This window comes from Caenimonas soli (genome assembly GCF_013155545.1).
GTDB lineage: Bacteria > Pseudomonadota > Gammaproteobacteria > Burkholderiales > Burkholderiaceae_C > Ramlibacter > Ramlibacter soli.
In genome coordinates this window covers 1-113,195 of the sequence record NZ_JABJVV010000007.1, presented here as the reverse complement: position 1 = coordinate 113,195, position 113,195 = coordinate 1, and the positions used below count along the sequence as shown (strand labels likewise).

At 65.2% G+C, this 113,195-nt stretch carries 106 protein-coding genes and 1 tRNA gene (1 of these 107 running past the window's edge); 84 read left to right on the top strand and 23 right to left on the bottom strand.

Annotated features, from left to right (window positions below; genetic code table 11):
• The 6 genes in view from HNE04_RS12490 to HNE04_RS12465 are tightly spaced (at most 23 nt apart) and all read left to right on the top strand, a layout consistent with a single transcriptional unit that may run on beyond the window.
• A protein-coding gene (locus HNE04_RS12490) for an SDR family NAD(P)-dependent oxidoreductase (protein WP_172219350.1) crosses the window boundary here: on the top strand, window positions 1-617 show its 3' portion. It extends 154 nt beyond the left edge of the window; only the last 617 of its 771 coding nucleotides appear in the window; its start codon lies off the left edge, out of view; the stop codon is at window positions 615-617.
• Window positions 614-1,138 carry a MarR family winged helix-turn-helix transcriptional regulator gene (locus HNE04_RS12485; RefSeq protein WP_328700316.1) on the top strand — a complete coding sequence of 175 codons (525 nt, stop codon included), beginning with the start codon at window positions 614-616 and terminating at the stop codon, window positions 1,136-1,138. Before HNE04_RS12490 ends, HNE04_RS12485 begins: the two co-directional genes overlap by 4 nt.
• Window positions 1,139-1,161: 23 nt before the next feature.
• Window positions 1,162-2,022, top strand: coding sequence for an enoyl-CoA hydratase family protein (locus HNE04_RS12480; protein ID WP_172219348.1), 861 nt, complete (start codon window positions 1,162-1,164; stop codon window positions 2,020-2,022).
• A 2-nt stretch (window positions 2,023-2,024) separates the two neighbouring features.
• Window positions 2,025-3,185, top strand: coding sequence for an acyl-CoA dehydrogenase family protein (locus tag HNE04_RS12475; RefSeq protein ID WP_172219346.1), 1,161 nt, complete (start codon window positions 2,025-2,027; stop codon window positions 3,183-3,185).
• 2 nt (window positions 3,186-3,187) lie between these two features.
• Window positions 3,188-3,592: a RidA family protein gene (locus tag HNE04_RS12470; RefSeq protein WP_172219344.1), complete on the top strand. Its 405-nt coding sequence runs from the start codon at window positions 3,188-3,190 to the stop codon at window positions 3,590-3,592.
• A gap of 16 nt (window positions 3,593-3,608) precedes the next feature.
• A complete protein-coding gene (locus HNE04_RS12465) occupies window positions 3,609-4,790 on the top strand; it encodes an acyl-CoA dehydrogenase (RefSeq protein WP_172219324.1) in 1,182 nt (393 codons plus the stop codon).
• A gap of 713 nt (window positions 4,791-5,503) precedes the next feature.
• Here the strand turns inward: HNE04_RS12465 and HNE04_RS12460 are convergent.
• On the bottom strand, window positions 5,504-6,139 hold the full coding sequence (locus HNE04_RS12460) for a GntR family transcriptional regulator (protein ID WP_172219322.1): 636 nt from the start codon (window positions 6,137-6,139) through the stop codon (window positions 5,504-5,506).
• An 81-nt stretch (window positions 6,140-6,220) separates the two neighbouring features.
• Between HNE04_RS12460 and scpA the strand changes: the two genes are divergently transcribed.
• The 12 genes from scpA (at window position 6,221) to HNE04_RS12400 (ending at window position 21,388) form a co-directional block, all read left to right on the top strand.
• Window positions 6,221-8,398 carry a methylmalonyl-CoA mutase gene (gene scpA, locus HNE04_RS12455; RefSeq protein ID WP_172219320.1) on the top strand — a complete coding sequence of 726 codons (2,178 nt, stop codon included), beginning with the start codon at window positions 6,221-6,223 and terminating at the stop codon, window positions 8,396-8,398.
• Complete coding sequence (locus tag HNE04_RS12450; RefSeq protein ID WP_172219318.1) at window positions 8,395-9,126, top strand: SGNH/GDSL hydrolase family protein; 732 nt, start codon at window positions 8,395-8,397, stop codon at window positions 9,124-9,126. Before scpA ends, HNE04_RS12450 begins: the two co-directional genes overlap by 4 nt.
• Window positions 9,126-10,109 (top strand): methylmalonyl Co-A mutase-associated GTPase MeaB, encoded by a 984-nt coding sequence (gene meaB / locus HNE04_RS12445; RefSeq protein ID WP_172219694.1) that lies wholly within the window; start codon window positions 9,126-9,128, stop codon window positions 10,107-10,109. The genes HNE04_RS12450 and meaB overlap by 1 nt, the downstream gene beginning before the upstream one ends.
• A gap of 18 nt (window positions 10,110-10,127) precedes the next feature.
• Window positions 10,128-11,660, top strand: a complete 1,533-nt coding sequence (locus HNE04_RS12440; RefSeq protein ID WP_172219316.1) for an acyl-CoA carboxylase subunit beta — start codon at window positions 10,128-10,130, stop codon at window positions 11,658-11,660.
• Window positions 11,630-12,472, top strand: a complete 843-nt coding sequence (locus HNE04_RS12435; RefSeq protein WP_172219314.1) for a YdcF family protein — start codon at window positions 11,630-11,632, stop codon at window positions 12,470-12,472. The genes HNE04_RS12440 and HNE04_RS12435 overlap by 31 nt, the downstream gene beginning before the upstream one ends.
• Window positions 12,473-12,504: 32 nt before the next feature.
• A complete protein-coding gene (accC, locus tag HNE04_RS12430; protein WP_172219312.1) occupies window positions 12,505-14,553 on the top strand; it encodes an acetyl-CoA carboxylase biotin carboxylase subunit in 2,049 nt (682 codons plus the stop codon).
• A gap of 8 nt (window positions 14,554-14,561) precedes the next feature.
• Entirely contained in the window at window positions 14,562-15,620 is a 1,059-nt protein-coding gene (locus HNE04_RS12425; protein WP_172219310.1) for an alkaline phosphatase D family protein, read from the top strand.
• A complete protein-coding gene (locus HNE04_RS12420) occupies window positions 15,620-16,105 on the top strand; it encodes a VOC family protein (protein WP_172219308.1) in 486 nt (161 codons plus the stop codon). The genes HNE04_RS12425 and HNE04_RS12420 overlap by 1 nt, the downstream gene beginning before the upstream one ends.
• 103 nt (window positions 16,106-16,208) lie before the next feature.
• Window positions 16,209-18,029: an FAD-dependent oxidoreductase gene (locus HNE04_RS12415; RefSeq protein ID WP_172219306.1), complete on the top strand. Its 1,821-nt coding sequence runs from the start codon at window positions 16,209-16,211 to the stop codon at window positions 18,027-18,029.
• Window positions 18,026-19,873, top strand: a complete 1,848-nt coding sequence (locus tag HNE04_RS12410) for a 2-oxoacid:acceptor oxidoreductase subunit alpha (protein WP_172219304.1) — start codon at window positions 18,026-18,028, stop codon at window positions 19,871-19,873. Before HNE04_RS12415 ends, HNE04_RS12410 begins: the two co-directional genes overlap by 4 nt.
• Entirely contained in the window at window positions 19,870-20,925 is a 1,056-nt protein-coding gene (locus HNE04_RS12405; protein WP_172219302.1) for a 2-oxoacid:ferredoxin oxidoreductase subunit beta, read from the top strand. The genes HNE04_RS12410 and HNE04_RS12405 overlap by 4 nt, the downstream gene beginning before the upstream one ends.
• 22 nt (window positions 20,926-20,947) lie before the next feature.
• Entirely contained in the window at window positions 20,948-21,388 is a 441-nt protein-coding gene (locus HNE04_RS12400; RefSeq protein WP_172219300.1) for a CBS domain-containing protein, read from the top strand.
• Here the strand turns inward: HNE04_RS12400 and rsxB are convergent.
• Both rsxB and HNE04_RS12390 read right to left on the bottom strand, forming a co-directional pair.
• Window positions 21,380-22,039: an electron transport complex subunit RsxB gene (gene rsxB / locus HNE04_RS12395; RefSeq protein ID WP_172219289.1), complete on the bottom strand. Its 660-nt coding sequence runs from the start codon at window positions 22,037-22,039 to the stop codon at window positions 21,380-21,382. The two genes, HNE04_RS12400 and rsxB, sit on opposite strands and share 9 nt — an antisense overlap.
• A gap of 1 nt (window position 22,040) precedes the next feature.
• The gene (locus tag HNE04_RS12390; protein ID WP_172219287.1) at window positions 22,041-23,396 is read right to left on the bottom strand and encodes a polyhydroxyalkanoate depolymerase; all 1,356 of its coding nucleotides are present in this window, start codon (window positions 23,394-23,396) and stop codon (window positions 22,041-22,043) included.
• A 195-nt stretch (window positions 23,397-23,591) separates the two neighbouring features.
• On the opposite strand from HNE04_RS12390, the gene ygiD reads away from it, so the two are divergent.
• Window positions 23,592-24,437: a 4,5-DOPA-extradiol-dioxygenase gene (gene ygiD / locus HNE04_RS12385; RefSeq protein ID WP_235964962.1), complete on the top strand. Its 846-nt coding sequence runs from the start codon at window positions 23,592-23,594 to the stop codon at window positions 24,435-24,437.
• Window position 24,438: 1 nt separating this feature from the next.
• Here ygiD and HNE04_RS12380 read toward each other — a convergent pair whose 3' ends face one another.
• Window positions 24,439-25,635 (bottom strand): amino acid aminotransferase, encoded by a 1,197-nt coding sequence (locus tag HNE04_RS12380; protein WP_172219285.1) that lies wholly within the window; start codon window positions 25,633-25,635, stop codon window positions 24,439-24,441.
• A gap of 107 nt (window positions 25,636-25,742) precedes the next feature.
• Here HNE04_RS12380 and uvrB point away from each other — a divergent pair, with 107 nt between their 5' ends.
• The 9 genes from uvrB (at window position 25,743) to HNE04_RS12335 (ending at window position 34,262) form a co-directional block, all read left to right on the top strand.
• Window positions 25,743-27,848, top strand: a complete 2,106-nt coding sequence (gene uvrB / locus HNE04_RS12375; protein ID WP_172219283.1) for an excinuclease ABC subunit UvrB — start codon at window positions 25,743-25,745, stop codon at window positions 27,846-27,848.
• A gap of 224 nt (window positions 27,849-28,072) precedes the next feature.
• On the top strand, window positions 28,073-28,609 hold the full coding sequence (iscR, locus tag HNE04_RS12370; RefSeq protein ID WP_172219281.1) for a Fe-S cluster assembly transcriptional regulator IscR: 537 nt from the start codon (window positions 28,073-28,075) through the stop codon (window positions 28,607-28,609).
• 16 nt (window positions 28,610-28,625) lie between these two features.
• The gene (locus tag HNE04_RS12365; protein WP_172219279.1) at window positions 28,626-29,846 is read left to right on the top strand and encodes an IscS subfamily cysteine desulfurase; all 1,221 of its coding nucleotides are present in this window, start codon (window positions 28,626-28,628) and stop codon (window positions 29,844-29,846) included.
• Window positions 29,847-29,862: 16 nt separating this feature from the next.
• A complete protein-coding gene (gene iscU / locus HNE04_RS12360) occupies window positions 29,863-30,249 on the top strand; it encodes a Fe-S cluster assembly scaffold IscU (protein WP_172219277.1) in 387 nt (128 codons plus the stop codon).
• Between the two features lie 7 nt (window positions 30,250-30,256).
• Window positions 30,257-30,580 (top strand): iron-sulfur cluster assembly protein IscA, encoded by a 324-nt coding sequence (gene iscA / locus HNE04_RS12355; RefSeq protein WP_172219275.1) that lies wholly within the window; start codon window positions 30,257-30,259, stop codon window positions 30,578-30,580.
• Window positions 30,577-31,095 (top strand): Fe-S protein assembly co-chaperone HscB, encoded by a 519-nt coding sequence (gene hscB / locus HNE04_RS12350; protein ID WP_172219273.1) that lies wholly within the window; start codon window positions 30,577-30,579, stop codon window positions 31,093-31,095. Before iscA ends, hscB begins: the two co-directional genes overlap by 4 nt.
• A gap of 4 nt (window positions 31,096-31,099) precedes the next feature.
• On the top strand, window positions 31,100-32,959 hold the full coding sequence (hscA, locus tag HNE04_RS12345; protein WP_172219271.1) for a Fe-S protein assembly chaperone HscA: 1,860 nt from the start codon (window positions 31,100-31,102) through the stop codon (window positions 32,957-32,959).
• Complete coding sequence (gene fdx, locus HNE04_RS12340) at window positions 32,959-33,297, top strand: ISC system 2Fe-2S type ferredoxin (RefSeq protein WP_172219269.1); 339 nt, start codon at window positions 32,959-32,961, stop codon at window positions 33,295-33,297. Before hscA ends, fdx begins: the two co-directional genes overlap by 1 nt.
• Complete coding sequence (locus tag HNE04_RS12335; protein WP_172219690.1) at window positions 33,294-34,262, top strand: Bug family tripartite tricarboxylate transporter substrate binding protein; 969 nt, start codon at window positions 33,294-33,296, stop codon at window positions 34,260-34,262. Before fdx ends, HNE04_RS12335 begins: the two co-directional genes overlap by 4 nt.
• A gap of 2 nt (window positions 34,263-34,264) precedes the next feature.
• On the opposite strand, the gene HNE04_RS12330 is transcribed toward HNE04_RS12335, so the two are convergent.
• Together HNE04_RS12330 and HNE04_RS12325 are read right to left on the bottom strand one after the other, a co-directional pair.
• Window positions 34,265-35,530, bottom strand: coding sequence for an alpha/beta hydrolase (locus HNE04_RS12330; protein ID WP_407926600.1), 1,266 nt, complete (start codon window positions 35,528-35,530; stop codon window positions 34,265-34,267).
• On the bottom strand, window positions 35,527-38,187 hold the full coding sequence (locus HNE04_RS12325; protein ID WP_172219265.1) for a tannase/feruloyl esterase family alpha/beta hydrolase: 2,661 nt from the start codon (window positions 38,185-38,187) through the stop codon (window positions 35,527-35,529). The genes HNE04_RS12330 and HNE04_RS12325 overlap by 4 nt, the downstream gene beginning before the upstream one ends.
• 117 nt (window positions 38,188-38,304) lie before the next feature.
• Between HNE04_RS12325 and HNE04_RS12320 the strand changes: the two genes are divergently transcribed.
• The 3 genes from HNE04_RS12320 to HNE04_RS12310 all read left to right on the top strand — a co-directional run bounded on the left by HNE04_RS12320 (window position 38,305) and on the right by HNE04_RS12310 (window position 40,091).
• On the top strand, window positions 38,305-39,261 hold the full coding sequence (locus tag HNE04_RS12320) for a LysR family transcriptional regulator (RefSeq protein ID WP_172219263.1): 957 nt from the start codon (window positions 38,305-38,307) through the stop codon (window positions 39,259-39,261).
• A gap of 9 nt (window positions 39,262-39,270) precedes the next feature.
• Complete coding sequence (dnaQ, locus tag HNE04_RS12315) at window positions 39,271-39,990, top strand: DNA polymerase III subunit epsilon (RefSeq protein WP_172219261.1); 720 nt, start codon at window positions 39,271-39,273, stop codon at window positions 39,988-39,990.
• A gap of 26 nt (window positions 39,991-40,016) precedes the next feature.
• Window positions 40,017-40,091 (top strand) — tRNA-Val (locus HNE04_RS12310).
• Between the two features lie 86 nt (window positions 40,092-40,177).
• On the opposite strand, the gene HNE04_RS12305 is transcribed toward HNE04_RS12310, so the two are convergent.
• Entirely contained in the window at window positions 40,178-40,843 is a 666-nt protein-coding gene (locus tag HNE04_RS12305) for a TetR/AcrR family transcriptional regulator (protein WP_172219259.1), read from the bottom strand.
• Between the two features lie 31 nt (window positions 40,844-40,874).
• The gene (locus HNE04_RS12300; protein ID WP_172219257.1) at window positions 40,875-41,687 is read right to left on the bottom strand and encodes an enoyl-CoA hydratase/isomerase family protein; all 813 of its coding nucleotides are present in this window, start codon (window positions 41,685-41,687) and stop codon (window positions 40,875-40,877) included.
• Window positions 41,688-41,835: 148 nt separating this feature from the next.
• On the opposite strand from HNE04_RS12300, the gene HNE04_RS12295 reads away from it, so the two are divergent.
• The 14 genes from HNE04_RS12295 (at window position 41,836) to HNE04_RS12230 (ending at window position 56,596) form a co-directional block, all read left to right on the top strand.
• Window positions 41,836-43,056, top strand: coding sequence for a cytochrome P450 (locus HNE04_RS12295; protein ID WP_172219255.1), 1,221 nt, complete (start codon window positions 41,836-41,838; stop codon window positions 43,054-43,056).
• Between the two features lie 2 nt (window positions 43,057-43,058).
• A complete protein-coding gene (locus HNE04_RS12290) occupies window positions 43,059-43,277 on the top strand; it encodes a ferredoxin (protein WP_172219253.1) in 219 nt (72 codons plus the stop codon).
• On the top strand, window positions 43,274-44,065 hold the full coding sequence (locus tag HNE04_RS12285) for a citryl-CoA lyase (protein WP_172219251.1): 792 nt from the start codon (window positions 43,274-43,276) through the stop codon (window positions 44,063-44,065). The genes HNE04_RS12290 and HNE04_RS12285 overlap by 4 nt, the downstream gene beginning before the upstream one ends.
• Window position 44,066: 1 nt before the next feature.
• On the top strand, window positions 44,067-45,149 hold the full coding sequence (locus tag HNE04_RS12280) for a CaiB/BaiF CoA transferase family protein (RefSeq protein ID WP_172219249.1): 1,083 nt from the start codon (window positions 44,067-44,069) through the stop codon (window positions 45,147-45,149).
• 2 nt (window positions 45,150-45,151) lie between these two features.
• Complete coding sequence (locus HNE04_RS12275) at window positions 45,152-46,276, top strand: acyl-CoA dehydrogenase family protein (protein ID WP_172219247.1); 1,125 nt, start codon at window positions 45,152-45,154, stop codon at window positions 46,274-46,276.
• Window positions 46,273-47,529 carry an NAD(P)/FAD-dependent oxidoreductase gene (locus HNE04_RS12270; protein ID WP_172219245.1) on the top strand — a complete coding sequence of 419 codons (1,257 nt, stop codon included), beginning with the start codon at window positions 46,273-46,275 and terminating at the stop codon, window positions 47,527-47,529. The genes HNE04_RS12275 and HNE04_RS12270 overlap by 4 nt, the downstream gene beginning before the upstream one ends.
• A gap of 106 nt (window positions 47,530-47,635) precedes the next feature.
• A complete protein-coding gene (locus HNE04_RS12265; protein ID WP_172219243.1) occupies window positions 47,636-49,186 on the top strand; it encodes a class I adenylate-forming enzyme family protein in 1,551 nt (516 codons plus the stop codon).
• A 15-nt stretch (window positions 49,187-49,201) separates the two neighbouring features.
• Window positions 49,202-50,356 carry an ABC transporter substrate-binding protein gene (locus tag HNE04_RS12260; RefSeq protein WP_172219241.1) on the top strand — a complete coding sequence of 385 codons (1,155 nt, stop codon included), beginning with the start codon at window positions 49,202-49,204 and terminating at the stop codon, window positions 50,354-50,356.
• 19 nt (window positions 50,357-50,375) lie between these two features.
• Complete coding sequence (locus tag HNE04_RS12255; protein ID WP_172219239.1) at window positions 50,376-51,239, top strand: branched-chain amino acid ABC transporter permease; 864 nt, start codon at window positions 50,376-50,378, stop codon at window positions 51,237-51,239.
• A gap of 8 nt (window positions 51,240-51,247) precedes the next feature.
• Complete coding sequence (locus HNE04_RS12250; RefSeq protein ID WP_172219237.1) at window positions 51,248-52,255, top strand: branched-chain amino acid ABC transporter permease; 1,008 nt, start codon at window positions 51,248-51,250, stop codon at window positions 52,253-52,255.
• The gene (locus HNE04_RS12245; RefSeq protein ID WP_172219235.1) at window positions 52,252-52,986 is read left to right on the top strand and encodes an ABC transporter ATP-binding protein; all 735 of its coding nucleotides are present in this window, start codon (window positions 52,252-52,254) and stop codon (window positions 52,984-52,986) included. Before HNE04_RS12250 ends, HNE04_RS12245 begins: the two co-directional genes overlap by 4 nt.
• Entirely contained in the window at window positions 52,973-53,671 is a 699-nt protein-coding gene (locus tag HNE04_RS12240; protein WP_172219233.1) for an ABC transporter ATP-binding protein, read from the top strand. The genes HNE04_RS12245 and HNE04_RS12240 overlap by 14 nt, the downstream gene beginning before the upstream one ends.
• A gap of 1 nt (window position 53,672) precedes the next feature.
• On the top strand, window positions 53,673-55,697 hold the full coding sequence (locus HNE04_RS12235) for a 3-hydroxyacyl-CoA dehydrogenase NAD-binding domain-containing protein (RefSeq protein WP_172219231.1): 2,025 nt from the start codon (window positions 53,673-53,675) through the stop codon (window positions 55,695-55,697).
• Window positions 55,694-56,596 carry a DMT family transporter gene (locus HNE04_RS12230; RefSeq protein WP_172219229.1) on the top strand — a complete coding sequence of 301 codons (903 nt, stop codon included), beginning with the start codon at window positions 55,694-55,696 and terminating at the stop codon, window positions 56,594-56,596. The genes HNE04_RS12235 and HNE04_RS12230 overlap by 4 nt, the downstream gene beginning before the upstream one ends.
• Before the next feature lie 6 nt (window positions 56,597-56,602).
• On the opposite strand, the gene HNE04_RS12225 is transcribed toward HNE04_RS12230, so the two are convergent.
• The gene (locus tag HNE04_RS12225; RefSeq protein ID WP_328700315.1) at window positions 56,603-57,340 is read right to left on the bottom strand and encodes an SDR family NAD(P)-dependent oxidoreductase; all 738 of its coding nucleotides are present in this window, start codon (window positions 57,338-57,340) and stop codon (window positions 56,603-56,605) included.
• A gap of 121 nt (window positions 57,341-57,461) precedes the next feature.
• Here HNE04_RS12225 and HNE04_RS12220 point away from each other — a divergent pair, with 121 nt between their 5' ends.
• The 12 genes from HNE04_RS12220 to HNE04_RS12165 are packed head-to-tail and all read left to right on the top strand — an operon-like array spanning window position 57,462 to window position 68,447.
• Entirely contained in the window at window positions 57,462-58,685 is a 1,224-nt protein-coding gene (locus HNE04_RS12220; RefSeq protein WP_172219227.1) for a cytochrome P450, read from the top strand.
• Window positions 58,686-58,716: 31 nt separating this feature from the next.
• Window positions 58,717-60,273, top strand: a complete 1,557-nt coding sequence (locus HNE04_RS12215) for a class I adenylate-forming enzyme family protein (protein WP_172219225.1) — start codon at window positions 58,717-58,719, stop codon at window positions 60,271-60,273.
• Window positions 60,273-61,229, top strand: a complete 957-nt coding sequence (locus HNE04_RS12210) for an enoyl-CoA hydratase/isomerase family protein (RefSeq protein WP_172219224.1) — start codon at window positions 60,273-60,275, stop codon at window positions 61,227-61,229. Before HNE04_RS12215 ends, HNE04_RS12210 begins: the two co-directional genes overlap by 1 nt.
• Window positions 61,226-61,993 carry an SDR family NAD(P)-dependent oxidoreductase gene (locus HNE04_RS12205; protein WP_172219223.1) on the top strand — a complete coding sequence of 256 codons (768 nt, stop codon included), beginning with the start codon at window positions 61,226-61,228 and terminating at the stop codon, window positions 61,991-61,993. The genes HNE04_RS12210 and HNE04_RS12205 overlap by 4 nt, the downstream gene beginning before the upstream one ends.
• Window positions 61,994-62,026: 33 nt before the next feature.
• Window positions 62,027-63,175: an ABC transporter substrate-binding protein gene (locus HNE04_RS12200; protein ID WP_172219222.1), complete on the top strand. Its 1,149-nt coding sequence runs from the start codon at window positions 62,027-62,029 to the stop codon at window positions 63,173-63,175.
• Between the two features lie 15 nt (window positions 63,176-63,190).
• On the top strand, window positions 63,191-64,033 hold the full coding sequence (locus HNE04_RS12195) for a branched-chain amino acid ABC transporter permease (RefSeq protein WP_172219221.1): 843 nt from the start codon (window positions 63,191-63,193) through the stop codon (window positions 64,031-64,033).
• Window positions 64,030-65,022: a branched-chain amino acid ABC transporter permease gene (locus HNE04_RS12190; protein WP_172219220.1), complete on the top strand. Its 993-nt coding sequence runs from the start codon at window positions 64,030-64,032 to the stop codon at window positions 65,020-65,022. The genes HNE04_RS12195 and HNE04_RS12190 overlap by 4 nt, the downstream gene beginning before the upstream one ends.
• The gene (locus tag HNE04_RS12185; RefSeq protein WP_172219219.1) at window positions 65,019-65,798 is read left to right on the top strand and encodes an ABC transporter ATP-binding protein; all 780 of its coding nucleotides are present in this window, start codon (window positions 65,019-65,021) and stop codon (window positions 65,796-65,798) included. The genes HNE04_RS12190 and HNE04_RS12185 overlap by 4 nt, the downstream gene beginning before the upstream one ends.
• Complete coding sequence (locus HNE04_RS12180; protein WP_172219218.1) at window positions 65,795-66,499, top strand: ATP-binding cassette domain-containing protein; 705 nt, start codon at window positions 65,795-65,797, stop codon at window positions 66,497-66,499. The genes HNE04_RS12185 and HNE04_RS12180 overlap by 4 nt, the downstream gene beginning before the upstream one ends.
• Window positions 66,500-66,523: 24 nt before the next feature.
• A complete protein-coding gene (locus tag HNE04_RS12175; RefSeq protein ID WP_172219216.1) occupies window positions 66,524-66,844 on the top strand; it encodes a 2Fe-2S iron-sulfur cluster-binding protein in 321 nt (106 codons plus the stop codon).
• Between the two features lie 4 nt (window positions 66,845-66,848).
• Window positions 66,849-67,403: a DUF2889 domain-containing protein gene (locus tag HNE04_RS12170; protein ID WP_172219214.1), complete on the top strand. Its 555-nt coding sequence runs from the start codon at window positions 66,849-66,851 to the stop codon at window positions 67,401-67,403.
• An 18-nt stretch (window positions 67,404-67,421) separates the two neighbouring features.
• Window positions 67,422-68,447 (top strand): phosphotransferase family protein, encoded by a 1,026-nt coding sequence (locus HNE04_RS12165; protein WP_172219212.1) that lies wholly within the window; start codon window positions 67,422-67,424, stop codon window positions 68,445-68,447.
• Between the two features lie 74 nt (window positions 68,448-68,521).
• Here HNE04_RS12165 and HNE04_RS12160 read toward each other — a convergent pair whose 3' ends face one another.
• Window positions 68,522-68,707 carry a hypothetical protein gene (locus tag HNE04_RS12160; RefSeq protein ID WP_172219210.1) on the bottom strand — a complete coding sequence of 62 codons (186 nt, stop codon included), beginning with the start codon at window positions 68,705-68,707 and terminating at the stop codon, window positions 68,522-68,524.
• Window positions 68,708-68,796: 89 nt separating this feature from the next.
• Window positions 68,797-69,582, bottom strand: coding sequence for a glycine zipper 2TM domain-containing protein (locus tag HNE04_RS28045; RefSeq protein WP_172219208.1), 786 nt, complete (start codon window positions 69,580-69,582; stop codon window positions 68,797-68,799).
• Window positions 69,583-69,799: 217 nt separating this feature from the next.
• Between HNE04_RS28045 and HNE04_RS12150 the strand changes: the two genes are divergently transcribed.
• The 7 genes from HNE04_RS12150 to HNE04_RS12120 are packed head-to-tail and all read left to right on the top strand — an operon-like array spanning window position 69,800 to window position 75,550.
• Entirely contained in the window at window positions 69,800-70,681 is an 882-nt protein-coding gene (locus tag HNE04_RS12150) for an NAD(P)-dependent oxidoreductase (RefSeq protein ID WP_172219206.1), read from the top strand.
• Window positions 70,678-71,361 (top strand): amino acid ABC transporter permease, encoded by a 684-nt coding sequence (locus HNE04_RS12145; RefSeq protein WP_172219204.1) that lies wholly within the window; start codon window positions 70,678-70,680, stop codon window positions 71,359-71,361. The genes HNE04_RS12150 and HNE04_RS12145 overlap by 4 nt, the downstream gene beginning before the upstream one ends.
• Before the next feature lie 10 nt (window positions 71,362-71,371).
• Window positions 71,372-72,076, top strand: coding sequence for an amino acid ABC transporter permease (locus tag HNE04_RS12140; protein WP_172219203.1), 705 nt, complete (start codon window positions 71,372-71,374; stop codon window positions 72,074-72,076).
• A complete protein-coding gene (locus HNE04_RS12135; RefSeq protein WP_172219202.1) occupies window positions 72,054-72,782 on the top strand; it encodes an amino acid ABC transporter ATP-binding protein in 729 nt (242 codons plus the stop codon). The genes HNE04_RS12140 and HNE04_RS12135 overlap by 23 nt, the downstream gene beginning before the upstream one ends.
• Before the next feature lie 19 nt (window positions 72,783-72,801).
• Window positions 72,802-73,602, top strand: a complete 801-nt coding sequence (locus HNE04_RS12130) for a transporter substrate-binding domain-containing protein (RefSeq protein WP_172219201.1) — start codon at window positions 72,802-72,804, stop codon at window positions 73,600-73,602.
• A gap of 10 nt (window positions 73,603-73,612) precedes the next feature.
• A complete protein-coding gene (gene araD1, locus HNE04_RS12125; RefSeq protein ID WP_235964960.1) occupies window positions 73,613-74,623 on the top strand; it encodes an AraD1 family protein in 1,011 nt (336 codons plus the stop codon).
• Window positions 74,624-74,638: 15 nt separating this feature from the next.
• Window positions 74,639-75,550 (top strand): amidohydrolase family protein, encoded by a 912-nt coding sequence (locus HNE04_RS12120; protein ID WP_172219200.1) that lies wholly within the window; start codon window positions 74,639-74,641, stop codon window positions 75,548-75,550.
• Here the strand turns inward: HNE04_RS12120 and HNE04_RS12115 are convergent.
• Window positions 75,547-76,218, bottom strand: coding sequence for a FadR/GntR family transcriptional regulator (locus HNE04_RS12115; RefSeq protein WP_172219199.1), 672 nt, complete (start codon window positions 76,216-76,218; stop codon window positions 75,547-75,549). The genes HNE04_RS12120 and HNE04_RS12115 overlap by 4 nt on opposite strands.
• 132 nt (window positions 76,219-76,350) lie before the next feature.
• Here HNE04_RS12115 and HNE04_RS12110 point away from each other — a divergent pair, with 132 nt between their 5' ends.
• Complete coding sequence (locus HNE04_RS12110) at window positions 76,351-77,232, top strand: fumarylacetoacetate hydrolase family protein (protein ID WP_172219198.1); 882 nt, start codon at window positions 76,351-76,353, stop codon at window positions 77,230-77,232.
• A 3-nt stretch (window positions 77,233-77,235) separates the two neighbouring features.
• A complete protein-coding gene (locus HNE04_RS12105; RefSeq protein ID WP_407926601.1) occupies window positions 77,236-78,216 on the top strand; it encodes a Bug family tripartite tricarboxylate transporter substrate binding protein in 981 nt (326 codons plus the stop codon).
• A 4-nt stretch (window positions 78,217-78,220) separates the two neighbouring features.
• Here the strand turns inward: HNE04_RS12105 and HNE04_RS12100 are convergent, their stop codons facing one another.
• Window positions 78,221-79,192 (bottom strand): LysR family transcriptional regulator, encoded by a 972-nt coding sequence (locus tag HNE04_RS12100; RefSeq protein WP_172219196.1) that lies wholly within the window; start codon window positions 79,190-79,192, stop codon window positions 78,221-78,223.
• 112 nt (window positions 79,193-79,304) lie between these two features.
• On the opposite strand from HNE04_RS12100, the gene HNE04_RS12095 reads away from it, so the two are divergent.
• From HNE04_RS12095 to HNE04_RS12070, 6 genes are read left to right on the top strand one after another with little or no spacing between them, the layout of a single operon-like run.
• Window positions 79,305-80,600: an L-fuconate dehydratase gene (locus HNE04_RS12095; RefSeq protein ID WP_172219195.1), complete on the top strand. Its 1,296-nt coding sequence runs from the start codon at window positions 79,305-79,307 to the stop codon at window positions 80,598-80,600.
• Window positions 80,601-80,632: 32 nt separating this feature from the next.
• The gene (locus HNE04_RS12090) at window positions 80,633-81,601 is read left to right on the top strand and encodes a Bug family tripartite tricarboxylate transporter substrate binding protein (protein ID WP_172219193.1); all 969 of its coding nucleotides are present in this window, start codon (window positions 80,633-80,635) and stop codon (window positions 81,599-81,601) included.
• A gap of 45 nt (window positions 81,602-81,646) precedes the next feature.
• Window positions 81,647-82,612, top strand: a complete 966-nt coding sequence (locus tag HNE04_RS12085; RefSeq protein WP_172219191.1) for a Bug family tripartite tricarboxylate transporter substrate binding protein — start codon at window positions 81,647-81,649, stop codon at window positions 82,610-82,612.
• A gap of 10 nt (window positions 82,613-82,622) precedes the next feature.
• On the top strand, window positions 82,623-83,792 hold the full coding sequence (locus HNE04_RS12080; RefSeq protein WP_172219189.1) for a fumarylacetoacetate hydrolase family protein: 1,170 nt from the start codon (window positions 82,623-82,625) through the stop codon (window positions 83,790-83,792).
• Window positions 83,793-83,803: 11 nt separating this feature from the next.
• Window positions 83,804-84,841, top strand: coding sequence for a 4-hydroxythreonine-4-phosphate dehydrogenase PdxA (locus HNE04_RS12075; RefSeq protein ID WP_172219187.1), 1,038 nt, complete (start codon window positions 83,804-83,806; stop codon window positions 84,839-84,841).
• A gap of 43 nt (window positions 84,842-84,884) precedes the next feature.
• A complete protein-coding gene (locus HNE04_RS12070) occupies window positions 84,885-86,321 on the top strand; it encodes an aldehyde dehydrogenase family protein (RefSeq protein ID WP_172219185.1) in 1,437 nt (478 codons plus the stop codon).
• On the opposite strand, the gene glgC is transcribed toward HNE04_RS12070, so the two are convergent.
• Window positions 86,306-87,586 carry a glucose-1-phosphate adenylyltransferase gene (gene glgC / locus HNE04_RS12065; protein WP_172219684.1) on the bottom strand — a complete coding sequence of 427 codons (1,281 nt, stop codon included), beginning with the start codon at window positions 87,584-87,586 and terminating at the stop codon, window positions 86,306-86,308. The genes HNE04_RS12070 and glgC overlap by 16 nt on opposite strands.
• Window positions 87,587-87,760: 174 nt before the next feature.
• Here glgC and HNE04_RS12060 point away from each other — a divergent pair, with 174 nt between their 5' ends.
• Genes HNE04_RS12060 through HNE04_RS12050 form a run of 3 tightly spaced genes read left to right on the top strand, consistent with a single transcriptional unit; the run spans window position 87,761 to window position 91,805 of the window.
• Window positions 87,761-88,612 carry an N-formylglutamate amidohydrolase gene (locus HNE04_RS12060; RefSeq protein ID WP_172219183.1) on the top strand — a complete coding sequence of 284 codons (852 nt, stop codon included), beginning with the start codon at window positions 87,761-87,763 and terminating at the stop codon, window positions 88,610-88,612.
• Window positions 88,612-89,736 carry an NAD(P)/FAD-dependent oxidoreductase gene (locus HNE04_RS12055; RefSeq protein WP_172219181.1) on the top strand — a complete coding sequence of 375 codons (1,125 nt, stop codon included), beginning with the start codon at window positions 88,612-88,614 and terminating at the stop codon, window positions 89,734-89,736. The genes HNE04_RS12060 and HNE04_RS12055 overlap by 1 nt, the downstream gene beginning before the upstream one ends.
• Window positions 89,733-91,805 carry a TonB-dependent receptor family protein gene (locus HNE04_RS12050; protein ID WP_328700314.1) on the top strand — a complete coding sequence of 691 codons (2,073 nt, stop codon included), beginning with the start codon at window positions 89,733-89,735 and terminating at the stop codon, window positions 91,803-91,805. Before HNE04_RS12055 ends, HNE04_RS12050 begins: the two co-directional genes overlap by 4 nt.
• Here HNE04_RS12050 and HNE04_RS12045 read toward each other — a convergent pair.
• Entirely contained in the window at window positions 91,802-92,851 is a 1,050-nt protein-coding gene (locus HNE04_RS12045; protein WP_172219179.1) for a quinone-dependent dihydroorotate dehydrogenase, read from the bottom strand. The two genes, HNE04_RS12050 and HNE04_RS12045, sit on opposite strands and share 4 nt — an antisense overlap.
• A 32-nt stretch (window positions 92,852-92,883) precedes the next feature.
• Between HNE04_RS12045 and rpiA the strand changes: the two genes are divergently transcribed.
• Window positions 92,884-93,555 carry a ribose-5-phosphate isomerase RpiA gene (rpiA, locus tag HNE04_RS12040; protein ID WP_172219177.1) on the top strand — a complete coding sequence of 224 codons (672 nt, stop codon included), beginning with the start codon at window positions 92,884-92,886 and terminating at the stop codon, window positions 93,553-93,555.
• Here rpiA and HNE04_RS12035 read toward each other — a convergent pair whose 3' ends face one another.
• The 5 genes from HNE04_RS12035 to HNE04_RS12015 are packed head-to-tail and all read right to left on the bottom strand — an operon-like array spanning window position 93,556 to window position 100,419.
• Window positions 93,556-94,212: a glutaredoxin domain-containing protein gene (locus tag HNE04_RS12035; protein WP_172219175.1), complete on the bottom strand. Its 657-nt coding sequence runs from the start codon at window positions 94,210-94,212 to the stop codon at window positions 93,556-93,558.
• A 32-nt stretch (window positions 94,213-94,244) separates the two neighbouring features.
• Window positions 94,245-96,293 carry a M3 family metallopeptidase gene (locus tag HNE04_RS12030; RefSeq protein ID WP_172219173.1) on the bottom strand — a complete coding sequence of 683 codons (2,049 nt, stop codon included), beginning with the start codon at window positions 96,291-96,293 and terminating at the stop codon, window positions 94,245-94,247.
• A 50-nt stretch (window positions 96,294-96,343) separates the two neighbouring features.
• A complete protein-coding gene (gene folD / locus HNE04_RS12025; protein WP_172219171.1) occupies window positions 96,344-97,195 on the bottom strand; it encodes a bifunctional methylenetetrahydrofolate dehydrogenase/methenyltetrahydrofolate cyclohydrolase FolD in 852 nt (283 codons plus the stop codon).
• A gap of 48 nt (window positions 97,196-97,243) precedes the next feature.
• Entirely contained in the window at window positions 97,244-97,870 is a 627-nt protein-coding gene (locus HNE04_RS12020) for a response regulator transcription factor (protein ID WP_172219169.1), read from the bottom strand.
• Window positions 97,867-100,419, bottom strand: coding sequence for a PAS domain S-box protein (locus HNE04_RS12015; protein ID WP_172219168.1), 2,553 nt, complete (start codon window positions 100,417-100,419; stop codon window positions 97,867-97,869). Before HNE04_RS12015 ends, HNE04_RS12020 begins: the two co-directional genes overlap by 4 nt.
• Window positions 100,420-100,645: 226 nt before the next feature.
• Here HNE04_RS12015 and aceE point away from each other — a divergent pair, with 226 nt between their 5' ends.
• The 4 genes from aceE to lpdA are packed head-to-tail and all read left to right on the top strand — an operon-like array spanning window position 100,646 to window position 107,439.
• Window positions 100,646-103,357, top strand: coding sequence for a pyruvate dehydrogenase (acetyl-transferring), homodimeric type (gene aceE, locus HNE04_RS12010; RefSeq protein ID WP_172219167.1), 2,712 nt, complete (start codon window positions 100,646-100,648; stop codon window positions 103,355-103,357).
• A 29-nt stretch (window positions 103,358-103,386) separates the two neighbouring features.
• Window positions 103,387-105,024, top strand: a complete 1,638-nt coding sequence (gene aceF, locus HNE04_RS12005) for a dihydrolipoyllysine-residue acetyltransferase (protein ID WP_172219166.1) — start codon at window positions 103,387-103,389, stop codon at window positions 105,022-105,024.
• Window positions 105,025-105,070: 46 nt separating this feature from the next.
• A complete protein-coding gene (locus HNE04_RS12000; RefSeq protein WP_172219165.1) occupies window positions 105,071-105,661 on the top strand; it encodes an Ntn hydrolase family protein in 591 nt (196 codons plus the stop codon).
• Window positions 105,658-107,439: a dihydrolipoyl dehydrogenase gene (gene lpdA, locus HNE04_RS11995; protein WP_172219164.1), complete on the top strand. Its 1,782-nt coding sequence runs from the start codon at window positions 105,658-105,660 to the stop codon at window positions 107,437-107,439. Before HNE04_RS12000 ends, lpdA begins: the two co-directional genes overlap by 4 nt.
• A gap of 9 nt (window positions 107,440-107,448) precedes the next feature.
• Here the strand turns inward: lpdA and HNE04_RS11990 are convergent, their stop codons facing one another.
• A complete protein-coding gene (locus HNE04_RS11990) occupies window positions 107,449-108,045 on the bottom strand; it encodes a C40 family peptidase (protein ID WP_172219163.1) in 597 nt (198 codons plus the stop codon).
• Between the two features lie 165 nt (window positions 108,046-108,210).
• Between HNE04_RS11990 and HNE04_RS11985 the strand changes: the two genes are divergently transcribed.
• Window positions 108,211-109,353, top strand: coding sequence for a PQQ-dependent sugar dehydrogenase (locus tag HNE04_RS11985; RefSeq protein ID WP_172219162.1), 1,143 nt, complete (start codon window positions 108,211-108,213; stop codon window positions 109,351-109,353).
• Here the strand turns inward: HNE04_RS11985 and HNE04_RS11980 are convergent.
• A complete protein-coding gene (locus HNE04_RS11980) occupies window positions 109,350-109,997 on the bottom strand; it encodes a response regulator transcription factor (RefSeq protein ID WP_172219160.1) in 648 nt (215 codons plus the stop codon). The genes HNE04_RS11985 and HNE04_RS11980 overlap by 4 nt on opposite strands.
• Before the next feature lie 16 nt (window positions 109,998-110,013).
• Window positions 110,014-111,102, bottom strand: coding sequence for a hybrid sensor histidine kinase/response regulator (locus tag HNE04_RS11975; protein ID WP_172219158.1), 1,089 nt, complete (start codon window positions 111,100-111,102; stop codon window positions 110,014-110,016).
• Between the two features lie 81 nt (window positions 111,103-111,183).
• Here HNE04_RS11975 and HNE04_RS11970 point away from each other — a divergent pair, with 81 nt between their 5' ends.
• The 3 genes from HNE04_RS11970 to HNE04_RS11960 form a co-directional block, all read left to right on the top strand.
• Window positions 111,184-111,627, top strand: coding sequence for a response regulator (locus tag HNE04_RS11970; protein WP_172219156.1), 444 nt, complete (start codon window positions 111,184-111,186; stop codon window positions 111,625-111,627).
• A gap of 128 nt (window positions 111,628-111,755) precedes the next feature.
• Window positions 111,756-112,901 carry a GGDEF domain-containing protein gene (locus tag HNE04_RS11965; protein ID WP_172219154.1) on the top strand — a complete coding sequence of 382 codons (1,146 nt, stop codon included), beginning with the start codon at window positions 111,756-111,758 and terminating at the stop codon, window positions 112,899-112,901.
• Window positions 112,902-112,988: 87 nt separating this feature from the next.
• On the top strand, window positions 112,989-113,195 hold a 207-nt coding region (locus tag HNE04_RS11960; RefSeq protein WP_172219146.1), incomplete at its 3' end, for a leucine zipper domain-containing protein.

Sequence of the window (113,195 nt, the reverse complement as noted above, 5' to 3'; positions counted from 1 at the left end):
CGGGGAGCCACGGCATCGTGGTCGCCGATATCGGCGAGGCTGAGCAGGTAGCGGCAGCGTTCGAGCAGGCGAGGGCGCAGCGCGGGCCGGTCGCGATCCTTGTCAACAACGCCGGCCAGGCCGAGAGCGCGCCATTCGGCAAGACTTCGCTGGAACTCTGGAACCGCATGCTGACGGTCAACCTGACCGGCAGCTTCCTGTGCGCCCAGGCCGCCTTGCCCGATATGCTGGCCGCCGGATACGGGCGCATCGTCAATATCGCCAGCACCGCCGGCCAGCGCGGCTACGCGTACGTCGCCGCCTATTCGGCAGCCAAGCACGGGGTGATCGGGCTGACCCGGTCGCTGGCGCTGGAGGTGGCCAGGAAAGGGATCACCGTCAATGCGGTCTGTCCGGGCTACACCGAAACGGACATCCTGCAAGACAGCATCGCCAACGTGGTGACCAAGACCGGACGCAGCGAGGAGGAGGCGCGTGCGGCCTTCGCTGCGAGCAATCCGCAGCAGCGGATCGTGCAGCCCGAGCAGGTGGCCGATGCGGTGCGCTGGTTGTGCGGCGACAGCGCCTCGGCGGTCACTGGCCAGGCGATCTCGGTTTCCTGCGGGGAGGTAATGTGAGCCCCTCGCTCGACGCCACCTACCGCGCGCTCGGCGCGGTGCACGAACTCGGCCACGAGGCGCGAGCGCAGAGCGACGATCACGCGGCGCTGAAGCTGTGGCTGCGCATGCTGTCTTGCGTCACTGAAATCGAGGCCGAAATCCGCAGCCGGCTGCGCGAACGCTTCGGCATCTCGCTGGGCCGCTTCGATTACCTGGCGCAGTTGTACCGCCATCGTGAAGGCCTCAAAATGAGCGAGCTGTCGCGCCACCTCATGGTGACCGGCGGCAACGTCACCACACTGACCGACGACTTGCAGCGCGAAGGCCTGGTGACGCGTGAAAGCAGCCCGACCGATCGCCGCGCCTGGATCGTGCGCCTCACGCCGCAGGGACGGCGCAGCTTCGAGGCCATGGCGCAGGAGCACGAACAGTGGATCCTGGAGCTGTTCGGCAGCCTGGATGCCAAGACGGTGCAGCAGCTGCACCAGCACCTGGGCGCGCTGCGCATGCACGTGGTCCTGAACGAACCGTCCGTCTGATCCCGCAAGCTTCTAGGAATGCCATGAACGAAGATTCTTCCCGCATCGATCCCGGCCTGCTGGCCGGCAACCGCAAACCCGCCGCCGGGTACCGTGCGACCCACTTCCTGTGGAGCGTCGAGGCCGGCGTGGGCACCGTGACGCTCAACCGGCCGGAACGCAAGAACCCGCTGACCTTCGACTCCTACGCCGAGCTGCGAGACCTGTTCGGGCAGCTGAAGTACGCCGACGACGTGAAGGCCGTGGTCGTGGCCGGCGCCGGGGACAATTTCTGTTCGGGCGGCGATGTGCACGAGATCATCGGCCCGCTGGTGCGGCTGAAGGCGCCGGAGCTGCTGATGTTCACCCGCATGACCGGCGACCTGGTCAAGGCCATGCGCGCCTGCCCGCAGCCCATCGTGGCTGCCATCGACGGCGTGTGCGCCGGGGCCGGCGCCATCATTGCGATGGCGTCCGACCTGCGTCTGGGCACCGTGCGCAGCAAGACGGCATTCCTGTTCAACCGCGTCGGCCTGGCCGGCTGCGACATGGGCGCGTGCGCGATGCTGCCGCGCATCATCGGCCAGGGGCGCGCCAGTGAGCTGCTCTACACCGGCCGTTCGCTGGGCGGGGAAGAGGGCGAGCGCTGGGGTTTCTTCAACCGCATCTGCACGCCTGAGGCCGTGCTGGACGAGGCCCAGAAGCTCGCCGGCGAACTGGCGCAAGGGCCAAGTTTCGCCAATGGCATCACCAAGACCATGCTGCACCAGGAATGGGCCATGACCATAGAGCAGGCAATCGAGGCAGAGGCCCAGGCGCAGGCCCTCTGCATGATGACCGAGGACTTTACGCGCGCCTACAACGCTTTCGTGGCCAAGCAGAAGCCACGTTTCGAGGGCAACTGATCATGAGCGATACCAAGTACCTGGCCTGGCCGTTCTTCGAGGAGCGGCACCGACAGCTGGCGCGCAAGTTGGAAGCCTGGGCCGAGCAGAACGTACCGCACAAACATGGCACCGACGTGGATACCGAATGCCGGATGCTGGTGCGTTCCCTGGGTGCGGCCGGATGGCTGCAGCACGCCGTGGGCAGCAAGCAGCATGGGGCAGCGGAGGTCATCGACACCCGGTCCATCTGCCTGATCCGCGAAATCCTGGCGCGCCACAGCGGCCTGGCCGACTTCGCTTTCGCCATGCAGGGGTTGGGGTCGGGCGCTATCAGCCTGCAGGGCACGCCCGCGCAGAAAGACCGCTACCTGTCGCGGGTGGCCAAGGGCGAGGCCATTGCGGCCTTCGCCCTGTCGGAGCCCGAGGCGGGATCCGACGTAGCCGCCATGCAATGCAGCGCCCGCGTAGAAGGCGAGGACGCCATCCTCAATGGCGAGAAGACCTGGATCTCCAACGGCGGGATCGCCGATTTCTACGTGGTGTTCTGCCGGACCGGCGAGGCGGCGGGCGCGCGCGGCATTTCGGCCTTCATCGTCGATGCGGGCACGCCCGGGTTCGAGATCGCCGAGCGCATCGAGGTGATCGCGCCGCATCCGCTGGCGCGGCTGCGCTTCAACGATTGCCGGGTTCCGCTCACCCAGCGCATCGGCGAGGCGGGCGAAGGCTTCAAGGTCGCCATGCGCACACTGGATGTGTTCCGCACGTCCGTGGCCGCGGCTGCTCTGGGCTTCGCCCGGCGCGCGATGGACGAGGCCCTGCGCCGCGCCACGACGCGCAAGATGTTCAACCAGCTGCTGTCGGACTTTCAGCTGACCCAGGCCAAGCTGGCCCAGATGGCCACCACGATCGACAGCTCGGCCTTGCTGGTCTACCGCGCCGCCTGGCAGCGCGACCAGGGCGAGAACGTGACCCGCGAAGCCGCCATGGCCAAGCTCACCGCCACAGAGGGAGCCCAGCAGGTGATCGATTCCGCACTGCAGATCTTCGGCGGGCTGGGGGTGGTCAGCGGGCAAATGGTCGAGCGGCTCTACCGCGAAATCCGCTCGCTGCGCATCTATGAGGGCGCGACCGAGGTGCAGCAGCTCATCATTGGCCGGGAACTCTTGAAGGATATCGTATGACCATGGAAGTGATTCTCCCCACCGGCTGGCCGCGCCCCAAGGGCTACGCCAATGGCGTCGCCGCCAGCGGCAAGATGCTGTTCATTGCCGGCATGATCGGCTGGGACGCCCAGGGCCGGTTCGAGAGCGACGATTTTGCAGTGCAGGCCAGGCAGGCACTCAAGAATATTGCGGACGTCGTGCGCGAAGCGGGCGGCAAGCCTGAGAATATCGTCCGGATGACCTGGTATGTGACCGACAAGCGCGAGTACCTTGCCGCTGCCCGAGAGGTGGGACAGGCGTTTCGCGAGATCATCGGCAGTTACAACGCGGCAATGACGGCCGTCGAAGTGAAGGCGCTGATCGAGGATCGTGCCAAGGTCGAGATCGAGGCCACGGCAGTGTTGCCGGACCAGCCTTCAACCTGACAAAGCGGAGATTTTCATGGGCACTGCCAAAGCATCCTTCCATTGGGCCGACCCGCTGCTGCTGGACCAGCAGATCACCGGCGACGAACGCAGCGTGCGCGACGCGGCCGCCAGCTACTGCCAGGAGCGCCTGGCTCCTCGCGTGCTCGAAGCTTTCCGCAACGAGAAGACCGACGTGGCGATCTTCCGCGAGATGGGCGAGCTGGGCCTCTTGGGCCCGACCATCCCCGAAGCCTACGGCGGCGCGGGCCTCAACTACGTGTGCTACGGCCTGGTCGCACGCGAAGTCGAACGCGTCGATTCGGGCTATCGCTCCATGATGAGTGTCCAGTCGTCGCTGGTGATGGTGCCGATCAACGAATTCGGCAACGAGGCGACCAAGCAGAAGTACCTGCCCAAGCTGGCCACCGGCGAATGGATCGGCTGCTTCGGCCTGACCGAACCGAACCACGGCTCGGACCCCGGCAGCATGGTCACGCGGGCCAGGAAGGTCGACGGCGGCTACAAGCTCACTGGCAGCAAGATGTGGATCACCAACAGCCCCATCGCCGACGTGTTCGTGGTCTGGGCCAAGGACGATAGCGGCGCGATCCGCGGCTTCGTGCTGGAGGAGGGCTGGAAGGGCCTTTCCGCCCCGGCCATCCACGGCAAGGTCGGCCTGCGCGCTTCCATCACGGGCGAGATCGTGATGGACGAGGTGTTCTGTCCGGAAGAAAACGCGTTTCCCGAGGTGCGCGGCCTCAAGGGCCCCTTCACCTGCCTGAACTCGGCGCGCTACGGCATCGCCTGGGGTGCGCTCGGCGCGGCGGAGGACTGCTGGTTCCGCGCCCGCCAGTACGTGCTCGATCGCAAGCAGTTCGGCAAGCCCTTGGCAGCCAACCAGCTGATCCAGAAGAAGCTGGCCGACATGCAGACCGAGATCACGATGGGACTGCAAGGGTGCCTGCGCCTGGGCCGCATGAAGGATGAGGGTACGGCCTCGGTGGAAATCACCTCCATCATGAAGCGCAACTCCTGCGGCAAGGCCCTGGACATCGCCCGCATGGCCCGCGACATGCTGGGCGGCAACGGCATCAGCGACGAATTCGGCGTGGCCCGGCACCTTGTGAACCTGGAGGTGGTCAACACCTACGAGGGCACCCATGACGTGCACGCGCTGATCCTCGGGCGGGCACAGACGGGGATCGCGGCGTTCTGACTGTCCTGCGGATTACTTGTCATCCCGGACTCGATCCGGGATCCATGAATGTGTTGCGCGCCAACACCTCGCGGCAAGGCTGTGCGCCGGTCGGCTGCGGCGCGCGGACCAGCCGTTCGGCGCTGGGAGCGCCGAAACGATGCGGAGGTCGAGTTTGCGGCCTTCGGACTAATCGTGGTCTGTCCCCGCGCTCCGGAGACGTCCTGCGCGCTGATCGCGCGCAAACGGCCGCAAACTCGACCTCCGCATCTCGCCCGGTCCCGATTGCGCGCCGCAGCCGACCGACGCACAGCCTTGCACAAGCGTGGTTGGAGTGCGAAAGCGCCTCGGCGCGCCAACCAAGTCCGAGCGAAGCCGCGTGTGGGCGGGCTGGGGCGCGCAATCAGGGCTGCCCGAGGCGTCGGGGAATGGACTTGCGGGCGTTGCGCGCGATCAGCGCGCGGGCCTCTCCGGAGTGCGAGGACAGTCCACGATGAGTCCGAAGCCCGCAAGTCCGTTCCCCGGCGCCGCTTGCGCGCCTTGAAAAGGCGCGCAACGGGCTGACCCGCGCGTCACAGCCCGCCCGCACGCGGCTTCGCCGCCCACACCCAGGCCTGCAACAACAGCGAACGGCTCGCGACCATGGGCCACGGGTCAGGCTCACATCCACGAGCAATTGCCAGCGCTCTGAAATCTCCGGACAGTGGCGGGTCAGGCCCGCATTGACATCAGTTTCACCCGGCCGCTTCGAGTCCGTTTCTGAAATGCTCCTGCATCTTCTTGACGGCGGCACTAGCGTCGCGCTTAGCCAGTGCATCCATGATGGCGCGATGTTCCAGCATTGACTCGCGCACCCGTCCCGACTTGAGCAGGGAGTTGTGCCGGTTGAGCTTCATGACCTTGCGCAGGTCCGCCACCATCTGGTCGCGCCAGCGGTTGCCGGCGATTTCCAGCAAGCGCATGTGGAAGCGTTCATTGATGGCAAAGAACTTCTCGCGATTGCCGGCGGCTGCCTCCAGGTCCTTGTGCAGCGCCTGCAGCTCCTTGAGCTGCGCGTCGGTCGCGCGCTTCGCCACCACGCCGGCCGCATCGCTTTCCAGCAGCGAGAGCAGGTGGTAAACGTCCGCCAGGTCGGTGTCCGACACCTCGGTCACGTAGGCGCCGCGCCGCACCTTCATGGTCACCAGGCCTTCGGCGGCCAGCACCTTGAGTGCCTCGCGCAGGGGGGTGCGGCTGATGCCGTATTCCTCCGCGATCTTCAACTCGTCGATCCAGCTGCCGGGCTCCAGCTCGCGTTTGAATATCCGCTGGCGCAACAGCTCCGCCACCTCTTCGTAGAGGGCGCGCGGTGAAAGTGAGACAGCTACCATGAGGCGGATTTTAGATGAATCCGAGTTTTGCATCAATAATTATGAATGATGTAAACTCGGGGAAAACACGGAAACACCGCCATGAGCACGCCCGAAATTCCGCCCGCCACCCTGCAGGACTGGTCCAAAGCGGCCGCCAAGTCCGCCCCCGGCGGCGACTTGAACGCCTTGAACTGGATCACTCCGGATCACATCGCCGTCAAGCCCCTCTACACGGCCGAAGACCTGAAAGGCTTGCCCTACGCCAACACCTTGCCGGGCTTCGAGCCTTACTTGCGCGGCCCGCAAGCGACGATGTACGCGGCGCGGCCGTGGACCATCCGCCAGTACGCGGGTTTCTCCACCGCCGAGGAGTCGAATGCGTTCTACCGCAAGGGGCTGAATGCGGGCGGGCAGGGCGTCTCGGTCGCCTTCGACCTGGCCACGCACCGTGGCTATGACAGCGACCATCCGCGCGTCACGGGCGACGTAGGCAAAGCCGGCGTCGCCATCGACTCGGTGGAGGACATGAAGATCCTGTTCAACGGAATCCCGCTGGACAAGGTCAGTGTTTCCATGACGATGAACGGCGCCGTGCTGCCGGTGTTGGCGGGCTACGTGGTCGCGGCCGAGGAGCAGGGCGTTTCGCAGGACAAGCTGTCCGGGACCATCCAGAACGACATCCTCAAGGAGTTCATGGTCCGCAACACCTATATCTACCCGCCCAAGCCGAGCATGCGGATCATCGGCGACATCATCGAGTACACGGCCAGGAACATGCCGAAGTTCAACTCGATCTCGATCTCCGGCTATCACATGCAGGAGGCGGGGGCCAACCAGGCGCTGGAACTGGCGTTCACGCTGGCCGATGGCAAGGAGTACGTCAAGACGGCGCTGGCCAAGGGTCTGGACGTGGACGAGTTCGCCGGGCGCCTGTCGTTCTTCTGGGCCATCGGCATGAATTTCTACCTGGAAGTGGCCAAGATGCGAGCGGCGCGGCTCCTGTGGTGGCGGATCATGAAGGGCTTCAATGCCAAGAGCGCCAAGAGCCTGATGCTGCGCACGCACTGCCAGACCTCGGGCTGGTCGCTCACCGAGCAGGACCCGTACAACAACGTGGTTCGCACCACCATCGAGGCCATGGCCGCGGTCTTCGGCGGCACCCAGTCCCTGCACACCAATTCTTTCGACGAGGCCATCGCCCTGCCGACCGAGTTCTCGGCGCGGATCGCCCGCAACACCCAGCTCATCATCCAGGAGGAGACCCACATCCCCAACGTCATCGATCCCTGGGCCGGCAGCTACATGATGGAAAAGCTGACCCAGGACATGGCGGACGCTGCCTGGAAGATCATCGAGGAAGTCGAGGGAATGGGCGGCATGGTCCGGGCGGTGGATTCCGGCTGGGCCAAGCTCAAGATCGAGGCGGCGGCCGCCGAAAAGCAGGCGCGCATCGATTCAGGCAAGGACGTGATCGTCGGCGTCAACAAGTACAGGCTGGCAAAGGAAGACGACCACGACATCCGCGAAGTCGACAATGTGATGGTGCGCGACCAGCAGATCGCCCGGCTCAAGCAGATCCGGGCCAAGCGCGACAGTGCGAAGTTGCAAGCGGCGCTGGACGCGCTGACGGCCGCCGCCGAGACTGGCCAGGGCAACCTGCTCGAGCTCAGCATCCAGGCCGTGCGCCTGCGCGCCACTGTCGGCGAGGTGTCGGATGCGCTGGAGAAGGTGTTCGGGCGCCACCGCGCCGATACGCAAAAGGTGACCGGCGTGTATGCAGCCGCCTATGACTCGGCCTCCACCGAAGGGGACACGATGGATTTCTGGGAAAAGCTGAAGTCCGACATCGCCGCATTTGCGCAGGAGCAAGGCCGCCGGCCGCGCGTGATGATCTCCAAGCTGGGCCAGGACGGGCACGACCGGGGCGCCAAGGTAGTGGCAACCGCATTCGCCGACCTGGGCTTCGACGTGGACATGGGTCCGCTGTTCCAGACCCCTGAAGAATGCGCACGCCAGGCCATCGAGAACGACGTGCATGCGGTGGGTGTGTCCACCTTGGCGGCGGGACACAAGACGCTGGTGCCGGCTATCATCGAGGAGCTGAAGAAGCAGGGCGCCGACGACATCATCGTTTTCGTGGGCGGCGTCGTCCCGCAGCAGGACTACGACTTTCTCTACACCGCGGGCGTCAAGGGCATCTATGGCCCGGGCACACCCATCCCTGCCAGCGCCAAGGACGTGCTGGCCCAGATCAGGAAGGCGCTGGCCGCCAAATGAGCGTTGCCCTGTTCGTCGCCAAGCTCGCCCTTGGCCCCGTACTGCTGCCGCAGGCGAGATGGCTCAAGCGCACGGCGTTGCGTTTGCCCGAACCGGTGGGTCCGCGCGAAGGCCGGGTCGGCAAGGGAGAGCCGGGGCTGCGGCTGTTGGTGGTCGGGGACTCTTCGGCGGCGGGTGTGGGCGTGACGGACCAGATGCAAGCACTGGCGCTTCCCTTGGCAGTGGCTTTGAGCAGGCGGCTGGGCACGGCGGTGAGCTGGCAGCTGGTAGCACAGACAGGCGTGAACACCGCGGATGCGCGCATCCTCGCGGCGCTAGCCGACTTGCGACCGGCGGACGTGGTCGTGACCGCGCTGGGTGTCAACGACGTGAGTTCGCAGACCTCCGCGGCGCGTTTCGTGGAGCAGATGGCGCAACTCTGGTCGCAGTTGCAGCAACGCACCGGCGCGCGCTGGGCCGTTGTTTGCGGCTTGCCGCCCATGCACATGCTGTCCGCGGTGCCGCGGCCGCTGCGCTGGTACCTGGGCCGCTATGCGGCGTGGCTCGATGCAGCCGTCAGGCGCTGGAGCGAGCAGCAGGGCCTGGGCTACTGCGCGCTTCAATGGGCGACCGATCCCGCGAGCCTTGCACACGACGGCTTTCACCCCGGCCCCCGTCTCTACCCGCAATGGGCGCGGCGGTTGGCAGAGCAGATCGAGAAAGACCGCGCGCAATGGCAAAGGCCCTGATGAGCCCGGCCGAAGGCGTGCTCGCGGGTTCCGCAACGGCGCAGCGCCGTGCGATCGCCAAAGCCATCACGCTGCTGGAATCGACGCGGGCCGATCACCGGGCGCAGGCGGATGAAATGTTGACGACCTTGTTGCCTCACACGGGCAAGTCGTTCCGGCTCGGCATCAGCGGAGTCCCGGGTGTCGGCAAGAGCACGTTCATCGAAGCGCTGGGGCTGCAGCTCATCGCGAAAGGCCATCGGGTCGCGGTGCTGACCATCGATCCTTCCAGCACGGTGTCAGGCGGCTCCATCCTCGGCGACAAGACGCGGATGGAAATGCTCTCGGTGCACGAGAAGGCTTTTATCCGTCCCAGCCCTTCCAGCGGAACGCTGGGTGGTGTGGCGGAGAAGACGCGCGAGGCTATGCTGATATGCGAGGCAGCGGGTTACGACATCGTGATCGTGGAAACCGTCGGCGTCGGCCAAAGTGAAATCGCCGTGGCCGGCATGACCGACATGTTCGTGCTGATGCAGCTGCCCAATGCCGGCGACGACTTGCAGGCCATCAAGAAGGGCGTGATGGAGCTGGCCGACCTGGTAGTCATCAACAAGGCAGACCTGGATGCCGATGCCGCCACGCGTGCGCAGGCCCAGATCAGCAGCGCCTTGCGGCTGTTCGCGCAGCGAGCCTGGCAGCCGCAGGTCATCCAGCTCAGTGCCTTGCTGGGGCAGGGCGTGGATCGCTTCTGGGACGAGGTCCTGAAGTTCAAGGCCTCGCAGACTTCGAGCGGTCAATTGGCCGCACGCCGCCAGCACCAGTCGCTGGCCTGGATGTGGGAGCGCATCGAAGTCGGGCTGAAGCAGGCCTTCAGGCAGGACCCCGAGGTCCAGCGCCTGCTGCCCAAATTGACGGCCGAGGTTGAGCGGGGCCGGGTGCCGGCGTCGACGGCGGCCCGGCAACTGCTGCAACTACACATGGATCCCGGATCGCATCCGGGGTGACAAGACACGGAGAAAAATATGCACGACATCCTTGAACAACTTGAGAAGAAACGCGGCGGCGCCCGCCTCGGCGGCGGACAAAAGCGCATAGACGCGCAGCACGGCAAGGGCAAGCTCACGGCGCGAGAACGGCTGGAACTGCTGCTGGATGAGGGCACGTTCGAGGAATGGGACATGTTCGTCGAGCATCGCTGCACCGACTTCGGCATGGAGAACAGCAAGGTGCCGGGCGACGGCGTCGTCACCGGCTACGGCATGATCAACGGCCGCCTGGTGTTCGTCTTCAGCCAGGACTTCACGGTGTTCGGCGGCGCGCTGTCCGAGGCCCATGCCGAGAAGATCTGCAAGGTGATGGACCAGGCCATGAAGGTCGGTGCGCCGGTGATCGGCCTGAACGACTCGGGTGGCGCGCGCATCCAGGAAGGCGTGGCATCGCTGGGCGGCTATGCCGACGTGTTCCAGCGCAACGTGATGGCCTCGGGCGTGGTGCCGCAAATCAGCATGATCATGGGGCCCTGCGCCGGCGGCGCCGTGTACTCGCCGGCCATGACCGACTTCATCTTCATGGTCAAGGACAGCTCCTACATGTTCGTCACCGGCCCGGAGGTGGTGAAGACCGTGACGCACGAGGAAGTGACGGCCGAAGAGCTGGGAGGCGCCATCTCGCACACCACGCGCAGCGGCGTGGCCGATCTCGCTTTCGAGAACGACGTCGAGGCGCTCTTGATGCTGCGCCGGCTCTACAACTACCTGCCGCTGAACAATCGCGAGAAGGCGCCCGTTCGCCCCAGCAACGACCCGGCCGACCGCATGGACCTGTCGCTGGACACGCTGGTGCCCGACCACCCCAACAAGCCCTACGACATGAAGGAGCTGATCGTCAAGACGGTGGACGACGGCGACTTCTTCGAGCTGCAGCCCGAGTACGCCAAGAACATCATCGTGGGTTTCGGACGCATGGAAGGCCAGACCGTGGGCATCGTGGCCAACCAGCCGCTGGTGCTGGCCGGTTGCCTGGACATCAAGAGCTCGATCAAGGCGGCGCGTTTCGTGCGCTTTTGCGATGCATTCAACATCCCTGTCCTCACCTTCGTCGATGTGCCGGGCTTCATGCCGGGCACCAGCCAGGAATACGGCGGGATCATCAAGCACGGCGCCAAGCTGCTGTACGCCTATGCCGAGTGCACGGTACCCAAGATCACGGTGATCACCCGCAAAGCCTACGGCGGCGCCTATGACGTGATGAGTTCCAAGCACCTGCGCGGCGACGTCAACTTCGCCTGGCCCAACGCCGAGATCGCGGTGATGGGCGCCAAGGGCGCGGTGGAAATCATTTTTCGCGAGGACAAGGGCGACCCGGCCAAACTGGCCGCGCGCGAGGCCGAGTACAAGGCCCGCTTTGCCAATCCGTTCGTTGCCGGCGCACGCGGCTTCATCGATGACGTGATCCTGCCGCACGAAACGCGCAAGCGGATATGCCGCTCGCTCATCATGCTGCGTGCCAAGAAGCTGGAGAACCCATGGCGCAAGCACGGGAACATTCCGCTGTGATTGCTGTCGAGCGTTTGCCTGCACCCGTGCATGTTCGCCGGATGCTGCCCTTGCTTTGCACGATCGGGGGCCTGCTGCTTGTGGCCGACGCCGTGGTCCTCATGTTCCTGGGCGTTTTCAGCCTGGGCGTCACGCTACCGCTCGCTATGGGCAGCGTACTCCTGGCGCTCGGCTTGCGTTGGGATGCTGTGCAGGCGTGGCTGGACGCCTCAGCCGGGCGTCGAACGGCGTGGCGCTGGATCTGGCTCGGTGTGCTTGCATGGATCGTTACGGTGGCGATGTTCTGGTCGGTGCTGGCGCGCGCGGGCCACGTTCTCCCCGTGGGAGACCCGCCGTCAGCCATCGTGGTGCTGGGATCCGGCACCCGCGGCGGGAAGCCAACGCCCGCGCTCACGGCGCGGCTCGATCTGGCGCTGCAACAGGCGATACGGTATCCGAACGCCACGGTCGTGGTCAGCGGCGGAGAGGGCTTCGGGCAGGCTGTGAGCGAGGCCCGGGTCATGGGCGACTACCTGCGCGGCAAGGGCTTCCCTGCGGAGCGCATCGTGCAGGAAGAAAAGAGCACGAGCACCGAAGAGAACCTGTTGTTCAGCAAGGCGCTACTGCAGCGGCGCGGCATCTCGCCGGAAGGCCCGGTGCAGCTGGTGACCAGCGACTTCCACACGCTGCGTGCCGGCTGGATCGCGCAGCGCGTCGGTTATACGCGCGCCTCCCTGGCCGGGGCGCCCACGCCCCTTTACGTCCGCTACAACGCGTGGCTGCGCGAGTATTTTGCGGTCCTGCTTGGATTGGTGCGGCGTGAGTTCGGTTGAGCCGCAGCAAAGAATGAGAAAAAGGGTATTCCATGTTTGAAAAGATCCTGATCGCCAACCGCGGCGAGATCGCTTGCCGCGTCATCAAGACGGCCAAGAAGATGGGCATCAAGACGGTGGCCGTTTATTCGGAAGCCGACCGCGAGGCTCGCCATGTCGAACTGGCCGACGAGGCCATATACATCGGGCCCGCGCCCAGCCGCGACAGCTACCTGCAGGCCGACAAGATCATTGCGGCATGCAAGCAGACCGGCGCGCAGGCCGTGCACCCGGGCTATGGGTTTCTGAGCGAGAACGAGGCTTTCGCGCGAAGGGTGGAAGAAGAGGGCATCACCTTCATCGGGCCCAAGCACTATTCCATCGCCGCCATGGGCGACAAGATCGCCTCCAAGAAACTGGCCAACGAGGCCAAGGTCAATACCATTCCCGGCTGGAACGACGCGATCGAGACCGCGGAACGCGCCGTCGAGATCGCCAAGGACATCGGCTACCCGGTGATGATCAAGGCCAGCGCCGGCGGCGGGGGCAAGGGCCTGCGCGTGGCCTTCAACGACAAGGAGGCCTTCGAAGGCTTCACCTCCTGCCGCAACGAGGCACGCAACAGCTTTGGCGACGACCGCGTGTTCATCGAGAAGTTCGTGGAAGAGCCGCGCCACATCGAGATCCAGGTGCTGGGCGACAGCCAAGGCAATGTCATCTACCTGAACGAGCGCGAATGCTCGATCCAGCGCCGGCACCAGAAGGTGATCGAAGAGGCGCCTTCGCCCTTCATCAGCGACGCGACGCGCAAGGCCATGGGCGAGCAAGCGGTGGCCTTGGCCAAGGCCGTCAAGTACCAGAGCGCCGGAACGGTGGAGTTCGTGGTCGGCAAGGACCAGAGCTTCTATTTCCTGGAGATGAACACCCGCCTGCAGGTCGAGCACCCGGTGACGGAATGCATCACCGGTGTGGACCTGGTGGAATTGATGATCCGGGTGGCTGCGGGCGAGAAATTGCCGCTGGCCCAGGCCGACGTGAAACGCAACGGCTGGGCCATCGAATGCCGCATCAACGCCGAGGACCCGTTCCGCAACTTCCTGCCGAGCACCGGCCGCCTGGTGCGGTTCCAGCCGCCCAAGGAGAGCATGTGGGCGGCGGACACGGAACACCTGTATGGTGTGCGCGTGGACACGGGCGTGCAGGACGGCGGCGAGATTCCCATGTACTACGACTCGATGATCGCCAAGCTCATCGTCCACGGCCAGGACCGCAATGAGGCGATTGCGAAGATGCGCGAAGCACTCAATGGCTTCGTCATTCGCGGCATCTCCAGCAACATCCCGTTCCAGGCGGCGTTGCTCGCGCATCCCAGGTTCGTCGCCGGCGACTTCAATACCGGTTTCATCGCCGAGCACTACGGCAAGGGCTTCCATGCGGAGGATGTTCCGCACGAGGATCCCGACTTGCTGGTGGCGCTGGCCGCTTACGTGAACCGCCGCACATTGCAGCGCGCTGCCGGGATCAGCGGCCAGTTGCCGGGGCACGAGTTCACGGTGGGAGAAGACTTCGTCGTAGTCCTGCTGGATACGACCGGCGAGCACCGGCGCCAGCCCGCAACCGTTCGCGACTTCCAAGCCCAATCGGGATCCAGCGTCGTGGAAACCGGGGGCAAGTGCTACGAGATCTGCAGCAGCTGGCACATGGGCGGGGCCCGCATTCGAGGCACCGTCAATGACGTAGCCTTCACGGCGCAGGTGGAGCGGGGCGTGGGCAAGAACCCCTTGGCCACGCGCATCATCCACAACGGCACCCGGCTGGATGCCATGGTGCTGAACCCGCGGGCGGCGCAGCTTCATGCCCTCATGCCTTTCAAGGCGCCGCCGGATATGAGCCGCTATGTACTGTCGCCAATGCCGGGCCTGCTGGTCGACGTGGCGGTGCAGCCGGGCCAGAAGGTCCAGGCCGGCGAGCGCGTCGCCGTCATCGAGGCGATGAAGATGGAAAACGTGTTGTTTGCCGCCGCGGATGGCGTGGTGGGCAAGGTGCTGGCGAGCAAGGGCGAGAGCCTGACGGTGGACCAGCCTATCGTCGAGTTCATCTGAGACCGGGCATGCAGCGCAGGCACTTTATCTCGCTTGCTGCGGCCGGATTGGCGGGCTGCGCCATCACCGCGCCACAGCCCTCGAGCCAGGAGGCCGATGGTGCGGTGCGGCGCATCGCCTTCGGTTCGTGCATCGATCAAACCAAACCCCAGCCGATCTGGGACACGGTGCTCGCGGACAAGCCCGACCTGTTCATCTTCGGCGGCGACAACGTCTATGCCAGCGACCAGCCCTGGTCGGCGGCCAAGCTGGCGCAGGCCTATGCGCTGCAAGACGAGGTGCCGGGCCTCGTGCGCCTGCGGGAAACCGTGCCGCACATGGCGATCTGGGACGATCATGACTACGGCCTGAATGATGGCGGCGCCGAGTTCGGGCACAAGAACGGCTCGAAGGCCGCTTTCCTGCGTTTCTGGCAGATTCCTCCCGGTGACCCGCGCCGCGCCCGCGAGGGCTTGTACTACTCGGCGATGTTCGGCAAGGAAGGCAAGCGCGTGCAAGTCATCCTGCTCGATACGAGATGGTTCCGTTCGGCCTTGAAGCCCAGCGACGAGCGCGGCAAGCCTGGCAAGGAGCGCTACCTGCCGGATGCCGACCCCGCGAAGACCATGCTGGGCGAGGCGCAGTGGGGTTGGCTGAAGGAGCAATTGCGCCAGCCGGCCGAACTGCGATTGCTGGTCTCCGGCGTCCAGGTGGTGGTCGAGGGCCACGGCTGGGAGCGTTGGGGCAATTTCCCGCTCGAACGCCAGCGGCTGTACCGTTTGATCGCCGATACCCAGGCGCAGGGCGTGGTGTTCCTCTCGGGCGACCGCCATATAGGGGCGCTGTACCGTGAGGCCACCGGAACGCCTTATCCCTTTTACGAGCTCACCTCCAGCGGCATCACCCATCCCTGGCGCGACGCGGTGGAAGCCGGGCCGAACCGGCTGGGCGAACTCTTCACGCAACAGCATTACGGCGTGGTGGATATCGACTGGAGCGCAGCGACGATTCGGCTGGCGCTCAAGGACATCCGTGGCGCTGTCCAGCGCAGCCAGCTCATTCGATTCAACGAACTCAAGGCCAAATGATGACCCAACGCCCCTTCAAAGTTCTTGGCATCCAGCAAATCGCCATTGGCGGGCTCGACAAGAGCCGGTTGCGTACGCTGTGGGTCGACCTGTTCGGCCTGGAAGTCACCGGCACCTTCAAGAGCGCCAGCGAGAACGTGGACGAGGACATCTGCGCCCTGGGTGCCGGCCCGTTCAAGGTCGAGGTCGACCTGATGCAGCCGCTGGATCCGGACAAGAAGCCGGCTGTGCACCAGACGCCACTCAACCATGTCGGATTGTGGATCGACGACCTGCCTCGCGCGGTGGAATGGCTGAGCGGCCAGGGCCTTCGCTTTGCCCCGGGCGGGATACGGCGCGGCGCGGCGGGATTCGACATCTGTTTTGTCCATCCCAAGGGGAATGAGCAAAGCCCCGTCGGGGGTGAGGGGGTTTTGATCGAACTCGTGCAAGCCCCTCCCGAAGTGGTCGAAGCTTTCTCCAAACTCGCGGTGGCGGCCGGCTGACGCCAAACTGACGGGCTCGGGGAATCCCCGAAGAGCTTTTGTTGCCGACGCGGGCGTAGACTGACCCTGGGGCAACCGTCCCCAAGGCAAGGAGACAAAAGCTTTGCAGCGAACTGACATTGCCAACCCGGCCTATTTCCACAAGGTCGTTGACTGCCAATGGGCGTGTCCCGCCCACACCCCTGTACCCGAATACATACGCTTGATCGCGCAAGGCCGCTACGGCGATGCCTACATGATCAACTGGGTGTCCAACGTGTTCCCCGGCATCCTGGGGCGCACCTGCGACCGGCCTTGCGAGCCTGCCTGCCGCCGCGGCCGGGTGGAGGAGAACAACCTGGGGCACCCGGAACCGGTTGCCATTTGCAGGTTGAAGCGGGTTGCGGCCGACATGAAGGAAGACGTCACCCAGCGCATGCCCAAGCTGGCCCCGAAGAACGGCAAGCGCGTTGCCTGCATAGGCGCCGGGCCGGCATCGCTGACCGTGGCGCGCGACCTGGCGCCGCTGGGCTACGAGGTGACGGTGTTCGACGGCGAAGCCAAGGCGGGCGGATTCATCCGCACGCAGATCCCGCGCTTTCGCCTGCCCGAATCGGTGATCGACGAGGAAACCGGCTACATCCTCGACCTGGGCGTGCAATTTCGCAGCGGCGAGCGCATTGAATCGATGAAGGCGCTGATGGCCCAGGGCTACGACGCCATCTTCGTCGGCTGCGGCGCGCCGCGCGGGCGCAACCTGGACATTCCCGGGCGCACCGAGGCGGCCGCCAGCATCCACATCGGCATCGACTGGCTGGCGTCGGTCTCGTTCGGCCACGTCACCCAGATCGGCAAACGTGTGATCGTGCTGGGTGGCGGCAACACGGCGATGGACTGCTGCCGCTCGGCCCGGCGACTGGGCGGGGAGGACGTGAAGGTGATCGTGCGCAGCGGCTTCGAGGAGATGAAGGCATCGCCCTGGGAAAAGGAGGATGCCATGCACGAGGGCATCCCCATCATCAACTACCACGTTCCCAAGGCGTTCGTGCATCAGGACGGCAAGCTGCAGGGCATGACCTTCGAGATCGTCAAGGCGGTCTATGACGACAAGGGCGAGCGCAAGCTGGTGCCGACCGGCAAGCCCGATGCCTTCTTCGAGTGCGACGAGGTCCTGCTGGCCGTGGGCCAGGAGAACGCTTTCCCCTGGATAGAGCGCGACTGCGGAATCGCCTTCGACAAATGGGGCTTGCCGAACCTGCACAAGGAATCCTTCCAGTCCACGGTGCCCAATGTCTTCTTCGGCGGCGACGCGGCGTTCGGTCCCAAGAACATCATTGAAGCAGTGGCGCACGGTCACGAGGCCGCGATTTCGATCGATCGCTTGCTGCACGGCGAAACCGCTTATGTTCGCCCCGCCCCGATGACCAACCTGGTCTCGCAGAAGATGGGTATCCACGAGTGGAGCTACGACAACGACACGGTCAATGACGCGCGCTACAAGGTGCCATGGGCCAAGGCCGAGAAGGCGCTGGCTAGCATCAAGGTGGAAGTCGAACTGGGCTTCGACGTCGCCACCGCCGTGAAGGAGGCCGGACGTTGCCTGAACTGCGACGTGCAGACTGTCTTCACCGAAACCGCCTGCATCGAGTGCGATGCCTGCGTGGACATCTGCCCCATGGACTGCATCAGCTTCACCGATAACGGCGAGGAGGCCGACCTGCGAACGCGCCTGAAGGCGCCCGCGCTCAACCTGGCCCAGGACCTGTATGTGTCCGGCGGCCTGAAGACGGGACGGGTGATGGTGAAGGACGAGGATGTGTGCCTGCACTGCGGCCTGTGCGCCGAGCGCTGCCCGACCGGGGCCTGGGACATGCAGAAGTTTCTGCTCAAGATGACGCCGGCCGGGCCGGCATGCCGCGACCGGCGGCAAGGGGTCGCGGCATGAACAACATCGAAGCGGTCAACGATTTCGTCATCAAGTTCGCCAACGTGAACGGGTCGGGCTCGGCCAGCGCCAACGAGCTGTTCGCCAAGGCGATCCTGCGCATGGGCGTGCCGGTGAGCCCGCGCAACATCTTCCCCAGCAACATCCAGGGCCTGCCCACCTGGTACGAGGTGCGCGTATCCGAGAAGGGCTATCTGGGGCGGCGCGGCGGCATCGACATGATGGTGGCGATGAATCCGCAGACCTGGGACGCCGACGTGGCCGAACTCGAGCCGGGCGGCTACCTCTTCTACGACAGCACGCGGCCGCTGCCCCCCTCCAAGTTCCGCAGCGACATCAACGTGATCGGCATGCCGCTCACGGACATATGCAACGCGGTCTACAGCGATCCGCGCCAGCGCCAGCTGTTCAAGAACATCGTGTACGTCGGTGCGCTTTCGGTGCTGCTGGAGATCGAGCCCGAGGTGATCGAAAAGTTGTTCGGCGAGCAGTACAGGGGCAAGGAAAAGCTGCTGGCCTCCAACGTGCAGGCGCTGCACTTGGGACGCGACTTCGCCCGCGAGCATTTGAAGGCTCCTCTGGGCATCCGCGTGCGCCGCGCCGACAAGGTGGGCGACCAGATCTTCGTGGACGGCAACAGCGCGGCGGCGCTGGGCTGCGTCTATGGCGGGGCGACGGTTGCGGCCTGGTACCCGATCACGCCGTCCTCGTCGGTGGCGGAGGCCTTCCAGAAATACTGCGCCAAATACCGCGTCGATCAGGCGACCGGCCAGAACCGCTATGCCATCGTGCAGGCCGAGGACGAAATCGCCTCCATCGGCATGGTGGTCGGAGCGGGCTGGAACGGCGCGCGTGCCTTCACCGCCACCTCGGGACCGGGCGTGTCGCTGATGACCGAATTCATCGGGCTGGCCTACTTTGCCGAGATCCCGGTCACCATCATCGACGTGCAGCGCGGCGGGCCTTCGACGGGCATGCCGACGCGCACGCAGCAGGCGGACATCCTGTCCTGCGCCTACGCTTCCCATGGCGACACCAAGCATGTGCTGCTGTTCCCCGAGGACCCGCACGAGTGCTTCGAACATGCGGCTTGCGCGCTGGACCTCGCGGACCGCCTGCAGACGCCGGTGTTCGTGATGACCGACCTGGACATCGGCATGAACCAGCGGCTGTGCCGTCCATTCGTCTGGGAAGAGGGCCGGGGTTATGACCGGGGCAAGGTGATGACGGCCGAAGAACTGGAAGCCGGCAAGGACTTCGGCCGCTACAAGGACGTCGATGGCGATGGCATCCCCTGGCGCACGCTGCCCGGCACGCACCCGACCAAGGGCAGCTACTTCACTCGCGGCACCACGCGCGACGCGTACGCGCGCTACTCCGAGCGCGGGCCCGACTACATCTACAACGTCGAGCGGCTGCAGAAGAAGTTCCAGACCGCTGCAACGCTGGTGCCTCAACCGGTGCTGAAGCCCGCCGCTCGCAAGACACGCCTGGGCGTGATCTATTTCGGCTCCACCAGCCCCGCCATGCAGGAGGCGCTGGACGTTCTGGGCGCCGCCAGCATCCACGTCGATGCGTTGCGCCTGCGCGCCTTCCCATTCCCGCAGAGCGTTGCGCAATTCATCGCCGACCACGAGGAAGTGTTCGTGGTGGAGCAGAACCGCGACGCCCAGCTGCGCAGCCTGCTGGTCAACGAGTTCGACGTCGATCCGGCCAAGCTGATCCGGGTGCTGCATTTCGACGGCACGCCCATCACCGCGCGCTTCATCACGCATGCCATCACCGAGCATGTGCATGCCGAGGCGGTCACGCCCCAGCGCCGGGCCAAGGAGAAAACCGTATGACTTATATTGCCAAGCCGCGGTTGCGCCATCCGACGCTGGAGACCAACAAGGTCGGCTACACCCGGCGCGACTACGAAGGCAAGGTGTCCACCCTGTGCGCCGGCTGCGGGCACGACTCGATCTCGGCCGCCATCATCCAGGCCTGCTGGGAGTTGGACATCCAGCCGCATCGCATCGCCAAGCTGTCGGGAATCGGCTGCAGCTCCAAGACGCCGGACTACTTCCTGGGCGCCTCGCACGGCTTCAACACGGTGCACGGCCGCATGCCATCGGTGCTGACCGGCGCCAACCTGGCCAACCGCGATCTGCTGTACCTGGGCGTGTCAGGCGATGGCGATTCGGCGTCCATCGGGCTGGGCCAGTTCGCCCACGCCATGCGGCGCGGCGTGCGCATGGCCTACATCGTGGAGAACAACGGCGTTTATGGACTGACCAAGGGCCAGTTCTCGGCCACGGCTGACCAGGGTTCCAAGAGCAAGAAGGGCGTCATCAACAGCGACAGCCCGGTCGATCTGGTGGCCATGGCACTGCAGCTGGGCGCTACCTACGTGGGGCGGGGCTTCTCGGGCAACAAGGAGCAGCTGGTGCCGCTCATCAAGGGCGCCATGTCCCATGGCGGAGCGGCGTTCATCGACGTCATCAGCCCCTGCGTCGCCTTCAACAACCACCCCGGCAGTACGAAGAGCTACGACTATGTGCGCGAGCACAACGAAGCCGTGAGCCGTATCGACTTCATCACGCCACGTAACGAGATCACTGCGGAGTCGGCGCCCGGCGAAGTGGTCGAGGTCGAGCAGCACGACGGTTCGTTGCTGCGGCTGCGCAGCCTTCACGCGGACTATGATCCCACCGACAGGTATGTAGCGATGAGTTACATGCAAAAGCACCAGGCCCTGGGCGAGATCGTGACCGGCCTGCTCTACGTCGACCCGCTGGCGACCGATCTGCATACAGCTTGCAACACAAGTGTCACGCCGCTCAACGCTTTGGATGTGGCTGAATTGTGCCCAGGTGGCCCGGCATTGGATAAGATCAACGCCAGCTTGCGCTGACCCAGCGCCAAGGGGTTGCATCATGGCTGAACGCACGGTCTTCCAGTCTATTTCGCAAAAGCATGTGCTCTGCCTGGGTCCTCGCGCCAGCGTCCGGGAAGCTGCAGGCGTGATGACGCGCGCCAATTGCGGCAGCGTGCTGATCATGGAGCCGCCGCACACCTTGCTGGGCATCGTCACGGAGCGCGACCTGATGACGCGCGTGCTGGCCAAGGCGCTCGATCCCGAGCGCACCACGGTGCGCGAGATCATGACGCCCAATCCTGTTTGCGTGCCGCCCCAGACCCGCGTATCGGACGCCGTCCTCATCATGATCGAGAAGGGCTTCCGCCACCTGCCCATCATCGGGCCGGGGTCCAAGATCATCGGCGTTTTCTCGGTGCGCGACGCGTTGCCGCGCGAGATCGGCACTGCGCTCAGCCAGGCCGAATTCAACGAGCAGGTGAACGACGCGCTAGGGTAGGGTGCCGCGCCGGGCTCTGGCTCGGGCGAGTGCGGCTTCGATCACGGCGCGCTTGCGTTCCGCCTCCGCGCCTTCGGCCCCAAGCGTGTGGGCCGGCAGGTCTGCCAGCTTGGCGCGAGCCTTGGCCTCCAGCCGTTCCTGGTTCTCCGCGGCCTCCCGCCTGAGCCGCTCGCTGCGTGCCTGATATCGCTCCAGCGCCTGGTCGGCATCCGCTTGCGACCATGCCCGCCAGCCGGTGCGGTTGCCGGTCACGTTCTCCATGCTGATGCAATCCACCGGGCAGACAGGCACGCATAGCTCGCAGCCCGTGCAATACGGCTCGATGACGGTGTGCATCAGCTTGTTGCTGCCCAGGATGGCATCGGTGGGGCAGGCGTCGAGGCAGAGCGTGCAGCCGATGCACCAGCCTTCGTCGATCACGGCTATGGCCCGTGGGCCTTCCACGCCATTGGCCGGGTTTAGCGGGAGGATGGGGCGGCCGGTGAGCGCGGCGAGACGGGCGATGCCTTCAGCACCGCCCGGCGGGCATTGGTTGATCTCGGCCTCACCATCGGCGATGGCCTGCGCATAAGCCGCGCAGTCAGGCAAGCCGCATCGGGTGCACTGCGTCTGAGGCAGGGCAGCGTGGATGCGGATGGCCTCTGGGCTCACCTCAAGCGGTTGCCTTTTCCTGGCGGGACTTCTTGGCCGAAGTCGTTTTCGGGGCAGTCGCGCGGCTATTGCCGTTTGCCTTCACTGTCGGCCCCTCGTGGTGCTGGAGGATGAAGTCGCGCACCTGGGGGTACACGATGTCGCGCCAGCGGCGACCGCTGAAGATGCCGTAGTGGCCGGCGCCCTTGACTTCCAGGTGCTTCTGGCGCGCCTTGGGCACGTTGTAGCAGAGGTCGTGCGCGGCCTCGGTCTGGCCGGAGCCGGAAATGTCGTCCAGTTCGCCTTCGACCGTGAAATGCGCCGTCGTCTTGATGTCTTCGGGACGCACGCGTTCCAGCTCGCCGTTGTCGCTGATCACGTCCCAGCTGCCGTTGACCAGGGCAAATTCCTGGAACACCACACGGATGGTCTCGAGGTAGTAGTCGGCATCCATGTCGAGGACCGCGTTGTACTCGTCATAGAACTTGCGGTGCGCCTCGGTGCTCGCGTCGTCGCCCCTGATCAGGTTCTTGAAGTAGTCGTAGTGGCTCGACATGTGGCGGTCGGGATTCATCGCGACAAAACCCGTGTGCTGCAGGAAGCCCGGGTACACCCGGCGGCCGGCACCCGGGAAATTGCTCGGAACACGGTAGATCACGTTGTTCTCGAACCAGTCGTAGCTCTTGTTCATCGCCAGGTTGTTGACGGCCGTCGGCGATTTGCGCGCGTCGATCGGGCCACCCATCATGGTCATGGTCAGCGGTGTGACTTCACCGCGGGATGCCATCAGGGAAACGGCGGCCAGCACCGGAACGGTGGGCTGGCACACGCTGATCACGTGGCAATTGCCGTAGATGCCCTGCAGGTGGCGGATGAAATCCTCTACGTAGTGGACGTAGTCGTCCAGGTGGAACTCGCCTTGCTCCAGTGGCACGATGCGCGCGTTCTTCCAGTCGGTGATGTAGACCTTGTGATCCTTGAGCATGGTCCGCACGGTGTCGCGCAGCAGTGTGGCGTAGTGGCCCGACAAAGGAGCGACGATCAGCACGGCCGGCTGGCCCTTGAGCTTGGTAAGGGTGTGGGGGTCGTCGGAAAAGCGCTTGAAGCGGCGCAGTTCGCAAAATGGCTTGTCGATTTCAACCCGCTCGAAGATTGCGACGTCGACCCCGTCCACGTCCACGGTCTTGATGCCGAACTCGGGCTTTTCGTAATCCTTCCACAGGCGGTACACCAGGTCGTAGCTGGCCGACACGCGCTGGGCGAAGGGATTCTGGCCGAAGGGCGACAGCGGATTGCTGTAAAGCTTGGAAGCCGCCTGCGCGAAATCGGCGAACGGTTCCATCATGTTCCGCTGGGTTTCGTAGAGCTGGTAGAGCATGTTCGTTGTTCGTCCGTGTTGCGGTGCAATATAGCACCCTGTAACACCCAGGTCTGCGGTAGAACTACCAATTTAGAGAGGAACTTTCACTCGGTAAGTTTCTCTCTATATCGTTATAAGAATGAACTTTTTCATATGCGCAGACGCATTTTCATGGGCGCAACCAGCGGCTTGGCTCTGGGCGGAGGATCACTGATGAGCGGAATCACGGAAGCAGCAGGGCTGGGCGAGCTGGGCGGCCTGAAGAAGAGCCCACATATGCCCGTGCTGTTCCTCGGCCACGGCAGTCCGATGAACGCCATCGAAGACAACGAGTACCGGCGCAGCTGGCAGGCTTTGGGCGCCCAGTTCGGCAAGCAATTGCCCCAGCCCCAGCTGATACTGTGCATTTCCGCCCACTGGCTGACGCAAGGCTGGTGGCTGACGGGCATGGACAAGCCCAAGACCATCCACGATTTCGGCGGCTTTCCCCAAGAGCTTTTCGACCAGCAATATCCGGCGCCCGGCGCGCCGGCCGCGGCGCAGGCAATCAGCCGCGCGATCAAGCAGCCCCCGGTTGGGCTCGACAAGGACGGCTGGGGCCTCGATCACGGAACCTGGTCGGTGCTCAAGCCCATGTTCCCCAAAGCGAACATTCCCGTGCTGCAGCTCAGCATGGACTACGCCCGGCCGCCTGCCGAGCATTTCGCGCTCGGCCAGCAGCTCAAAGGCCTGCGCGAGCGCGGCGTGCTGATCGTGGGCAGCGGCAACATCGTGCACAACCTCCGCGCCACGCGACGTGGCACGCCGGCGAACCAGGCGTACGACTGGGCCATCGAATTCGACAGCAAAGTCGCCGCCCAAATGGAGAAGGGCGATCTTGCCGCGCTGGCGGACTTCCAGAGGCTCGGGCCGGTGGCCCAGCTGGCCCACCCCACCCACGATCACTACCTGCCGCTGCTGTACGCGGCAGGAGCGGTCGACCCGAAAGAGCCGCTGCGCTTTTTCAACGACAGCTACCAGTCCGCATCCATCTCGATGCGGTCGGCGATCTGGGGGTGACTTACAAGACTTTCGCGATCGACGCGCAGACGTAGTCGATGTTCTTGCTGTTGAGTGCCGCCACGCACATCCGGCCGGTATCGGTGCCGTAGACGCCGAATTCGTTGCGCAGGCGCACCATCTGGTCCTTGGTCAGGCCCGAATAGCTGAACATGCCGATCTGCTGGGTGATGAAGCTCATGTCCTGCTTCACGCCGGCCGCCTTGAGCTTTTCCACCAAGGCCAGGCGCATCTGCTTGATGCGCAGGCGCATGTCTCCCAGTTCTTTCTCCCACAGCGAGCGCAACTCGGGTGTGTTGAGCACCATGGCAACCACCTGGCCGCCATGGATGGGCGGGTTGCTGTAGTTGGTGCGGATCACGATCTTCAGTTGCGACAGCACGCGGCCGGCCTCTTCCTGGTCCTGGCACAGCACCGACAGCGCGCCCACGCGCTCGCCGTACAGACTGAAACTCTTGGAGAACGAGGTGGACACGAAGAAATTCTGGCCGGAGGCGACGAACTTGCCGATGACGGCGCCGTCCTCGGCGATGCCGTAGCCGAAGCCCTGGTAGGCCATGTCGAGGAACGGCACCAGCTTGCGGGCCTTTACGGCGGCAATCACCTGGTCCCATTGCTCGGCTGTGATGTCGTAGCCGGTGGGGTTGTGGCAGCAGGCGTGCAGCACGACCACGGTGCCCTCGGCCGCGAGGTTCAAGGCCGTGAGCATGCCGTCGAAGTCGATGCCCTTCCTGGCGGCGTTGTAGTACGGATAAGCCTCGACGGTGAAACCGGCCTGGCTGAACAGGGCGCGGTGGTTCTCCCAGCTGGGGTCGCTGATGAGCACCTTGGCGCCGGGATTGACCTTCTTCAGGAAATCCGCGCCGATCTTCAGGCCGCCGGTGCCGCCCAACGCTTGCACCGTGGCGACGCGCCCGGCCTTGACGGGCTCGCTTTCGGCCCCAAATACGAGGTTCTTGACCGCTGCGTCATAGGCGGCGATGCCGTCGATAGGCAGGTAGCCGCGCGCCTTGGGCGCTTGCATCATCTGTTTTTCCGCAGTCTGCACGCATTCGAGCAGAGGCAGCTTGCCGTTGTCGTCGTAATACACGCCAACGCCCAGGTTGACTTTATGCGGGTTGGCGTCGGCGTTGAACTGCTCGTTGAGACCCAGGATAGGGTCGCGCGGGGCCATTTCGACGGCGGTGAACAGAGACATGGGATTCCTTGGAAAGTTGTCAGTAGCACAGGGTGCCGGGCTTGCTGTACGCTGTCCGGTTTCCCGCAATTTTACCGTTGCCGTAACCAGCCTCGCGCCACAAGCCCATGCCAGAGATTTCTGAAGTCATACCGGAAACGAAGAAGGGGGAGTTCATCACCTTCCCCGACTCGCCCTTCGAGCTGTTCCTGCCTTACCCACCCGCGGGCGACCAGCCCGCCGCTATCGACAAGCTGGTGGAGGGCGTGCGCGACGGCGAAGTCTTCCAGACCTTGCTGGGCGTGACCGGCTCGGGTAAGACTTTCACCATGGCGAACGTGATCGCCCGGCTGGGGCGACCGGCCATCGTGTTCGCGCCGAACAAGACGCTCGCCGCGCAGCTGTATAGCGAGTTTCGCGAGTTCTTCCCGCACAACGCGATCGAATACTTCGTCAGCTACTACGACTACTACCAGCCCGAAGCCTATGTGCCGCAGCGCGACTTGTTCATCGAGAAGGACAGCTCGATCAACGAACACATCGAGCAGATGCGGCTCTCCGCCACCAAGAGCGTGCTGGAGCGGCGCGACACCGTGATCGTGGCGACGGTGAGCGCCATCTATGGCATCGGCGCGCCCGAGGACTACACCCAGATGCGGTTCATCACGCGGGTGGGCGACAAGATCGGCCAGCGCGACATCATCTCGCAGCTGATCCGCATGCAGTACAACCGTAACGAGCAGGATTTCTCGCGCGGAACCTTCCGGGTGCGCGGCGACACGATCGACATCTTCCCCGCGGAGCACAGCGAACTGGCGATCCGCATCGAGCTGTTCGACGACGAGATCGAGTCGCTGCAGCTGTTCGACCCGCTCACGGGCCGCATTCGCCAGAAGGTGCCGCGCTTCACGGTTTATCCGTCCAGCCATTACGTGACGCCGCGCGAAAAGGTGATGTCGGCCGTGGAGAGCATCAAGATCGAGCTGGCGCAGCGCCTGAAGGAACTGGTTGCCGACGGCAAGCTGGTGGAAGCACAACGGCTCGAGCAGCGCACCCGGTTCGATCTGGAAATGCTCAGCGAGATCGGCCATTGCAAAGGCATCGAGAACTACACGCGCCATCTCTCGGGCGCGCCGCCCGGGTCGCCGCCCTCGACGCTGACCGACTACCTGCCCAAGGACTCGATGATGTTCCTGGACGAGAGCCACCAGATGATCGGCCAGCTGGGCGCCATGTACAACGGCGACCGGGCGCGCAAGCTCACCCTGGTGGAATATGGCTTTCGCCTGCCGTCGGCCCTGGACAACCGGCCGCTGAAGTTCGAGGAGTTCGAAGGGCGGATGCGCCAGGTCGTTTTTGTTTCAGCTACGCCGGCGGCGTATGAGCAGGAGCACGCCGGCCAGGTGGTGGAGCAGCTGGTGCGGCCGACGGGCCTGGTGGATCCCCAGGTCGAAGTGCGGCCGGCCACGCACCAGGTCGACGACGTGCTGCAGGAGATCCGCATCCGTGTCGAGAAGAACGAGCGGGTGCTGATCACGACACTGACCAAGCGCATGGCAGAGCAGCTCACCGACTACCTCGCCGACAACGGCGTCAAGGTTCGCTACCTGCACAGCGATATCGACACCGTCGAGCGGGTGGAGATCCTGCGCGACCTGCGGCTGGGCAGCTTCGACGTGCTGGTGGGCATCAACCTGCTGCGCGAGGGCCTGGACATTCCAGAGGTGTCGCTGGTGGCGATCCTGGATGCAGACAAGGAAGGCTTCCTGCGGGCCGAGCGTTCGCTCATCCAGACCATCGGGCGGGCCGCGCGCCACCTGAATGGCCGAGCCATCCTGTACGCCGACAAAATGACCGAATCGATGAAAAAGGCGATCGGCGAAACCGAGCGGCGGCGCGCCAAGCAGATCGCCCACAACGAGCTGCACGGCATCACCCCGCGCAGCATCGTCAAGCAGGTGCGCGACCTCATCGATGGCGTCTACAGCGAGAAGGCCAGCAAGGAGATGGAGAAGCAGGAGCTGCAGCGCGCGATGACCCAGGACATGTCGGAGAAAGACGTGGCCAAGGAGATCAAACGGCTCGAGAAGCTCATGCTGGAGCATGCCCGCAACCTCGAGTTCGAGAAGGCCGCTCGGGTCCGCGACCAGCTCGCCCTGCTCAAGGAGCAGGCCTTCGGCGCCGTTGTGCACGACAATATCGTGGTGCCGATCCAGGCGGCCAAGCGGCCCTGAGCCGCTCTTACCCCCGCGCCGGGCCCTATTACCCGAGCGATTCGATGGGGTTTCTGGTATACTTGACGAAATTAGTCAAGAACCAGTTTAAGAAAACCTCAACAATCTCAATGGCTTAGCCATGGGTGAGGGCCGGCGGGGAGCCGGAACATGGGGCGGAGACGGACTCCGAAGCTGGGCTTCAGGAGTGAATGAAGGATAGGTCAAGCAACAAGGAGCTTGCGATGCGTCTCACAACCAAAGGCCGTTTTGCGGTCACAGCGATGATTGATCTGGCCCTGCGCCAGAACAATGGTCCCGTCACGCTGGCTGCGATCAGCCAGCGCCAGCAGATTTCGCTGTCCTATCTGGAGCAGCTGTTCGGCAAGCTGCGCCGGCATGAGCTGGTGGAGTCCACCCGCGGGCCGGGGGGCGGGTACACGCTCGGCCGCAAGGCGTCCGAGATCACCGTCGCCGACATCATCGTCTCCGTGGACGAACCGATCGACGCCACCCAGTGCGGCGGCAAGGAAAATTGCCAGGGCGATGGCGGCCGCTGCATGACGCATGAGCTGTGGGCAGCGCTCAACCAGCGCATGGTCGAATTCCTTGACTCCGTCACGCTGCAAAAGCTGGTCGATGACCAGCTGGCCAAGGGCGTGCAGATCGAGGACAAGCCCGCCGTCAAGCGCGCAATTTCCAGCCAGCCGGTGGTCAAGCCGATTCGCGTGAATGCGCCGAATTCGGTGTTCGCCCTCGGTAACTCGTACGCCAAGTCTTAAAAAACTCAAGCCAGCCATGGACATGACCCCGCATTTCCCGATCTATATGGACTACGGCGCGACGACGCCGGTCGACCCGCGCGTGGTGGACGCGATGATCCCGTGGTTGCGCGAGCATTTCGGCAACCCGGCGTCGCGAAGCCATGCCTGGGGTTGGGAAGCGGAAGCGGCGGTGGAAAAAGCTCGCGAACAGGTGGCCGACCTCATCGGCGCCGACCCGCGAGAGATCGTCTGGACTTCCGGCGCGACAGAGTCGGACAATCTTGCCATCAAGGGCGCGGCCCATTTTTACAAGAGCCGCGGCAAGCACCTCATCACCGTGAAGACCGAGCACAAGGCCGTGCTCGATCCGATGCGCGATCTCGAGCGCCAAGGCTTCGAGGTGACGTACCTCGACGTCCAGGAGGACGGGCTGATCGATCTGGAAGTGCTGAAGGCGGCGATCCGCCCCGACACCATCCTCATCAGCGTGATGCTCGTCAACAACGAGATCGGCGTGATCCAGGACATTCCCACCATTGGCGCGCTGTGCCGTGAGAAGGGAATCATCTTCCACGTCGACGCCGCGCAAGCCACGGGCAAAGTCGAGATCGACGTCAAGAAGCTGCCGGTCGACCTCATGAGCCTGGCCTCGCACAAGACCTATGGCCCCAAGGGCATCGGCGCCCTGTATGTGTGCCGCAAGCCACGCGTGCGGCTGGAAGCGCAGATGCACGGTGGCGGCCACGAGCGCGGTATGCGCTCGGGCACGCTGCCCACGCACCAGATCGTGGGCATGGGCGAGGCTTTCCGCCTGGCCAAGGCCGAGATGGCCCAGGACAACGCCAAGGCGCGGGCCCTGCAGAAGCGCCTGCTCAATGGCCTGAAGGACGTCGAGCAGGTGTTCATCAACGGTAACCTCGAACATCGCGTCGCGCAGAACCTGAACATGAGCTTCAACTTCGTCGAGGGCGAGTCGTTGATCATGGGCATCAAGGGCCTGGCCGTGTCGTCGGGCTCGGCCTGTACCTCGGCTTCGCTGGAACCCAGCTACGTGCTGCGCGCACTGGGCCGCAGCGACGAACTCGCGCACAGCAGCCTGCGCATGACCATCGGTCGCTTCACGACCGAGGAAGAAATCGATTACGCGATCACCACGATCAAGCAGAACGTCGCGCGCCTGCGCGAGCTCAGCCCGTTGTGGGAGATGTATCAGGATGGGATCGACATCTCGACCATCCAGTGGACCGCGCATTGAGAACCAGGAGAAAACCATGGCCTATTCTGAAAAAGTCGTTGATCACTACGAGAACCCCCGCAACGTCGGCTCCTTTGAAAAGGGCGATGAATCCGTCGGCACCGGCATGGTGGGCGCGCCCGCTTGCGGCGACGTGATGAAGTTGCAGATCAAGGTGAACCCGAAGACCGGTGTCATCGAGGATGCCCGCTTCAAGACCTACGGCTGCGGCTCGGCCATCGCCTCCAGCTCGCTCGTGACCGAGTGGGTGAAGGGCAAGACGCTGGACCAGGCCGCTGCGCTGAAGAACAGCCAGATCGCCGAGGAACTGGCTTTGCCGCCGGTGAAGATCCACTGCTCCATCCTGGCCGAAGACGCCATCAAGGCGGCCGTGGAAGACTACAAGAAGAAGCACACGCACTGATCCGGCAATGGCTATCTCACTGACAGAAGCAGCAGCAAGGCACGTCACCCGCTACCTCGGCAAACGCGGAAAAGGCGTGGGCGTGCGGCTGGGCGTGAAAACCACGGGGTGCTCGGGCTTGGCTTACAAGCTCGAGTACGTGGATGAGGTCGCGCCCGAGGACATCGTGTTCGAAGACCACGGCGTCAAGGTGCTGATCGACCCCAAGAGCCTTGCCTACATCGACGGCACTCAGCTCGATTTCGTGCGCGAGGGCCTGAACGAAGGCTTCAAGTTCATCAACCCGAACGAACGCGACCGCTGCGGCTGCGGGGAATCGTTCCGAGTGTGAATATCCAGTCCAGCGACTTCGAGCTGTTCGGGCTGCCGGAGCAGTTCGTGCAGGATCGGACCGCGATCGATTCGCGCTGGAAGGAACTGCAGCGCGAAGCCCATCCGGACAAGTTCGCGGCGCAGGGCCCGGCGGCGCAGCGGGTGGCCACGCAGTGGTCGGTGCGCATCAATGAGGCTTATCAGCGCCTGCGCAATCCGCTCAAGCGGGCTTCCTACCTGTGCGAACTGCGCGGATTCCCGATCAATGCCGAGAACAACACCGCCATGCCCAAGGACTTTCTGATGGAGCAGATGGCCTGGCGCGAAGCTCTGGAGGAAGCGAGCAGCGAGGTCGAACTCGACGCGCTGAACCACCAGTTGAACCAGGCCCGCAACCAGGCCTTGCATCGCATCGAACAGCTGCTGGACGAGAAAAACGACGCCAAGGGCGCGTCCCAGCAGGTCAGAGGCCTTATGTTCATTGAGCGCTTTGGGCACGACGTCGAGAATCGGCTCGAGCAACTGGGACAATAGCGCCATGGCACTTCTGCAAATATCCGAACCCGGCCAGGCGCCCGATCCGCACCAGCGGCGCATTGCCGTGGGCATCGACCTGGGCACCACGCATTCGCTGGTGGCGGCGGTGCGCAATGGCGTGGCCGAATGCCTGCCGGACGCGCAGGGCAGGGCGATCCTGCCGTCGGTCGTTCGCTACCTCGAGGACGGCGGTCGCCAGATCGGCTACGACGCCCAGGCGGCGCAGGCTGAGGATCCGGAGAACACGATCGCCTCGGTGAAGCGTTTCATGGGCCGGGGCCTGGCCGACATCGCCAACCGCGAGAAGCTGCCTTATCGCTTCAACGACAAGCCCGGGATGATTGCGCTCCAGACACGCGCCGGCGAAAAGTCGCCGGTCGAGCTCAGCGCCGAGATTCTCGCCACGCTGCGCTATCGCGCCGAAGATACGTTCAACGATGACCTCTATGGCGCGGTGATCACGGTGCCTGCGTACTTCGACGAAGCGCAGCGCCAGGCCACCAAGGACGCCGCGCAACTGGCAGGCATCAACGTGCTGCGCCTGATCAGCGAGCCCACGGCCGCGTCCATCGCCTACGGCCTGGACAACGCGAGCGAAGGCATCTATGCGGTCTATGACCTGGGCGGGGGCACCTTCGACATCTCGATACTGCGCCTGACCAAGGGTGTGTTCGAGGTGATCTCCACCGGAGGCGATTCGGCCCTGGGCGGCGACGACTACGACCGGGCACTGGCCGACTGGATGCTGGGCAAGGCGGGCCTGAAGGCCGCGGGCGCGAGCGACAAGGCAGCCATCAAGATGGCGGCGCGCGCGGCCAAGGAGCAACTGTCGTCATCGGAAGCGGTGGTGACGCAGCTGGGCTTGCAGGGAAATACCGCCGAGGTGACGATCCAGCGCAGCGACTTCGAAGCTGTCACGGCCGACCTGACGGCGCGCACCATGGCGGCAGTGCGCAAGACCTTGCGCGACGCCAAGCTGGCAAAGGACGAAGTGCAGGGCATCGTCCTCGTGGGCGGCTCCACCCGCATGCCGCAAATCTATCGCGCGGTTGCCGACTTCTTTGGCCGCGAACCACTCACCAACTTGAACCCGGATGAAGTGGTGGCCTTGGGCGCCGCGATCCAGGCCAATCAGCTGGCCGGCAACAACTCCAAGGGCGACCTGCTGCTGCTGGACGTGATCCCGCTGTCGCTGGGCATCGAAACCATGGGTGGCCTGGTCGAGCGCATCGTGCCGCGCAACGAGACCATTCCCACGGCCAAGGCCCAGGATTTCACGACCTATAAGGACGGGCAGACGGCACTGGCGCTGCACGTGGTGCAGGGCGAGCGCGACCTGGTGCAGGATTGCCGCAGCCTCGCGCGTTTCGAGCTGCGCGGCATCCCGCCCATGGCAGCCGGCGCCGCGCGTATCCGCGTGACCTTCACGGTGGATGCCGACGGTTTGCTCAGCGTGAATGCGCGCGAGCAGACCAGCGGCGTGGAAGCCCGCATCGACGTCAAGCCTTCCTACGGCCTGTCCGACGATGAGATCGCCAGGATGCTGCAGGAGAGCTTCACGACGGCCGAACAGGACATCAAGGCGCGCGCCCTGGGCGAGGCCCGGGTCGATGCCGATCGCATGCTGCTGGCGACGCAAAGCGCGCTGAACGCCGACGGCGCCCTGCTTGGCCCCGAGGAGCGCGCGCACATCGAGGCGCTGATGAAGCAGCTGCACAAGGTCGTGGCCGACAGCCATGACGCCGGCGTCATCGAAGCCGCGACGCAGGCCCTGGCCAAGGGCACCGAGTCCTTTGCGGCCGAACGAATGAACAACAGCATCCGCAAGGCGCTGTCCGGCAAGAACGTGGAAACCATCTGATGGCCATCATCAAAATTCTCCCGCACCCCGAATACTGCCCCAAGGGCGCGGAAGTGACCGTGCCAGCCGGCACCTCGATCTGCGAGGCGCTGCTGGACAACGACATCCACATCGAGCACGCCTGCGACATGAGCTGTGCCTGCACCACGTGCCACGTCATCGTGCGCGAGGGCTTCAACTCGCTCAACGAGATGGACGAGAACGAGGAAGACCTGCTCGATCGCGCCTGGGGCCTGGAGCCCAACTCGCGCCTGTCTTGCCAGGCCATCGTGGCCCAGAAGGACTTGACGGTCGAGATCCCGAAGTACTCGATCAACCACGCCAAGGAAGTGCACTGAAGCGTCGCGAGATTCTCGTCACGCTGGCGGGGCTGCCATTCGCCGCCGGCGCCCAGCAGCCGCAGCCTTGGCCGGCGCGTCCGCTGCGCATCATCGTCGCCTATCCCACGGGCGGCCTGAGCGACGGGGTGGCACGCGCATTGGCCGAGAAGCTCTCCGTGCAGCTCGGCGTGCCGGTGGTGGTCGAGAATCGGGCCGGGGCGGGCGGTGGCGTCGGAATGGAAGCCGTGGCCAAGGCCGCGCCCGATGGCTACACGGTCGGCTTTTCCGCGATCAGTCCGTTGGCGCTCAATCCGCACCTGGGCCGCACGAACTTCGACCCGGCGAAGGACATCGCTCCGGTGGCCAGCGTGATGTACACACCGGTGCTGGTCGTAGGCACGCCTGCATTCGAGGGCAAGAGCTTCGCCGACCTCCTCGCGCTAGCGCGGGCCAGGCCCGGGCAAATCCGCTGGGGCACGTCAGGGCAGGCGACCGTCGGCCACATGGTGCTCGAGCAGCTGAAAGCCGTGGCGGGCGTGGACATCACGCACATCCCCTACAAAGGCGGCGGTCAACAGCTCAACGACGCATTGAGCGGCCAGTTCGAGATACTGTCGACCAACGTCGCGGGCACACAGTTGCAACAGGTGAAGAGTGGCAAGTTCAAGGCCCTCGCGGTGGGCGCCCCAGGGCGCATCGAGGCGTTGCCCGATGTGCCGACCCTGGCTGAACTCGGCTTCGCATTGGCGAACCTGGTTTCCCTCTTCGGGATCTTCGCGCCCGGCCGCACGCCTGAAGCAGTCCTGTCGCGCCTGAACGCCGAGATCAACAAGGCCCTGCAGCTGGCGGACATCCGGAACCGCTTGATTGCCGCGGAAAACGTTCCAGCGGGGGGCAGCTCTGCCGAATTTGCGCGGCAGATCGCCGTGGAGTCCAACAACAACGCGCGAATCATCAAGGCCGCGAACATCCGGCTCGAGTGACGTCAGCGCGGCTGCTCGGACAGCGCCGGCTGTATCCTGCAGCCCGCCCCGTATCGCGCTTCATACGCCTTGCATGACAGCGCCAGTCCCTGCGCCGAAGGCTTGTCTCCGCGCTCCACCCAGGCCACTAACGCATCGAACAGGGCAGGGTACTGCGGCTCGCCCAGGTAGCTGTGCTCCTCCTCGTCGGTGAAGGCCTGCACCAGCCGTTGGGAAGCTCCGGCCGCGCGCACCAAGTCCCGGTACTCGAAAGCCAACGCCACGGAAGCGGTCGGATCCTTCGTGGCGTGCAGCCCCAGCACCGGCATCTCCAGCTTGCCTGAAGGGCGGCTGTCCTCGTTCAGCGCCTGCACCGCGCGCGCGTCGGCGGCATACCGCAACACGCCCGCGTTCAGCGCGACGTCGTCGGATGACCCTTGATAGCGGGTCTTCGTGTTGTCGAACGCGTTGCCGCCGAGGCGAACCGACAGATCCTGGAACAACCATGTCGCCCAGTTCAGGTGCCCGAGCAGCGAGCGCTCGGGGATGCCGACCACCTTGGTGATGGTTTCGAGGTTCGCTTTCTGGCGATCCGTTCGCTGCGCCGCCGGCTTACGCACGCCCGTGCATTCGTCCACGCGCTCGGCCAGCGCCTCGCGCGTCAGCGTCGCATTCGCTGGGAGGCCCTGCCACAGCGGGTATGCGGGTTCGTCGGGCCGGGGATGGTTATTGCACACGTACTGGTACACCACTCGCAGATCGAGCCGGAAGCCATACGCATGCACGCCACCGCCCAGAACGCCGCTGGTCAGCAGCGCGCCGTCGTAGCTGGACCGTCCATACATCTCGAGGCCTTTGGACGCCACGCCGGCGCCATAGCTCTGGCCGTGCAGCAAGGTACGGCGCGGTGCGCCGAAGTGCTCGTTGAACAGCAGGCGGAGCCGCTCCGTATCCTGCGCCGCCATGGTCACCCCGTAGCCGCCCCGCCGGTAGGTCGAGCCGGCCCATGCATAGCCGGCCTTGACAGTGACGGCCCAGCGCTTGAGGTCTTCGGCGCTGCGCTGCAGACGCGGGGCGCCCAGCTCGGGACCGCCATGCGCATGCAGAACCAGCACCCGGTTCCAGTCCTTCGGTATGGCGATCCAGTAGCCCGCGCCTTCAGCGTCGTGGCCGTTGAAGCAGCGCGTCCCGGCCGGCAGACGCTCCGGGCAAGCCGACGGCTGGGGCGCGGCCTCGGCCTGTGAACCGAGGAGCAACGCGCACGTCCATGCGAAGAGGGCGCGCTTCATCGCAGGAGACCCAGCTCGAAGTAGCCGGACGAGGTGAAGCCGTACAAGCCCCCGTTGAACAGGAATGCGCCCGAGAGCCCGCCGGACGAGGCATGCGCGCCGACCACCGGGGTGTTGTAGCTCAGCGATCCTGATGCCAGCGTCGTCACCACCGACGTGCCCGCGATTGTTGCACTGTTGTTGTTTCCGTTCGTGCCGACCGCCAGGTAAACGCCATCGGCGCTACCCGAGCTGAAGGTGGCCTGCTTCGCGTACAAGCGCATGCCATAGCTCGTCGCCGATTCGCGCACCAGGTAGAGCGGAACAGGGTTGCCGTTGACCATGCCGGCGACCACGGAGCCGGTCGACGTGCCGCCGGTGGTAGGAGTGGAGCCGCTGGTGGTAGAGGTGAGCATCGCTTCCGAGGCCCGGCGGGCGCCGTCGTACGCCAGATAGCCTTTGCGCGTGGGCGAGCAGGTCGACGAGAAGGCGATGAAGCCGTTGGTCGCGTCCTGGCAGGTTTGCCAGGTGCCGGCGTCGCGGATCTTGCCAGCCGCGTTGTACGCAGTGGCTGCGCCGCCCGCACCGTAGTGGATGCCGACCACGTTGTAGTCGAAGGCGATGTCCTCGAACGGCTTGGTTCCTGCTTTGGTCTGGAACAGGTTCTGGAACGCCACCAGGGGCAGGAACGTGCTGCCGGAAGGCGCGGCCACACCGCCATGCACGATACCGCCCGATCCCAGTGTGAACATCGCGCCGTTCTCGCCGCTGCTGTAGGTGCAGTTGCCTTGCGGTACCAGCACGCCGCTGCGCTGGCTCCCGGCGGTGCGCTGCAGGCTGACGTCGAAGGTCACCGTGTAGCGCAGCTGCGTGGGGTCCACCGTCAGTGTCAGCTCTTCGCCGTAGGCATCGCCACCCTTGTAGGCCGTGACGGCGGCAGGCAGGTTGGCGCAGGCCAGGGCATTGGGCGTTTCGGTACTGCAGCTGTAGTTGATGGCCGCATCCAGGCTGCCGCTGCCCTTGTACTTGGGCCAGGCCGGATACTGGCACAGCGGCCGCGTGCGGCCGAACGTCTGGGCCACGGTGTCATAGGCCACGCCGGTGCCCGGCGCCACGCCCTTTTCGACCCAGTTTTCCACGGCGGCAAGCGAATCCCAGGCGGGGATGAAGACGCCGGTGCCGTGGCCCATGCCGGGCACGGTGTAGAAGCGCACGCCCTGGCTCACGGCATCCTGGCCCACGGTGGTGATCACGCGCTGGTAGTAGTCGATGGTCGAGTTGGGGCTGACCACTTCATCCGCCAGGCCGTGCAGCAGGATCAGGCGCCCACCTTTGGACAGGAAGGGTGAGAGGTTCGAGTCCAGCGCATCGGTCAATTCCGAAACCGCTGTCACGCGGCTGGTCCAGGGCCCCGGGTCGTAAGGATCAAAGGTCAGCGAATCGATGCCCGCGTCCCGCGTGACGAAGTACTTCACCCACTGGTCGCCGGTGACGTACATGTTGGCATCGGCCGTCGTGGCGGGGTTGCCGGGGGTGCGGCGGGTGCCGAGGTCGCGAGTGGTGTACGGCCCCGCCACGAGCGCGCCTTCCAGGATGTTGTACCCGCCGGAGCGGCTCACGCCGTTGGCCAGCGAGTAGCGAGTGAGTTCCAGCGGCGACTCGATCGCCTGGATGGTGGCCAGTTGGGCATCCGACAGGCAGCTGTCCCCATTGTCGGTGCCGCCCGTGCAGCGCAGCGAGGCGAGAATCTGCGCATTGAGCTGCCTGCAGCTTTCCACGTTGCTGACGATGCCGTCGATCGCACCGTCGAGCCGGTCGCAAGTTCGCCGGACCGTGTCCTGCACCAGCAGTGTCTTGTTCACGTTGACCCAGCCCGCGCCGCCATTGAGATAGAGCGCGCGTCCCACCACCACGTTGGACAGCCGCAGGCCGGTGTAGTTGAGCGCCGGCTCGTTGGCGATGACGCCGTCATAGTCGGCCGGCCAACGCTGGATGTAGCCGAGCGCATCGCGGCCGCCCGTGGAGGTTCCCAGGAAGTAGGCTTTCGCGGGCGCCTTGCCGTAGCGGGCCTGGAGCAGGTGCATCGCGACGTCGCGGGTTTTCTTGAGCGACTGTGCGCCATAGTTGGCCAGCGATTCGTCGTTGGCGGCGAACCGGCCGTCGGTGATGCTGGAGCTCTGATGCCCGCCGTCGTCGCCGTAGGTCGCGTAGCCCAGTGTCAGTGGCGCTGGCTTTTCCAGCGGGCCAAAGCGTATGGTTTCGGTGCCGTCGATCAGCCGGCCGTTGAATCCTCCACCCCCGAAGTGGATGGCCTTGCCGTTCCAGGCCGTCGGAAGATTCACGGCGAACGTGATGTCGGGGGCGCCGGTGTCGACGGGCTTGATCAGGCCGCGCACCCGGCAGTGCTCGCCGTAGGCGTTGCCCGCACCGCTGGCGACGAAGGTCGCGGTCATGACGATGGCGCCGCCGGTGGGCAGGGTGAGCTGCGAAGCGGCAAGGCTCATGCCTTTGACGGATTCGCAAAAGGCCGCTGGGTCGACCTGCTGGGTTTCGTTGGCGGTGCCGGGCTCGGGTGTGAGAGCAGCGGTTTCGCCGTCGCCACTGCCGCCGCAGCCGGCGATTGCCAGGCAGAGGGCGAAAGCGATGGCGGGCCACGCCGTTTGGAATCGGATGCGCATGATGTCTCCAACATTTATGGTTGCCCGCCCGGGGCGGCAGGCTGTGCATGCGCAATGTCGGTGGCAGCCAGGTGTATGTCAAATATACTAAGAAGGCGTTTTCAATATCTTATTAATATGACATTCGAGCTGCGCCATCTGCGCTATTTCCTGGCGGTAGCTGATACCGGACACGTGACCCGGGCGGCCGAGCAGCTGGGTATCCAGCAGCCGCCGCTGAGCATCCAGATCCGCGCGCTCGAGAAGCAGCTGGGCCTGCCGCTGTTCCATCGGCGGCCACGCGGCATGGAGCTGACCGATGGCGGGCGCCTGTTCCTGGCCGACGCGCGCCGCATCCTGGCGGACGTGGCCGCCACGCAGCATCGGATGGAACGCGTGGCGCGCGGCGAGCAGGGCGAGCTGGCGATCGGCTTCACCAGTTCAGCGGCCGCCCACACGTTCACTCCGGAAGCCTTGCGTGTCTGCCGCAAGGAACATCCCGACATCCATCTGGACCTGAGCGAGCACAACGCCGCCGAACTGACCGAGGCGCTGGCCGCGGCCAAGCTGCACTGCGCGCTGCTGCGCGTGCCGGTGGCCCGCCCCGAAGGCATCGCTTTCGAAACCCTGCTGCGCGAGCCGGTGGCGGTGGCGCTGCCCATCGACCATCCCCTGGCCCGGAAAAGTGGCGCCAAGCGGGTGCTGGCGCTGGACGAGCTGCGCGAGGAGAGCTTCATCCTGGTGCGCCGACCCGGCGCGCCGGGGCTGTACGGCAACCTCATCGCGCTGTGCGAGGAGCGCGGCTTCCACCCGCGTATCGCGGCCGAAGTCGATCGCATGATGACGAACGTCAACCTGGTAGCGGCCGGCGCCGGCATCTCTATCGTCCCCGCGTCCATGCAGGGCATGCAGCCGGACGCCGTCGCCTATTTCCCGCTGGCCGAAAGCGCGCGGCTGGATGCGCCCCTCACCCTGGCCTGGCGCGAGGCCGACTTCACGGGCCCGACCAAGACCTTCATCGGCCTGCTGAGAAAGATCGCGCGCCGCTACCGTCCCGGAAAAGCAATGACGGTGGCGAAGCGCGCTCAAGCATAATCCCACCCCATGCGCCAGATCGTTCTCGACACTGAAACCACAGGCCTGTCCGCAGAAGGCGGCGACCGCATCATCGAAATTGGCTGCGTGGAGCTGGTCGCCCGCAAGCTGACCGGCAACAACAAGCACTTCTACCTGAACCCCGAGCGCGACAGCCATGAGGATGCGCTGAAGGTTCACGGCATCAGCAACGAGTTCCTGCGCGACAAACCCAAGTTCGCCGCGGTCGCCGAGGAGCTGATGGAATACCTCGCGGGTGCGGAAATCATCATCCACAACGCCGCATTCGACGTCGCTTTCCTCAACAAGGAACTGGAACTGGTGGGCAAGCCCCTGTTCAAGACGCATGTGGGCCAGGTCACGGACACCTTGGCCATGGCCAAGGAGATGTATCCCGGCAAGCGCAACAGCCTGGACGCCCTGTGCGACCGCCTGGGCGTGGACAATTCCAGCCGCACGCTGCACGGCGCCTTGCTCGATGCGGAGTTGCTGGCGGACGTGTACATCAACCTCACGCGCGGCCAGGATGCCCTGCTGATCGACATCTCCTCCAGCGATACGGTGGGCGGCATCGTGACGCGGGTGGACCTGACGGCCTTCACGTTGCCGGTACTGCTGGCGAGCGACCAGGAAACCGCGGCTCACGAGGAAGTGCTCAAGCAGCTCGATAAGGCCAGTGGCGGCAAGACGCTCTGGCGAATCCAGACGGTGCCAATGCCTGTGGCATAATCGCAGGCTTTCCTGCAATAGGAAACGGGTGATTAGCTCAGCGGTAGAGCACTGCCTTCACACGGCAGGGGTCGCAGGTTCAAACCCTGCATCACCCACCAATGGATTCAACGACTTACGGCACTTTCGAGTGCCGTTGCCATGTGGGGTTCGAAGCCAGCGGGGACGATCTCCGCCAACGCAGCGCTCACGGTGCTGCAGCGCGCAAGAGCGGGGGCAAAGCGCTTTCGGTCGATCGAGGCTTAGCGCCAACCATCCCGAGTACGAGCGTGACATAGTTGTCGGCGACCGCTTCGGGCGTGAACCTGCCACGCGGGGAATACCACAGGAGAGTAGAGCGACAGAGTGAGACGACCGCCATCCGGGTGATCGATACGTCGAGAAAATCGAATTCGCCGGAGGCTTTCCCCGCTTCGAGGCAGTCCCCCACGATCGCCTCGAGTTCGTCCCGGATCTTGACGATCTGCTTTCTCTGGGCGGGGGTCAAGGAATTGAACTCGCGATTCGCGACGAGTGAGGCCTTGTACATGCGCGCGGGCAGCGCGACGTACGCGTGAACAAGGCGGCTCAGCAGCTCAGTGGGGGAGCCGCCTTGGGAGGCGAGTTCACGCAGCCGCTCTCGCAAGTTTTCCGCCACAGCCAGGATGATCGAAAAAAGCAGGTCCTCCTTTGCCGCGAAGTGCACGTACACCGCTGCGGGACTGAGCTTTGCGCGTTTGGCAATGTCTCGCGTATTGGACGCGTGAAAGCCATCGCGCCAGAAGCACTCCACGCCCGCCAGCAGGAGACGGCGGACGGTCGCGCTGTCCACTCTTTTCTGGAAAAGCTCGGTCAGGGTAACGTAGGACGGCATGGCAGGTATTGTGCAGAAAAATGCGCCAGGGTCAGAACGCGCTGTGCGTCGGGAAATTCGGCTTGCGCTTCTCGCGGATGGCGGCCAGGCCCTCCTTCAGCTCCGGGCCGGTGAAGCCGTGGAATTCAAAGGCAAGCGAAGCATCGAAGATCGGCCCGGCCATGCGCAGCCAGTGGTTCATCGTGTACTTGGTGAGGCGGATGGCGGTTGGCGGGCCTTCCGCCAGCGTGCTTGCGATTTCGAGCGCCTTGGCCTGCACCTCGCCATCGTCGACGGCCAGGGACACGAGGCCGATATCGGCGGCTTCCTGGCCCGACAGCGTCGTGCACATGAGAAGGTGATATTTCGCTCTCGCCATTCCGCACAGCAGCGGCCAGATGATCGCCGCGTGATCGCCCGCCGCCAGCCCAAGGCGCGTATGGCCGTCGATGAGCTTGGCGGTCTTGCTCACCACCGAAATGTCCGATAAAAGCGCGCATACGAGGCCGCCGCCCACGGCAGGCCCGCGTACCGCGGAGATGATCGGCTTGGTGCAGTTGATCATGTTGTAGACGACGTCCCGCGCCTCTCGCAGGTTCTTCATGCGCACCTCGTGTTCGGCGATCATGCCGTCGACCATCTCGAAGTTGCCGCCGGCGCAGAACGCGTCGCCGGCGCCGGTAAGAATCACCGACGCCACCGAGTCGTCATAGGAAATGTCGTGCCACACGCGGACCATTTCCGGGTGCATCACCTCGTCGATCGAGTTCTTTTTGCCGGGGTTGTCCAGCGTCACGCGCAATACGCGTGGGTGGGGGCGATCAAAGCGGAGGCGGCGGTAACCGTCGTAAACGGAATCGGGCATGTCGAATTCTCCAGTAAAGCTTTGCGGGTTGGCCGCCCGCGGCGGTTGACGCGTCGCGCCGGCAGGCATATTATAAGCACGCGCTTAGCATTTACTGAGCGACCGCTTAGAGCCGGAGCGGCCTCCGATTTCCGGCAAGGAGACCCAGATGACCACCGCGCTTGTCAACGACGACCTGCTCGACGACGAGATCGTCCAGAACCCGTCGCCGTACTACGCGACGCTGCGCGAGCAGTTCCCCTGCTACTGGAACGAACGCTGGCGCGGCTGGGTGCTCAGCCGTTACGACGACGTCTACACCACGCTGCACAGCCCCAAGTTCCTTGCCGACCGCATCACGCCGTGGTACCAGAAGCGGCTGAGCGAGGCCGAGCGCGAGCGCTACAAGGTGACCTATGAGGCGTTGCACTCGTTCGTGGTCTTCACCGACCCGCCGGATCACACGCGCCTGCGCCGCATTTTCAGCCGCGCATTCACGCCCAAGGCCGTCCAGACCATGCGCGCCATCACCGAGGACATGGTCCGCTGGCACCTGGACCAGTGGGAGGCCGGCAAGACAATCGACCTCAACGCTGAGTTCGCTTACCCGCTTCCGGCCAACGTGATCTCGACCATCATCGGCGCGCGCCGGGAGGACCTGGACAAGCTGCAGCATTGGGCGGAAGCCATCACGACCCTGCTGCTCGCCGGCGTCGGTGACGACACGCGGCTGGACCGTGCCCAGGACGCGCTCATCCAGTTCAAGGCCTATCTTAAGGAGCTGTACGACGAGCGCATCGACAATCCGCGCAACGACATGATGAGCTGGCTCATGGAGGTGCAGCGCACCGACCCGCTTCTCACCGTGGACGACGTGCTGCATTCCTGCATCATCCTGCTCAACGCGGGGCACGAGACGACGCAGACCCTGATCTGCAACACGCTCACCACGCTGCTGGAGCTGCCTGAGCAGTTCGAGTTCCTGCGCAACAACCCGCAGAGCATGAGGACGGCGATCGAAGAGGGGCTGCGCTTCAACGGGCCGCTCAAGGGCACCATCCGGCTGGCCGGTGAAGACATGGAAATCCACGGCCAGAAGATCCGCAAAGAGGACCGGATCCTCCTGCTGATGGGCGCGGCAAACCGCGACCCGGCGAAGTTCCAGGACCCAGAGCGCTTCGTGGCCACCCGCGACCCCAACCCACACCTGTCGTTCAGCCACGGCATTCATTTTTGCCTGGGTGCGCCGCTCGCGCGCATGGAGGCCGAGATCGCCTTCAACGAGATCCTGCGCCGTTTTCCGAAGATGGAGGTCAAGAGCGACATTCGCTGGGAGCCTCGCATCCTCGGTCGCAGCATCGAAGCGCCCATTTACCTGCAGCTGGGGTAAGCATGACCCAGCGCAAGTTGATCGCGGTACGCATCGACCCGAACCTCTGCGTCGGCTCGGGCATGTGCGTTTCGTCGTATCCGGACAAGTTCGCGTTCCAGCCCGATGGCCATGCCCGGTACATCTCGCCGGAGCTCGACGAAGCCGCCGCGCGCGAGGCCGAGGAGATGTGCCCGGTGTCGGCCATCTCTCTCGTTTTTGATGAAGGGGAACAGCAATGAGCGCTACGCGCGACAAGTGGCGCACGGCCATCTCCTATGGCGACAAGCATTCGGTGGTGCTGCGCGGCTACGACCTCGCGGAACTGGTTGGCAAGGTGTCCTTCGCCGAAGCGTTCCTGCTGCTGGCCACAGGCGAACTGCCGCCGCCCGGCCATGCGAAGCTGCTGGACGCCATGATGGTCTCCGTGCTGGATCACGGCATCGTGCCGTCGAGCATCGTGACGCGCTACCTCGCTTCCGCCGGCTCGCCGATCCAGGCGGCGGTCGCCGGCGGCGTCATGGCCTTCGGCGACACCTACGGGGGCGCGTGCGAGCAACTGGGTGAGCAACTCGCGGCGCACGTTCCGGAAATCCGCGCAGGGCGCGAAACGCAGGAGCAGGCAGCCAGCGCGATCGTGAAGCACTTTTTCTCGCAAGGCCGCAAGGTGCCGGGCTACGGGCATGCGCTGCATCCCGAAGGGGATCCGCGGGTGCCGCGCCTGTACCGCATTGCCGACGCCAACGGGGTAACAGGCGACTACTCGCGCCTTGCGCTTGCGATGGAAGACGCGCTCCTCAAGGTGAAAGGCCGCAAGCTGCCGATGAATCAGGACGGCGCGCTGGGTGCGTTGGGACTGGACATGGGATTCGACTGGCGCCTGTTGCGCGCGCTGGCCTTCATGCCCCGCAGCGCCGGCTTGGCCGTTCACGCGCTGGAGGAGATGACGCGCGAGGCGGGATGGCGCCACGTGCCCGACGAAGAGATCACCTACGACGGCCCGCCGCGGCGGCCGCTGGGGAGGGATTGAATTGGCCGCCGTCCTCACGGGGCTGAAGGTCGTGGAGTTCACGCACATGGTCGCGGGGCCGTCCTGCGGGCAAGTGCTGGCGGACCTCGGCGCAAGCGTCATGAAGGTCGAGCCGCCGCAAGGTGACATCACGCGCCGCATGGGTCCGATGGCGGGCGATGTCGCCGCGCTGTACGCATCGACGAATCGCAGCAAGGACGTGGTGCTGCTCGACATCACCGTACCCGAGCAGGCGCATCGAGCGCGCGCGCTAGCAGTCAAAGCCGACGTCGTGATCTCCAACCTCGCGCCCGCCATGCTCAAACGCGCGGGGCTGGACAGCGCTACGCTGCGCGCAGTGCAGCCGCGCCTGATTACGGTGCTCGTGACGGGCTTCGGCGCGGGCGGGCCTGCAGGCACCGACGGGCTCGCCCAGGCGTCGACGGGCTTGATGAATTCCACCGGCCCGGTGTCAGGGCCGGGCTATCGCACGGGGGCCTCCGTCGTCGACGTGACCACCGGCGTCTGGGCGGCGCTCGGTGTGCTCGCCGCGCTCGAGAACCGCCGCCAGACGGGCGAGGGCGACGCCATCCAGATATCACTCGCCGACACGTGCCTGTACATGCAGTACCCGCAGATCGGCCTCTTCCATGCCGATCCCGCGTTTGCGCGGCGCAATGGCAATCATTCGACGGTCTCCTGCACGCCGATGTTCGACACTGCGGACGGGCGGCTTCTCACGACGGTGCTGACCAGCAGGCACTGGCAGGCCCTGTGCCGCACGGCGGGCCGCGGCGACTGGGCGGAGCATCCCGACTTCGCCACCAATGAACAGCGCTGCGCCGCGCAGCCCCGCATCGAGGAGATGTTCGGCCCCGCGATGCGCACGAAGTCGCGCGCTGAGTGGACGGCGCTGCTGCGCGCCGCGGGCGTGCCATGTGGTCCCGAGCGCAGCTATGCCGAGGTGCTGCGCGACGAGGAATTGCTTCAACGCGGGATGTTGTTCCGCCTGGGGGAGGTCATGCACGTGCGCATGCCACTCGAATTCGAAACCACACAGCGTGGCGAACCGCGCCCTCCACCCGGCTTGCCGCAGCAGGACTGACCGTGCAAGACAACAATCGCTTCGCTTCCACGACGCGCGAACGCGCCCTGTTCGAGCAGGCCGAGAAAGTGGCTGCCGCGCATCCTAGGCCCAAGGGGCGCCCGTTCGACGCGGGCGAGCTGCGCGCGATCTTCCGGGAACTGGCGCCGACGGGCTATCTCGCATCGACCCTACCGCCTGAAGAAGGCCGCCACGGGCTGGACGTGCTCGAATTTTCTGCACTCGTTGAAGGCTTGTCGCCGCAACTGGCCCTGTTGGGCAATCACAGCGTGCAGCGCTATCTGCACCAGTTTGCAAGCCCTGGCCAGCAAGAGCGCTTCATGCCTTCGCTGCTGGAAGGCGAGGGCATCGGCGCGATCGCGATGACGGAGACGCATGCCGGTTCGGACCTCGAGCGCATGACGACCACGGCCCGCCGTGCCGGAGATGTGTACGTGATCGACGGCGAGAAGACCTGGGTGACGCACGGCCTGGCCGCAACCATGATCGTTGTGCTCGCGCGCAGCGAAGTCGGCTTGACCCGCTTCCTCGTTCCTGGCGACACACCCGGACTCACGCGCGAGGCGCTCGAGCCCGTCGGTCTGCGCCACCTCGGGTTCGCGCGATTGACGTTCCGCGGGTGCGAGATTCCCGCCGAGCTGCGCCTGGGCGCCGAAGGCGAGGGACTGAAGGGAACGAAGTCTGCTTTTCCCATCGCGCGCGTGCTTGCCGCACTGCAGGCTTTCAGGATTGCACGCGCGGCCCTCGACATTGCGCGCGACTACGCGGGCGTGCGCGTGGCGGCCCGCACACCGCTGGCTTCGAGCTCGCTCGTTCAGCATGGGCTCGCACAACTCGTGGCCCGGTGTGAGGCGGTGCGGCTGTTGTGCCTGAAGGTGGCCGGCGAGCTGGCGGGCGCGGATAGCGTGGCCATGGCTTCGGCTGCGAAGGCGCTCGCGGGCGAACTGGCCCTGGACGCCTGCCGATGGACCGAAGACTTGCTGGGCTCGTCGTCCCTGCATGCCTCGCATCCGCTGGCGGAGCTTTCCGGAGACGCCCGAATGATGGCCGTGGTGGACGGCACGTCGGTCCTGAACCACCTGGTCGTGGCGCGGCGCCTGCTACCCCAGGAAGGAACCAGGCGATGACAGAGCCGCGCGTCATCATCGGCGCCAGCCACGCGGGCTCTGAGCTCGCCGCCAAGTTGCGGCAGCTCGACCCCTCGGTGCCCGTGCTGCTTCTGGGGGACGAGCCGGTGCTGCCCTACCAGCGCCCACCTCTGTCGAAGACATGGCTAGGCGATCCGAACGCAGCTATCGATCCGCTCCTCATCCGCAACGCAGCGGCCTATGAGGCGGCAGGAATCGCTGTGCGTCCCGGCGCCCGTGTGTCGGCCATCGACCGCGCGGCCGGGCGTATCGTGCTCGAATCCGGCGAGTCCATCGCCTACTCGCAGTTGGCCATCGCCACCGGAGCGCGGGCGCGGCGGCTTGCGCTCCCCGGCGCCGAACGCGCGGAACAGGCGCCGAACGTCCATTGCCTGCGCACACTCGCCGACGCACAGCGGCTGCGCCCCCAGTTGGAAGAAGGCGCGCGCATCGTCGTGATCGGCGGCGGCTACATCGGCCTGGAACTCGCTGCGCTGTCGATCAAGCGCGGGCTCAAGGTCACGGTGCTGGAGGCGCAACCGCGCGTGCTCTCTCGCGTGACGGCAGCACAGTTGTCGGCCTTCTACGAGAAGGTCCATCGCGACGCGGGCGCGGACGTGCGCACGGGCGTGCAGGTGGAAGGGTTTGAATTCGCCTCCAACGGATCAGTAAGCGGCGTGCTGTGGAAAGATGCAGCCGGTGGCCACGGCTGCACGCAAGCCGAGATCGTGGTCGCGGGCGTGGGCGTGATGCCCAATGTCGAACTCGCGCAAGCCGCCGGCCTCACGTGTTCGCACGACGGCATCATAGTCGACGAGCTGTGCCGCACGTCCGACCCCGCGATCGTCGCGGCCGGCGACTGCACCAGCCGACCCGTGCCGGGCCACACCGGCCACTTCCGCATCGAAAGCGTGCCCAACGCCGCCGAACAGGCGCGCACTGCCGCGGCGACCTTGTGCGGACAACACCAGCCTTGCCACGGCGTGCCCTGGTTCTGGTCGGATCAATATGACCTGAAATTGCAGATGGTGGGCCTCTCGCGCGGGCATGACGCCGTCGCGATCCGGGGCGACATGGCGGCCCACGCGTTCACGGCGTTCTACCTGAGAGGCGGAGTCATCATTGCGGCGGACGCCGTCAATCGCCCCGCCGAATTCATGCTGGCCAGGAAGTGGGTCGCCGCGGGAGTGCGGGTGGACCCTGATGCCCTCGCCGATCTCTCAGTCGAGCTGAAAAGGCTGGTGGCGGCATGAGGCGCAATCACCCCCTGCGGGTAGACGCTGTTGACAGCGCGCGCACCTCCTCGCCAGAATCACAGCAAGCCGATAAGCGGGCGCTTAGTTAGCCAGGATGTCCCCCATGCCCATCGCCCCGTCTCCCCACGTCACCTGCCTCGCCGACCTCGTTCGCGTGGCCGTGCAGCGCGACCCGAACGCCATTGCCATCGAACACGACCGCGGACGGCTCACGTACGCGCAGTTCTGGGACGGCGCCGTGCGCCTCGCGAATTCGCTGCTGGCGCGCGGCCTGAAAACCGGTGACCGCGTCGCGCTGTTCGCGCAGAACAGCCCCGAATACCTGCAAAGCTACATCGGCCTGCAACTGGCGGGGCTGGTGGCTGTGCCGGCCAATTACCGCCTCACCCCGCCCGAGCTTTCCTACCTTCTGGACAACTCCGGCGCAAAGGGGCTTCTCATCGGCGCGGAGTACCTGGGTCACTTGAAGACCCTCCGCGAAACCGGCAAGCGCGTGCCGGGCGTATCCATCGTTTACGGTCCCGCCAGCGATCATGAACACGCGTTCGAGCGCGCGATCGCAGGTGCGGCTGCGACGATTCCGCCGCGCGCGTTCGGCCTGAACGATCCGGCGGCGATCTTCTACACGTCGGGAACGACCGGGTTTCCCAAGGGTGCGGTGATGAGCCACGCAGTGATCCTCTCGCGCTTTGCTTCCTGGGGCTGGCGCTACGGCATCACCGAGGAGGAGGTCACGCTCGTGCCGGGGCCGATCTTCCACCAATCGTTCGGCTCGGTCTCGCTCATCACGCTGGCCGTGGGTGGCAAGGTGGTGCTTCGACGCGATTTTTCCCCCGAGCGTTCGCTCGACGACATGCAGACGTACGGCATTACGTGGGCGTTCCTGGTGCCCACCATGCTGGCTGCGCTGGTGAGCGCGGCCGGCAACGCGGGCCGCACGCTCGAGCTGCCGCGGCTGCGCGGCCTCATGAGCTCGGGCTCGCGCTTGCAGCTGTCGACGGTCGAAGGTTTCGAGGCCGGCTTTCCGCGCGCACGCCTGTCGGACACTTATGGTTGGACTGAGAGCGGCTGGATCACGTACTGCCCGCACGAGGAAATCCTCGCCAGCGACCGTTCGCTCGGCCGCCCGTCCTTTGGTTGCGAGATCGCGATTCTCGACGAGAGCGGGGAGGAAATGCCGCGCGGCCGCGAAGGCGTCATCCACGCCTGCAATCCAGTGCCCTTCCTGGGCTACCACGAGAATGAGGACGCCACGCGCGCCATGCGCACGGGCCGGTGGGAGACCGGCGGTGACATCGGTTTTATCGACGAGCGGGGCTTCCTGCACATCCTCGACCGCAAGAAGGACTTGATCGTCTCCGGCGGCGAAAACGTCTATCCCGCCGAGATCGAGCGCGTGCTCGCCGAGCATCCCAAGGTCTACGAGGTCGCAGTGGTCGGCGTGCCCGACGAGAAGTGGGGCGAGTCGCCCCGCGCCTGCGTCGTGGTCCTGCCCGGCGAGACACTCACGATTGAAGAAGTCGTCGACTTCTGCAGCAGCCGTCTCGCCCGCTACAAGCACCCGAGGTCGCTGTTCACTCTGGATGCCTTGCCGCGCAACAGCATGGGCAAGGTACTGCGCAGGGAGTTGCGAGAACAGTTCTGGAACGTCTAGAAAGGACTAGAAGACATGAATTACCGAAACATTGCGCGCCTCGGCGCGATGACCCTGGCCGGCTTCGCGCTGGCTACTTCCTGCTTCGCGCAGACCATCAAGCTCGGCATGGTCAACAGCCTGACGGGCCCGCACTCGAGCTTCGACCTGCCGGCCAGTGAAGGCGTACTGATGGCCGTGGACGAGATCAACAAGCGCGGCGGCGTCACCGTCAAGGGGCGAAAATACACGCTTGCAGCGGTCTCGGAGGACGCGCAGTCCAAGCCCGAGTTCGCGGTGGCGGGCGCCCAGCGCCTGCTGCGCGATGACGACATCAAGGTCATCTTCGGGGTGCTTACCAGCGGCCCTGGCATGGCCGCGGCGACGCTGTTCTCGAAGAACGAGGTGCTGTACTTCGGCGGCTTCACGCTCATGGACACGCTGCTGGGCAAGCCCGGTGCCGACATCATGTTCCGCACGCTGAACAACGACGCCACGGTAGCCAAATCGTTCGTCCCCACGAGCGTGAAGGAGCTGGGCCTGAAGAAGGTCGGCATCATGCTGCCCAACGAGGACGTGAGCCGCAGCATCGTCGCCATCTACAAGCCGCTGCTGGAAGCGAACGGCGTGCAGGTGTCGATCGTCGAGTATTTCCAGCCTGACACGCAGGACTTCGCGCCAGTGCTGCGCAAGTTCCAGAACCAGGGGCTGGACGGCATGCTGACCGGCACCAACGACGCGCTGGTCGAGGCGATCCTGCGCCAGGCGACGGAACTGGGCGGCCTGCCCAAGAAGTTCATGTACCGCGGCGGCTCCGGCGCGCCGGCGATCAAGTATGCCAAGGCGGTGGATGGCTTCACGTGGCAGATTCTCACGCGCGACCTGGACAACACGTCCGACCCGAAGGTCAAGGGTTGGATCGAGCGCTACAAGGCGTTCACCAAGAAGGACGTCTCGCCCAACACTTACTGGGCCCTCACGTTCTATGACACCGTGTTCATGATGACCCGCGCGATGGAGGAGGTCGGCTCGACCACCGACATCAAGGCGATAACGGCGAAGGTGAAGGACATGAAGTACGATGGCGTTCGCACCATGCGTTTCGACAAGGACGGCCGCGCGCAGTCCGACATCGATATCGGGATGCTTAAGGACGGCAAGGTCACCTCCGTGCGCGCAAGCGCGCTGTAGGGCAGGACGGCGCACCGGCATGGATCTCGTCCAGACGTTGCTCGACGGCCTGATGGTCGGCGGGCTCTATGCCACCGTCGCCATCGGCGTGACGCTGGTGTTCGGGATCATGGGGATCCTGAATTTCGCCCACGGCCAGATGGTGATGCTCGGCGCGTACACGGCGTTCTTCGTCGTATCCGCCGGGTTCGGTTTCTGGCCGGCGCTGCTGATCGGCATGGTCGCGATGGGCGCACTCGGGCTCCTGCTCGAACGCGTGGTGTTTCGCTTCACGCTCACCGATCACATGCAGGGACTGACCGCGTCCCTGGGCCTCATCATGGTTATCGAGAACCTCGCCGCGGCGGCGTTCACTCCCGACCCGCGAACGTTCGACCCGCCGCTGCCGGGCAGCTTCCAGATCGCGGGGCTCACGCTGTCGTCGCAGCGCATGCTGGTACTCGGACTGGTCGTGCTGCTGGTCGTGGGCTGCTACCTGTTCCTGCAGAAGACGCGCATCGGCAAGGCGATCCGCGCCATGGGACAGAACCGCACGGGCGCCGCGCTCGTCGGTATCGAGATCTCGCAGGTCACCGCCGTGGTGTTCGTGCTGGGCAGCGCGATGGCCGGTGCTGCGGGCGTGCTGTACGGCAGCCTGTTCGCCATCACGCCCTACATGGCGGCCGCGCCGCTCATGAAAGGCTTCATCCTCACCGTGCTCGGCGGCCTCGGCAGTGTGCCGGGCGCCGTGCTCGCGGGCTTCCTGCTCGGCATCGCCGAAAGCCTGGGCTCGCGCTACCTATCGGCCTCGTTTCGGGACGGCTACGGCTTCATCCTCCTCATCGTCGCGCTGCTGTACTTCCCGCGCGGCTTGCTCGGCAAGCGGGGGAAAGTACGCGTATGAGCGCAGCCATGGAAACCACCGTCGCCGGGATGCCGCGCGCGAAGGCCACCTGGCGCGCGCGCGTCGCCAATGCGATACCGTGGGCCGGTTGGATGTGCCTTGCGGTGCTGCTGGCGATCCCGATGATGGGCGGCTCGCGCTTCATCGTCTACCTTGGCACGCTCATCGCGCTGCAGGCCGCGCTCGCGACCTCGCTCAACATCGTGATCGGCTACGCCGGCCAGTTCGCGATGTCGCATGCGGCGTTCTACGGCTTTGGGGCGTATGCGTCTGCGCTGCTGGTGGCGTCGCTCGGCTTGAATTTCTGGATCGCCATCCCGCTTGCGATGCTTGCTGCCGGCGTGCTGGCCGCGGTGATCGGCTATCCGGCGCTGCGTTATACGGGCGGCGTCCACCTGGCGCTGCTCACTTTCGCGTTCGGCGAACTCGCGCGACTCGTAGCCGCCAACTGGCACGAGCTCACCGGTGGGCCGATGGGCATGCGCGTCATGTATGCGCCCGCGCCGCTCGCCGGCATCGACCTGTCGTCGGCGAAGGGCATGTACTGGCTCGCGGCGGGGATGCTGCTCGCCTGCCTGCTGGTCTCGGTCTTCATCCAGCATTCGCGCTTCGGCCGCGGGCTGGTCGCGGTGCGCGAGGACGAGACGCTCGCGTCCTTCCTGGGCATCAACGTCGTGGGCTACAAGCTGGCCGCCTACGTTATCAGCTCGATGCTGGCCGCGATGGTTGGTTGCGCCTACGCGCCCATCATGAACTTCATCTCGCCCGACCTGCTGAGCGCGCACGAGACGATCTCGTTGATCGGCGTGCTGATCCTTGGCGGTATCGGAACCGTGGCGGGTCCCATCATCGGCACCCTCGTGTTCTTCGGCATCCCCGAGATGCTGCACGTGGCGCGGCTGTATCGGCTCGTCGTGCTGGGCGTGGTCATCGTGGTCGTGGTGCTATTCATGCCCAAGGGCGTGGCGGGCGTGCTGCGCGATCGTGTCGCGCGCTGGAAGCGGGGTGCCGCATGAGCGACATCGTCCTGCACATCGAGGGCGTGACGCAGCGTTTCGGTGGCCTGGTGGCCGTGCGCGACGTGAACCTGGAGTTGCCGCGCGGGGAGATCATCGGACTCATCGGGCCGAACGGCGCGGGCAAGACGACGCTGTTCAACGCGGTGAGCGGGTTCTTTCGTCCGACCGAAGGGCGCATCCGCTTCGAAGGACGCGACGTGACCGGCATGGCGCCGCACCAGCTCGCGCGCCTGGGGCTCGTACGTACTTTCCAGGGCGCGCGCGTGTTCCCCAAGCTCACCGTGCAGGAGGGTCTGCGCACGGCTGCGCACCTGCCGTCGGGCCGCGCGTCGGCGCGGCAGCCGGTGATCCGCGACGTGATGTCCGAACTGGGCCTGGAGCGCTACGCGCACGAACAGGCCTCGTCGCTGCCCAGCGGCATCATGCGCGTGCTGGGCATCGCGATGGCCATCCAGACCGGGGCCACCATGCTGCTGCTCGACGAGCCGGCCGCGGGGCTGAGCGCCGAGGAGCTCGCCAACCTCCAGCGCATCATCCGCAACGTGCATGCCGCGGGCGTGTCGGTGTGGGTGATCGAGCACAACCTGCATTTTCTCATGGGCCTCGTCTCGCGCGCTGTGGTGATCGACGCCGGCGCCGTGATCGCGGACGGATCGCCCGCCGAGGTCACGCGCGACCCGCGCGTCATCGAAGCCTATCTCGGAGCCCAGGCCCATGCTGTCGCTTGAGGATGTTCGCGTTTCCTACGGCGGCGTGCAGGCGGTGCGCGGCGTCTCCATGAAGGTCGAGCCCGGCCAGGTCGTCGGGCTCGTCGGCGCCAATGGCGCGGGCAAGACCAGCGTGCTCAATGCCATCTCCTCGCTCGTGCCCCGGACGGGGCGCGTGAGCTTCGAGGGCAAGGACTTCACTCGCAGCAGCACGGCCGAAATCGTGCGGCACGGCGTGATCCAGGTCGCGCAGGGGCGGCAGCTCTTTCCCGACATGACGGTGCTGGAGAACCTGGAGCTCGGCGCCTTCCTGCAGCCGCCGCAGCAGGTGAAAGGGGGCATCGAGAAGATGTTCGTGCAGTTTCCCGTGCTCAAGGAGCGGGCCGCGCAGCAGGCGGGCACGCTCTCGGGCGGCGAACAGCAGATGCTCGCGATGGCGCGCGCCCTCATGGGCCGCCCGCGCGTGCTGCTGGTGGACGAACCTTGCCTGGGCCTGTCGCCAAAGATGGTGAGCGTCCTTGGAAACGTCATTCGGCAAATCAATGCGGAGGGCATCTCGGTGCTCGTCGTCGAGCAGAACACGGCCTTCGTGTTCGGCCTTGCGCACTATGCCTACGTCATCGAGAACGGCTCGGTCGTTCTCGAGGGCGAGCCCGCCCAGTTGCAGCGCGACGACCGCGTGCGCAGCGCCTACTTGGGAATCTGACATGGCAGCTACAGTGGATTGCGACCGTGACGCGGATGGCGTCGCCGTGCTCCGTTGGCCGGGGCCGACCTTCACGCCGGACGTCTGGGAGTCCCTCGGCGCCCGCATCGAGGCATGCCTTGCGGACCCCGGCATCGCCGGCGTCGTGCTCGCGCCGACCGGGGAGGGTGGCTTCGGCGAACTGGATCTCCAGTGGCTGCATGGCGCCGCGCAGGGCCCGCGGGAGGCGCTGCAGGCCGTGGTCGATCGCGCTGCCGCTCTCGCAGCGCGCATCGATGCGTCGCGCAAACCGTTCGCGGCGGCGATCACGGGCGATGCGCGCGGCGTGGCGCTCGAGCTCGTGCTCGCGTGCCATTGCCGGATCGGCGCACAGGGTGCGGGTTACACGGTAGGGTTTACCGACATGCGCTACGGCTTGCCGCCGATGCTTGGCACTTCGCCGCGCCTTAGCGCCCGCATCGGGCGAGAGGCCGCGGCAAAGCTGCTGCGCGATGCGACGGCGCTCACGCCTTCCGCGGCGCTCAAGGCTGGGCTGGTGGACAAACTCGTGCCCGCTGCTTTAGTGGTCGCTACTGCGTCGCGCTGGGTGGTGCTCGCCGCCGCCCAGCGTTCGCAAAAGCCGGCGGAGGCGGCCATCGCCGCAGCGGCCTCACCCGTTCCCGACGTCGCCTTTCAAGCGGCCGCGCGCGAATTCGTGGACGTTGCGCGCGGTCCGGTCGCGCAGGACATGGTGCGCACGCTCGGGCTGAGCGTCGCCGCGGCGAACCGGCTCACCAGCCGGCCCGTGGGCTTCGCGACCCGCGTATTCAAGCGCGTGGGCGTGCTCGGCGCGGGCCTGATGGGCAGCGGCATCGCGTTGGTGTGTGCACGGGCTGGCACGGACGTCGTCATGCTGGACATGAGCCAGGAGTCGGCCCAGCGCGGGCTCGATGCACTCACCAAGCAGGAAGCTTCGGGAGTCGCTGCCGGCCGCCTCGATGCCGCCGAATCACAGGCGACGCTCGCGCGCATCCGGCCGACTTCGAATTATGAAGCCCTGGACGGCGTCGACATCGTCGTCGAGGCGGTGTTCGAGGACCGCGAGGTGAAGGCGAATGCCACGCGCCAGGCAGAAGCGGTGGCCGGCCCGCGCGCGCTCTTCGCGACCAACACATCGACGCTGCCGATCACCGGCCTGGCCCTGGCTTCGCAGCGACCGGGGCAGTTTATTGGCCTGCACTTCTTCTCGCCGGTGCCCCGCATGCCGCTGCTGGAGATCATCCGCGGCCGCGATACCAGTGACGAAACACTCGCGCATGCGATGGATTTCGCCCGCGCGATCGGCAAGACGCCAATCGTCGTGAACGATGCGCGCGGTTTCTACACGACGCGTGTCGTGATGGCCTACCAAGCCGAGGCCTTCGACATGCTGGCGCAGGGCGCGGACCCCGACGTGATCGAAGCGGGCGGCGTGGCCTCCGGCATGCCGGTGCCGCCGCTGGCGCTCTCCGACGCGGTCGCGCTGGACCTCATCCACCAGATCAACCTGCAGGCGGCGCGCGACCTGGGCGCTGATTATGAGTTCACGCCCGGCTACGCGATGGTCGGGCGAATGGTGGAGCAGGAAGGGCGCAAGGGCAAGAAGACGGGAGCGGGCTTCTACGACTACGCGCCGGACGGCACCAGGAGCTTCTGGCCGCAGCTACGCGAGTACGCGTCGGCAGGCGCCCGCACTGAGATGAGCGTGGCGGATGCCCGCGACCGGCTGATCGCCGCGCAGGCGCTGGAGACGGTGCTCTGCCTCGAAGAGGGCGTGATCACCGATCCGTCGCAGTGCGACGTGGGCGCCATTCTCGGCTGGGGCTTCGCGCCCTGGACCGGCGGGCCGCTGTCTTGGATCGACCGGATGGGCGTGCAGGCCTGCGTCGCACGATGCGACGCGCTGTCGCAGCGCTATGGCTCCGCACGGTTGAAGCCTCCGGCCGCTCTGCGCCGGCTCGCCGAGCGTGGCACGTCCGTCTACGCGGCAGGCTGGCCCCTGAAATGAGCGAGCTGCCCCGTCGCGCGCAGGGCGGGGCGCTGGCGGTCGCGTTGGTGCTGCTGGTGATATGGGGCACCAACTTCAGCATCATCAAGCTGGTGATGTCGCACACCTCGCCCGGCGCCTTTCTATTTGCCCGCTACATCGTCACGCCCCTGTGCGCGGTGCTGCTCCTTCTCTTCGTCTATGGCACCCGCTGGCCTCGCCTTCCGCGCGAGGAGTGGCGTACGCTGGCGTGGCTCACGCTGCTCGGTCACGTGCTGCACGTGACGCTGATCAACTGGGGCATCTATCTGTCATCGCCGTTCTCGACCGCGCTGATCGTCGCGTGCGGTCCGCTCATGACGCTCATCATCCTGGCCGTAGCGGGCAGCGAGAGGCTGGGGCGCGCGCAGGTCGCGGGCGCGGTCATCGCCTGCGCGGGCATCCTCGTGTTCCTCGCGGACAAGATCGGGCTGGGATGGCAGGCGGGATTCGGCGACCTCGTGCTCCTTGCCGCCACATTGCTTTTCTCGCTGCACACCGTTGCCGCGCGCGACATCATCATCCGCCGCGGCCCCTTGCTGGTGATGACCTATACGACCATCATGGCGTTTCCGCCGCTGATGCTACTCACGGGGTTGTCGGGCGTCGCTACGGACTGGACGGCGATACCTCCGATGGTGCTGCTGGGCTTGGCGTGGGCGCTGGTCGTGTCATCGTTCGCCGGCTGGATCCTGTGGGGCTGGGTCAACCAGTTGCTCGGTGTCGCGCGAACCGCACCCCTGCTGTACCTGCTACCACCGGTTGCGGGTGTGGCGGGCTGGCTCATGACGGGCGAAACCTTCCCGAGTTTGAAGCTGGCCGGCGCGGCCTTGGCGCTGCTGGGTGTGGCGTTGGCGCAATTCGGCCGCACGCCGGCTTGACGGCCTTCAGTTCCAGACGAACTCGCGCCGTCCGCCGTCGATCGCGAGCAGGGCGCCATTGATGTAGGCGGCCTGCTGCGAGCAGAGGAACACCACCGCCGCGGCGATCTCCTCGGGTTCCGCGGGCCTGCCGAGCGGGCTCTGCGAGCGCACGCGATTCTGGAAATCGTCGGGCAGGCGAGTGAGCATGTCCGTGCGGACGAAGCCCGGCGCGACGGTGTTGATCGTAATGCCATCCGCCCCGACTTCCTTGGCCGCCGTGCGCGAAAACGCAGAGATCGCGCCCTTGGCCGCGGCGTAAGAAGTAAGGCCCGGGCGCCCACCGCCGGTGTGGTGAATCGATGAGGTATTCACGATACGACCCCAGCCGGCCTTGCGCATAGCGGGCAGCGCGGCGCGCGTGCACAGCCACGTGGCGCGCAGGTGACTGTCGACCACCTTGTCCCAATCTTCCTCGGTGATTTCGTCTGCGGGTTTTCCCAGGTGCTTGCCCGCAAGCCCGGCGTTGTTGACCAGGATGCCGCACTCGCCCATCCGCTCTTGGATCCGCATGAAGAGATCGGCGACCTCGGCCGAGCTGGTCACGTCGGCGGCGAATGCCTGCGCGTCCGCGCCCTCGGCGCGAAGGGCCGCCGCTGCTGCCTCGGCCCGCTGCGGATTAACACCATTGACGGCCACGCGCGCGCCCTCGGCGGCGAACAGCCGAGCTTCGGCCAAGCCGATGCCGCGGCTGGAACCGGTCACCAAAACCACCTTGCCCCGCAAACCTAAATCCATCGTTGACACCCCCTGCCGGTGAGCCTACACTAAGCAAGCGCTCAACGCAAATTAAGCGTGCGCTTAGCAAAAGGAAAGAGAGATCGCAGTGGACCACGAAGTGATTTCCGTTGACGACGACTTGCTGGACCCCGGGCTGCTGCAGGACCCGTTTCCGTATTACCGCGAGCTGCGCGAGACGCGCCCTGTGCACTGGAACGAGCGCTGGCGCGGCTGGATCGTGTCGCGGTATGAGGATGTGTACGCGGGCCTGCACGACCAGCGCCTTCTCGCCGACACGATCACGCCTTACTTCCAGACGCGTCTGACCCCCGAGGAGCGCGAGCGCTTCGCACTCACCTACGAAGTGCTCAATAGCTGGCCGGTGTTCGTCGACCCGCCCAAGCACACCCAGTTGCGCAAGATCTTCAGCCGCTCCTTCACGCCGAAAACGGTGCAGACCATGCGCGGTATCGTTCAGTCGTTCGTCACCGAGTTCCTGGACGGCTGGAAGGACAAGCAAGAGGTCGACCTCATCAGTGATTTCGGTTTCCTAGTTCCCGCCAACGTGATCGCAACGATCATCGGCGCCCCGCGCGAAGACCTGCACCGCTTCCACAAATGGTCTTGGGAGCTCAACGAACTGCTGCACGGCGGCGTGGGCAGTCCTCAGCGCATGGACCGTGCGCAGCAGTCGATCATCGAGTTCAAGGCCTATTTGCAGGGCCTGTATGAGGAGCGCCTGAAGCAGCCGCGCGACGACATGATGAGCTGGCTGATGGAAGTGCAGCGAACCGATGGAGCGATCACCGCCGACGACGTCGTGTACTCCTGCATGCTGATCCTCAACGCCGGCCACGAGACGACGCAGATCATGATCGGAAACACCGTGACGGCTTTGCTGGAAAGCGGCCAATGGCAGCGGCTGCGCGAGCAGCCCCAACTGGTGAAGACCGCGATCGAGGAGTGCCTGCGCTTCAACGGCCCCATGAAAGGCACGATGCGCGCTGCCGCGCAAGACATGAAGATCGGCGGCGTCGATGTGAAGCAGGGCGACCGCGTGATGCTGCTCATGGCGGCCGCGAACCGCGACCCCGCGCAGTTCCCTGACCCGGACCGCCTGGACATCTCGCGGAACCCGAACCCGCACATGGCTTTTGGCCACGGCATCCATTTCTGCCTGGGCGCGCCGCTCGCGCGTCTTGAAGTCGAGGTCAGCCTTATCGAGATGACTCGCCGGTACCCGAACCTCGAGCTGGCCGGCCCGGTGAAGTACGAGCCGCGCATCCTCAGCCGCGCGATCGAGGCCCCGCTGTCGGTGCGGCTGCGCTGATGGACATGAAGAGATCCAAGGAGGCGCGACCATGACCGTGGCCGAGTGGATTCGACGCTGCGCAATACGGCACCCCGACAAGCTCGCCTATGTGGACGGCGACCGCCGTTTCACGTTCGCGCAGTTCAACGACCGTGTGAACCGGCAGGCCAACGGCCTGCAGGCCGCGGAAATCAAGCGTGGGGACCGCGTCGCCGTGCTGATGAACAACCACGTCGAGGCGGTAGAAGCCGTCGGCGCGGCGGCCAAGGGCGGCTTGGTGCACGTGCCGGTGAATTTTCGCAGCGTGCCGCGCGAGATCGCCTACGTGCTGAACCACTGCGGCGCGTCGCTGATCTTCGTGGAGAAGGAATACGCCGCCAGGCTGGCGGAAGCGGGCGAGATCCCGACGCTCAAGAAAGTGATCGTGCTGGACCCGGGCAATACCGACTCCGAGTACGAGCGTTGGCTCGCCGAGCAGGACGCATCGGAGCCGCAGGTGGACGTGACGGGCGATGACAACTTCTTCATCTGCTACACGAGCGGCGCAACGGGCACCCCCAAGGGCGTGCTTCACCAGCAGCGCCAGAGCGTCGCACACGCGCCGGTTGTGGTAATCGGCTACGAATTCAGCCGCGACACGAAGGTGCTGCTGGTCTACCCGCACAACTCCATCGCGTCGATCAACATGTTCTACGTGCCCGCCTGGGTGGTGGGCGGCTGCGTCGTGTTCACCGACCAGCGCAATTTCGACGCCGACCGCTGGCTCAAGCTGGTGGAAGCGGAGCGCGTCACGCATTCGCACCTGGTGCCGACCATGCTGTTCCGCGTGCTGGAAAGCCCGCGCCTGCGTTCAACGGACACCAGCAGCATCGTGACGATCGGCTACGGATCCGCCCCCATGCCCACCGAGCGGATCGAGCGCCTTGCGCAGGTGTTCGGCAACGTGCTGATCCAGGGCTACGGCATGACGGAGATTTCCTCGATCGCCGCCTACCTGGACAAGCAGGACCACCTCGAAGGCATGCAGGGCGACCGCGCCCGGCTCAATTCCTGCGGCCGCGCCGCGTTCGGCTGCGAACTGCGCGTGGTCGATGACGACGACCGCGACGTGAAGACCGGCGAGGTCGGCGAGATCGTGTTCCGCGGGTCGCAGGTGATGACCGGCTACTGGAACGATCCCGAGAAGACCGCCGAGACGATGCGAAGCGGCTGGATGCACAGCGGTGACATGGCCACGATGGACGAACGCGGCTACCTCACCATCGTCGACCGCAAGAAGGACCTGATCATCAGCGGCGGCGCGAACATCTCCAGCCGCGAGGTCGAGGAAGTCCTCTACTGGCATCCCGCCGTGCGCGAGGCCAGCGTTATCGGCAAGCCCGACGAGGAGTGGGGCGAACTGCCCCACGGCTTCGTCTCGCTGCATTCCGGCAAGAGCGTGACCCCGGAAGAACTCGTGGCCTTCTGCCGCGAACGCCTCTCGGGCTACAAGTGCCCGCGCACCGTCGACATCGTGGACGACCTCCCGAAGAACGGGCTCGGGAAAATCCTCAAGGCAGAACTCCGGTCCCGTTTCTGGGCCGGCCGCAACAGGAAGGTGAATTGATGAAGGAATACCGCACTTTCGACGTCCAGTACGAGGACATCGGCTTCGAGAAGCGTGGCCACGCCGCGTGGATCACGATCAATCGCGAGAAGAGGGGCAACTCCTTCCGCCGCGAGACGCTGGACGAAATCCGCGACGCGGTGGAGCGCGCGGGCGAGGGCCCGGGCGTGCGCAGCGTCGTGCTCACGGCCGTCGGCAACCGCTTCTTTTCGACCGGCGGCGACGTCGTCGACTACAACCAGCGCTACCTCGACGACCTGACCGGCATGAAGTCCTACGAGCGGGCGATGGAGAGGACCTTCTCGGAAATCATGCACTGCCCGAAGCCCGTGATCCACCGCGTCAACGGCGACGTCGTCGGCGGCGCCAATGCCTTCCACCTCGCCGCGGACTTCGTGGTGATGAACACGACCGCCAAGTTTCAGCAGGTGGGCGTGGGGGTCGGCAGCGTCGCCGCGTTCGGCCCGACGCAGTGGTGGCCGCTGATGGTGGGCGATCGGCGCGCGCGCGACATCCTCATGGCGCTCAAGCCCGTGCCGGCCGCGCTCGCCCTTGAATGGGGCGTGGCCAACGTGGTGTGCGACTACGACCAGCTCGACGCCGAGGTGGAGAAGATCGTCACGAACCTGGCCCGGATGTTCCCGGAAGCGCTGCGCTACACGAAGGTGGCGCTCAACCACCAGAAGGAACTGATGTTCCGCGAGATGACGCAGGCGCGCGAGTGGTGCACGCTCCACTTCCCGTCGATGGAGTCGCGCTCGGGGTTCGGCGCGTTCTTCCACAAGAAGCCCATCGACTCCAACCCGAGCTGGAACGCATTGGACACCGGCCACAACACCGTCGCGCCCTACGGTGGCTACAGCGTGCGCTGCGGCTCCTGCGGCACCGACCACCTGCCCGAGGACCACAAGTTTTGCGGCGTGTGCGGCGCCGATTTGAAGAAAGCCACGGCATGAGCCACGCCGGACGCAATTACCTCGTCACAGCCGCCGCGGGCGGCATTGGCGGCGAGCTGGTGATGCTGCTGCTCGAGGGCGGAGCGGGAGTGCTCGCGTGCGACATCAGCGGCAAGCGGCTCGCGGCGCTTGAGGAGCGCGCGGGTGCGCGCCGCGACAAGCTATCGGTGCTGAAGGTCGACGTCGCCGATGAGAAAGGAGCGGACCTGGCGGGTCAGACGGCGATTGAACGGCTCGGCATGGTGCACGGTCTGGCCAACATAGCCGGTGGCATCGCCGGCATCGGCGAGGACATCATCGACCGCCCGATCGAGCGCATCACCACCGATGAGTACCAGCAGACCGTCCGCCTCAACCTGGATAGCGCTTTCTTCATGACGCGCGCGCTGGTGCCGCATTTTCGCGGCAAGCACTACGGCAAGGTGGTGAACGTCGCTTCGCTCGCCGCCTTCGGAAACTTCGACCACATGGGCAACGCCGGCTACGACGCCGCGAAGGCAGCGGTGGTGGGCCTCACGCACACGCTCTCGCGCAGTCTCGGCCCGGACGGAATCCGCGTGAACGTTGTCGCGCCCGGCTCGGTCTACACCGAGAAGGTCAAGCAGGCATTCAGTCCCGAATTCATCGAGTTGCAACGCCGTCGCATCCCGCTCAGGGAGCACGTGGGGCCGCTCGATGTCGCGAAGGCCTTGGCCTTCTTCCTGTCGCCCGACTCGGACGCCGTCAGTGGCGAGGTGATCCGTGCCAGCGGCGGGCTTCGTTGACTAAGCAATAACCGAAAGATGAAGGAGACAAGCATGCACACGTTCAAGCAAGGGGCGCTCGCCCTGATGGTCGCGGCAGCCGCGTTCTGGCCCGCCGTGGGGTTTTCGCAGACGAAGGAGGCCGTCAAGATCGGCGTGGTGCTGAGCATGAGCGGCCCGGCCGCGGTATTCGGCATCCCCGAGCGCGACACGCTCAACGCGATGCACAAGGAAACCGGCGGCCTGATCGATGGACGCAAGATGGACCTCGTGTTCTGCGACGACAAGACCAATCCGACGGAAGCCGCGCGCTGCGTCACGCAACTGGTCAATGACGAGAAGGTCGTGGCCATCATCGGCCCGGGCACCGGCAGCGGAATCCTCGCCGCCGGGCCGGTGGCCGAACGCCTGAAGGTGCCGCTGCTCGGTCCCGCCGGCACGGTGGCCATCACCGACAAGAACAACTCGTTCTTCCCGTGGATCTTCCGCATCGCGCCCAATGACACCTCCGGCATGGACGCCCTGTGGCGCCAGGTGGTCAAGAACGGCGCGAAGAAGGTCGGCATCATCTACCAGGAGGACGCCTACGGGAAATTCGGCAGCGACTTCGCGCAGAAGATCTCCAAGGACATCGGCTTCACGGTCGTGGAGACGATCGGCGTACCTTACACCGCCACCGATCTCACGCCCCAAGTCACGAAGTTTCGCAATGCCGGCGTGGACGCGGTCTTCATGCAGCTCTCGGTCACGTCGCTGGGCGCGTCTTTCCTGAAAGCCGTGAACGAAGTGGGATTGAAGGTGCCGCTCTACGCCAACAGCGGTTTGGCGCAAAAAGGCTTCATCGACGCCGCCGGCCCGCTGGGCGAGGGCGTGCGCGTGCTGTCCATAGGGAACCTGCCGTACGACCCGACGCCGGCCGAGCAAAAGCTCGCCGCCATCCTGGTGAAGAACGGCCACAAGCCGCAGGGTTGGGGCGAGATTCTCGGGGCCAACGGCTACATGACGCTCACCGCGGCGCTCAAGAAGATCAACGGTCCGGTGACCGGCCAGGTCATGCGCGACACGATCGAGACGCTGTGCGGCTTCGAGACCATCACGATGGGCAAGGGCTGCTTCAGCAAGGACAACCACGACGGTTGGGCCGCCGACGCGTTGGTGCTCACCACCATCCGCAACGGCCAGTTCCGATCCGACGCCAAGTAACAGGAAAAGGCGGCGATGCTCGAGTACATCTTCCGGGGACTCCTGAACGGGTCGGTGTATGCGCTGCTGGCGCTGCCCATGACGCTGTTCTTCACGACCGCGGCCACCGTGGACTTCGCGATCGGCGCCTACGCGCTGATCGCCGCCGCGGTGGCGACGGCCATTCCCGGGCCCCAGGGGATTGTCGCGGGCCTGGCCGCCGCGCTCGCCGCATCGGGCGTGATGGCCGTCATATTCGTGCTGCTCAAGCGCACGAGCAAGGAAGGCATCCGCGTGGCGCTGGCAAGTTTCGGCCTGTCGCTTGCTCTCTCATCGATTGTCCTGATCGTGTGGGGAACCAAGCCGTTCGCGCGGCAGACGTTCACCACCGTCTTCGAGTTCGGGGCGCTACGTGTGAACCCGCAAGGCTTGATCAACGTGGCAGTGGCCGTAGGCCTGGTCGGGCTCACCTGGCTCGTGATACAGCGCACGCAGCTCGGGCGCATGATGCGCGCGGCTGCGGTGAACGCGCCCGGTGCTGAGCTCGCGGCGATTCCCGTCATCGGCGTGCAATGCGGCTCGCTTCTGGCTGGGGGGCTGCTCGGCGGCATCGCGGGCCTCTTGATCCTGCACAGCTCCGGCATGGACTTCACCGCCTCGCTGGGGCTCACCTTCATCGGCTTCGCCGCCGCGATCATCTTCGGTATCCAGAGCCCGGTGCGCTGCCTGGCCGGCGGCCTTGCCATCGGCGTGATCGAGGCGCTGAGCGCGGGCTATACCACGGGCATGGTGACTTCCATGGTGCCGTCGCTCTTCATGTTGATCGTACTGCTCTCAGGGCAGCTCGGCGCCAGCCGCTACAGCGGGGACCGGCCATGAAGTTCGCCCCGCGCCACCGCAATACGTGGATCATGCTGGTCGTGGGCGCGCTGGCGTGCGCCATCGCTCCGCTCAACCCGGTGTGGCTCGACACGGTCATCCTCACCGGGGTGTTCGCACTCATCGCGCTTTCGGCGGGCCTGAGCTTCGGGCAGGCCGGGATCCTATCCATGGCGCAGGGTGCCTTTGCTGCGATCGGTGCCTATTCCACGGCGATCATCGCCACGCGATTCGGCCTGCCCGCCTGGGCCGGACTCGCCATCGCGATCGCGCTGCCTGCGGCGCTCGCCTGGGGACTCGCGCGCATGGTCACGCGCATGCCCGAGCTCGCCACCGCGTTGGCCACGCTTGCACTCGCGACCCTTCTGGAGATCATCGCGCGCAATTGGGACGCCGTGACCGGCGGTTACGTCGGCATCGCAGGCATCCCGCCGATCGCGGGTCTCGAGAAAGCCTGGCGCTTCAATATCCTGGTGTGGGTGTTCGTGCTGGCCGCCGTGCTGTTCTACGAAAACCTGATGAACTCCGCGCACGGGCGGGCGCTGAACATCGTCAAGCACGACCGCACGCGCGCGATGGCGGACGGCATCGCCGTTGCGCCGCTGCTTTCGGCGATGCTCGCGACCTCCGGCGCGATGGCAGGGGCGGGCGGGTGGCTGTATGCGCACTACATCACCTACATGAGCCCCGGCTCACTCGACACCCACGCCTCGATCTCCGCGCTGCTGATGGCCGTGGTGGGCGGGGCGGGCTACATCCTCGGCCCCGTGCTCGGGACGTTTCTGTTGAGCCTGCTCGGAAAGCTGCTGCCCGCACAGGAGGCGCAAGGGCTCTTCTACGGCGGGGCGCTGATCGTGATCCTGGTCGTCGCGCCGGAAGGCCTGCTCGGCTGGATCGACCGGCTCGTCAAGCGTTTCAGGGCTCGCCGTAAAGAGGTGCAGAAGTCCCCGACAGCGGAAGCGCAAAGCACTGCGGAGGCCACGCCATGAGCGAGCAGGTTCTGTCTGCGCGCGACGTGCGCATGACCTTTGGCGGCGTCGTGGCTCTCGATGGCGCGAGCGTCGACGTGCGTCCCGGGCGCGTGTGCGGCCTGATCGGCCGCAACGGCTCGGGCAAGAGCACCTTGTTCAACTGCCTGACCGGCTTCCTCAAGCCCACCAGCGGCCATGTGCTGCTGGACGGGCGAGACATCACCGGCCACGCGCCACACGAAGTGATGCGCGCGGGCATCGCGCGCACCTTCCAGACGCCGCGGATCGACTTTCAAACGACTGGTCGCGACGCCGTGCTGTGCGGGCTGTACCCGCAGGTGCGGCACGGCTTCCTCGCCTCGCTGCTGGGACTGCCTGGAGCGCTGAAGGAAGAGCGGGAGCTGAACGGACGCGCCGACGCGGTGGTCGCGCGCATGCACATGCAATCGTGGGCGACGGACCAGGTGAGCAAGCTCTCGATGGGCCGCGTGCGCAGCGTGGAGGTTGCCCGGGCGATCGCCGCGGACGCGCGCTACCTGCTGCTGGACGAACCGGCCGCGGGCATCGGGCGCGAAGAAATGAAAGTGCTGGCCGACGAGATCCGCGGCCTCGCGGACCGCGGTATCGGCGTGCTGCTGGTGGAACACAATTTCTCGTTGATCCGCATGCTGTGCGACGAGGTGACCGTGCTGGATGCCGGCAGCGTGATTTTCCGCGGCACCGCCGAGGGAGCGCGGCGCGACGAGCGCGTGATGCAGCTGTACCTGGGCACGGCCGCGGCGGAGGCAACATGACGCTGCGCCTTTCCAACCTGCACGCGGGCTATGGCCGCATCGAGGTCTGCCGCGAGATCGCCATGACCCTGGCCGACGGCGAGTTTCTCGCCGTGCTCGGCCCCAACGGCGCGGGCAAGAGCACCTTGCTCGGCGCGATCGCGGGTTCGGTCAACGGCCGCGGCCAGATCGAATTGAACGGCGTGCGACTGGACCACATGAACGCGCGAGCGCGCGCGCGCCACGGCCTGGCACTGGTGCCCGAAGGGCGGCGTAACCTTTTCTCGCCGCTCACCGTGCATGAAAACCTGCAGCTCGGACTGCGCCTGCTGGCCGCGGCCGAGCGCCCGCGCATGCTCGAGGAGTTGATGGCGATGTTCCCCATCCTCGGCTCGCGCCGTGCCCAGCTCTCGGGCCTACTGTCCGGCGGCGAGCAGCAAATGCTCGCGCTGGCCGTTGCGCTGGCGCGGCGCCCCTCAGTGCTGCTCCTCGACGAGCCCTCGCAGGGCCTCGCGCCGCTCGTTCTGCAGAATCTCGCCGCGCAGATCGGCTCTTTGCGCAAGCTGGGAGTTTCGGTGCTCCTTGCCGAGCAGAACCACCGTTTCGCCGCGCAGCTGTGCGACCGCTATGTGGTCCTCTCGTCGGGCGAATTGTCTGGCGGCGGCGGCGGCGAGGAGCTGCAGGACGCGGACCGCGTCGCCTCCGCACTGATGTCGGCTTGAATCCTGATTGCAATCGAAGGACCCATGACACGCATTGTTTTCATTCAGCAGGACGGCCGCCAGCAGGCCGTCGACGCGCAATCCGGCCAGTCGGTGATGCAGGCCGCGATCGGCGCCATGGTCCCCGGCATCACGGCCGACTGCGGCGGCGCCTGCACCTGCGCCACCTGTCACGGCTACGTGGACGAGCAATGGGTGCCGCGCGTGCCCGCGCCCTCCGCTGACGAGCTGGACATGATCGATGCCGGCTGTCTCGATGCGCTGCCCAACAGCCGGCTCACGTGCCAGATCAAGATCACCGGGGAGCTCGAGGGGCTCGTCATCCGGCTGCCGCCGCAGAACTGAACCCATGGACACGCCCAAGCGCCGCCCCATGCACCTGCGCCGCATCGAGATGCAGGCGTTCCTGCGCGACGACGGGCTGTGGGACATCGAGGCGCACCTGCTCGACGAAAAGCCGTTCATGTACGTCGACCCCGGGCGTGGCGAGCAGAAGGCCGGCGCGCCCGTGCACGACATCCGCGTGCGGCTGACGCTGGACGACAACCGCGTGATCCGCGACGTCGGCGTCGATATGGGCTCCATGCCTTTCGGCACCTGCCACGAGGTCAAGGACTCGCTGCGGCCGCTGATCGGTGAGACGGTGGGCCGCGGCTGGCGGCAAATCCTGAAGAAAATCCCGCGTAACACGACGTGCGCGCACGTGCACGAAGTCCTGGTGCCCATGGCCACGGTTGTGCATCAGGGCATGTCGTTGGGGCGTGCCCCGGACGGGAAGGTGGCGCTGCAGCCTGACAGCACGCTGGAGCAGCAGCCGTTCTTTGTGGACGATTGCTTCTCCTGGCGAGCGGACGGTCCAGTGGTGGCGCATTTTTATCCACAGTTCAGCAAACGTCGCCCCTGATCCGGTCCAGGTGAGCGAATGGAGAAAACACCAGCCGACTGCGACTTCAATCCCGGTTGCCTCGACGCCTTCCTGCGGCAGGCATTGCCGAACCTGTCAGGGCCGATGACGCTACAGCGCATCTCCGGCGGGCAGTCGAACCCCAGCTACTTCGTCAGTTACGGCAATCGCCGATTGGTGCTTCGCAAGCGCCCCGCAGGTCCGGTGCTGCCATCGGCGCACGCCATCGACCGCGAATACCGGATCATGGGGGCGCTGGCAGACACGGGTGTCCCTGTCCCACCGGTGGTGCTCTATCACGAAGACACGGATGTGATCGGAACAGCCTTCTATCTCATGGAGCGGGTGGAGGGGCGCGTCTTCCAGGACTGCACCTTGCCCGGCGTCGCGCCCGATGATCGCCGAAGCATGTACATGGCGATGGCCGACGCACTGGCCGCGCTGCACCGCGTGGACTGGCAAGCTGCCGGACTGGCCGATTTCGGCCGTCCACACGACTATTTCGAACGGCAGATCGCCCGCTGGACACGCCAATGGCACAGCTCCAAGACGCGTGAACTGCCCGATTTGGAGCGTCTGGTCGAGTGGCTACCCCGTCACATCCCGGGTGGTTGCGCGACTGCGATCGCTCACGGCGACTTTCGCATCGGCAACCTGATGTTCCACCCCACGCAGCCGCGCATTGTCGCGGTACTCGATTGGGAGCTCTCGACGCTTGGTCATCCGTTGGCCGACCTTGCCTACAGCGCACTGGCGTGGCGGCTGCGTCCAGACGAGTACATGGGCATGCGAGGGCAGGATCTTCTTTCGCTCGGCATCCCTAGCGAGCAGGAATACGTCCAACGGTATTGCAGTAAGGCGCACTTTGGCGACCTGGAACCGTTCCACTTCGCGTTTGCGCTCTTTCGGCTTGCGGTGATCTTTGAAGGCATCGCCGCTCGCGCGAAGGCAGGAACCGCCGCGTCATCAAATGCCGGCACAGTCGGGCAGTTGAGTCCCGTCTTTGCGCGCAGGGCTATCGAGCTGATCCACGAGAACCGCTGATCATTGCCGGCGGTATTGAAAGCGCAGGACCTTTTTTCATAGTCGGTATCGCGCTTGGCCGCCGTCAAGAGCTACTACTTCTTCTTCAGGTTCAACAACGCTGTTTTCATGCGGCTCGCAATCGACTTGCGAACGGGCTTTTCGTCCGGAAGTTCTTGTGGCTTGGTTTCGAGATCTTCCTGCAGGTAGCGAACAAGGCTGTCAGTGCCTTCCCCCGTCCGCCGACCGGGACCGCTGACTTTACCTTTGCCATGTTTCATTTTCCGTATTGATGAGTTCCCCATGGCGCGATGTTCTCAATGCCTCTCGAGGAAAACAAGAGGCCAGTTGAAACAATCGTCAGAGTTGACTAGGTCGTCACCCAGACTCCATCATGTCGCCGGCAGGCGTTGCCGCGCGTGGTTTGCCAACCGGTGCTGGTGCGAACCTGTGCCTGGTACGGCCTGCAATACATGCCGCCTCGATCCACTACGGCGCCAGGCACGACGGCGTATTTCTCACCGCCCTCGACCCACTCGACGCGACGGCCGGCCGGAGCCAGTTCCAGGGCTTGGCCGACACAAGCCTGGTCTCTCGCATCCATTCGGCGGCCAACCTCTCCGCCCACCAAAACGCCGGCGATGGCACCGCCGATCGTGGCAACGACGCGACCAGTACCGTGGCCCACCTGGTTCCCGAGTACACCCCCCGCGACGCCACCCAAGACCTTTCCGACGGTCTCACTGTTGCAGCGGCTCACCTGTGCCTGCTGCACTGGCGCCGGCTCGTACCCCGAGCGGTAGTGATGGGGCCGGCCTTGTTCGACCACCACCCACGGCGGGTAGATGACGGTGGCGGGCTGAATCACTACCGGCTGAACCACCACCGGCTGCGCATGATGGTATTCAACACCCTTGCACTTGCGCTTTTCCTTGTAGTCGCCGTCTTTCTCCCACTTGCGCTCGATCTTGCAATTGCCCTCCCAGTACACCTCCTTGTGATCACGATCGTGGTGCTTGTGACCATGGCCATGGCCATGGCCATGACCGCGGCCCCGGCCGTGATCGTCATCGTCGGCCATCACGTTGGGCGCATAGGCGAGGGAGACGAGCATCAGAGTGAGTGTGCAGGCAAAAGGTTTAACGATCGTGCGCATTTGGCGTGCCTCATCAATACGGTTTTTTGATGCTACACGCCAAGGCGCGTTGCTCAATCAAAGCTGTTACACCTACGCAACGGCAAAATTGTGCGAATGTGCTCGCGCCAGCAGCCATCCCAAAACCAGTATCAGTGGATCACGAAATACGATTGGATGTGAATCGCTCGCGTTCTTATGCTTCGTCACCTTCCCAAAAGTGGAATCGGAGACAAGCATGGCAGTTGAGAAGGGCCGGATCGGGTTTGTAGGCCTGGGCATCATGGGCACCGCGATGACCCTGCGGCTGCTGGAGCAGGGCTGGCCGGTGACGGTCTGGAACCTCGAGGCGGAGCGTGTACCGCCCCTGGTCGCGGCGGGCGCGGTGGCGGCACAGTCGCCTCGTGACGTTGCGCAGGCGAGCGACATCGTGATCATGTGCGTGCTGCATACGGATGCCGTGCGCGATTGTGTGTTCGGCCCCCAGGGCATCGCGGCGGCCGCGGGCCCCGCCAAGATCCTGGTCGACCATTCGACGATCGATCCTGCGGCCACTCGCGAGATGGCGCAGCAACTGCGGACCAAGTCGGGCATGCGTTGGATCGATGCGCCCGTGAGCGGCGGCCCGGTGCAGTCGCGTGCGGGCACGCTCACCGTGATGGCGGGCGGCGATGCCGCCGACATCGAGGCCATTCGCACCGTGATGGCGGACCTCGCCGCCAACTTCACCCGTATCGGCCCTGTCGGTGCGGGTCAGACCGCCAAGATGATTAACCAACTGATCGTCGGCAGCGGCTACGTGGTGCTGGCCGAGGCACTGACCCTGGCCGAAGCGGCGGGCGTCGATGCGCGCCAGTTGCCGCAATGCCTGGCGGGCGGCCATGCGGACAGCAGCCTGCTCAAGCACCTCTACCCCCAGATGCAAGCGCGCGATTTCGAGCCGCCGCGCAGCTACGCCCGGCAACTGTTGAAGGACCTCAAGGCCGTGACGGCGTATGCGCACGAGCTCGAGCTCAGCCTGCCGATGCTGGAGGCCGCCACCCGGCGCTACACCGACTATGTCGAGCAGGGCAACGGAATGAAGGACACGGCCTCGATCGTGAACTCCTACCAACCATGACCTACAAATTCGACTTCGCCAGCGTCCTGGCGCAATGGCCCCTGTTCGTGCATGGGGCCTGGCTCACGATCCAGCTGTCGGTGATCGCGACGCTGCTGGGATTTTTGATCGGCACGCTGTGCGCCATCGGCCGTAACAGCCACAACCCCTGGGTGGCGCGCGCGTGCAGCCTGTATGTGGAGATCATCCGCAATACACCGCTGCTGGTGCAGATCTTCATCGTCTATTTCGGGCTGTCCAGCCTGGGCTTGAAGGTGCCCGCGTACGCAGCGGCCATCGCGGCGCTGGTCATCAACATCGGCGCCTACACCACCGAGATCATGCGCGCCGGCATCGACTCGATCCACAAGGGCCAGATCGAGGCCGCCCAGTGCCTGGCGCTGTCCAAGGTGCAGATTTACTGGCATGTGATCCTGCGGCCTGCCATGGAGCGGGTCTATCCGGCGCTGACCAGCCAGTTCGTGCTGCTGATGCTGGCTTCGTCGATCACCTCGCAGATTTCGGCGGAGGAGCTGACGGCTATCGCCAACCGCGTCCAGTCCGACACCTATCGCTCCTTCGAAACCTACATCGTAGTGGCGGTGTTCTACCTGCTGCTGTCGCTGGCAATGCGCACTGCGTTCTGGGCCATCGGCCAGGCCGTGTTCACGCGCCGGCGCCGGCTCGGCACACCGATGTGAGCAACGCAGCATGAACAACGAATTCAACATCAACCATCTCCAGTTCCTGGTGCAGGGCGCCGGCTGGACCGTGATCCTGTCGCTGATGGCCTTTGCCGGCGGCGGCCTGGTCGGCTTCGGCGTCGCGCTGGCCCGCATCTCGCGCATGCGCTGGCTGCGCTGGCTCTCCCTGGGCTATGTGCAACTGGTGCAGGGAACGCCGCTGCTGATCCTGATGTTCCTGGCCTATTTCGGCCTGAGCATCATGGGCCTCAGCTTGCCGGCCATCGTCGCCGCGGGCATCTCGATGACCATCTACGTCAGCGCCTATATCGGCGAGATCTGGCGTGGCTGCATCGAGGCCGTGCCCAAGACCCAATGGGAGGCGGCCGAGTGCCTGGCACTCACGCCCAGCCAGCGGTTGTTCAAGGTGATCCTGCCGCAGGCGCTGCGCATCGCCACGCCACCGACGGTCGGCTTCATGGTGCAGATCGTCAAGAACACCTCGCTCGCTTCGGTGGTGGGCTTCGTGGAACTGGCGCGCGCCGGGCAGGTGATCAACAACTCGCTGTTCGAGCCCTTCATGGTCTACATGCTGGTGGCGGGCTTGTATTTCCTGCTGTGCTACCCGCTCTCGTGGTGGGCCCGGAAACTCGAGGACCGTTTGCTCGTGGTGCGCAAGAGCGTGGCCGAAACAAAGAAAGGAATTGGCGATGTCCAGTATTGTGAATCTTGAAGGCGTGCACAAGAGCTTCGGCAGCCTGAACGTGCTCAAGGGAGTGTCGTTCCAGGTGAAGAAGGGCGAAGTGGTCGCGATCATCGGCCGCAGTGGTTCGGGCAAGAGCACGGCGCTGCGCTGCATCAACCGGCTGGAAGCCATCGACAGCGGCCACATCGAGGTGTGCGGCCACCGGGTCGACGACCCGGCGCTGGACCTGCGCAGCCTGCGGCGCGATGTGGGTATCGTGTTCCAGAGCTACAACCTCTTTCCTCACCTGACGGTGGAAGAAAACATCACGCTGGCGCCGCGCGCCGCCAAGGGCAAGAGCAGGGCGCAGGCGCTGGAGCTCGCCGCGACCGTGCTGCGCCAGGTGGGCTTGGCGGACAAGGCCCAGGCCTATCCCGAACAGCTCTCCGGCGGCCAGCAGCAGCGTGTCGCCATTGCTCGCTCGCTCGCCATGGAACCCCAGGTGATGCTGTTCGACGAGGTCACCTCGGCGCTCGATCCGCAGCTGACTGGCGAGGTGCTCAAGGTGATCGAGGACCTGGCGGCCGGCGGCATGACCATGGTGCTGGTGACCCACGAAATGGCGTTCGCCCGCAAGGTGGCGGACACCGTGATCTTCATGCATGAAGGCCGGATCTGGGAAACCGGAACCGGCGACATGCTCTTGAACCCGCAGACCGCCGAACTGCAGCAATTTGTCGATAACGGCTTGTAAACCAAAGAGGAAACATCACATGAAATCCATCTCCTTCATCACCAAGGGCGCGCTGGCGCTGGCCGTGGCCGCCTCCGGCTTCGCCGCCCAGGCCGACACGCTCGACAACATCCGCGCGGCCAAGAAGATCCGCATCTCGGTCGACCTCGCGGTGCCGCCCTCGGGCATGACCGACGGCAACATGAAGCCCACCGGCTCCGACTACGACGTGGCGGTGCTACTGGCCAAGGACCTCGGCGTCGCCCTGGAAGTGGTGCCGACCGTCGGGGCCACGCGCATCCCCAACCTTCAGACCGGCAAGGCCGACATCATCATCTCCACCCTGGCCTGGACGCCGGATCGCGCCAAGGTGATCGACTACTCGGTTCCCTATGCCCCGCAGATCTCGCTGGTGGGCGGCATCAAGGGCGTCCAGGTCAAGAGCATGGCCGACCTGGCCGGCAAGAGCGTGGCGGTGAACCGCAGCACGACGCAGGACAGCGACCTCACGCAGAACGCCAAGGGCGCCACCGTGGTGCGCTATGACGACGATGCCGGCGTGATCACCGCCGTGGTCACCGGCCAGGCCGACCTGGTGGGCACTTCGGCCGCGCTGTTCCAGACGATGACGCAGAAGGCGCCGGCCCGGCAACTGGAGCCCAAGTTCATCCTGCGCACCAACGACCTCGGCATCGGCGTGCGCAAGGACGATGCCAAGCTGCTGGCCTGGGTGAACGACTGGGTGCGGGCCAACCACAAGAACGGCAAGCTCAACGAGATCTTCAAGAAGTACCACGGCGCGGAGATCCCGGCCGAGGCGCTCGAGAAGTGGCTGAAGTAAGGCTTGCGTGATGGCCGCGTTGCGCCTGTTGCAGTTCCTCCGCCCCGACGGCAGCCGAGCGGTCGGGCTCGTGGAGTCGGCCGCCCGCGTGCGGGTGCTGGCCGGCTGCGACAGCACCTACGCCTTGGCCTCGCAGGCCTTGGCCGAGCGCGTGCCGCTGGCGCACCTGGCGAAGAAGCTGGCGTCGGCCGAGCGGGTTGATTACGGCGAGTTGGTCGAGCGCCAGGCAGTGCTGGTGCCGCTGGATCATCCTGACCCGGCCCACATGTTGGTGAGCAGCTCAGGGCTCACGCACCTGGGCAGCGAGCGAACACGTGACCACCTGCGGCGGGCCTTGCAGGTGGATGACGCGTCCCTGTCCGACTCGCTGCGCCTCTTCAAGCTGGGGCTGGAGCAGGGCCGTCCCACGGGAAATGGCACGCCCGGTGTCGCGCCCGAATGGCATTTCAAGGGCACGGGCCGCTCCGTGGTCCACCCTTACCAGGATTTCCCGGTAGCCTCGTTCGCCGAAGATGCGAGCGAGGAGCCAGAGCTGGCGGGCCTGTACCTGATCGGCGCGGATGGCATGCCGCGCCGGCTGGGATTCGCACTTGCCAACGAACTGTCCGACCACATCACCGAACGCAGCAACAGCGGCCTGGTGTCGCACGCCAAGCTGTGCGGCAGCTCCTTCGGTCCCGAGTTGTTGCTGGACGATCTGCCGGCCAGCATTGCGGGCGTCTCGCGCATCGTGCGCAAGGGCCGCAAGCGCTGGGAAAAGCCTTTCCTCACCGGTGAGGACCACATGTCGCACTCGATAGGCAACATCGAGTTCCACCATTTCAAATACGACCAGTTTCTGGTGCCCGGGGATGTGCATGTGCACTACTTCGGCACCGCGACCTTGTCGTTCTCCGAAGGCATCAAGGTCGATGCTTCCTGCCGTTTCGAAATCTCGGCCCCGCCATTCGGACATCCGCTGATCAACGGCATACGCCGCGTCGAGAACGCATATCGCTACGGCAGCATGCAAGCTGCCTGAGACCAGGACGCCGCAATGACCGAATTGCTGGACACGCCCATCATCGATGCCCACCATCATTTCTGGGATCCGGTGGCGCATTACTACCCGTGGCTGTGCGATGCCGAGCGCCCGCCGCATCGATACGGCGATCACGGAGCCATCTGTCGTCCGTATCTGCCATCGGACTATCGGCGCGACACGGCCGCCTTCGAACTGGCAGGCAGTGTCTATGTGGAAGCCGAATGGGATCCGAAGGACCCGATCGGCGAGATGCGCTATATCGAGAGCCTGCGCAAGCAAAGTGGTTTGCCGAGTGTGGCCGTGGGGCAGGCCTGGCTGGACCAGCCCGATATAGCGCACATCCTGGGGCAACTCGCGGCGTTCGGCTTTGTGCGCGGCATCCGCCAAAAGCCGCGGGCCAATGCTTCACCGCGCGACACGCAACCCGGCGGCATGATGGACGGCGCATGGCGCCGGGGCTATGCGCTGCTGGCGCGGCATGGCCTGCATTTCGAGCTGCAGACGCCGTGGTGGCATCTGCACGAGGCCCAGGCGCTGGCGCGCGATTTTCCCGGTACACCCATCGTCATCAACCACACCGGCATGCCGTCGGACCGCAGTGCCGAGGGGCTGGCCGGCTGGCGGCAGGCGATGCGGGGTGTGGCGCAATGCCCCAACGTCTTCGTGAAAATCAGCGGCATCGGCCTGGCGGGCGGGCGCTGGACGGTGGAGGCGAACCGCCCGGTGGTGCGCGACGCGATAGAGCTCTTCGGCATCGAGCGCTGCATGTTCGCCAGCAACTTCCCGGTCGATAGCCTGTGCGCTTCGTTCGGGGATATCTTCAAAGGCTTTGCGGCCATCGTGGCCGACTTGTCCACTCGAGAGCGCCGCAAGCTGTTTCACGACAACGCGCTGCGAATCTACCGGATGGCTGCCGGGTCCTAGATACCCAGCAGGTTGCGGCGCACGCGCAGCAGATGGTCCCGTGTCAGCGTGATGGCCGTTGCCAGGTCCCGGTCCTGCAGTGCCGCCACCAGTTCCCTGTGTTCGCGCTGGTATTCGGCGCGGCGTTCCGGCGTCACGCTCTTGCGCTTCAGCATTCCCCATTCGCCTTGCTCGCGGGCCTCGCTGAGGAGATGGAAGACGGTGGAGATGAATGTGTTGTGGGCCGCGTTCGCGATCACTTCGTGAAGCATGCCGTCCCAATGCTCGAATTCCTCGAGCGTGCCGGCGGCCTCGGCCTTGTCGCAGCACTCTTCCATGCGCGCGAAGTCCGTCGAGGTCGCGTTGCGGATCACCATCTCCACGATCGACGGCTCCAGGCTGAGCCGCGCCTCCATCAATTCCGCGGGGCTTGCCGCTGGGGCGGATTCGCATGATGACAGCCGGGCCAGCGCGCCGTTGACGCCATCGGTGACGTAAGTGCCGCTGCCAACAGTTTGCGTGATGAGCTTCGCCTCTTTCAACTGCGCCAGCACCCGGCGCACGGTCGAGCGGCCCATGCTGAACTGGTCGCAAAGCTCCCGTTCCGTGGGAATGCGATGCCCGGCGCGCCAGGTGCCGGACTTCAGGTTCTTGACGATGGTTTCCCGCAATTGGGCTGCACTGTCCATGGCCGTGATCGTACCAAATCCAACCAATTTCTTGAATGGGCCTAGGTTTCAGTCGGAAACCAAGTTGACCTAGAATGCGACCAAATCAACCCAAATCGCACCAATCGGTGTGACCTTATCCCCGGAGATTTCATGAAGATCGGACGCGCCACTTACGCAGGAAAGACAAGGCTTGCCTTGATCGACGAGGCCAAACAGGAAGTCCTGTTCATCGAAGGCGACCTCGGCTCGCATCCCAATCCCGTGCTCGCCGTGATCGAGCAGCGCCTCACTGCCGGCCAGTTGAAGGAATCCGCTACCGACCGCGCTCAGCTGTCGGACGTGACGTTCCTGTCGCCGCTGTCCGCCTTCGTTCGCAACGTCTTCGCGGTGGGCAAGAACTACCACGAGCATGCGATGGAGTTCGACAAGAGCGGCTTCAACGCCACCAGCGGCGCCTCGGCGATCCCGGCGTTCCCGCAACTGTTCACCAAGGCGACCGGCACGCTGGCCGGCCCGACCGACGCTATCCGCTTCGACAGCAAGCACACCTCGTCGGTCGACTACGAAGGCGAGATCGGCGTGGTCATCGGCGAGCAATGCCGCAATGTGTCGAAGGCAGACGCGCTCGGCAAGGTGTTCGGCTTCGTTGCCCTCAACGACGTGACGGCCCGCGACCTGCAGAAGAACCATGCGCAATGGTTCCTGGGCAAGTCGCTCGATGGCTTCTGCCCGCTCGGCCCCTGGATCGCCACGCAGGACGACGCACCGCTCGATTCGCTGCACCTGAAGACTTGGGTCAACGGCGAGTTGCGCCAGGACTCGCATGTCTCGAAGCTGATCTTCGACGTCGCGACGCTGATCGAGACGCTGTCGGCCGCCATGACGCTGCAGCCCGGCGACATCATCGCGACCGGGACGCCCGTGGGCGTGGGCATCGGCTTTACGCCGCCGAAGTTCCTGCGCCATGGCGACCAGGTTCGGGTCGCCGTGACCGGCCTGGGTGAACTGAACAACCGTGTGGAGACCCTGTAAATGATCGATCGTCGTACCGTTCTTCAACTCCTGGCCTCTTCGGCCGTGCCGGGCCTGCTGCCGGCGCCCGCGTGGGCGCAGAGTGAATTCCCGAGCCGGCCCCTGACCATGACGGTCCCGTTCCCGCCCGGCGGCGTGGCTGACACCGTGGGCCGCCCCGTCGCTGAAGCGATGGGCCGGGCGCTCAAGCAATCCGTGATCGTGGAAAACAAGGGTGGCGCCGGTGGCGGCATCGGCATGGGGCAGGTGGCCAAGGCCAAGCCCGATGGCTACTCGATGCTCATGTCGCTGTCGTCGCTCGTCGTGTTGCCCGAAGCGGACAAGGTGCTGCGGCGCACGCCGATGTACACGCTGGACCAGCTGAAGCCGATCGCGCGCTTTACGGCAGACCCCACCGTGCTGATCGTGCGCGCCGACAGCCCGTGGAAGACCTACAAGGACTTCATCGCCGCCGTCAAGGCCAGGCCCGGCACGGTCACCTTCGGCTCTTCCGGCAATTACGGCACCATGCACGTGCCGATGGAGCAGCTCAAGGCCGCCACCAGCAGCTTCATGCTGCATGTGCCCTACACGGGCGCGGGCCCGGCTGTGCTGGCCGTTCTCATGGGGCAGGTCGATGCCATCTCGACCGGTCCGTCCAGCGTGATGCAGCACATTCGCGCCGGCACGCTGCGCGCCCTAGCGCATTGGGGCGACACCAAGCTCGCGGCGCTGCCCGACGTGCCGAGCTTCAAAGAACTGGGTGTGCCGATCTCCTACTCGCAGTGGTCGGGCCTCTTCGTGCCCGCTGCCACCCCCGAGCCGGTGGTGGCGCGCCTGCGCCAGGCGGCGAAATTCGTCGCCGAAGATCAACGCGCAATCCAGTCGCTGGCCTCGGCCGGCAGCTACTTCCAGTACCAGGACCAGCCCGAGTTCGAGCGCTTCGTGCAAGCCGACGCCCGCAACATGGCCGCGCTGGTCCAGCGCATCGGACGCGTCGAGTAGGGCGCTAGCGCGCGATCTTCCGTTCCAGGTTGCTGTCGCGCAGGGCCCGCAGGAAACCCTTGACTGCGGGCGACAGCTCCTTCTTCTTGCGCGTGATGATGCCCAGGTTGGCCATGGCCATCGGCAACTGCACCGCCAGGATGGCGACCATGCCGTAGTTGGCGTAATGCTGTGCCACATCCAGCGGCACCACCGAGATCATGTTGCTTTGCTCCAGCAGGGAGGTGGTGGCGAGGATCGACGAGGTTTCCACGATATCGGGCGGCGCCAGCAGGTTGGCCTGCTGCAGCGCCTGCTCGACGCGCCGGCGCATCGGGCTGCCCAGGGGATGCAGGATCCAGGTCTGCGTTACCAGGTCACCCAGCGTGACCTCCGCCAGGTCGAACAGCGGGTGGCCGGGCCGCGCCACCACGCTCATCGGTTCGCCCTCGAGCTGCTCGATCTCCAGGTCTTCGTCGTAGAACTGGTCGGGCAGGCGGCCGAGCACCACATCCAGATCGCCCCGCAACAGCCCCGGCATCAACATATCGCTGGTATCGACCTGCAGCGTGACGCGGACCCGCGGATTGCCGGCCTTGAAACGCGCCAACCCCTGGGTCAGCATCACGGGGGTGGCGCCCATGACGCTGCCAATCCGAACCAGGCCGGCGGAGCCCGCGGCCAGCGCCGCCATCTCGTCGCCTGCGTACTCGAAGTCGTGCAGCACGCCCCGGGCGTAACGGATCATCACCTCGCCGTACACCGTAGGTTCCATCCCACGGGCATGGCGCTCGAACAGCGTAACGCCCAGGCCTTCTTCGAGCTGCTGGAGCAGAGCCGTGGCAGCGGGCTGGGTGGTGTGGATGGCAGCGGCCGCCCGCCGCAGGTTGTGATGCTCATCCAGGGCGTTGAGGAGCATGATCTGCCGGCTCTTGATGCGCAGTCGCCTGAAAAGGCTGGCGGGGAGGGCAGGCGAACCGGCGGCGGCGTCGTCCATAGTGATCCAAAAACTTGTATCGCAATATACCAAATGACGATTGGATTCATATCGCTACCAGCCCTATCCTTCGCCCACTCCCTTCCTCCCATCACCCCTCTGCAAGGCAAAAGTGGCTACCAAAATCACCCACCTCTCTGTTCGGGACATCCGCTTCCCGACCTCCCGCTCGCTCGACGGCTCCGACGCCATGAACGCGGCCCCGGATTACTCGGCAACCTACGTCACCCTGCACACCGATTCGAAGCTGGAAGGCCATGGCCTGACGTTCACCATCGGCCGCGGCAATGAGATCTGCGTGGCCGCCGTGAACTCGCTGGCACCCTTCGTCGTCGGCAAGACGATGGAAGAGATCACCGGCAACATGGGCGCGTTCTGGCGCAACATCACCACCGGCGACAGCCAACTGCGCTGGCTGGGCCCGGACAAGGGCGTCATCCACCTGGCCACGGCCGCCATCGTCAACGCCGTCTGGGACCTGTGGGCCAAGTCCGAGCGCAAGCCGGTGTGGAAGCTGCTGGCCGACATGAGCCCTGAAGAGCTGGTGCGCTGCCTTGACTTCCGTTTCGTCACCGACGCGCTGACGCCCGAAGAAGCACTGGCCATCCTGCGCCGCAATGCCCCGGGCAAGGCCGCGCGCGAAAAGGAAATGCTGGAGCAGGGCTATCCGGCGTACACCACCTCGGCCGGCTGGCTGGGCTATTCCGAAGAGAAGATGCGCCGCCTGGCCCGCGAAGGCGTGGCCGAGGGCTGGACCCACTTCAAGCAGAAGGTCGGCGGCAACATCGAGGAAGACATCCGCCGCGCCAGCATCCTGCGCGAAGAAATCGGCTGGGACCGCAAGCTGATGATGGACGCCAACCAGGTATGGGAAGTGGATGAGTCGATCACCAACATGCGCCGCCTGGCCGCCTTCGACCCCTGGTGGATCGAAGAGCCGACCAGCCCCGACGACATCCTGGGCCATGCCGCCATCCGCGAACGCATTGCGCCGATCGGTGTGGCAACTGGCGAGCATTGCCACAACCGCGTGATGTTCAAGCAGCTGCTGCAAGCCGGCGCCATCGACTTCTGCCAGGTCGACGCGGCCCGCCTGGGTGGACTGAACGAAGTGCTGGTGGTGCTGTTGATGGCCGCCAAGTTCGGCGTCCCGGTCTGCCCCCACGCCGGCGGCGTTGGATTGTGCGAATACGTGCAGAACATCTCGCTGTTCGACTACATTGCCGTCTCCGCCTCGCTGGAAAATCGCGTGCTGGAGTACGTCGATCACCTGCATGAGCACTTCCTCGACCCGGTGGTGATCCGCAACGGCCGTTACATGCCGCCCCAGCGCCCCGGCTATAGCATCGAGATGCACGCGGCCACCCTGAAGCAGTTCGAATTCCCCAACGGCGCCGCCTGGGCCTGAGCCCCCGCCTTTCATCGAAAGGGTACGACACAATGAATCGCAAGACCTTCATCGCAACCGGCGTGGCAACTCTGCTCACATTGAGTACGGCATTCGCGCAGGACTACCCTGCCGCGAAGCCCGTCAAGATCATGGTGGGTGCGAGTGCTGGAGGTGGCACGGATATTCTTGCGCGCATGCTTGCCGACAAATTCCGGCAGTCCATGAAGCAGTCTTTCGTGGTGGAAAACAAGCCTGGTGCAGCCAACACGCTCGCGGCGGACGCCACGGCCAAATCGCCCAAAGATGGTTACACGCTGTTGCTCGCTACCAATACGGGCCAGGCGATTGCGCCACACGTGCTGAAGCTGGCTTATGACCCCCTGAAAGACCTGCAACCGATCGGTATGGTGGTGGTCGTGCCTCACCTGTTGCTGGTTGGCCCGAATGAAAAGGCCAGCGACGCGAAAGAGCTTGTTGCGGCCATCAAGTCCAACCCAACGCGGTACAGCTATGCATCATCAGGGATTGGCAGCACGCAGCATATCGCGGGTGAAACGCTCAATATCACTGCCGGTACAAAAGCGGTTCACATCCCTTACAAGGGCAGTAGCGCGGCGCACGCCGACCTGATCGGTGGACAAGTCCAGTTCATGCTTGACACTACGTCATCCGCGATCGGTCAGGTGAAATCTGGCGCGCTGCGCGCTCTGGCCGTTACCACCCCAAAGCGTTTCACAGAACTGCCAGATGTTCCGACCATGCGCGAGCTTGGCATGCCGGCGGTGGAAATCAACACCTGGTATGGCCTATACACCACGGCCGGCACGCCCAAGGCCGTTGTCGACAAACTGCATGCTGAACTTCAGCAGACTTTGAAGCTTGCCGATGTTCAGGATCGTCTGCGTGGGCTCGGGGGCAACTCCGAAGACTTGACGATTCAACAGTTCACTGAATTCAATCGCAGCGAGTTTGACCGTTTCGGCAAGCTCGTGAAGGCGGCGAATATCAAGGCGGAATAACCGCATTTCCTGATCTTTTCACCCTCACTACAGAGAGACAACTCCATGAAGACCCTGATTACCCAAGTCCTGGCCGGCCTGCTGTGTACCGTCGCCGTGCAGGCCCCCGCACTGGCCCAGTCCACCTACCCCAACAAGCCGATCGAACTGGTCGTCCCGTATCCGGCCGGCGGCGGCACCGACGTGCTCGGCCGCGCTTTCGCCCAGGCTGCGGTGAAGCACCTGCCGCAGAGCGTGATCGTCATGAACAAGCCGGGCGCGAGCGGCGCCATCGGCTGGGCCGACGTGATCAACGGCAAGCCCGACGGCTACAAGATCGTGCTGCTGGCCACCGACCTGATGACGCAGCCCAACATGGGGTTCACGAAAATCACCTATGAAGACTTCACGCCCATCGCCCGCCTGAACTACGACCCGGCGGCGATCACTGTCCGGGCCGACGCGCCCTGGAAATCGGTGGAGGAGTTCGTGGCTGCGGCCAAGAAGGGCGATTTCAAGATCGGCAACGGCGGCAACGGTTCCACCTGGCACCTGGCCGCAGCGGCCGTCGAGGACAAGACCGGCGCGAAGTTCAACCACATTCCGTACGCAGGCGCACAGCCGGCCATCCTGGCACTGCTTGGCGGCCACTTGGACGCAATCACGGTGAGCGCGGCCGAAACCTATGCGCATGTTTCATCCGGCAAGCTCAGGACTCTCGCGGTCATGTCCGACCAGCGCATCAAGGGCTTCGAGCAGGCGCCCACGCTGAAGGAAAAGGGCCTGGACATCTCCATCGGCACCTGGCGTGGCCTGGCGGTGAACAAGGCAACGCCGCCTGACGTGGTTGCCACGCTGCGCGCAGCCACCGCGAAGATCGTCCAGGAGCAGAGCCTGCGCGACGCGCTGGACAAGCAGAACATGGGCTATGCCTATGCGGAAGGCGATGCGTTCGGCGCCGTGATGGCCAAGGACCATGCTTTCTACAAGGCGCTGATCAACAAGATCGGCCTGAAAACCCAAACCCAGTAAGAGGTATTACATGCAGTGGCTGCCTAACGACGGCTTTGCCGGAACATTGATCGGCCGTGCCTGGGTGCCGGGCGACGCCAAGCAGGCCGCCGGCCCGAGCGTCGTGGCATTGCGCGAGGACGGCGTATTCGACCTGTCGGAGGCCGTGCCCACCATGAGCGGCCTGCTGGAGCTGGACGACCCGGCGGCTGTGGTTCGCAAGACGCGCGGCCGCTACGTCGGCACCGCGGACAGCCTGCTGCATAACAGCCAGCGGCGCGGCAGCGACGGCCCCTACCTGCTGGCGCCCTGCGACCTGCAGGTCATCAAGGCGGCCGGCGTGACCTTCGCGGCCAGCCTGGTCGAACGCGTGATCGAGGAGCAGGCCAAGGGTGACGCGGCGCAGGCCGAGGCGATTCGCGGCCGCGTGCTGGAAGTGCTTGGCGGCTCGCTCGCCGACATCGAGCCCGGCTCGGCCAAGGCGCAAGAGCTCAAGGCGCTGCTGGTGCGTCAGGGCCTCTGGTCGCAGTATCTCGAGGTGGGCATCGGCCCCGATGCCGAAGTGTTCACCAAGGGCCCGGTGCTGTCGGCCGTAGGCATAGGCGCGGAGATCGGCATCCACCCCGGCTCGGCCTGGAACAATCCTGAGCCGGAAGTGGTGCTGGCTGTCAACAGCCGCGGCGAAATCAAAGGTGCGGCTCTCGGCAACGACGTCAACCTGCGCGACTTCGAGGGACGTAGCGCGCTGCTGCTGGGCAAGGCCAAGGACAACAATGCGTCCTGCGCGATCGGGCCCTTCATCCGGCTGTTCGACGGCGCCTTCTCGCTGCAGGATGTGCGCAACTGCACCGTGAGCCTGGAAGTGAAGGGCAGCGACGGTTTCGTGATGCACGGCGAGAGCTCGATGTCGCAGATCAGCCGCGATCCGCTGGACCTGGTGGGCCAGACCATCGGCAAGCACCATCAGTATCCCGACGGCTTCATGCTGTTCCTGGGCACCATGTTCGCGCCTACCCAGGATCGCGGCGCCGCGGGCAGCGGCTTCACCCACAAGGTGGGCGACGTAGTGCGAATCTCCAGCCCGAAGCTCGGCGCCCTGGTCAATACGGTCAACCTGTGCGACCGCATCGAACCGTGGACGTTCGGGCTGCAGGCCTTCTTCACCAACCTGGTGTCTCGCGGCTTGCTGCCGGTGCGCTGATCGAGGACTTCATGAATTCACGCAAACCGCGGATCGCGCTGGTGCTGGGTGACCCCGCCGGAATCGGCCCCGAACTGGTGGCCCGCCTGCTGGCCGACCCGGCTACCTCGCCGGCCGCAGACCTGCTGCTGATCGCCGATCGGGCCGAGCTCGAGCGAGGTATGGACGTGGCCGGCCTGCACACGCCGTTTGCCATCGCGGAATCCATCGCCGCTGCTGATTTCTCCCAGGGCAAGCCTGTGCTGGTTGACTATCGGGGAACCACCCAGGGGCCCTTCGAACGCGCAGCGGCGACTGCCAAGGGCGGCCGCTATTGCCTGGACACTTTGTCCATGGCGCTGGACGCGGTGAAACGTGGCATAGCCGATGCGATCATGTTCGCACCGTTGAACAAGCATTCGATGCACGAAGCGGGCATGCGCACCAGCGATGAGCTGCACTGGTTTGTCGATCAGCTCGGCTTCGACGGCCCGGTCTGCGAATTCAACGTGCTGGATGGCCTCTGGACCTCGCGCGTGACCTCGCACATCGCGCACCGTGACGTGGCGGACCAGATCACGGTCGAGGGCGTGACCCGCGGCATCGAGCTGATCCACCGTGAGCTGCTGCGCAGCGGCGTGGCCAACCCCCGCATCGCTGTCTGCGGCCTGAACCCGCACAACGGCGACAACGGATCGTTCGGCCGCGAGGAGATCGACATCATTCGACCGGCCGTCGATGCGGCACGCGCCCGCGGCATTCCCGCCGAAGGCCCGTTCGCTGCCGACACTATTTTCCTGAAAGTGCAGGGCGAGCAGCGCCAGTACGACGCCGTCGTGACCATGTACCACGACCAAGGTCAGATCGCCATGAAGCTGATGGGCTTCTGGCGGGGCATCACGGTACAGGGCGGCCTGCCTTTTCCCATCCTGACGCCGGCACACGGGACAGCGTTCGATATCGCCGGCAAAGGCATCGCCAATCCCGGCGCGATGCTGCAGGCATTCCAGCTGGCTTGCCGTATGGCGCTTGCCCGCCATGCGCAGGAGCCCAGCCATGCCCTCGCCTGAAGCGCGGATTGCCCTGGCTGATCTTCACTTCATTGGATAACTCATGACCCAACACAACAACCTGATCAAGGGCGAATGGGTGGCCGGCAACGGCTACTCGCCCAACCTCAACCCTTCCAACCTCTCCGACGTCATCGGCGAGTACACCCAGGGTGATGCCAGCCATGTCGATGCGGCCGTGCAGGCCGCCAGAGCGGCGTTCCCGGCCTGGTCCACCAGTGGCATCCAGGCCCGAGCCGACGCCCTGGACAAGATCGGCAGCGAGATCCTGGCTCGCAAGGAAGAGCTGGGCACCCTGCTGGCCCGCGAAGAGGGCAAGACCAAGCCCGAGGGCATAGGCGAAGCCGCGCGTGCCGGCAACATCTTCAAGTTCTTCGCCGGCGAGTGCCTGCGCCTGGCCGGTGAAACCCTGCCTTCGGTGCGCCCCGGCATCGGCGTGGAGATCACGCGCGAGCCCGTGGGCGTGGTGGGCATCATCACCCCCTGGAACTTCCCCATCGCCATTCCCGCCTGGAAGATCGCCCCGGCCCTGGCCTACGGCAACTGCGTGGTCATGAAGCCGGCCGACCTGGTGCCCGGCTGCGCCTGGGCACTGGCCGAGATCATCAGCCGCAGCGGCATCCCCGCCGGCGTCTTCAACCTGGTCATGGGCCGCGGCAGCGTCATCGGCGACGCCCTGGTCGGCCACCCCGGCATCGATGCCGTGAGCTTCACCGGCTCGCAGGGCGTCGGCGCGCGCATCGCCCAGGCCTGCGCCACCGGCCTGAAGAAGTTCCAGCTGGAGATGGGCGGCAAGAACCCGCAGGTTGTGCTGGACGACGCCGACCTCAAAACCGCGGTCGAGCTGTGCGTGCAAAGCGCCTTCTTCTCCACCGGCCAGCGCTGCACCGCGTCCAGCCGCCTGATCGTCACCCAAGGCATCTACCCGAAATTCATCGAGGCGATGAAAGAGCGCATGGCCGGCCTGAAGGTGGGCGATGCGCTGGCCCAGGGCATCGACATCGGCCCGGTGTCCAGCCAGAGCCAGCTCGAGCAGGACCTGAGCTATGTCGAGATCGGCAAAGGCGAGGGCGCCGTGCTGGCCGCCGGCGGCGGGCGCTTGAAGCTGGCCACCGACGGCTTCTACATGGCCCCGGCCCTGTTCAGCGAAAGCGCCGCGGCCATGCGCATCAACCGCGAAGAGATCTTCGGGCCGGTTGCCAGCGTGATCCGGGTCAAGGACTACGAGGAGGCCCTGGCCACCGCCAACGACACGCCCTTTGGCCTGTCGGCGGGCATCGCCACCACCAGCCTGAAGCATGCAACCCACTTCAAACGCCACAGCCAGGCCGGCATGGTGATGGTCAACCTGCCCACGGCAGGCGTCGACTACCACGTGCCCTTCGGCGGGCGCAAGGGTTCCAGCTACGGGCCGCGCGAGCAGGGTCGCTACGCCCAGGAGTTCTTCACCACGGTGAAGACGGCCTACACGCTGGCCTGAGCGGCCATCGCCGGCGTTAGCGCCGCCAGCATTTCCACCGTCACCAGCACGACCCCGTCGCTGGTGCGGTGGAACCGTTGGCTATCCAGCTTGGCGTCCTCACCGATCACGAGACCATCGGGGACTTTGCAGCCCCTGTCGATCACGACCTTGCTGAGCCGGCAGCCCTTGCCGATCTCGCATCCGGGCAGGATCACCGCCTGCTTGATCTTGCAGCACGAATACACCCGCACGCTGGAGAACAGGACCGCATCGGTGATGTCCGATCCCGACACGATGCATCCCCCCGAAACGATCACGTTGCTGATCGCCCCATGCCTGCCGCGCTCGTCGGGCACGAACTTCGCCGGGGACAGCTGTTCCTGATATGTCCAGACCGGCCAGTCGCGGTCGTAGATGTTCAGTTCGGGCATGTTGGACGCCAGGTCCAGGTTGGCAGCCCAGAAGGCATCGACGGTTCCCACGTCGCGCCAGTAGGGTTTCTGGCGGCTCTCGTACGGGATGGCGGACAGGTTGAGCGGATGCGCCACCGCACGCCCCGTAGCCACCACCCGTGGTATGACGTTCTTGCCGAAGTCCCGCTCCGAGGCCGGGTTGGCGAAATCTTCTTCCAGCAGCTGGAAGAGGTATTCGGCATTGAAGATGTAGATGCCCATGCTCCCCAGCGCGCGGTCGGGCTTGCCGGGTATGCCGGGAGGATCCGCGGGCTTTTCCAGGAAGCTGGTGATGCGGCGGTCCTCGTCGATGGCCATCACACCCAGGGCCGTGCCCTCCATGCGCGGCACTTCGATGCAGCCGACGGTGCAGGAGCTGCCGCTTTTCACGTGATCCAGCAGCATGAGCGAGTAGTCCATCTTGTAGATGTGGTCGCCCGCCAGGATCAGGATGTATTCGGGGCCGTAGGAGCGCAGGATGTCGATGTTCTGGTACACCGCGTCGGCCGTCCCCCGGTACCAGTCCGCTTCGTTCAGGCGCTGCTGCGCGGGCAGCAGATCGATGAACTCGTTGACCTCGCCGCGCAGGAAATTCCATCCGCGCTGCAGGTGCCGCAGCAGCGAGTGCGACTTGTACTGGGTGAGCACACCGATCCTGCGGATGCCCGAGTTGATGCAGTTCGACAAGGCGAAGTCGATGATGCGGAACTTGCCGCCGAAGAACACCGCAGGCTTGGCGCGCTTGTCGGTGAGGTCTTGCAGCCGCGAGCCGCGTCCGCCTGCCAGGATGAGGGCCACCGTGCGCTTCGGAAGCTGGCGCGCGAGAATCATCGTCTCGGGAGCGTCCTCCAAGCCGCTGCTGGGTTCGTATACGGCGTGGTCTCCTTGCATGGATGTAACTGTCGTGCCACCGCAAGAACCGGCGTGTAGGACACTGCCGTATTGAAAGTTCCTCCCGCGCCCGTCCGTCAACCTGCGGGACGGCAGCCGGGGCACAATGGCCCTATGAGTTTCCCGGTCAAATCCATCCCGGGCACCACGCCGCTCGTGCTCGACTCGCCGCATAGCGGCATCAACTACCCAGACGACTTCGGCCACGCCTGCGATCTGCAGGCCCTGCGGCAGGCCGAAGACACGCACGTGGAGAAGCTCTACGATTTCGTTCCCGCCCTGGGCGTGGCCTGGATCGAGGCGCTTTTCCCGCGCAGTTACCTGGACGTGAACCGCAACACGACGGAGGTCGACGTTGCGCTGTTCGACGAGGCCTGGCCCGACCCGCTGGAGACCGATCCCAAGGCCCTGTCCAAGGTGCGCCTGGGCAAGGGCCTGGTGTGGCGCATGACGGACGAGGGCGAGCCCATCTATGAGCGCCGGCTGTCGGTCCAGGAGGTGCGCTCGCGCATCGACCGATGCTGGCGCCCCTACCATGAGGCGGTGCGCGCGGCCATCGAAGCAGCGCATGAGCGGCACGGCTACAGCATCCACCTCAACTGTCATTCGATGCCGGCGGTCGCGGCCACCCATGCGACCGATTTCCCCGGCCTCGTCCACGCGGATTTCGTGATCGGAGACCGCGACGGCACGAGCGCCGATCCCGCGCTGTCACGCAAGGTTTGCGACCACTTGGCGTCCCTGGGCTACAGCGTTTCCTACAACCACCCCTACAAGGGCGTGGAACTGGTCCGTCGCTATGGAGATCCGGCTAGCCACCGTCACAGCGTGCAGGTGGAAGTCAACCGCAGGCTGTACATGGATGAGCAGACCCTGGTGCCGAATGCAGGCTTCGAGCCCCTGAAGCAAAGCCTGCGCTCCCTGGTCGAGCTGCTGCTGCGCACGGACCCCCGGCGAGACCTCTGATGGATCAGGTCGATTCCATCGTCGTCGGTGCCGGCGCCGTTGGCCTCGCGGTCGCGCGGGGGCTGGCGCAAGCCGGCCTGGAAACCATCGTTGCGGAGGCGCAGACGGCAATAGGGCAGGGCGTGAGTTCCCGCAACAGCGAGGTCATCCATGCCGGGCTTTACTACCCGACCGGTTCGCTCAAGGCGCGCTTGTGCGTGCGCGGCAAGGAGTTGCTGTACGAGCTTTGCGCCAGCCACGGCGTCAGCCACCGCAACTGCGGCAAGCTGGTGGTGGCCAACAGCGAAGCCGAGGCCTCGGCACTGAAAGGCTTGAGGGATCGGGCCATCGCCAACGGCGTTCCGGTGGACTGGCTGGACGCCCCCCAGGCGCGGGCGCTGGAACCGGCTCTGCAGTGCGTGGCCGCCTTGTCGTCGCCCACCACGGGCATCGTGGACAGCCACGGCTTCATGTTGGCGCTGCAGGGTGACCTGGAGAGCGCGGGCGGGGCGGTGGCATTGGGCTCGGCCGTCGATTCGGCGGTGCTCGGAAAAGGCGGCGGCCCGCATGTGGTCCGCATGGCCGATGGCAGCGAGATCGCCGCGCGCGTTCTCGTCAACAGCGCGTCGCTGCATGCCTGTGCGCTGGCGCGCCGTTTCGACGGGCTTGATGAGCGATGGGTGCCGCGCGAATATTTCGCCAAGGGCAGCTACTACGCCCTGGCGGGCAAGGCGCCTTTCACCCGCCTGATCTACCCGGCCCCCGCCGATGCCTGGCTCGGGGTTCACTTGACGCTGGACCTGGGCGGGCAGGCCAAGTTCGGCCCCGACCTGGAGTGGCTGGACGTCGCGCGGCCCGAGGACATCGACTACACCGTTGATCCGCGGCGCGCGGAGGGCTTTTATGCCGAGGTCCGTCGTTACTGGCCGGCCTTGCCGGACGGCGCGCTGCAACCCAGCTACAGCGGTGTGCGGCCCAAGATCTACGGGCCCGGCGAAGCAGCGCCCGACTTTCGTATCGATGGACCGGCGGTGCACGGGATAGCGGGCTTGGTGAATTTGTTCGGCATCGAATCGCCCGGTCTGACGAGTGCCCTCGCGATCGCCGAGCATGTGGTGGCGCTGGTGGAAGAGACGCGGGCGTGAGGACGGCCGTGCTCGTCGCCACGGGGCTGGCCGCGGGCGCCGCGCTGGCGCAGACGCTGCCCCAGGTCACCGTCAGCGCTACCCGCAGCGAAGCCTCGCCATTCGATGTTCCGGCTTCCGTCGACGTGATCGACGGCGAACGGCTGCGGGCTGCGGGGCGGCCAGAAATCAACCTGACGGAAAGCCTGGCGCTGGTCCCTGGCCTGAACGCGCGCGACCGGCAGAACCATGCGCAGGACTTGCAGCTCTCCATACGCGGTTTCGGTGCGCGCTCGACCTTCGGCGTGCGCGGCATCCGCCTCTATGTCGACGGTATTCCCGCCACCATGCCCGATGGCCAGGGGCAGCTTTCCCACATCGACCTGGCATCGGCAGGCCGGGTGGAAGTTTTGCGTGGCCCGTTCTCGGTGCTCTACGGAAATTCCTCGGGCGGCGTGCTGCAGGTGTTCACGGAACCAGGCGCGGGCGCGCCCCAGCTCACAACCAGTCTCGCAGTTGGAAGCGACGGCTTGGTGCGGCCCGGTTTGCGATTCAGCGGGTCTACGCCGGCCCTGGGCTATGTCGTCAGCGCCAATCGATTTGCTACGGATGGTTGGCGCGATCACAGCAGTGCCTCGCGCGATTTGGTCAACGCCCGGTTGGATTTCAAGCGGGCCGAGGGCAGCGAATGGACGTTGGTGGCCAACACGATGGATCTGCGCGCCGACGATCCACTGGGCCTGACGCGGGCGCAGTTCGAAGCGGCGCCGCGCAGCGCCGATGCGGCGGCCACCTTGTTCAACACCCGCAAAACCGTCAAGCAAAGCCAGCTCGGCCTCATCCACGAGCATAGGCTTGCGAGGGGTGATCGCCTGCGCCTGATGGTTTATGGCGGCGAGCGGGAGACGGAGCAGTTCCAGGCGATTCCCGTGGGGCCGCAGGGCAGTCCGCTGCACCCGGGTGGTGTCATCGGGCTGGAGCGCCGCTACGCCGGCACCGATCTGCGCTGGACCACGCAATCCACCTTGTTGCAGGGCCCGCTGGAAGTCGTGGCAGGCCTGTCGTACGACCGCATGGAGGAGCGCAGGCGCGGCTGGCAGAACTTTGACGGGGCTGCGCTGGGCGTGCAAGGCGCGCTGCGGCGCGACGAGGACAACGTGGTGTCCAACCTCGACCCGTACCTGCAGGGCGTGTGGAAGTTCGCGCCGCACTGGAGCCTGACTGCCGGCGTGCGGCACAGCAGCGTGCGCTTCTCGTCACGCGATCGTTACGTGGTGGGGGTCAATGGCGACGACAGCGGGAACCTGCGCTACAGCGCCACGCTGCCGGTCGCAGGGCTGATGTTTGCCTGGTCGCCGAACGTGCATGTCTACGGGGCGATGGGCCGCGGTTTCGAAACGCCTACCTTCAACGAACTGGCCTACCGGCCCGATGGGAATCCCGGGCTGAACTTCGCCTTGCGGCCCTCGCGCAGCAGGAACCTGGAGATCGGCATCAAAGGGCGAACACCCGCGGGAGAGCGGTGGCGCACCGACTGGAGCGCCGCCGTGTTCCAGACCTCGACCCGCGACGAGATCGTGGTCGCGAGCAACCGCGGCGGCCGAAGCACCTTCCAGAACGCAGGCACTACGCGCCGCCAGGGGCTGGAATTGGCGTGGAGCGCGGCACTGGCACCCGCCTGGCAGTTCCAGTTGTCGCAAACCTGGCTGGATGCGCGCTACCGTGATGCGACGCCAGCCCTGCCCGCAGGTAACCGCATCCCCGGCACCGCCCAATCGTTTTCCGCGGCGGAGATCGCCTGGCAGCCGGCGCGTGGCTGGCGCGCCGGAGCGGAGGTTCGCCGCTCGGGCAAGGTGTACGCCAACGATGCTAACAACGAGGCGGCGACCTCGTTCGTTACCCTCGCGGCGCATGCAGGGTATGTGTTCGACTTCCAGGGCTGGAACCTGTCAGCCACGGCACGCATCGACAATCTGCTGGACCGCCGCTATGCCGGCTCGGTCATCGTCAACGAGGGGAATGGCCGATTCTTCGAAGCGGCGCCGGGCCGCAGCTTCGTACTCAAGCTAGCGGGGACCTACAGCTTCTAACCCGCGACGTGCAGGCGCTTGATCGCCCGCGCCGCGTCGCTCACGAGATCCGGCCCCCGGTAGATCAACCCCGTGTAGATCTGGACGACATCGGCGCCGGCCCTGATCTTCGAGGCCGCGTCCTGCGCGCTCATGACGCCGCCCACACCGATGATGGGAAAAGCTTTTCCCAGCGCGCTGCGCAGTTGCGCGATCACGCGGTTGCTCGCCTCAAGCACCGGCGAGCCGCTCAGGCCCCCGGTTTCCTCTGCGTGCGGCAATCCCTTGACCGCTTCACGGCTGATGGTCGTATTGGTGGCGACCACGCCGTCCATGCCGTGGCGCCTGAGGGCCGCGGCGATCACTTCGATTTGCGCTGCATCGAGGTCAGGTGCGATCTTGACGAAGATGGGGACGCGCCGGCCGTGCTGCTGGGCCAGAGTCTCGCGCCGCCCGGCGATGGCGCCCAACAGGCCGTCCAATGCTTCGTCGCTCTGCAGCGTGCGCAGATTGCTGGTGTTCGGACTGGAAATATTGATCGTCACGTAGTCGGCATGCGGATAGACGCCGTCCAGGCACACCAGGTAATCGCTGGTGGCGTTTTTCATGGGCGTGGCGGCGTTCTTGCCGATGTTCAGGCCCAGGATGCGGCCCTTTTGGCGAAAGGACGAGCGCTTGACGTTGGCAATGAAGGCCTCCAGGCCGTCATTGTTGAACCCCAGGCGGTTGATGAGCGCATTGGCCTGCGGCAGGCGAAACATGCGTGGCTTCGGGTTACCGGGTTGCGCCTTGGGCGTGACGGTGCCGACTTCCACGAAGCCGAAGCCCATGGCGCCCAGCCCGTCGATGCAGCGCGCGTTCTTGTCCAGGCCCGCCGCCAGGCCGATCCGGTTGGGGAATTTCAGGCCTGCCAGCTCGATGGGGTCGTCGACCATGCCGTTGCAGTAGGCCCATTCCAGGGGCGTGCCCTGCAGGCGCGCCAGCGATTGCATGGTCAGCTCATGGGCGGTTTCAGGGTCCAGCCCGAAGAGGAAAGGACGGGCGAGGGAGTAGGGGAGCAGCGACATGGATAATTCCGAAAGAGAAGGAATTGTCGCAAATGAACCAGGACGAATTGAAAACGCTGGTCGGCCAAGCCGCCCTGCAGTATGTGGTGCCCGGCGAAATCGTCGGTGTGGGGACCGGATCCACGGTCAACAAGTTCATCGACGCGCTGGCCACCATGAAGGACCGCATCCGCGGTGCGGTGTCCAGTTCCAACGCATCGACCGAGCGGCTGAAGGCGCTGGGCATCCCGGTGTTCGACTCGAACGAGGTGGGCCAGATCTCGGTGTACATCGATGGCGCCGACGAGATCGACAACCAGGGCTTCATGATCAAGGGTGGGGGCGCCGCGCTCACCCGCGAGAAGATCGTGGCGGCCCAGTCGAGCCAATTCGTCTGCATTGCCGACGAATCCAAGCTGGTGGACGTGCTGGGCCGCTTTCCGGTGCCGGTGGAAGTGATCCCGATGGCTACGCAGCGGCTGCTGCGGCAGTTCGCCGGCATGGGGGGCACGGCGCGGGTACGTCTCAAGGACGGCCGGCCGCTGGTCACCGACAACGGCCAGCACATCCTGGATGTGAAGGGTTTGCAGATTTCCGATCCGCTGCGCTTCGAGAGCGAGATCAATCAGTGGCCCGGCGTCGTCACCGTGGGCGTGTTCGCGCATCAAAAAGCCGCCGTGTGCCTGCTGGGCACCACCGGCGGCGTCAAGATCCTCGAGTTCTGATCAGAACTTGATGCCGGCCGGGTTTTCCGCGGCAGGTGCAGGCGCGGGCGCCGCAGCCCTTGCAGCGCCCGGCGCGGCCGTGGGGCGCACCGGCGCCTGCGGCTGCTGCGCGGCGACCAGGGGCGTCGCGGGCGGCTGGCTGTAGCTCGCCGGCAGCTGCGAGGTCTTGGGGTAGTCGGCAGCGTCCAGGAACTGCGTCCATTCGACTTCGGAGAAGCCTTTGAGCTGCTGCCCGCCAATGGTCAGGAAGGGCACGGATGCGGCGCCCCCGAGTCGCTTGAGAGCCTCGATGTCCTCATTGGTCGTCACCGTCTTCTCGGTGAAAGGAACGCCCCGGGCGGACAGCATGGCGCGGCCTGTGCCGCAGGGAACGCAGCCCGGCGCCGTGTACAAGGTGACCGGATAACGATTGGCGGCGTTTCGCAGCTCGATGGGCAGGGAGGCGGTCTGGCCGCTTCCGCCGCCGCTCAGCGAAACCGTCGGCGCTGCCGTGGCCTTGCCGGAGGCGTCTGGCGGAGGCTTGTCCGAAAAAGTGACACGGCCATCGGCGCCTACGATGCGAAAAATCTGTTGCGCATTTGCATCGTTACCGCTGAATGCTGCGGCGACGAGCAGTCCCATCAGGCCAAGGGCGCGGGTGGGGCGGGCAAAAAACATCGGTATCGACTCCAACGGTTTGGGTTCTCGGCTCAGGCCATGCCCTGGTGGCGCAACAGCGCGTCCAGAGTGGGCTCGCGGCCCCGGAAGGCCTTGAACGACTCCATCGCCGGCCTGCTGCCGCCTGCCTCCAGGATGGCCTGGCGGTATTTTCGCCCGGTTTCGATACTAGGCAAGCCGTTTTTTCCCGCGGTCTCTTCGAATGCGGCATAGGCATCGGCGCTAAGCACCTCCGCCCACTTGTAGCTGTAATAGCCTGCGGCGTAGCCGCCCGCGAAGATATGACTGAATGTGTGGGCCGTGCGGCTGAATGGCGGCGGCTGGATCACGGCGACTTCCTGGCGCACCTTGGCCAGCAGGGGCATGAAGTCCTGCGCCGGGTCGTGCTCGGTGTGCAGCAGCATGTCGAACAGCGCAAATTCGATCTGGCGCAGCGTCGACAGGCCGCTCTGGAAGTTCTTGGCGGCGAGCATCTTGTCGAAAAGCTCGCGGGGCAGCGGCGCGCCGGTTTCCTCGTGGGCGGTCATGTGGCGCAGCACGTCCCACTCCCAGCAGAAGTTTTCCATGAACTGGCTGGGCAGCTCCACGGCGTCCCATTCCACGCCACTGATGCCGGAGACGTCGCGCTCGTTCACGCGGGTGAGCATGTGGTGCAGGCCGTGGCCGGACTCGTGGAACAGGGTGATGACGTCGTCGTGCGTGAGCAGAGGGGGTTTGCCGTCGACGCCCTCGGCGAAGTTGCAGACCAGGTGGGCCACCGGCGTCTGCAGTTGGCCGTTGTCGGGGCGCAGCCAGCGGGCGCGCACGTCGTCCATCCAGGCACCGCCGCGCTTGCCGTTGCGCGCCGCGGGGTCCAGGTAGAACTGGCCGACCAGCTCGGTGGAAATGCGATCGCCTTCGCGCGTTTCGCGCTCGATGCGATAGAGCTCCACACCGGGGGTCCAGACCGGGGCCACGTCGCGCCGGATGGTCACTTCGAACAGCGTCTCGACGATCTTGAACAGGCCGGCCAGGACCTTGGGCGCCGTGAAGTACTGCTTCACCTCCTGCTCGCTGAACGAGTAGCGTTCTTCCTTGAGCTTTTCGCCTATGTACGACCAGTCCCAGGCCTGCGGGTCCTGGATGCCCAGCTTCGTGGCGGCGAACGCGCGCATGTCGCCGACGTCCTTCTCGGCGTAGGGCCGGGCGCGCGCCGCGAGGTCGCGCAGGAAGGTGATGACCTGCTGTGGGGAATCGGCCATCTTCGGCACCACGGACACCTCGCCGAAGTTGCGAAACCCGAGCAACTGCGCTTCTTCCTGGCGCAGCGCCAGGATTTCCCGGATGAGAGCGCTGTTGTCGAACTTCGGATCGCCCTGGTCGCTGGCTCGGGTGACATAGGCGCGGTAGACGCGCTCGCGCAGCGCGGTGCCGTGGGCGAACTGCATGACGGGCAGGTAGCTTGGCATCTTGAGCGTGAGCTTGTAGCCGTCCTTGCCTTCCGCCTGCGCGGCGGCCTTGGCTGCCTGGATCACGTCCTGCGGCAAGCCGGCCAATTCTTCTTCACCGGCGTAGTACGAATAGGCGTCGGTGGAATCGAGCGCGTTCTCGCTGAACTTCTGGCTGAGCTCGGCCTGGCGCTCCTGGATGGCGGCAAACCGCTCCTTGGCCGCACCGGTCAGTTCGGCCCCGCCCAGGACGAAGTTGCGGATGGCGTTCTTGTGGGCCTGGCGCTGTTCCGCATTCAGCGAGGCCGGATCGATGGCCTTGTACTTGGCATAGAGCCGCTCGTCCGAGCCCAGCCGGGTCCAGAAGTCGGTCACCTTGGGCAGGGCTTCGTTGTACGCCGCGCGCAATTCAGGCGTATCGGCGACGCCGTTGAGGTGGCTCACCACGCCCCAGGCGCGGCCCAGCTTTTCGGTCGCGGTATCGAGGACTTTGGCGATGTCGTTCCAGCGGCTGGGGAACTCAGGCTGCGTGACCGTTTCGAGTGCCACGTCGGCCGCGGCCAGCAGGCTTTCCACCGCAGGCGCTACGTGCTGCGGCTGAACCTGGTCGAAAAGGGGAAGGTCGTTGAAGTCGAGAAGGGGATTGGTGCTCATCCCCCTCATTTTGCGTCAGCACGGCCGGTTACAAGGCCCTGAGGATTTGCCTATCCGGCCGCCCGCTCAGCCGCCTCGAGCGTGTTGACCAACAGCATGGCGCGGGTCATGGGCCCGACGCCGCCGGGCACCGGCGTGATCCAGCCCGCCACCTCATTGACACCGGCGAAATCCACGTCGCCGCAGAGCTTGCCTTCGTCGTTGCGGTTCATGCCCACGTCGATGACCACCGCGCCGGGCTTGACCATGTCGGCGGTCAGCATGTTGCGCTTGCCCACCGCGGCCACGATCACGTCGGCCTGCAGGGTGTGGGCCTTGAGGTCTTTCGTGGCGCTGTGGCAGATGGTGACCGTGGCATTCTTTTGCAGCAGCATCATCGCCATCGGTTTGCCCACGATGTTGCTGCGGCCTATGACTACCGCATGCTTGCCGCGCAGGTCGTAGCCGATGTTTTCCAGCATCTTCATGCAGCCGTAGGGCGTGCAGGGCCAGAAGCCGGGTTGGCCGACCATCAGGGCGCCGGCGCTGGCCACGTGGAAGCCGTCCACGTCCTTGGCGGGCGAGATGGTCTCGATCACCTTGTGGGCGTCCATGTGCTTGGGCAGGGGCAGCTGCACCAGGATTCCGTGGACGGCGGGATCGTCGTTGAGTGTCTTGATGCGCGCCAGCAGCTGCGCCTCGCTCATGTCCGCGGGATAGCGCTCCAGCGTGGCGTCCAGGCCGGTCTCGGTGCTGTCGTTGACCTTGTGCTTGGTGTAGACCTGGCTGGCCGGGTCTTCGCCCACCAGGATGATGGCGAGCGCGGGCTGGACACCCTTGGCCTTGAGCGCTGCGGTGCGCCCGGCCACCTCGGCGCGGATTTTTCTGGCGAGGGCGTTTCCGTCAATTAAATTGGCTGTCATCTTTAATCACAAGGACGCGTCCGGCCACGGCCGGCGCGTTATCGTCCGTTACGCTTTTGGTGCGTTCTGGCCCAAGGCGATCTTCAGCAGATCCGCCACTGTATTGGCGTTGAGCTTTTCCATGATGTTGGCGCGGTGCGCTTCAACCGTCTTGATGCTGATGCCCAGATCGTCGGCGATCTGCTTGTTCAGGCGGCCGGCGACGATGCGCTCGAGCACCTGCGCTTCGCGCGACGTCAGCTTGGAGAGCAGGGCGTCGCGGCTGGCCGCGCTCTGGTACTCGGCGAAGGCGCCCCGGGCATGTTCCAGCATGCGCTCGACCAGGCTCACCAGCTCGTCTTCCTTGAAAGGCTTCTGGATGAAGTCCATCGCGCCTTTCTTCATGGTGTTCACCGCCATCGGCACGTCACCGTGGCCGGTGATGAACACCACGGGCAGGGGTGATTTGCGTTCGAGCAGGCGGTCCTGCAGTTCCAGCCCGGTCATTCCGCCCATGCGGATGTCGACGATCAGGCAGGCCACCTCGCGCGGGTCGTAGCGCGAAAGAAAAGACTCGGCCGAGTCGAAACAGCGAACGCGGTAGTCCTTGCCTTCGAGCAGCCATTGCAGCGAATCGCGCACGGCCTCGTCGTCGTCGACCACGTACACGGTGCCCTTCTTTGGAATCAAGCTCATACGGTCACCCCGGCGTCCTTGTTAGCTATGTTATTTGTAGCGCCGGAGACTGGAATCCAGAAGGAGAAACGGCAACCGGCGACTTCGGTGCCATTGTAGATGTTCTCCGCCTGCATCCGCCCCTGGTGCGACTCGACGATCGTCCGGCACAAATTCAGGCCTATGCCCATGCCCTCGACCTTGGTGGAGAAGAAGGCTTCATAGAGGCGCTCCATCACCTCGGGCGCCAGGCCCGCGCCCGAATCGAGCACGGAGAATTCCACCACCGGCAGTTCGTCCACCTGCTTTGGAATCACGCGCAGTTCGACGCTGCGGCGAGCCGCGGGACGCCGTGCGTGCTCTATCGATTCGGCGGCGTTTTTCAAGAGGTTCACCAACACCTGCTCGATCAGGATGGGATCGACCATCAGCTTGGGCAGGCGCGCCGCCACGTAGTGGGACAGGCGTACGTTGCGCCGGCGCAGTTCGATCTCGGCCAGTTCCACCGCCTCGTTGACCATCAGCGTGATGTCGGACAAGGTGCGATTGGGCTCGCTGCGTTTCACGAAGGAGCGGATGCGCTGGATGATCTGGCCCGCGCGCTGGGCCTGCCGCGCGGTCTTGTCCAGGGCTGCGAGCAGGTCGTCCTCGTTGATCTGCTTGCCCTTGATGCGCGAGACCATGCCGTTGCAGTAGTTGTTGATGGCCGTGAGCGGCTGGTTCAATTCATGTGCCACGCTGGAAGCCATCTCGCCCATGGTGATCAGGCGGCTGGCGGACTGCGCGCGTTCGGCCTGGGCGGCCGATTGCTCCTCGGCATGGCGGCGCGGCGTGATGTCGGTGGCGATCACCATCTGCGCCAGGCGGCCGTCCACCCAGTTCAGGTAGCGCGAACGCACTTCCAGCCACTTGCCCAGTTCGGGCACGAAGATCTCGGCGTTCTCCGACTGCGCGGTGGTCAGCGCGCCGGTGGGCAGGCCGACGAACGAATCCACTTCGTCCAGCGACTCGTCGTTGCGCGGATGCTCGGGAACGCCCGCCTGCGCCACCATCTGCAGGTGTCCCGCGGTCTGCACGCCGAACCACAGGCGATACAGCTTGTTGGCGAAGAGCAGTTCCTCGCTGCCCAGAGGCGCCACGGAAACCGAGGCGTCCAGCGCCTCCAGCACCGTCGTGAAGCGCTCATAGGACGCCGAGAGCTGCTCGCGGATGCGATTGGGCTCGGTGATATCGGTCATCGAGGTCATCCAGCCGGTCTGGTGACCCTTGGCATCGACCAGCGGCGAGACGTAAAGACGCGCGTCGAACAGGCTGCCGTCCTTGCGCTTGACGCGAACCTGGAAGCCGCCGGGCGTGGTGCGCCCCTGCAGTTCGTCGTCCAAGCGCGCGGCCAACTGTTCGCGATCGGCCTCCGGCCAGTAGGGAAACGGCGGGGTGCGGCCGACCAGTTCGGCTTCGCTCCAGCCCGTCATCTGGCAGAACGCCGCGTTTACATAGGTGATGCGGCCCTGCATGTCGAGGGCGCGCATGCCGGTGAGCATGGAGTTCTCCATGGCGCGGCGGAAATTGGTCTCGGCCACCAGGGCCTGCTGCGCCTGCATGCGGCGGCGCGTATGGCGCCAGTTACCGATCAGCATCCACGCGGTCATCACGCTCAGGGCGCCGACCAGCCAGAACAGGCCGCTGCCGATCACGCCCAGCGAAGTGCGATAGGCCTGCGCGCGGATGATGAGGCCGTTGCCCACCGGCGACACCGGCACCTCGTATTCATTGGCCTGCGCCGCCCAGGGCAGCAGCTGTGTGGCAGGGTTGCGGGCCGGCACCGAGCTGCCGGCCAGTACGCGGCCTTTGCCATCCAGCAGCGCCACTGCGTACTTGGCGGAAACCTCGGCCGGAACACCGTAGCGCAGCAAGCCGTCGATGGAATACTCACCCAGGATCACGCCGCTGAATCGGCCCTGCTCGGTGAGCGGGATGTGCAGCTGGAGCAGGCCGGTGCCGTCGGTGCCCGCCGCGGGCTGGGAATACACCGGCTGCTGCAGGTCGCGAGCCAGGCTGTAGGTGCTTTCCGTTTCACCGGCGCGCAAAGTCTCGCCGGCTGCGCGGATCTGGCTGCTGGAAACGCTGGGAGCGGCATAGCCCGCCTTGATGCGGCGGCGCGCGTCGATCCAGGTGACGGCCTGCAGTTCAGGGTACTGGATGATCATGGACTCCGAGCGGCCCACGAATTCTTCCTCGTCGACTTCCTTGTTGGAAATGTCGCGGGCGATGCGCATCATCTGTTCCTGGCGCTCCAGCAAGCGCAACCGCACGCGCTGCTGGGCGTATTCGACGTCGCGTTTGACGGCTTCCTGCTCGCGGTCCATCTCCTCCAACCGGAGGTACCCGAATGCTGAAACGATGGCGGCGAGGAACAGCAGGACAGCCGCCAGCGGCGCCAACATGGCGAAACGATCCTGGCGACCGGGCGTCTGGCGCCGCCACCAGCGCCGCCACCAAAGCGAAGGCGAAGTCGCCTGCGCCGGCGCTGCCGTGTCGTGGAAATCGGAAGGGGTAACGGGTTCTTGCATGAAGCCTACAAGTGTAGGCGTACCCGCGGTTCGGCAAGAGCTTGCGGCAGGCTCGCCCGACCGTGTGCGCGGTCATTTTGCCTCCAGGGCGGTACGCATAAACCACAATATGAAATCAATACGCGCCATTTGAAATGAGACAAAATCTATGCGACACTCCCGGCACGGTACGGGGCACCGTACTAAATTAACGTGAATTACGTGAAGACCTACAGGAGACAAAGACATGTCAGCTCAGCCCGACAACCTGTTCGGATCGGCCGCCAATGACGCGGACGCCCAGGAAACTCGCGAATGGATAGATGCGCTTTCCGCGGTCATTCAGTCCGGGGGCCGCGACCGCGGCCACTTCCTGCTGGAGCAATTGCTGGAGCAAGCCCGCCAGGAGGGCATCGACATGCCGTTCTCCGCGACGACGGGCTACGTCAACACCATCGAGCCCGCCGATGAAGAGCGATGCCCGGGCAACCTCGAAGTAGAGGAGCGGCTGCGCGCCTATATGCGCTGGAACGCGATGGCCATGGTGGTCAAGGCCAACCGGCTCCATCCGGCCGATGGCGGCGACCTCGGGGGGCACATCAGCTCGTTCGCTTCCCTGGCGACGATGTTCGGCGCCGGCTTCAACCACTTCTGGCACGCGGAAAGCGAAGACCACGGAGGCGACTGCCTCTACATCCAGGGCCACAGTTCGCCGGGCATCTACGCCCGCGCCTTCCTGGAAGGGCGCCTGACCGAAGAGCAACTCCTGAATTTCCGCCAGGAAGTGGATGGCAAGGGAATCTCCAGCTACCCGCACCCCAAGCTGATGCCCGAGTTCTGGCAGTTCCCCACCGTATCCATGGGCCTCGGCCCGCTGATGGCGATCTACCAGGCGCGCTTCCTGAAGTACCTGCATGCCCGTGGCATTGCGAATACCGAGAACCGGAAAGTCTGGGCCTTCCTCGGCGATGGCGAGATGGACGAGGTGGAAAGCCTGGGCGCCATCGGCGTGGCCGCCCGCGAGAAGCTGGACAACCTGATCTTCATCGTCAACTGCAACCTGCAGCGACTGGATGGCCCGGTGCGCGGCAACGGCAAGATCATCCAGGAACTCGAAGGCGAGTTCCGCGGCGCCGGCTGGAACGTGATCAAGCTGATCTGGGGCAGCTACTGGGACCCGCTGCTGGCGCGCGACAAGGAAGGCGTGCTGCGCAAGATCATGATGGACACGCTGGACGGCGACTACCAGGCCATGAAGGCGAACGACGGCGCCTTCGTGCGGAAGAATTTCTTCGGCCGCCATCCCAAGGCCTCGGAAATGGTTGCCAAGCTGAGCGACGAGGACATCTGGCGCCTGCAGCGTGGCGGGCACGACCCGCAAAAGGTGTACGCCGCTTATCACAGGGCCGTCAACACCAAGGGCCAGCCCACGGTGATGCTGATCAAGACCGTCAAGGGCTTCGGCATGGGCAAGAGCGGCGAGGGCAAAAACACGGCGCACCAGACCAAGAAGCTGACCGACGACGACATCCGGGCGTTCCGCGACCGCTTCAACATTCCCATCCCGGACGAGCAGTTGGCCGAGGTGCCGTTCTACAAGCCTGCCGAGCACACGCCTGAGATGGAATACCTGCACGCCCGGCGCAAGGCCCTGGGCGGCTACCTGCCCAAGCGCCGGCCCAAGGCCGATGAACAGCTGAAGGTGCCGCCGCTCGAGGCCTTCAAGGCGGTGCTGGAGCCGACGGCCGAAGGCCGCGAGATCAGCACCACGCAGGCTTATGTGCGCTTTCTCACCGCGCTGCTGCGCGACAAGGAACTGGGACCGCGCGCCGTGCCCATCCTGGTGGACGAGGCCCGCACTTTCGGCATGGAGGGATTGTTCCGCCAGATCGGCATCTACAACCCCGAAGGCCAGCTGTACACGCCGCAGGACAAGGACCAGGTTTCCTATTACAAGGAAGACAAGTCCGGCCAGATCCTGCAAGAAGGCATCAACGAGGCCGGCGGCATGGCCAGCTGGATCGCGGCGGCCACGTCGTACAGCACCAGCAACCGGATCATGGTGCCGTTCTATATCTATTACTCGATGTTCGGGCTGCAGCGCGTGGGCGACCTGTGCTGGGCCGCGGGTGATATGCAGGCCCGGGGCTTCCTGCTGGGCGGCACTTCCGGGCGCACCACGCTCAACGGCGAAGGCCTGCAGCACGAGGACGGCCACAGCCACATCATGGCCAACACCATCCCCAACTGCGTGAGCTACGACCCGACCTTCGCCCACGAAGTCGGCGTCATCATGCACCACGGCCTGAAGCGCATGGTGGAGCAGCAGGACAACGTCTACTACTACATCACGCTGCTGAACGAAAACTACCCCATGCCCGGCCTCAAGCCCGGCACGGAAGAGCAGATCATCAAGGGCATGTACATGTGCAAGGAGAGCGCGGCCATGGCCAAGGCGCCGCGCGTGCAGCTGCTTGGCAGCGGCACCATCCTGCGCGAGTCGCTGGCGGCCCAGGAACTGCTGCAAAAGGAATGGGGCGTTGCCGCCGACGTGTGGAGCTGCCCGAGCTTCAACGAGCTCACGCGCGAAGGCCAGGACTGCGAACGCTACAACCTGTTGCATCCCATGGAGAAGCCCCGGGTATCGTTCGTGGCACAACAACTCGACAAGCACAGCGGGCCGGTCGTGGCCTCCACCGACTATATGAAGGCGTACGCCGAGCAGATCCGTCCGTTCATTCCAAAGGGGCGTACCTACAAAGTGCTGGGCACCGATGGTTTCGGCCGCAGCGATTTCCGCAGCAAGCTGCGCGAGCATTTCGAAGTCAATCGCCACTACGTCGTCCTGGCCGCGCTCAAGGCCCTCAGCGAGGATGGCACGGTGCCTGTGGCCAAGGTCGCTGAAGCCATCAAGAAGTACGGCATCAAGACAGACAAGATCAATCCGCTGTACGCTTGACGCAATAAGAAGACCCGGAGAACAAGAACATGGCATCGATTGAAGTGAAGGTCCCCGACATCGGGGACTTCGATGAGGTTTCGGTCATCGAATTGCTGGTCAAGCCCGGCGATACAGTGAAGGCGGAGCAATCGCTGGTCACGGTGGAGTCGGACAAGGCTTCGATGGAGATCCCGTCCTCGCAGGGCGGAGTCGTCAAGGAGCTGAAGGTCAAGCTCGGCGACAAGGTGAAGCAGGGCTCGGTGCTGGTGGTGCTGGAAAGCGCCGATGCAGCAGCGGCGGCGCCCGCGGCTCCAGCCGCCGCGCAGCCTGCGCCGCCCTCGCAGCCGGCCGCCGCACCGGCGCCCTCGCAACCCGCTCCTGGCGTGGCCGCCGGGCAAAGCGTCGAAATCCACGTACCCGACATCGGCGACTTCAAGGACGTGGCCGTCATCGAGCTGCTGGTCAAGCCGGGCGATACCGTCAAGGTCGAGCAGTCGCTGCTCACCGTGGAGTCCGACAAGGCCTCGATGGAGATTCCGTCTTCCGCCGCCGGCGTGGTGAAGGAACTCAAGGTCAAGCTGGGCGACAAGGTCAACGTGGGGGACCTGATTGCCGTGCTTGAAGGCGGCGCGGCGAGCGCTCCCGCAGTTCAAGGCGCTCCGGCGCCCGCGCCGGCAGCACCGGCCCCTTCACCAGCGGCAGAGCGCACACCGCCTACCGCGGCATTGCCACCTCATGAACCGGTCGCGCCCACTGGGCAGCTGCCGCATGCGTCACCGTCGGTGCGCAAGTTCGCCCGCGAATTGGGCGTCCCCCTTGAGGAAGTGAAAGGCACCGGCCCCAAGGGACGCATCACGCAGGAAGACGTGCAAGCCTTCACCAAGGCGGTGATGAAGGGCGAAGCCAGTACCAAGGCGGCGGGTGGGAAAGCGCCCGCAGGCGGCGGTGAAGCGCTGGGGTTGCTGCCCTGGCCGAAGGTGGACTTTGCCAAGTTCGGCCCCATCGAGCGCAAGGACCTGAGCCGGATCAAGAAGATCAGCGGCGCCAACCTGCATCGCAACTGGGTGATGATCCCGCACGTCACCAACCACGATGACGCGGACATCACCGACCTGGAAGCCTTCCGGGTCCAGCTCAACAAGGAAAACGAGAAGTCGGGCGTCAAGGTGACGATGCTGGCTTTCCTCATCAAGGCTTGCGTCGCGGCCTTGAAGAAATTCCCCGACTTCAACGCCTCGCTCGACGGCGAGCAGCTCGTGCTCAAGCAGTACTACCACGTCGGCTTCGCAGCAGACACGCCCAATGGCCTGGTGGTGCCGGTGATCAAGGACGCCGACAAGAAAGGCATCTTGCAGATCAGCCAGGAAATGGGCGATCTGGCCAAAAAGGCGCGCGATGGCAAGCTGGGGCCCGCGGACATGTCCGGCGCCGGTTTCACCATTTCCTCCCTCGGCGGCATCGGCGGACGTTACTTCACGCCCATCATCAACGCGCCGGAAGTGGCTATCCTCGGCGTCTGCAAGAGCCAGATGGAACCGTTGTGGGATGGCAAGCAGTTCCAGCCGCGGCTGATGCTGCCGCTGTCGCTGTCGTGGGACCACCGGGTGATCGACGGTGCTTCAGCTGCGCGTTTCAATGCCTATCTCGGCGCTATATTGGCGGACTTCCGCCGCACCATGCTTTGAACGCGTAGCGTTCGGCAGCCGCGGCGAACCCGGAGCGTTCATAAAAATGACAACTGTTGTGGTGGTAAGAAAAGCAGGGCAGATCGCGATCGCGGCCGACACCCTGGTCACCTTCGGGGATACGCGCCTGGCCAACCGGTTCGAAGACAACACCAAGATCTTCAAGGTCGATACCGATGGGGGCCCGAGCTTTATCGGCATGGCCGGCACGGTGGCGCACTTTCCGGTGCTGCGCAAGGCCATAGGCTCCATGCCGCGCGAGTTTCTCAAGCTGGGCAACAAGGACGAGGTCTTCGATACGTTCACCAAGCTGCACCCTTACCTGAAGGACAACTTCTTCCTGCAGACCAAGGAGGAGGACAGCGACCCGTATGAGTCGAGCCAGTTCAGCGTGGTCATCGCCAACGCCACCGGCATCTATGGCCTGTACAGCTACCGTGAAGTGTTCGAGTTCAAGGAATTCTGGGGCATAGGTTCGGGCCGCAGTTTTGCGCTGGGAGCGATGCATGCGCTCTACGCCAAGGCCAAGACGGCCCGTGAAATCGCCGAAGCCGGCATCGCCGCGGGCTGCGAGTTCGACCGCAACTCGGCGGCGCCCGCCGATGTATTCACCATAAAAATGAAAGACAGCAAATGAGCTTGGTCGAAGTGAAGGTGCCCGACATAGGAGATTTCGACGAGGTTGCCGTCATCGAACTGCTGGTCAAGCCCGGCGAAACGATCAAGGCGGAGCAGTCCCTCGTCACGGTGGAAAGCGACAAGGCCTCGATGGAAATCCCATCGACGCATGCCGGCGTCGTGAAAGACCTGAAGGTCAAGCTGGGTGACAAGGTCAAGCAAGGCTCTGTGCTGCTGACGCTGGAGGCTGCGGAAGCTGCCACGATGGCGGTGCCGGCCAAGGCGGCTGCGCCTGCGGCCACGGCTGCTCCAGCCGCTCCGGTTGCGCCCGCGCCCGCCGCGTCCAGCTACGCCGGCGGAGCCGACCTCGAGTGCGACATGCTAGTGCTGGGCGCTGGGCCGGGCGGCTACTCCGCTGCCTTCCGCGCGGCCGACCTCGGCATGAAAGTGGTGCTGGTCGAGCGTTACGGCACGCTCGGCGGCGTCTGCCTGAACGTCGGCTGCATCCCGTCCAAGGCGCTGTTGCATGTGGCGGCAGTCATGGACGAGGTGAGCCATTTCGAGTCTCTGGGCGTGAGCTACGGCAAACCGAAGATCGAGCTGGACAAGCTGCGGGCCCACAAGTCCAAGGTCGTGGGCAAGCTCACCGGCGGCCTCTCGGCCATGGCCAAGATGCGCAAGGTCACCGTCGTGCGCGGTGTTGGCGAATTCATGGATCCGTTCCACCTCCAGGTCGAGGAAACCAGCGGGCCGGCGCAGGAAAAGACCGGCAAGAAACAGACCGTCAAATTCAAGAACTGCATCATCGCCGCCGGCTCGCAGTCGGTGCAGCTGCCCTTCATGCCCAAGGACCCGCGGGTCGTGGACTCCACCGGCGCGCTGGAACTGGGGGGCAACCCCAAGCGCATGCTGGTTCTCGGCGGAGGCATCATCGGCCTCGAGATGGGCACGGTTTACTCGACATTGGGGGCGCGCCTCGACGTGGTCGAGATGCTCGATGGACTGATGCAGGGCGCGGACCGCGACCTGGTGCGGGTGTGGCAGAAGCTGAACACGCCGCGCTTCGACAACATCATGCTCAAGACCAAGACCGTGGGCGCCGAGGCCACCAAGGACGGCATCCTGGTCAAGTTCGAGGGCGAGCAGGCGCCCAAGGAGCCGCAGCTGTACGACCTGGTCCTCCAGGCCGTGGGCCGCAGCCCCAACGGCAAGAAGATCGGAGCGGAGAAGGCCGGCATTGCGGTCACCGACCGGGGTTTCATTCCCGTGGACATCCAGATGCGGACCAATGTGCCGCATATCTTCGCCATCGGCGATATCGTCGGCCAGCCCATGCTCGCGCACAAGGCCGTGCATGAGGCCCATGTGGCTGCCGAGGTCGCGGCTGGAGAAAACTCTGCCTTCAACGCTCGCGTGATTCCCAGCGTCGCCTACACCGACCCGGAGATCGCCTGGGTGGGGTTGACCGAGGACCAGGCCAAGGCGGAGGGTATCGCCGTCAAGAAGGGCCATTTTCCGTGGACTGCGTCGGGCAGAGCCATCGCCAACAACCGCGACGAGGGCTTCACCAAGCTGCTGTTCGACGCGCAGACGCACCGCATCCTCGGCGGTGGCATCGTGGGCATGCACGCGGGCGACTTGATCAGTGAGGTTGCGCTGGCCATCGAGATGGGCGCGGACGAGGTGGACATCGGCAAGACCATCCATCCGCATCCGACGCTGGGCGAGAGCATCGGCATGGCGGCGGAAATTGCCCACGGCACTTGCACCGACGTGCCGCCGCCTCGCAAGAGCTGAGCCGGTGATTTAGGGCTGGCGAATGGCCTGGGCGTCGGCCGGCGCCTGGCTCATCACCCGGCGCGCGCCATCGAAGCGGCGCTGCCAGTAGTTCTGGCCCATGTCCTCGACGCGCACCTGGGCGCCGGGCTTGGGAGAGTGGATGAACTTGCCTTCGCCCACGTAGATGCCGACGTGGCTGAACGCGCGCTTCATGGTGTTGAAGAACACCAGGTCGCCGGGACGTAGGTCTTTCTTGTCGATCGCCTCGGTGGCGGCTGCTTGCTCATTGGCGCGGCGCGGCAGGACCAGGCCGATGGTCTTCTGGTACATGGCGCGCACGAAACCGCTGCAGTCGAAGCCGGTTTCTGCAGTGTTGCCGCCGCGCCTGTACGGCACACCCAGAAAGCCCATGGCCGTGACCACGAGATCCGATGCACGATCGGTGACGGAGTAGCCCACCTGTTCGAGCTTCGCGCCTACCTTTTCAAGCTTCGTGCTGACCTGTTCCAGCTTGGTGAGCAGGCCCTGATCGAAACGGCTCATGTCGTCCTCCGCCGGAGCGCCGGGCATGGCATGGGCGCCGGTGCAGGCAGCGACAGCGAAAATGATGAGCCACTTTGACATTGAGCGCAGCATACCTTGGTACAAGTCAAGGAGTCAACTTAGGTATCCTGCGTAACCCATTGATTCGAATGCATAAATGAGAGAAGTTGTTACCAGTGCGGCTCAGCCGCCGCCACTTGGGAAAGAATACACAGATACCGACCTTCTCTCGTAGAGAGGTAGACCATGAGCCTGAAAACGATCCAAGCGCTGGTGGCGATCACAGCCGCAATCGGTTGCTTGGCTTTCTTTTCGACACCTACGGCCGCGCACGCGCAAGCGCAGGAAGTACGTGCCGAGCCGGTAGCCCGGGGCCTGGAACATCCCTGGGCGGTGGCTTTCCTGCCGGAGGGCCGCTTTCTCGTCACCGAGCGGCCGGGGCGGATGCGGGTGGTGGAGGCCGATGGCAAGCTCGGGACGCCGCTGGCGGGCGTGCCGTACGTTGCCGCAGGCGGGCAGGGCGGACTGCTCGACCTCGTACTGGATTCCGGGTTTGCGACCAATCGCATCCTCTACTTCTGCTTTTCCGAACCGGGCCTGGTCGGCAATAGCACGGCGCTTGCCCGAGCAAAGCTATCGGCCGACTTCTCGCGGCTGGAAGACGTGAAGGTGATCTTCAGCCAAAAGCCCAAGGTTCCCAGCAGCCTGCATTTCGGATGCCGCATCGTGGAAGCGCGCGACGGCGCGCTTTTCCTCACGTTGGGCGACCGGTTTCACAGGAAGGACGACGCCCAGAAGCTGGACAACCATCACGGCAAGGTGCTGCGCCTGACCAAGGAAGGGGCTGCGGCGCCGGGGAACCCGTTCGCCGGCCGCCCCGATGCCTTGCCCGAGATCTGGAGCTTCGGCCACCGCAACTCCCAGGGCGCGACGCTGGCCCCGGACGGCGCGTTCTGGATGCATGAGCACGGCCCCCAGGGCGGCGACGAAATCAACGTCCCCCAGCCGGGCCGCAACTACGGCTGGCCCGTCATCACCTACGGCGAGAACTACGGTGGCGGCAAGATCGGCGAGGGCATCACTGCCCGGGCCGGCATGGAGCAGCCGCTGCATTACTGGGTGCCGTCGATCGCGCCCTCGGGCATGGCATTCCTCACCAGCGATCGCTACGGGCCGGCGATGAAGGGCAATCTATTCATCGGTTCGCTCAAGTTCGGCTACCTGGCGCGGCTGGAGCTTGCGGGCGGCAAAGTGGCACGGGAGCACAAGCTGCTGGGCGGCGAGCGGGTGCGCGATGTGCGCCAAGGGCCGGACGGGCTGCTCTATGTGCTGACCGACAGCCCGCAGGGCAATTTGCTGAGGCTGATGCCGCGCCAGGGCGGAGGCTAGGGCTTGATCAGGCCCTTGCGCACTGCGTAGAGCGTGAGGCTGGCGATGTCGTTCAGACGCAGCCGCTCCATGATGCGGGCGCGGTGCACATCCACGGTCTTGGGCGACAGGCCCAGCTCGAAGGCGATTTCCTTGGATGCGCGCCCCTGCGCGATCAGCTTGAGGATTTCAACCTGGCGATGCGTGAGTTCGTCGTCCACGGTGGGTTCGGACGGCTGCAACAGCCGCTGCGCGATGGCGGGGCTGAAATAACTGCCGGTGGCCATGACGCTGCGCACTGCCTGTTCGAGCTCGAACGGAGGCGCATCCTTCATCAAGTAGCCGCAAGCGCCATTGGCAACCGCGCGCTTGACGAAATCCACCGTGTCGTACATCGAAAGCACCAACAGGCGTACTTCGGGATGTTTGCCATGGATCTCGGAGATCGCCGTGATCCCGTCCATGCCCGGCATCGAGATGTCGGTCATCACGACGTCGGGGTTCAGGCTTTCCACCAGGGTGATCAGTTCCCGGCCGTCGCGAGCTTCGGCGATCACCTCGACGCCCTCGACCATCGACAGCAGCGCCTTGATGCCCGATCGAACCAGGTCGTGGTCGTCGGCGAGTACGACGCGAATGGACTTGGCCGCGGGAGTATTTTTCATGTGGTGTAGTTATACCCTACAGCACGGCGCGAATGGCGACACCTTGCCCGGGGTAAGTGCGAATATGCAGGCGCCCCCCGGCCAGTTCGGTGCGTTCGATCATGCCGTACAGGCCCACGTTGTGCTCGCTGGTCGGGCCATCCAGGATTGCGTGCTTGTCGAAACCCACGCCGTCGTCGACCACCAGCACGCCGATGCGCCCCTGCGGCAGGAAGCGCAGCCGCACGGTGATGTGCGCAGCGTGGGCGTGCCGCACCACATTGTTCAGCGCTTCCTGCACCAGCCGCAGTGCGACTGAGGCGGTTTCGCCGAGCGTGGCCGGCTCCTTGCCGCGCGCGCTGACGTTGAAGGCCAGGGCAGCCGGTTCGGCGATGCGCTGCACCGCCGTCTGAGTGGCGGCCACCAGGCCTAGCAAGTCGAGCTGGGCCGGCCGCAGCGCGAACGACAGGGTCTTGAGCTGGCCCACCGCGCCCTGGGCCATCTCCATCGCGGTGTCGGTGTGCTTGAGCGCGGTGTCGGGGTCGGTTGTCCGTTTGGCCGCATGCAGATGGATCACCATGCCGGTGAGGGTCTGGCCCAGATGGTCATGCAGCTCGCGCGAGATCAGCGTGCGTTCGCGCTCCTGCGCCACAACCAGGCGCGCGGAGAGTTTCTTCAGGCGGCGGTACGCGGCCTCGAGTTCACGGCCCAGGCGTTCCTGTTCCAGCGCCCGCTGCCGCTCGCTCATCACGCGTTCGATGATCTGCGGCAACGTGCCCAGCTTGTCCTTCGTGAGGTAGTCCTTGGCGCCGCAGCGCAGCACATGCACCGCGGCCTCCTCGCCGATCGCCCGGGTGACCACCACAAGGGGCGTGCCGCAGCGCCGCGCAACCAGGATCTGGAGGGCCGCATAGGGCGAGAAGCGGGGCATGTTGAAGTCGCACAGGATGACGTCGAAATCCTCCTGCAGGGCGTCGACGAAACCGGTGGCGTCCTCGACCCGGTGCAGCGCATAGCGGCGCTGGGGATCGGCCCGCTCCAGGGCGATGGCCATGAGCTCGACGTCGTCGGGATTGTCTTCCACGCACAGCAACCGGATCGTGGAGGGGTCGTCGGATTGGGTCACGGCATGATGGGAGCGTTCGGCGCGAGTGTACCCGTCCCCAGGGACTTGACAGCGGCGCGGGCCGCGCCAAACTGTGCCGTGATGAAAAACACCCGGATACTCCTCGTCGAGGACAACCCTGACCATCAGGAACTCACCTTGATGACGTTGGCCGAGAACGATGTGCTCAATGAAATCGTGGTTGCCAACGACGGCCTCGAAGCGCTGGAGTACCTGTTCGCCACCGGCCGCCATGCAAGCCGCGATGCGCGCGACGTGCCGGCGCTGGTGCTGCTGGATTTGAAGCTTCCCAAGTTGGGCGGCATCGAGGTGCTGCGCCGCGTGCGCGAAGACGAGCGAACGCGCTATGTGCCGGTGGTCATCCTCACCTCGTCCAGCGAGGAGGAAGACATCGTCGCCAGTCTGCAAGGCGGAGCCAACAGCTACGTGCGAAAACCCGTCGATTTCGGCCGCTTCGTGGAGCAGTTGCATCGTCTGCAGGCCTATTGGCTGCTGACACACGAGCCGCACGGCGGCCGGCCCTAGGCGAGTTCAGCGGCGCGGTAGGGAATTTTCTTACCGCCGGCGGACCAATTGCCTAGATGCGCCGAAGGGCGCCATGGTCTCATTACCCATCGCGCACGCCTGATGGGCGGGCGCAGGGAGAAAAGCCCATGAACACACCTTCACAAACCACCTGCACGACAGAGCAAGCCCAGCCCACGCGCCAACCGGCCGCGGCCACGGCGACCCCGTTGGACTGGATTTCCCACAGCCTGCGCCATCTCGAGCGCTGGGTCGCCTGGTCGATCGCCGTCTACACCGCGTGGCTCGCGGTTTTCGCCTTCCCGGGCGTCCCGGAGGTGTGGCTGTTCGTGTTGTATGCCGGCCTGATCGGCAAGTGGTCCCACGTGCGTCCTGCGCGGCAACAGGCGGAAATGGCCTGGCGCGGTACGGCCCTGATCGCCGGTGCGTATGCACTGCAAACCCACGTGGCGCCGGAGATCGGCGGCCCCACCGGCCTGTTCTCCTTCTGGCTCAGTATTACGTGCCTCTATTACGCTTTCATGCTCAAGCCCGCCTGGGCCGCTGGCGTGGTGGGCTGCGCCCTGGCGGCGTTCACGATGTCTTTTCTCCAGGCCCCGGGGCTTTCTTCCTCCGCCGACTTCGCGGCGCATGCCGGCTTCCTGTGCATATTTCCCTTGCTGCTGGCCATGAGGTTCGGCTCCGTCATGCGAGTGCCCGATGAGGCCCTGGAAAGCATCCGCATCGACAACAGCACGCAGCTCTACAACAAGGTTGGTTTCACGGCGCACGGCGACAAGCTGCTGGCCGCATGCAGGCGCGAGAACCGGCCCGTGAGCGTCGCGGTATTCGACTGCGCCGACCTGCTGGAAGTGCGCACCATCTACGGCAGCCGGATCACCCGCAAGCTGATGGACCGCATCACCGGGAAGCTCGCGAGGCTGTGCGCCGACAATGGTCTGGCCGCGCGTACCGGGCCGGCCGAGTTCACGGTGGTATTGCCCGGCATGAATCGCGGCAAGGCCCTTGCCGCCATCGGCCGGGTGCTGGGCACTCCCCTGCGGATCGAACTGGATGCGGGCGATAGCGAGATCGTCCTGGTCCCGAGTTTCCTGGTGGAGACCGCCGGCCCGGACATCGCCGGCGTGGATGACATCTACCAGGAACTGCGCCGCGAACTGACGCAGATGGACCAAAAAGAGCAGCGCCGCCAGAACTATCTGCAGCGCGAACGCGAGCGCCACTCCCGGCCGATGAGCATTGTGTCGTTGCCGGCGACGTTGGCGGTGAACTAGCTGTGATGTTTCAATAGGTTGTTCACCCGGAAGAGTCTGGGAGACTGGAGTTACGACGCTTCAGCACTCTCAGAGGAATTCCCCCGGATGAACAGCCATAAGAATGCCAGATTGACCTTCGAGGGTCGCAAATTGCTTGTTGAACGCATTTCTGTCCTGGGGCTGATGCCCGCGGCCGAGGCCGCGGGCATCAGCCGCCAGACTGCGCGCAAGTGGCTTCGGCGCTTTGAACAAGGCGGCGAGAACAGCTTGAGGGATCGCAGTTCGCGTCCGGCGCGCACGCGCAGTACCGTG

Excerpts from the sequence above, each read along its gene's own strand:
- HNE04_RS12480 (WP_172219348.1), top strand. The coding sequence starts at position 1,162 with ATGAACGAAGATTCTTCCCGCATCGATCCCGGCCTGCTGGCCGGCAAC.
- HNE04_RS12475 (WP_172219346.1), top strand. The coding sequence starts at position 2,025 with ATGAGCGATACCAAGTACCTGGCCTGGCCGTTCTTCGAGGAGCGGCAC.
- HNE04_RS12470 (WP_172219344.1), top strand. The coding sequence starts at position 3,188 with ATGGAAGTGATTCTCCCCACCGGCTGGCCGCGCCCCAAGGGCTACGCC.
- HNE04_RS12465 (WP_172219324.1), top strand. The coding sequence starts at position 3,609 with ATGGGCACTGCCAAAGCATCCTTCCATTGGGCCGACCCGCTGCTGCTG.
- HNE04_RS12460 (WP_172219322.1), bottom strand. The coding sequence starts at position 6,139 with ATGGTAGCTGTCTCACTTTCACCGCGCGCCCTCTACGAAGAGGTGGCG.
- scpA (WP_172219320.1), top strand. The coding sequence starts at position 6,221 with ATGAGCACGCCCGAAATTCCGCCCGCCACCCTGCAGGACTGGTCCAAA.
- HNE04_RS12450 (WP_172219318.1), top strand. The coding sequence starts at position 8,395 with ATGAGCGTTGCCCTGTTCGTCGCCAAGCTCGCCCTTGGCCCCGTACTG.
- meaB (WP_172219694.1), top strand. The coding sequence starts at position 9,126 with ATGAGCCCGGCCGAAGGCGTGCTCGCGGGTTCCGCAACGGCGCAGCGC.
- HNE04_RS12440 (WP_172219316.1), top strand. The coding sequence starts at position 10,128 with ATGCACGACATCCTTGAACAACTTGAGAAGAAACGCGGCGGCGCCCGC.
- HNE04_RS12435 (WP_172219314.1), top strand. The coding sequence starts at position 11,630 with ATGGCGCAAGCACGGGAACATTCCGCTGTGATTGCTGTCGAGCGTTTG.
- accC (WP_172219312.1), top strand. The coding sequence starts at position 12,505 with ATGTTTGAAAAGATCCTGATCGCCAACCGCGGCGAGATCGCTTGCCGC.
- HNE04_RS12425 (WP_172219310.1), top strand. The coding sequence starts at position 14,562 with ATGCAGCGCAGGCACTTTATCTCGCTTGCTGCGGCCGGATTGGCGGGC.
- HNE04_RS12420 (WP_172219308.1), top strand. The coding sequence starts at position 15,620 with ATGACCCAACGCCCCTTCAAAGTTCTTGGCATCCAGCAAATCGCCATT.
- HNE04_RS12410 (WP_172219304.1), top strand. The coding sequence starts at position 18,026 with ATGAACAACATCGAAGCGGTCAACGATTTCGTCATCAAGTTCGCCAAC.
- HNE04_RS12405 (WP_172219302.1), top strand. The coding sequence starts at position 19,870 with ATGACTTATATTGCCAAGCCGCGGTTGCGCCATCCGACGCTGGAGACC.
- HNE04_RS12400 (WP_172219300.1), top strand. The coding sequence starts at position 20,948 with ATGGCTGAACGCACGGTCTTCCAGTCTATTTCGCAAAAGCATGTGCTC.
- HNE04_RS12390 (WP_172219287.1), bottom strand. The coding sequence starts at position 23,396 with ATGCTCTACCAGCTCTACGAAACCCAGCGGAACATGATGGAACCGTTC.
- ygiD (WP_235964962.1), top strand. The coding sequence starts at position 23,592 with ATGAGCGGAATCACGGAAGCAGCAGGGCTGGGCGAGCTGGGCGGCCTG.
- HNE04_RS12380 (WP_172219285.1), bottom strand. The coding sequence starts at position 25,635 with ATGTCTCTGTTCACCGCCGTCGAAATGGCCCCGCGCGACCCTATCCTG.
- uvrB (WP_172219283.1), top strand. The coding sequence starts at position 25,743 with ATGCCAGAGATTTCTGAAGTCATACCGGAAACGAAGAAGGGGGAGTTC.
- iscR (WP_172219281.1), top strand. The coding sequence starts at position 28,073 with ATGCGTCTCACAACCAAAGGCCGTTTTGCGGTCACAGCGATGATTGAT.
- HNE04_RS12365 (WP_172219279.1), top strand. The coding sequence starts at position 28,626 with ATGGACATGACCCCGCATTTCCCGATCTATATGGACTACGGCGCGACG.
- iscU (WP_172219277.1), top strand. The coding sequence starts at position 29,863 with ATGGCCTATTCTGAAAAAGTCGTTGATCACTACGAGAACCCCCGCAAC.
- iscA (WP_172219275.1), top strand. The coding sequence starts at position 30,257 with ATGGCTATCTCACTGACAGAAGCAGCAGCAAGGCACGTCACCCGCTAC.
- hscA (WP_172219271.1), top strand. The coding sequence starts at position 31,100 with ATGGCACTTCTGCAAATATCCGAACCCGGCCAGGCGCCCGATCCGCAC.
- fdx (WP_172219269.1), top strand. The coding sequence starts at position 32,959 with ATGGCCATCATCAAAATTCTCCCGCACCCCGAATACTGCCCCAAGGGC.
- HNE04_RS12330 (WP_407926600.1), bottom strand. The coding sequence starts at position 35,530 with ATGAAGCGCGCCCTCTTCGCATGGACGTGCGCGTTGCTCCTCGGTTCA.
- HNE04_RS12325 (WP_172219265.1), bottom strand. The coding sequence starts at position 38,187 with ATGCGCATCCGATTCCAAACGGCGTGGCCCGCCATCGCTTTCGCCCTC.
- HNE04_RS12320 (WP_172219263.1), top strand. The coding sequence starts at position 38,305 with ATGACATTCGAGCTGCGCCATCTGCGCTATTTCCTGGCGGTAGCTGAT.
- dnaQ (WP_172219261.1), top strand. The coding sequence starts at position 39,271 with ATGCGCCAGATCGTTCTCGACACTGAAACCACAGGCCTGTCCGCAGAA.
- HNE04_RS12305 (WP_172219259.1), bottom strand. The coding sequence starts at position 40,843 with ATGCCGTCCTACGTTACCCTGACCGAGCTTTTCCAGAAAAGAGTGGAC.
- HNE04_RS12300 (WP_172219257.1), bottom strand. The coding sequence starts at position 41,687 with ATGCCCGATTCCGTTTACGACGGTTACCGCCGCCTCCGCTTTGATCGC.
- HNE04_RS12295 (WP_172219255.1), top strand. The coding sequence starts at position 41,836 with ATGACCACCGCGCTTGTCAACGACGACCTGCTCGACGACGAGATCGTC.
- HNE04_RS12290 (WP_172219253.1), top strand. The coding sequence starts at position 43,059 with ATGACCCAGCGCAAGTTGATCGCGGTACGCATCGACCCGAACCTCTGC.
- HNE04_RS12285 (WP_172219251.1), top strand. The coding sequence starts at position 43,274 with ATGAGCGCTACGCGCGACAAGTGGCGCACGGCCATCTCCTATGGCGAC.
- HNE04_RS12270 (WP_172219245.1), top strand. The coding sequence starts at position 46,273 with ATGACAGAGCCGCGCGTCATCATCGGCGCCAGCCACGCGGGCTCTGAG.
- HNE04_RS12265 (WP_172219243.1), top strand. The coding sequence starts at position 47,636 with ATGCCCATCGCCCCGTCTCCCCACGTCACCTGCCTCGCCGACCTCGTT.
- HNE04_RS12260 (WP_172219241.1), top strand. The coding sequence starts at position 49,202 with ATGAATTACCGAAACATTGCGCGCCTCGGCGCGATGACCCTGGCCGGC.
- HNE04_RS12255 (WP_172219239.1), top strand. The coding sequence starts at position 50,376 with ATGGATCTCGTCCAGACGTTGCTCGACGGCCTGATGGTCGGCGGGCTC.
- HNE04_RS12250 (WP_172219237.1), top strand. The coding sequence starts at position 51,248 with ATGGAAACCACCGTCGCCGGGATGCCGCGCGCGAAGGCCACCTGGCGC.
- HNE04_RS12245 (WP_172219235.1), top strand. The coding sequence starts at position 52,252 with ATGAGCGACATCGTCCTGCACATCGAGGGCGTGACGCAGCGTTTCGGT.
- HNE04_RS12240 (WP_172219233.1), top strand. The coding sequence starts at position 52,973 with ATGCTGTCGCTTGAGGATGTTCGCGTTTCCTACGGCGGCGTGCAGGCG.
- HNE04_RS12235 (WP_172219231.1), top strand. The coding sequence starts at position 53,673 with ATGGCAGCTACAGTGGATTGCGACCGTGACGCGGATGGCGTCGCCGTG.
- HNE04_RS12230 (WP_172219229.1), top strand. The coding sequence starts at position 55,694 with ATGAGCGAGCTGCCCCGTCGCGCGCAGGGCGGGGCGCTGGCGGTCGCG.
- HNE04_RS12215 (WP_172219225.1), top strand. The coding sequence starts at position 58,717 with ATGACCGTGGCCGAGTGGATTCGACGCTGCGCAATACGGCACCCCGAC.
- HNE04_RS12210 (WP_172219224.1), top strand. The coding sequence starts at position 60,273 with ATGAAGGAATACCGCACTTTCGACGTCCAGTACGAGGACATCGGCTTC.
- HNE04_RS12205 (WP_172219223.1), top strand. The coding sequence starts at position 61,226 with ATGAGCCACGCCGGACGCAATTACCTCGTCACAGCCGCCGCGGGCGGC.
- HNE04_RS12200 (WP_172219222.1), top strand. The coding sequence starts at position 62,027 with ATGCACACGTTCAAGCAAGGGGCGCTCGCCCTGATGGTCGCGGCAGCC.
- HNE04_RS12195 (WP_172219221.1), top strand. The coding sequence starts at position 63,191 with ATGCTCGAGTACATCTTCCGGGGACTCCTGAACGGGTCGGTGTATGCG.
- HNE04_RS12190 (WP_172219220.1), top strand. The coding sequence starts at position 64,030 with ATGAAGTTCGCCCCGCGCCACCGCAATACGTGGATCATGCTGGTCGTG.
- HNE04_RS12185 (WP_172219219.1), top strand. The coding sequence starts at position 65,019 with ATGAGCGAGCAGGTTCTGTCTGCGCGCGACGTGCGCATGACCTTTGGC.
- HNE04_RS12180 (WP_172219218.1), top strand. The coding sequence starts at position 65,795 with ATGACGCTGCGCCTTTCCAACCTGCACGCGGGCTATGGCCGCATCGAG.
- HNE04_RS12175 (WP_172219216.1), top strand. The coding sequence starts at position 66,524 with ATGACACGCATTGTTTTCATTCAGCAGGACGGCCGCCAGCAGGCCGTC.
- HNE04_RS12170 (WP_172219214.1), top strand. The coding sequence starts at position 66,849 with ATGGACACGCCCAAGCGCCGCCCCATGCACCTGCGCCGCATCGAGATG.
- HNE04_RS12165 (WP_172219212.1), top strand. The coding sequence starts at position 67,422 with ATGGAGAAAACACCAGCCGACTGCGACTTCAATCCCGGTTGCCTCGAC.
- HNE04_RS12160 (WP_172219210.1), bottom strand. The coding sequence starts at position 68,707 with ATGAAACATGGCAAAGGTAAAGTCAGCGGTCCCGGTCGGCGGACGGGG.
- HNE04_RS28045 (WP_172219208.1), bottom strand. The coding sequence starts at position 69,582 with ATGCGCACGATCGTTAAACCTTTTGCCTGCACACTCACTCTGATGCTC.
- HNE04_RS12150 (WP_172219206.1), top strand. The coding sequence starts at position 69,800 with ATGGCAGTTGAGAAGGGCCGGATCGGGTTTGTAGGCCTGGGCATCATG.
- HNE04_RS12145 (WP_172219204.1), top strand. The coding sequence starts at position 70,678 with ATGACCTACAAATTCGACTTCGCCAGCGTCCTGGCGCAATGGCCCCTG.
- HNE04_RS12140 (WP_172219203.1), top strand. The coding sequence starts at position 71,372 with ATGAACAACGAATTCAACATCAACCATCTCCAGTTCCTGGTGCAGGGC.
- HNE04_RS12135 (WP_172219202.1), top strand. The coding sequence starts at position 72,054 with ATGTCCAGTATTGTGAATCTTGAAGGCGTGCACAAGAGCTTCGGCAGC.
- HNE04_RS12130 (WP_172219201.1), top strand. The coding sequence starts at position 72,802 with ATGAAATCCATCTCCTTCATCACCAAGGGCGCGCTGGCGCTGGCCGTG.
- araD1 (WP_235964960.1), top strand. The coding sequence starts at position 73,613 with ATGGCCGCGTTGCGCCTGTTGCAGTTCCTCCGCCCCGACGGCAGCCGA.
- HNE04_RS12120 (WP_172219200.1), top strand. The coding sequence starts at position 74,639 with ATGACCGAATTGCTGGACACGCCCATCATCGATGCCCACCATCATTTC.
- HNE04_RS12115 (WP_172219199.1), bottom strand. The coding sequence starts at position 76,218 with ATGGACAGTGCAGCCCAATTGCGGGAAACCATCGTCAAGAACCTGAAG.
- HNE04_RS12110 (WP_172219198.1), top strand. The coding sequence starts at position 76,351 with ATGAAGATCGGACGCGCCACTTACGCAGGAAAGACAAGGCTTGCCTTG.
- HNE04_RS12100 (WP_172219196.1), bottom strand. The coding sequence starts at position 79,192 with ATGGACGACGCCGCCGCCGGTTCGCCTGCCCTCCCCGCCAGCCTTTTC.
- HNE04_RS12090 (WP_172219193.1), top strand. The coding sequence starts at position 80,633 with ATGAATCGCAAGACCTTCATCGCAACCGGCGTGGCAACTCTGCTCACA.
- HNE04_RS12085 (WP_172219191.1), top strand. The coding sequence starts at position 81,647 with ATGAAGACCCTGATTACCCAAGTCCTGGCCGGCCTGCTGTGTACCGTC.
- HNE04_RS12080 (WP_172219189.1), top strand. The coding sequence starts at position 82,623 with ATGCAGTGGCTGCCTAACGACGGCTTTGCCGGAACATTGATCGGCCGT.
- HNE04_RS12075 (WP_172219187.1), top strand. The coding sequence starts at position 83,804 with ATGAATTCACGCAAACCGCGGATCGCGCTGGTGCTGGGTGACCCCGCC.
- HNE04_RS12070 (WP_172219185.1), top strand. The coding sequence starts at position 84,885 with ATGACCCAACACAACAACCTGATCAAGGGCGAATGGGTGGCCGGCAAC.
- glgC (WP_172219684.1), bottom strand. The coding sequence starts at position 87,586 with ATGATTCTCGCGCGCCAGCTTCCGAAGCGCACGGTGGCCCTCATCCTG.
- HNE04_RS12060 (WP_172219183.1), top strand. The coding sequence starts at position 87,761 with ATGAGTTTCCCGGTCAAATCCATCCCGGGCACCACGCCGCTCGTGCTC.
- HNE04_RS12055 (WP_172219181.1), top strand. The coding sequence starts at position 88,612 with ATGGATCAGGTCGATTCCATCGTCGTCGGTGCCGGCGCCGTTGGCCTC.
- HNE04_RS12045 (WP_172219179.1), bottom strand. The coding sequence starts at position 92,851 with ATGTCGCTGCTCCCCTACTCCCTCGCCCGTCCTTTCCTCTTCGGGCTG.
- rpiA (WP_172219177.1), top strand. The coding sequence starts at position 92,884 with ATGAACCAGGACGAATTGAAAACGCTGGTCGGCCAAGCCGCCCTGCAG.
- HNE04_RS12035 (WP_172219175.1), bottom strand. The coding sequence starts at position 94,212 with ATGTTTTTTGCCCGCCCCACCCGCGCCCTTGGCCTGATGGGACTGCTC.
- HNE04_RS12030 (WP_172219173.1), bottom strand. The coding sequence starts at position 96,293 with ATGAGCACCAATCCCCTTCTCGACTTCAACGACCTTCCCCTTTTCGAC.
- folD (WP_172219171.1), bottom strand. The coding sequence starts at position 97,195 with ATGACAGCCAATTTAATTGACGGAAACGCCCTCGCCAGAAAAATCCGC.
- HNE04_RS12020 (WP_172219169.1), bottom strand. The coding sequence starts at position 97,870 with ATGAGCTTGATTCCAAAGAAGGGCACCGTGTACGTGGTCGACGACGAC.
- HNE04_RS12015 (WP_172219168.1), bottom strand. The coding sequence starts at position 100,419 with ATGCAAGAACCCGTTACCCCTTCCGATTTCCACGACACGGCAGCGCCG.
- aceE (WP_172219167.1), top strand. The coding sequence starts at position 100,646 with ATGTCAGCTCAGCCCGACAACCTGTTCGGATCGGCCGCCAATGACGCG.
- aceF (WP_172219166.1), top strand. The coding sequence starts at position 103,387 with ATGGCATCGATTGAAGTGAAGGTCCCCGACATCGGGGACTTCGATGAG.
- HNE04_RS12000 (WP_172219165.1), top strand. The coding sequence starts at position 105,071 with ATGACAACTGTTGTGGTGGTAAGAAAAGCAGGGCAGATCGCGATCGCG.
- lpdA (WP_172219164.1), top strand. The coding sequence starts at position 105,658 with ATGAGCTTGGTCGAAGTGAAGGTGCCCGACATAGGAGATTTCGACGAG.
- HNE04_RS11990 (WP_172219163.1), bottom strand. The coding sequence starts at position 108,045 with ATGTCAAAGTGGCTCATCATTTTCGCTGTCGCTGCCTGCACCGGCGCC.
- HNE04_RS11985 (WP_172219162.1), top strand. The coding sequence starts at position 108,211 with ATGAGCCTGAAAACGATCCAAGCGCTGGTGGCGATCACAGCCGCAATC.
- HNE04_RS11980 (WP_172219160.1), bottom strand. The coding sequence starts at position 109,997 with ATGAAAAATACTCCCGCGGCCAAGTCCATTCGCGTCGTACTCGCCGAC.
- HNE04_RS11970 (WP_172219156.1), top strand. The coding sequence starts at position 111,184 with ATGAAAAACACCCGGATACTCCTCGTCGAGGACAACCCTGACCATCAG.
- HNE04_RS11965 (WP_172219154.1), top strand. The coding sequence starts at position 111,756 with ATGAACACACCTTCACAAACCACCTGCACGACAGAGCAAGCCCAGCCC.